The organism is Blastococcus sp. CT_GayMR19, from assembly GCF_004570385.1.
Taxonomy (GTDB): domain Bacteria; phylum Actinomycetota; class Actinomycetes; order Mycobacteriales; family Geodermatophilaceae; genus Blastococcus_B.
Map to the genome: position 1 here is coordinate 110,831 of NZ_SPQL01000002.1, position 113,383 is coordinate 224,213.

The window sequence follows — 113,383 nt, forward strand, 5'->3', positions numbered from 1 at the left end:
TGTCCGCCGTCAGGCGGATCTCGACGTCCGCCGCGCCTTGGGAACGACGGACGCCCCGCCGGCCGGGGGGCGGGCGGGGCGTCCGAGGGGTCGTGCGGTGCGATCAGGGCACGCGATCAGGTCGGGTCGGGGTCGTTCGGACCCTGCCGAGCGCCGGCGGTCCCGCCCAGCTCGCTGGCGTACGGCGCGTGCCGCTTGCCGGCATGCGCCTCGTCCTGCAGGCGCTGGAGCAGGTGCGGGTAGTGGGCCTCGAACGCGGGGCGCTCCGACCGGATGCGCGGGATCTCCACGAAGTTGTGCCGGGGCGGCGGCGAGGACGTCGCCCACTCCAGCGAGTTGCCGTGGCCCCAGGGGTCGTCGCGCAGTGCGAGTTGCCCGTACTTCCACGACTTCACCACGTTGTAGAGGAACGGGATGGTCGAGGCACCGAGGATGAACGCGAAGATCGTGGAGATCGTGTTCAGGGTGGTGAACATGTCGGTGGCCCGGTAGTCGACGTAGCGGCGGGGCATGCCCTCGTTGCCCAGCCAGTGCTGGACGAGGAACGTGCCGTGGAAGCCGATGAACGTCATCCAGAAGTGCAGCTTGCCGATCTTCTCGTCCATCATCCGGCCGCACATCTTCGGGAACCAGAAGTAGATCCCGGCGTAGGCGGCGAACACGACCGTGCCGAAGACGACGTAGTGGAAGTGGGCGACGACGAAGTACGAGTCGGAGACGTGGAAGTCCAGGGGCGGGCTGGCCAGCAGCACGCCGGTGAGACCGCCCAGGAGGAACGTGATCAGGAAGCCGATGGACCACAGCATCGGCGTCTCGAAGGTCATCTGGCCGCGCCACATGCTGCCGATCCAGTTGAAGAACTTGATCCCGGTCGGTACAGCGATGAGGTAGGTCAGGAAGGCGAAGAAGGGGAGCAGCACCGCGCCGGTGGCGAACATGTGGTGCGCCCACACGGCCAGCGAGAGAGCACCGATGGCCAGCGTCGCGAAGACCATGCCCTTGTAGCCGAACAGCGGCTTGCGGCTGAAGACCGGGATGATCTCCGTGATGATGCCGAAGAACGGCAGCGCGATGATGTAGACCTCGGGGTGACCGAAGAACCAGAACAGGTGCTGCCACAGCATGGCCCCACCGTTCTCGTCCGAGTAGATGAGGGAACCGAGGTTCCGGTCCGCCAGCAGCGCCATCAGCGCCGCGGTGAGGATGGGGAACGCCAGCAGGATCAGCACGCTCGTGACGAGGGCGTTCCAGACGAAGATCGGCATCCGGAACAGCGTCATCCCGGGCGCCCGCAGGCAGACGATCGTGGCGATGAAGTTGACGCCACCCAGGATCGTGCCCAGACCGCCGACCGCCAGTCCGGCGATCCACAGGTTCCCGCCCGCACCCGGCGTGTTCACGCCGTTGGACAGCGGCGTGTAGGCGGTCCAGCCGAAGTCGGCCGCGCCGCCCGGCGTCAGGAAGCCCGACATCGCGATGAGACCACCGAAGAGGAACAGCCAGAACGAGAAGGCGTTCAGCCGCGGGAAGGCGACGTCGGGAGCACCGATCTGCAGCGGCATGATCAGGTTCGCGAACGCGAAGAACAGCGGCGTCGCGAACAGCAGCAGCATCACCGTGCCGTGCATCGTGAACAGCTGGTTGTACTGCTCCGGCGACAGGAACTGCAGCCCGGGCCGCGCCAGTTCTCCACGCATGAGCATGGCCATCAGGCCGCCCGCGATGAAGAAGCCGAACGACGTGACCAGGTACATCAGACCGATGGTCTTGTGGTCGGTCGTGCGCAGGAGGTTGGACAGCCGCGAGCCCTTGACGGGCGCATGGGCCGGGCTGGGCCGGCTCACGATGGGTGCCGGAGCAATCGTCACGGCCGCAGCTTAGACGGTGGCCGCCGGGGTCCTCAGGTCGACAGGGGAGGCGCGCCGGAGCCGCCGACCGGCAACGCCCCCCGACCCTCAGCGATGCCCCATGGCGAGGGCGCTCGCCGGCGAGCTCGCCGGGGTGGCCGCCCTGCGCGGGACCGGGCCGAGCCGGGTCGACGGGCCGGATCTCAGCCGGCGGGGCGGTAGGTGGTGACGTCGACGGCCACGGTCGTCCGCACCGGCTCCGCCAGGCGGCCGAGGGCGTCCGCGAGCGCCTGCCGGCCGATGTGCCGTGCGTGCGGGCCCATGCCGACGAGCGTCGCCACGTCGACGCGGTCGAGAGCCAGCTCGGCGCGGAAGGACGTCGTCCGCACCGGCTGCAGGTGCGGTTCGAGGGACGTGGCCAGCCGGGCGGCCTTGTCCGGGTCGACGCGGAGCAGGCCGAGCGGCCCCACGATCTCCCCCAGGTGGTCGGCCGCCGGGCTCACCACCACCAGCCGGCCGCCGGACCGCAGGACCCGGGCGATCTCCGGTCCGTTGCGCGGGGCGAACACCACGAGCACGCGGTCGAGGACGCCGTCCCGGACCGGCAGGCGGGCCCAGCTGTCGGCGACGACGGCGGCCGCGCGGGGATGTACCCGGGCGGCCCGGCGCGCCGCGTAGCGCGAGGAGTCCAGGACGACGCCCACCGCGCTCGGGAGGCGGTCCAGCACGCCGGCGAGGTGGTGCCCGGTGCCGCCACCGAGGTCCAGCAGGCTGTCCGGCGGTCCGTCGGCCACCACCGCGTCCGCCAGGGCCTGCGTGAGGCCCGCGTAGTGGCCGGCCTCGAGGAAGGCGACCCGGTCGGCGACCATCTCCGCCGAGTCGCCCGAGGGCGCCCGGTGTCCCGGGGGCAGCAGGGGGACGTAGCCCTGCCGTGCCCGGTCGAAGGAGTGCCCGGCGTCGCACCGCAGTGCCGAGGAGTCCGGCGCGAGTCGAAGCGACCCCGCGCAGACCGGACAGGCGAGGAGGTCGAGGACGGCGTCCGGGAAGGGGGCGGTCACGCGCGGGGCGGCACGGCGTGGAAGACGACGTCCCGCAGCTCGCCGTCCGAGGCGACCGCCGTGACGAACGTGCCGTGCGGCTGACGGCGCCGGTCGGTCGGCGAGCCGGGGTTGAGCAACCGGAGGCCCGTCGACGCCGTGGTGTCCCAGGGGATGTGGCTGTGCCCGAAGACGAGGACGTCGGCGTCCGGGAACCGGGCGGCGCACCGCAGCTCGCGCCCCTTGGCGTCCCCCGTCTCGTGGACGACGGCGAACCGGAGGCCCTCGATCTCGGCGGTGGCGACCTCCGGCAGCCGCTCGCGGAACGGGCCGTGGTCGTTGTTCCCGCGGACCGCCAGCAGCCGTCGCGACCGCGCCTCGAACTGGTCGAGCAGTGCGATGTGCACCCAGTCACCGGCGTGCACCACGACGTCCGCGGCATCGATCGCGCCCCACAGCACATGAGGTAGGTCACGTGCGCGCCTGGGAACGTGCGTGTCCGCGGTGAACACCAGCGAAACAGGCACGACGCCATGCTCCCAGGCGGTCAGCTTGCGAGCCGGGCCCGACCACCGGCCCCCGCCAGTACCGCACCGTGAGGACGTCCCGTGACCGACGCCGCCCCCAGCACGAGCCTTCAGTGCTGCGTCCGTGCCGCCATGTCGCGGAGACGTGCGTTGTAGGCCTGCAGCTCGGCGTCGCCGTCGCGGTCGGCGGCCCGGTCGAGCGTCCGGCCGCGGCGCTCCTCGGAGCCGGCCCACGAGAAGAAGACGACGGCGAGCACGAGAACGGTCGGCAGCTCGCCGAACGCCCAGACGATGCCGCCGGCGACGCCCTGGTCTCGCAGCGGGTCGACGCCCCACCCGGCGGGCGGATCGGTGAAGGTCCGCACCACCAGGGAGGCGGACATCATGATCGCGACGCCGAAGAACGCGTGGAACGGCACGGGCAGGAACAGCTCAAGCATGCGGCCGGGGTGGCTCAGCGTCCGCGGCCACGGGTCCTGGCCCAGGATCGGGCCGAAGAAGAGCAGCCCGGTGACGACGAAGTGGGCGAGCATGAACTGGTGCCCGAGGGGGCTGCCCATGAGGGCGTCGAACAGGGGCGTGAAGTAGACGCCGTACAGGCTGGCGATGAACAACGGCACCGTGAACAGCGGGTGGGTCACGAATCGCGCGAACCGGCTGTGCAGGGCCTCCAGCAGCAGGGCGCGGGGGGCGCCGGCCGGGCCCCGGCCGCGCGGGAGGGTGCGCAGGGCGAGGGTGACGGGCGCGGCGAGGAGCAGCAGCAGCGGCGTGATCAGCGAGAGGACCATGTGCTGGGCCATGTGCACGCTGAACAGCACCATGCTGTAGCCGTTCAGCCAGGTGCCGGTGACGGCGAACAGGGACGCCGAACCGGCGATCCAGGCCACCGTCCGCCACCAGGGCCACGAGGCACCGGACCGGCGCAGGCGGACGACGGCGGCCAGGTAGACCAGCACGCCCACGACGCTGAGCACCGCCAGGACCGACCACGGCTCGAGGTGCGGCAGGAACATCCGGCCCCAGGTCGGGGGCGCACCGGGCACCCACATGCCCGAGTGGTGCCCGTGCTCCACCGACGCCTCCAGTTCCGCTCCCTGTCCCAGCCCCTTCACTGTCCCACTCAGTCGTGGACGGGGGACTCGTGCCCGGCGTGCGCTCCCGACTCGAGCTGGAAGGTGCAGTGCGCCACGTCGAAGTGGCTCCCCAGGCACTCGCAGAGCGCGTCGAGCACCCGGCCGCCGTGCCCGGCGTCGAGCGCCTCGTCGGTGACGACGACGTGCGCCGACAGGACCGGCAGGCCGGAGGTGATCGTCCAGGCGTGCAGGTCGTGCACCCCGACGACGCCGTCGACGCCGAGGATGTGCGACCGGACCTGGGCCATGTCCACCCCGCGCGGGGCGGCCTCCAGGAGCACGTCGAGCGCCTCCCGGAGGAGGTGCCACGCCCGGGGCACCACGAGGCACCCGATCAGCAAGGAGGCGACGGTGTCGGCGGGCGTCCAGCCGGTGGCCGCGATGACGAGGGCGGCGACGACGACCGCCACGGAGCCCAGGGCGTCCGCCAGGACCTCCAGATAGGCCCCTCGGACGTTGAGCGACGTCGTCCGACCCTGGTGCAGGACCGCCAGGGCCACGAGGTTCACGGCCAGGCCGACGCCGGCGATGACGAGCATCGGGCCGGAGTCGACCTCCGGCGGGTTCCCGATCCGCCGGACGGCCTGCACGAGCACGAAGACGGCCACCGCGATCAGCAGGAGCCCGTTGGCCACCGCGGCCAGGATCTCCAGCCGCTGCCAGCCGAAGGTCCGCCGTCCCCCCGGAGGGCGCTGGGCCAGACCCACCGCGCCGAGGGCCAGGGCGATGCCGGCCGCGTCGGTGGCCATGTGCCCGGCGTCGGCCAGCAGGGCCAGCGAGCCGGTCAGGGCCGCGCCGACGACCTCCGCGACCAGCACGGCCAGGGTGAGGCCGAGGACGAGGGCGAGGCGGCGGCGCTGCCCGCCCGCGGCGGTCGCCGGGCCGTGCACGTGCCCGTGCCCCATGCGTCCCCTCCTCCCCTGCCCGTCGCTGTCCTTCTCGGCAGTGTGCCGCAGACGCCGACGCCCCCTGCCGCGAACTTCCGGCAGGGGGCGTCGAGGACGGACGGGGAACTCAGACAGCGACGCCCTTGTCGCGCAGCCACGGCAGCGGGTCGATCTTCTGACCGTCGATACCGCCGACATGCACCTCGAAGTGCAGGTGCGGACCCGTCGACTGACCGCGGTTGCCGAGCAGGGCGATGGTGTCTCCGGCCCGGACGACCTGGCCGGCCTGGACCAGGATCTCGTCCATGTGGCCGTAGACGGTCACGTCGCCGTTCTCGTGCTGGATGTAGACGACCAGCCCGTAGCCGCTGGCCGGGCCCGCCTCGAGGACGACCCCGTCCATCGCGGCGTACTCGGGGGTGTGCATCGGAGCGGCCAGGTCGATGCCGGCGTGCAGGGTGCCCCAGCGGGCACCGAAGCCGCTCGTCAGACGGGCGCCGTTCACGGGCAGGACGGCCTTGGGCCGGGCCGCCTCGGCGGCCGCTGCGGCGGCGACACGGTCGGCCTCGGCCTGCACCTGCGCGGCGGCGGCCTGCTCGGCGTCCCGGATGTTGCGGCTGGCGGCGAGTTCGCCCAGGCGCTCCGTGACGTCGGCGTCGACGACGGCAGCGGTCGGGTCGGCGGCGATGCCGAGCTGCTCCGCGACGCTCACGGGCTGGCTCATGGTCGCGGTCGCGGTCGCCTGCGCCGTGGGCTCCTCGGCGGAGAAGGTGCCGAGGCTGACCGCGGCCACGATCGCGGCCGTCACGTACACGGCGGGGCGACGGCGGGCCGGCCGCTCCCGGCGACGCAGGAAGACCGGCAGCCGGCTCTCCGTGCCTCCGGGCGTCTGCTCGGGGGCGGCCGGGAGGTCCTTGCGGACGACGACGACCTCCGCGGCCTCGGGGGTCCCGAGGGCGGCGACGTCGGTGAGCGGAACCAGCCCGGACAGGGCGCTCCCGGGGGCAGCGACACGCTTGTGCGGAGTGGGACGCACGCGGGCCGTTCCGGGGGCGACCTCGCCGGCCGACGTCGACGTGGCCCGCGACGAGGTGGCATCCAGGGCCGTGGCGGCGGGGGCCGTGACGGCGGGGGCCGTGACGGCCGGAGCCTTCGTCACGGACGCCTTGGCGACGGCGGCCTTCGCGACCGGAGCCTTCGCAGCGGACGTCTCGGTGACCGGAGCCGTGGCGACAGTGGCCTTCGCGGCTGCAGCCTTCGCGGCCGGAGCCTTCGCGGCCGGAGCCGTCGCGACGACCGCCTTCGCCACCGGAGCGGACTTCGCAGCAGGCTCGGCCGAAAGGGCCTTCGCAGCGGCAGGCACGACGACGGGGGTGGTCGCGGCCGTCCTGGCCGGGGCGCTCGTGACCGGGGCCGTCTTGGTGGTGGCCCTCGCGGCAGGCGCCGGCTTCGCGGCCGGAGCGGCCTTGGCGGCAGGGGTCGTCGCGTCGGCCGGAACGCCGGCGGCCGGCTTCGGTGCGGTCTTCGCCGTGGCGGGCTTGCGGGTCGCGGCACCCTTCGCGGACGCGGCGGCCGCCGCCCGGGCACTGCGCACCCCGGGGGTGTGGTTGGCGACGGTCGTGACGGCCGCGGCCCGAGCGGCGGTCGCGGCCTTGGCCGTCGCGGCCTTCGCCGTCGCCGCCTTGGCCGTGGCCACCTTGACGGTCGCGGCCTTCGCCGTCGCCGCCTTGGCCGTCGCGGCCTTGACCGTGGCGGCCTTGGCGCGGGAGGCGAGGGTGCCGCTGAGAGCCGCTGCCCTGGCGCCCGTCGCGCGCCTCGCACGCGGGGCGGCCGGAGCGTCAGTGGTGATCTGGATGGTCCCGGTGCCCTGCGCCGTCCCCTGGCGCTGCGTCGGAACCTTGCTGGTGGCCTTCTCCTCGGTCGAACCGGCGGCTCGGCGAGACGTTCCGCGAGCGGTCGGGAGGGTCGTGCGGGCCCCGGTGGCGGGTCCCGAGCCCTCGAGGTGAAGGCGGTCCTGGTGGAGCGAACTCATGCACCTGACTTCCGTTGGGGGGCATTGCAGAAGCGCTCCCGGGGAGAGGAACGGGACCTATGTAAACATGCCGTGACCGATTCGTGATCTGTCGAACGGGGTACTGACCTGCAGTTCTGTGTCCTGGGTCACCAAGACCCATGGATGTCGTTCTGCATTGGGTAGTCCCTGTCATACGCAGAGTGACGGGCTCGCCGGGCTGCGTTGAAAGTCTTGCGATCCAGGTCACGGCTGGGCAGAAGGGCCCTGGCGGGGCCGAATTCCAGTCCGATCGAGGGAGTTGTCGAGATGCGCGCAGTCACCTGGCACGGGCGAGCGGACGTACGGGTGGACACCGTCCCCGACCCGGTTCTGCAGGAGCCGACCGACGTCGTCATCGAGGTGACGTCGAGCGGCATCTGCGGCTCGGACCTCCACCTCATCGAGGTCATGGCACCGTTCATGTCGGTGGGCGACGTGATGGGTCACGAGCCGATGGGGATCGTCCGGGAGGTCGGCTCCGACGTCACCGCGGTGAAGGCCGGGGACCGGGTGGTCGTCCCCTTCAACATCTCGTGCGGGACCTGCTGGATGTGTTCCCAGGGCCTGCAGTCCCAGTGCGAGACCACCCAGAACCGGGAGCAGGGCTTCGGTGCCTCGCTGTTCGGCTACACCAAGCTCTACGGGCAGGTGCCGGGCGGGCAGGCCGAGTACCTGCGCGTGCCGTTCGGCAACACCCTGCCGATCAAGGTGCCCGACGGGCTTCCGGACGACCGGTTCGTCTACCTGTCCGACGTGCTGCCCACCGCGTGGCAGGCGGTGCAGTACGCCGGTGTCCCGCAGGCGAAGAGCGTCCTGGTCCTGGGGCTGGGCCCCATCGGTGACATGGCCGCCCGGATCGCCCAGCACCTGGGTGTGGAGCAGGTCTTCGGCGCGGACGTCGTCCCCGAGCGCCTCGCGCGCGCCCGCGCGCGGGGAGTCACGGTGATCGACTCGACGAAGCAGGACGACGTCGTCTCGGCGGTCCGGGACGCCACCGGCGGGCGGGGACCGGACGCCGTCATCGACGCCGTCGGCATGGAGGCGCACGGCTCGCCGCTCGCCTCGTTCGCGCAGAAGGCCACGGCCGTCGTGCCGGACGCGATCATGGAGAAGGTCATGCAGGTGGCCGGCGTCGACCGGCTGGCGGCCCTCAACACCGCGATCGAGGCGGTCCGGCGGGGCGGCACGATCTCGCTGTCGGGTGTCTACGGCGGCGCGACCGACCCCATGCCCCTGATGCGGATGTTCGACAAGCAGATCCAGCTGCGGATGGGGCAGGCCAACGTCTGGCGCTGGGTGCCCGACATCCTGCCGCTGCTGCTCGAGGGTGACCCGCTCGGTGTCGACGACTTCGCCACCCACCGGGTTCCGCTGGAGGAGGCGCCGGAGGCCTACATGAACTTCCGCGAGAAGAAGGAGGGCACCGTCAAGGTGCTGCTCCAGCCCTGACGGAGCGCCGCGGCCAGTTGGTCATCGTCTGCGTGCACGCGACACGGTCGGACGCGCCGGGGCGGCGTCCACGTATCCGATGATCAACCGGGCCGCGGCCTCAGCGAGCGCGGGCGACCCGGGTCTCGTCGAACACCGGCTCGGCCGACTCGTACACGCGCCCGTCGGCGCCGAAGACGAGGAAGCGGTCGAAGGAGCGCGCGAACCAGCGGTCGTGGGTGACCGCCATGACCGTCCCCTCGAAGGCCGTCAGCGCCTCCTCGAGAGCCTCGGCCGACAGGACGTCGAGGTTGTCCGTCGGCTCGTCGAGCAGCAGCAGGGTCGCGCCGGACAGCTCCAGCAGCAGGATCTGGAAGCGCGCCTGCTGCCCGCCCGACAGCGTGCGGAACATCTGGTCGCCGGAGTCGGCCAGCCCGTAGCGGCGCAGGGCGGCCATCGCCCGGCCGCGGTCGACGCCCGGACGGCCGGGTTCGCCGTGCCAGAGCAGGTCGACGAGGGTCCGGTCCTGCCACTCGGGATGGGCGTGGGTCTGGGCGAAGAACCCGGGGACGACACGGGCGCCGAGGCGCCACTCCCCCGTGTGCGCGACCTCCTGGCCGGCGAGCAGCCGCAGGAAGTGCGACTTGCCCGCGCCGTTCGCGCCCAGCACGCCGACCCGGTCGCCGTACCAGATCTCGGCGTCGAACGGCTTCATCAGCCCCGACAGCTCGAGCTGCTCGGCCATGACCGCGCGCACACCGGTGCGGCCCCCGCGCAGCCGCATCGCGACCTTCTGCTCCGGCGGCCGCTCCGGCGGCGGCCCGGCCGCCTCGAACTTGGCCAGCCGGGTCTGCATCGCGTGGTAGCGGTTGGCCATGTCCGGCGAGTTCGCCGCCTGCTGCTGGAGGGTGCGCACGAGGTCGACCAGCCGCTGGTGCTCCTCGTCCCAGCGGCGGCGGAGCTCGGCCAGCCGCTCGTGCCGCGCCGTCCGTGCCTCGTGGTAGCTGACGAAGCCGCCGCCGTGCACCCACGCCGTCCCGCCCTCGACGGTGACCACGCGGTCGGCGACGCGGGCGAGCAGTTCCCGGTCGTGGCTGACGAACAGCACCGTCTTGCGCGTCTCCAGCAGCCGCTCCTCGAGCCAGCGCTTGCCGGGGACGTCGAGGTAGTTGTCCGGCTCGTCGAGCAGCAGCACCTGGTCGGGGCCGCGCAGCAGCGCCTCGAGCGCCAGGCGTTTCTGCTCCCCGCCCGACAGCGTGGACAGCTCCCGGTACTTGCACCGGTCGTAGGGGACGCCGAGCGCGGCCACGGTCACCGTGTCCCAGGTGACCTCCGCGTCGTAGCCGCCGACGTCGCCCCAGTGCGAGAGCGCATGGGCGTACGTCATCTGCCCGCGCTCGTCGTCGGTCTCCATGAGCGCGAGCTCGGCGGCCTCCAGGGCGTCCCAGGCCTCGCGGACGGCGGGCGGCGAGAGGTCGACGAGCAGGCGCTGGACCGTGGTGTCGTCGCGGACCGAGCCGATGAACTGACGCATGACGCCGAGGCCGCCGGTGCGGGCGACCGAGCCGGCCTCGGGCACCAGGTCGGCGGCGATGATCCGCAGGAGCGTGGTCTTGCCGGCGCCGTTCTCACCGACCAGGGCCGCGCGGGCGCCGTCACCGATCCGGAACGAGACGTCGGCCAGCAGCACCCGCCCGTCCGGGAGGGTGTGCCGCACTCCGGTCACGTCGATGTAGCCCACCCGGACATCCTCCCGGGCGGAGGCAAGCAGCTTTCGTGCGGTCAGACGGCCGGGGCGCGGAGGCGCTGGCGGGCGAGGCGCTCGACGAGCTCCGGCAGCGCGTCGTTCGGTGAGCCCCTGAGCTCCTCGCGGCAGGTGCGGACCACCAGGACGATCGAGCGGTGTCCCAGTTCGGGGAATTCGGCGGAGAGCCGCGTCAGCGCGGAACGGACGGACAGGTCGGACACCGTGGGAAGGGCGGCCAACACCATGAAGGTCCTCCTACGCGCGCCGCCGCGACGGCGCTGATGACGTTCCCCCGCGCGGCCGCCGGACGGCGGCCCCTCGCTCCGTGCTCGCATACCGTCACGCGTCCGGCGCAGAACTGCCAGGGACCAAGGCCCCTTGCGGCAGCCGATCAGGCCGCTGAGTAGCCGTTGTCCCCCGCCGCCGTGACGGCGACGGCGTCGCGCACCAGGGCACTGAGCTCGTCGGGGTCGACCCTGTCGAGGGACGTGAAGCGGATGCAGCTCTTGCCGCAGGACACCGTGCCGAGGCGTTCGGCCCGCGACTCGGCCAGGTACTCCCCGTCCACCACCGCGCACACGTACAGCGAGAGGTGCCGCTTCTGTGCCGCCAGGGCAATCAGCGGCCACATCGTGGTCTCTTTGGCGGACTTCGGCTTGTAGGGCATCAGGCCGTAGCCGAGCATCGCGCCCGAGCCCATCGGTACGAGCTGCCGGTCGATCCCCGGCGCGGCCGCCATGACCAGCTCATCGGTCCGGCGCAGCTCCTCCTCGCGGGCGCCCGCCTGACCGCACCAGGCGTCGATCTCGTTCGACTCGCTCACCGCACGCCTCCTCAGAACAGGGAGAGGACGACGGCACCCGCGCCGAGGATCAGCGCCAGCACCAGCACGCTCGCGATCAGCCGCCGACGGCGCGCGGCCGCCGGCCCGTCCACTCCACCCATTCCCATCACCCGGCGAACGCTACCGCCGGGGACCGACACCTGAGGCCGGCCGACGGCCCCACAGCAGCGTGTCCAGGGCCGTTCCCGCTGGAGTCTCCCGAGGCACCTGCGCGAGGCGGTCGACGTCCAGCAGCGCAGCCACCGGCGCGAGCCGCTCGACGCTGTGCAGGATCGCCGGGTCCTGCGGTCCGCCCACGCCGGACTGGACGTTCTCGACGTCGTGGCCGAGGACCAGCAGCCGACCGCCGGGGCGCAGCCAGCCGACGGCGCGGCGGAGCAGTTCCCGGGTGTCCTCCTGCGGCACGTGGAGGTAGGCGACGAGGACGAGGTCCAGGCTGGCCGGGAGTGCGGCCCAGCCGAGGACGTCGGCCCGGACCCACTCCACCGCGTCGGCGCCGGGCTGCTCCTGCCCACGGGCCAGGCCCGCGCCGGAGAAGTCGACCGCCGTGACCCGCCAGCCGAGGCCGGCGAGCCACAGGGCATGCCGCCCCTCCCCCGCGGCCAGGTCCACCGCGTCGCCGGGCGGCAGATCCGCCAGGAGCGCGGCGATCAGCCGGTTGGGCTCCGCCGACCACTGCCGGTCCCCGACGTACCGCTCGTCCCAGTCCTCAGCGCGCACGCACCGCAGCATGGCAGCGGTTCCGCGATCGTCGTACCCGCCTGGGACGGTGGACCCATGAGCACGCTGCACGAGGTGGCCCTGCTGCGGCTGGCGGCGCAGCGGATCGCCGGGCCGCGGCCGAAGACTCCGGCGGAGGCGGTGCGCCGGCTGGTCGCCGTCCAGGGGCAGGACCTGCCGGGTGCGCTGCTGTCGGTCGCCCTGCGGACTGCGGAGGGCACCCGTACCGACGTCGAAGCCGCGCTCGACGCCGGTGAGGTCGTCCGGTCGTGGCCGATGCGCGGCACCCTGCACCTCGTGGCGGCCGAGGATCTGCCGTGGCTGATCGGGTTGCTGGGTCCGCGGGTGCTCGCCGGCGCCCCCGCGCGACGCGCCCAGCTGGGCATCACCGACGACAGCATCGAGCGGGCCCGGCTGCTCGCCGTCGACGCGCTCACCGGCGGCAGGCGGCTGCAGCGGAAGGAGCTGCTGGCCGCACTCGCCGCCGGCGGCGTCGAGATCTCCGGACAGCGCGGCTACCACCTGCTCTGGTACCTGTCGCAGACCGCCACCCTCTGCCTCGGACCGATGGCGGACGGCGAGCAGTCCTTCGTGCTGATGGACGAGTGGCTGCCCGGCCCGAGGCAGCTGGAGGCCGAGGAGGCTCTCGCCGAGCTGGCCGGCCGCTTCTTCCGGGGGCACGGGCCGGCCACCGTCAAGGATCTGGCGCGCTGGGCCGGCCTGCGCGTCACGGAGGCACGCAGCGGGCTCGCCGCCGCCCTGCCGGGGTTGGCGCGGCTCGAGGTCGACGGCGTCGAGTACTTCCTCGATCCGGAGACCCCCGACGTGCTCGCCGCCTGCCGCGAGGAGGCCCGCGGCACCTTCCTGCTCCCGGGCTTCGACGAGTTCGTGCTGGGCTACGGCGACCGCAGCGCCGTGCTCGACCCGGCCTTCGCCGACCGCATCGTCCCGGGCGGCAACGGCGTGTTCCGGCCGACGGTGGTGAGCGACGGCCGGATCGTCGGGACCTGGGCCTGGGCCGGACGAGGCGCCGGGCGGACCGTCACGGCGACGCCGTTCACCGAGTTCGCCCCGGAGGTGGCCGCGGCCGTCCCACAGCTCGCCGCCGGCCTGGCGTAGCGCTCAGTCGCAGGGCGGTGGGCGCTCCGACTCACCTGCCGCGCGCAGCCGGAGCTCGTGCCCGGCGTCGTCGCGGAACACCGCCTCGTCGGCCGACTCCAGGGTCAGCGTGCCGCGCTGGTACGGATCGCCCCAGCCCGCCGGCGGGCCGGACTCCTCGACGAGCGGGGGATCGGCGGCGAACCAGACGCCCCCGACATCGGCACCGAGGATCCCGCAGTGCGTGTACAGGTCGAAGGGGTACGAGTCCCCGGCCGCCGCGTCCTGCGGCACGGTCAGCACGTCCGCCGGCCCGGCCGCCGCCGCCCCCACGTCGTCGCCGGAGGACCCTCGCCCGTCCGTGGCGGCTTCGAGGTCGCCCTCGGCCGTGCTCGTGGCGGGCGCGGCGATCGGGTCCGGGGCGGACAGCGGGCCGGACAGGAGGAGCACAGCGGCGGTGACGGCGGCCACCGCTGCCGCGACCAGGGCCGGTGTCCGCCACCGTCGGGCGCTCGACCGCGCGGATCGGTCCGCCACAGGACGCCGTCCCGGGGCCGTCTCCACCACCTCGGCGTAGGCGTGCAGCGAGGCCCGCAGGCGCGCCTCGACGTCCTGCAGCTCCCGGTTCCCCGTCATGGCCGACCCCCGAGGCGTTGCTCCAGCGCCGACAGCCCACGGGACGCACTCGACTTCACCGTTCCGCGGGCGATCCCGAGCGTCGTGGCGATCTCCGCCTCGCTCAGCTCCGACCAGTACCGGAGCACGAGGACCTCCCGCTGGCGCCGGGGCAGCGTCCGCAGCGCCTCGACGACCTCCCGGTGCTCCTCGTCGAGCAGCAGCGCCAGGTCCGCCGCTGGCCCCTCGTCGGGCTCGGCCACCCGCAGGTGCCGCCGTGCCACGCCGCGGCGCCGGAGCACCGAACGGGCTCCGTTGACCACCGACGTCCGCAGGTATCCGGCGGCGGCCGACGGGTCGACGGCGTGCCAGCGGCGCTGGAGGGCGAGGAACGCGTCCTGCACCACGTCCTCCGCCGCCGCCCGGTCGTCGACGAGGAGGACGGCGAGGCGCACCAGCCCGGGCCGCTGCGACTCGTACAGGCCGAGCAGGGCGCCGTCCCACTCCGCGGTCGGCCGGTCCACCAACCCCGTCCTCCCCGCGCTGGGCGCCATGAGCACCGCGTCCGCCCCTCGATGCGACCGGGTGGCCACGTGCCGCCCTCTGCACGCAAGACGCGCGAGGGCGGGCGGAGGTTGCTCCCGGGCGGAGAACCTAGCGGCGTTCCACCAGGAAGACGGGGATCTCGCGGTCGGTCTTCTCCTGGTACTCGGCGTACGGCGGGTAGGCGGCGACCGCCCGCTCCCACCACACTGCCTTCTCCTCGCCGGTGATCTCGCGGGCCGCGCCGTCCCAGGGATCCGGGCCGTCCTGCACGGTCACCTGGTCCGGATGAGCACGGAGGTTGTGCACCCAGCCGGGGTCGGTGGGGGCGCCACCCTGCGAGCCGACCATCGCGTAGACGCCGTCGTGCTCCACGCGCATGAGGCCCTGCTTGCGGACCTTGCCGCTCTTCGCCCCGCGCGTGCTGATGATGATGATGGGCAGGCCCGTGTCCCGCAGGGTGTTCGCCTCGCGCCCGTCGGTCGCCTCGTAGCGCTCGACCTGATCGCGGACCCACTGCGCCGAGCTCGGCTCGTACTCACCCTCCAGCGGCATGTACCGAACCTAGGTGGGTCAGCGGCCGGGTGCGCGCGGAGCGACGTAGTCGATCGTGTGCGGCACGAAGTAGCTGAGGTTGTCGGTGATCAGCCCGTCGCTCTCCCGGATGCCGAGCCCCGCCGGCTCGCCGTCCACCACCCACGCGCCCAGCACCGGATGATGCGGACCGTCGACCCCGGGGAAGTCCGGCAGCGGGGCGAACTCCTGGACGACGAAACCCTCGGTGCCGTAGCGGCCGGGCATCTCGACCGCCACCGCGCCGTCGCGGACGATCGCCACGTTGGCGCCCTCGCGGCCCCACAGCGGCTTGCGCACGTACTCCCGCCAGCTCGACGGCGCCTCGTCCGCGAAGTACGCCGGCAGCAGCAGCTCACCGAGCACCGGGTCGGTGCCGAACAGCTGCCAGAGCACGGGCAGCAGCGCCTTGGTGCTCCACAGCATCTTGTAGGCGGGCTCCACCCAGGTGGTTCCCCCGGGGCGTGCACTGTCAGCGAGGACGGCGGCGCCGAACTCGTCCTCGATCAGCCACTCCCAGGGATAGAGCTTGAAGACGACGTCGAGGTGGCGGCCCTGCGGGTCGTAGAACCGGCCGTCGCCGTCGTCCAGCACGATGTCCTCGACCACCAGCTCGACCGCCTCGTAGCCCGCCTGCACCACGGTGTCCATCAGGTAGGCGACGGTCATCCGGTCCTCGCCGGAGGTCTCCTCGTTGGTCCACGCCAGGTGCACCCGCGGCCGGAGCCCGGTCCGGCGCTCCCACTTGAGCAGGTTGCGCTGCCACGCGGCCACGAGCTTGTCGTGCAGGGCGTTCCACTGGTCGGCGCCCTGCCCGGTGAACAGATGCCAGTTCCACTGGGTGACCGCCGACTCGACCAGTCCGGTCGGGGTGTCGGCGTTGAACTCCAGCAGCTTGGGCGGGCCCTCGCCGTCGTAGCGCAGGTCGAAGCGGCCGTAGACGCTGGGCGGCTCGGCCTCCCAGGTGCGGCGGATCTGCGGCCGAGCGATCGGCGGGATGCGCATCCGGTCGAACAGCTCGTGCTCGATCATGTGGTCACCGGCCGCCTCGCACATGGAGAACAGCTGCGCCACCGAGGTCTCCAGCCGCTGGATCTCGGCCATGGAGAAGTCGTAGAACGGCCCCTCGCGCCAGTAGCTGCGCACCTCGCCGCCCGGCACCTCCGTGCGGTTGTAGACCAGGCCCTGGGACTCGATCTCGGCTTCCCAGCCCGGCCGGACGATCCCGCTCTCGACGCGCCTCAACGGGCCACTAGCTACCGGCGCCGGTGCCCGAGCGGCCGCCGACGCCGCTGCCGATCCCGCCGCTGACCCGGGTGCCGCCGGTGACCTTCCCGCTGCCCGGCAGTCCTGCGGCCTGGCGGGCGGAGGAGTCGCGGGGGTCGATCCGGGTACCGCCGGAGGGCAGCCGGGAGCCCACGGGGAGCCCGCGGCCGAAGCCGCCGACGTAGAGGAAGAACAGCCCCCCGCCACCTCCGCTGTAGCTGTCGTCGCAGTAGTCGTCGTCGACGATCTCGCCGTTCTCGTCGGTGCAGTACGCGACCTGTTCGTCCTCCTCCTCGCCACCCCCGCCGCAGCCGGCCATGAAACCGGTGGCAGCGGTGGCGAGCACCGTCGTGGTGAAAGCGGCGCGGATGCGGTTGGAGACCGCCATGCCTTGTTCTCCCTCTGTCCGTTGCGCAGAACCCTAGGACGTCGAGGACCGCGAAGTCTGGGACAGTCCCCTGCCGAGTGCAAGGAGGCCACCGATGAACGTGCCGGACCGCGCGCCGCAGGTCGTCGTCCGCGGCGAGGCGGTGCTGCTCGTCGAGCCCGAGATCGCCGAGCTCGGACTGACCGTGACCGGCCGCGCGCGCGACCGGCAGTCCGCCCTGGAACGCTGCCGGGCGCGTCAGGACGAGGTGACCGCGGTGGTGACGGCGGCCGGCGACGCCGTCGAGACGGTGGAGACCACCCGGGTGTCGGTCCACCGGGAGGTACGGAACGGCCGCTGGGACGGGGATCCCGTGGCGTCGCTGCACACGACGGTGACCGTGGCCCGGCTCGACGCCGTCGGCGACCTGGTGGTGGCGCTCGGCCGGCTGGACGACGTCGCCGTCTCCGGGCCGTCCTGGCGCCTGCGGCCCGAGAGCCCGGCCGTCGAGCAGGCCCGGCTGGCCGCCGTCCGCGACGCCGTCCACCGGGCCCGGCAGTACGCCGCGGCCTTCGGCGCGGAGCTGACCGCCCTGCTGGAGATCAGTGACGCCGGGCTCTCCGGCGGCGGCTTCCGAGTCGCGGAGGCGATGGGGGCGGTGGGAACGTTCGGGGACAGCGAGCTCACCCTCGACCTCACGCCGGCCCGACAGGAGGTGCACGGCTCCGTGGAGGTTCGGTTCACGATGTCGGCACCCGACCAGGAGGTCTTCCGAGGATGAGGTATCGCGAGGGCGGCGACATCGACCTGTCGAACGTGCAGGACCGCCGTGGGCGCGGCGGAGGCGGCTTCGGCGGTCTCGGCGGCGGCGGTCGCGGCCGGGGCGTGGCCGTCGGCGGCGGCGGGCTGGGTCTGGTCGGCCTCGTGGTCGTCGTGCTGATCCAGGTGCTGGGTGGCGGCGGAGGCGGTGACGGGGGTGCGGCCCTCGGCGGGCTCGCCGGCCTGGGCCAGGGCGAGCAGGCCGACAACAGCGCGCTCGAGCAGGCCTGCGCGGACAGCGGCGACGCCAACACCTCGGTCGACTGCGCCGTGGCCGCGGACATCGAGTCGATCCAGGACTACTGGACCGGTGTCCTCGGCGACCGCTACCAGCCGACCGACACGGTGTTCTTCCAGGGCCAGGTCCAGACCGCCTGCGGTGGGGCGTCCAGCGGGTCGGGGCCCTTCTACTGCCCGGGCGACTCCCTGGTCTACATCGACCTCAGCTTCTTCGACCAGCTCCAGCAGCAGTTCGGCGCGCAGGGCGGGCTCTTCGTCAACGCCTACGTGATCGCGCACGAGTACGCGCACCACGTGCAGAACCTGCTCGGCACCAACCAGCAGGTGACGCCGGGCGAGGCCGGGCCGACGAGCGGCACCGTGCGGCTCGAGCTGCAGGCGGACTGCTACGCCGGCGCGTGGGCGAACCACGCCGAGACCGTGCCCGACGAGTCGGGCGCGCCGCTCATCACGGAGATCAACGCCGACGACATCGACCGGGCACTGGACGCCGCCGGCCGGATCGGCGACGACTTCATCCAGCGGGAACTCGGCGGCGGGCAGGTCAACCCGGACGCGTTCACGCACGGCTCGTCGGAGCAGCGGCGCCTGTGGTTCACCACCGGGTACGAGACCGGCGACCCGGCGCAGTGCGACACCTTCGTCACCGACGACGTCGGCTGAGCCGGACGGCGACCGCCGGACTGCGGCCGAGCAGGCTGAACAGGACGTTCCGTTTCGGATCGTGCGCGACCGGGGTACCAGACCCTTGCGGTGCTCCCCCAGGAGGCAGGACCGCGCGGCTCCCCCCGCGTGGACGTCGGCCTCCTCGCCCGCCCGTGACGCAAGGACGCGCCGGGCGGACAGCCGCGGCTCCCGGTCCAACCAGCGGCCGGAAGCGCCCGTCCCTCACCGCACTGCTCGACCGCCCCGTGGCGTGCGCGCATGTGTGGTGGAACGGCTCCGGGGTAGCGCCTCATCCGACCACGAACCATGCCGAGGAGGACCGATGACTCACTCCATCGATGCCCCACTCCCGCCCCCCGTCACCACGGGTACGGGTGCCACGGCGGGGACCGCGTCCCCGTCCACCACCACGGGGACCACGTCCCCGTCCACGACCGATGTCGCCAAGGACCAGGCCAAGGACGTCGGCCAGACCGCCGCTCAGGCCGGCAGCCAGGTCGCGGCGACCGCGACCGACCAGGCGAAGCAGGTCGCCCAGGAGACGCAGCGTCAGGCCAAGGATCTGCTCGACCAGAGCCGCACGCAGGTCAAGGGTCAGGTCGTCTCGCAGCAGCAGAAGGCCGCCGAGGGCCTGACCGGCCTCGCGCAGCAGCTGCGCGGCATGGCCGACGGCACCGCCCAGGGCGCGCCCGGCCCCGCCGCCGACCTGCTCCAGCAGGCGTCGAGCTTCATCGAGCAGTTCGCCGACAAGCTGCAGAACCGTGAGCCGGCCGAGCTGCTCGACGAGGTGCGCAGCTTCGCCCGCCGCAAGCCGGGCGTCTTCCTGCTCGGCGCGGCGGCCGCGGGCGTGCTCGCCGGCCGGCTGACCAGCGGCGTGAAGGCCGCGCACACCGAATCGGGCCCCTCGGCCTACGGAGCGGCGGGCCGTACCGGCACCGGATACAACTACGTCGACCCGGCGCCGACCTACTCCGACTACTCGGGCACCGCGGCGACCACCTCGTCGTACGGAGCAGCCGGCACCGCCACCGGTGGCGCCCCGCTCCCCCCGCCTCCCTACGGCACCGTGCCCCCCGCCGGCAGCGTGGTCCCGCCGACCACCCCCGCCGGCTGGGACGACCCGGCTCGCCGTCCCGGTGGGGTGGGCTGACCGATGAGCTCCCCGTACACCGGCGCCACCGCGGCGGGGGCGGACCCGTCGGGCTACGCCGACCCGAACCCGCAGAACTACGCGGCTGACTACAGCGGCAACGTGGGCACCCCGACCACCGAGGCCGGGCGTCCTGACGTCGAGGGCGTCTCGGTCGGTCAGCTGATGGGCGAGGTCGCCAAGGACCTCTCCACCCTCATGCGCCAGGAGCTCGAGCTGGCCAAGGTGGAGGTCAAGGCCGAGGCGAAGAAGGCCGGAACGGGAGCTGGACTGTTCGGCGCCGCCGGCTTCGCCGGCTACATGGTGCTGATGTTCCTGTCCATCGCGCTCTGGTGGGCCCTCTCGCACCTGGTGGGCCACAGCTGGTCGGCGCTGATCGTCGCGGTCCTCTGGGGGATCGTCGGCGCCGTCGCCTTCTCGATGGGCAAGAAGAAGTTCAAGGAAGTCAACCCGAAGCCCGAGCGCACCGTGGAGACCCTTTCCCAGGTGCCCAACGCCCTCAAGCCCAACTGACCGAGGAGTCGCAGACATGACCAGTAGTGACCCGGACGTCATCCGGCGCCAGATCGAGGACACCCGACGCGAGCTCAGCTACGACGTCGACGCCCTCAACGAGAAGGTCAACCCCGCCCGCGTCATGGACCGTCGGGTGACCGCGGCCAAGGGCAGGATGACCAACCTCAAGGAGAAGGTGATGGGTTCCGCTCAGAACACCAGCTACCACGCCCAGGGCGTTGCCTCCAACGCCGCGGGATCGGTGCAGGGCGCCGCTTCGAGCGCAGCGGGATCGGTGCAGAGCGCCGCTTCCAGCGCAGCGGGGACCGTGCAGGACGCGGCCTCCTCGGCGGCCACCGCGGTGCAGCAGGCGCCGGACACGATCGTCCGGCAGACCCAGGGCAACCCCCTGGCCGCCGGTCTCATCGCCTTCGGTGTCGGCTGGCTCGTCTCGAGCATCCTGCCGGCCTCGGAGAAGGAGAAGCAGCTCGCCCAGCAGGCCGAGACCGCGATCCGCGAGAACAAGGACGCGCTTCTCGAGCCCGCCAAGCAGGCCGCGCAGGAGGTCGGCGAGCAGCTGAAGCCGGCCGCCCAGCAGGCCGCCGAGTCGGTCAAGGCCACCGCGCAGGACGCCGTCACGACGGTGACCGAAGAGGGCAAGTCCGCCGCGGCGGACGTGCAGGGCAAGGCCAAGCAGGCCAAGACGAACGTCCAGAGCCAGGCGACCACCTCCTGACTCCGCGGGTCTGCTGACCCGCACCGCTCGACTGCGCCCCGCCGGGATCTCCCGGCGGGGCGCAGTGCTGTGTCCGCCCCCTCACCTGTTGGGGTGAGGGCCCCCGCCATGGGCTGCAGGGGCCCGGCCACCAGGCCGTTGTCGTCAGGGAAGAGCTCCGGGACCCGTTCCCGGAGCCCCTGATCGACGGGAGTCACCGTGGACGACGCCGGGCGTGCGCTCGTCGATCCGTCGACCCCCGACACCGTCCGCGTCCTGGTGGCCGACGACGAGGACGACATCCGCGACCTCGTCTGCCTCGCCGTCGCCAAGGCCGGCTGCACCGTCGTCCGTTCACTGGGCGACGGCGCCGAGGCGCTGGCCGCCGCGCGGGCGGAGCTTCCCGACCTCGTCGTCCTCGATGTCTCCATGCCCGGGGCCACCGGGCTCCAGGTCTGCGAGGCCCTGCGCAGCGATCCCGCCACCGCCGGTCTCCGCATCCTGCTGCTCTCCGCGGGCGCGTCGTCCGAGGACATCGCCCGCGGTCTGGCCGCGGGGGCGGACGCCTATCTGCCCAAGCCGTTCGGCGTGGCCGCGCTTGTCCGGCAGGTCCGGGCCCTCACCACCGGACAGCCGGCATGACCACCGCCGTCCTGGACCGGTCCGCGCCCCGGCAGCGGGTCCGGCAGCTGACCGCGGCCGGCGTGCGGGGGTCTGTCCGCGGACGCCTGCTCCCGTGGGCCGCGACGATGATCGCGACGGGCGGACTGCTGTACGCCGGGACAGGGGCCCCGGCCACCATGCTCCTGGCCCCCGTGCCCGTGCTGGTCCACGAGACGACCCGCCGTCTCGGCGCCCAGGCCGCCACCATCGCCCGGCTGCAGGAGGAACGGACCGCCCTGGCCACCGCGGTGCAGGCCCGTGCCGACGAGCTCGACCTCGCCACCCGCATGCTCGCCGCACGCGCGCAGACCATGACCAGCGTCATCGACGCCGTGACCGAGCAGTCGATCATCGGCACGGACAAGGACGGCGTGATCCGGGTGTGGAACCCGGGCGCGGAGAAGATGCTCGGCCTGCCCCGGGTGGACGTCGTCCGCAAGCGCTCGATCGTGGAGTTCCACGTCCCCGAGGAACTCGAGTCCGTCGCCGAGGACGTCGGGACGGCGCCAGGGCTGGCCGCGCTCGTGCACGCCGCCCAGGAGCGGGGCAGCGACGTGCGCGACTGGACCTACCTGGCCGCGGACGGCGGGCGCCGGACGGTGGCCGTGGCGGTCACCCCCCGGACCGATGACCGCGGCGTCCACGCCGGCTGGAACTTCGTCGGCACGGACATGACCGAGGCGCGCGCCAACGAGAAGATGAAGGACCAGTTCGTGAGCCTGATCAGCCACGAGCTGCGCACCCCGCTGAGCTCCATCCTGGGGTACCTCGAACTCGTCCTGGACGACGAGGACGAGACGCTGTCGGCCGAACAGCGGAAGTACCTGACGACGGTCGAGCGCAACGCCCACCGGCTGCAGCGGCTCGTCGGCGACCTGCTGTTCACCGCCCAGGTCGAGGCGGGCCGGTTCACGCTCCAGCCCGAGGACGTCGACCTCGCGGGCGTGGTCCGCGCGGCGGAGGAGACGATCCGGGTCACCGCGGATGCCGCCGGGGTAGAGGTCGGCGTCGAGGTGCCCGCCGGCGGCCTGGTCGTCGCCGGGGACGCCGTCCGCCTCGGGCAGGCCTGCGACAACCTCGTCTCCAACGCGGTGAAGTTCACGCCGTCCGGCGGCCGGGTCACCCTGGCGCTGCGCGAGGTGTGGCAGACGCCGGACGGTGCCGTCACCGCCGCCGAACGCCCGGGCGCGGTGCCCGTGGCCCAGCTGTCGGTGCAGGACACCGGCATGGGCATCCCCGCCGGAGAGCAGGGCAAGCTGTTCACCCGCTTCTTCCGCGCGTCCACCGCGCAGCGCAACGCCGTGCCCGGCGTGGGCCTGGGGTTGACCATCACCAAGGCGATCACCACCGCGCACGGCGGCACGCTCGACGTGGTCAGCGCCGAGGGGCAGGGCACCACCTTCACCCTGACGCTGCCGCGATGACACTGTCCATGACACTGTCGTCCTCCGGACGACACCGCGGCCACGTGCCGTCCCAGGGGCGTTGAGCCCCTGCTCGCATCCCTGCCGGGACCCTTCGGGCCCACGACAGGTCCACGACGCTCCGCGGCGCTGCCGACTCGCCACGACCCATCCGCCGGGCGTGCGAGCCTTCCGCTGGTGCGCTGAGCCGCTTCGTCGCGGCTGCGCGGACCCCTCCGGGGCCCACTCGCCACGACCCAGCCGCGGTGCGGTCCGGAGGGCCGCAATGTTCTTGCGGAAGCCTTGCGGATCGCTGGCGGGTCACCTGCGGTTGCGCCTCCACAGTCGTTCTTGTCACCGGGAACACCCGATGACCGGATCGGACACAGGAGACGCAGGACATGACCACCAACGCCCCGCTCGTCGAGCGCAGCACCACCCGCAAGCTCGTCGGTTCCCTCGCCATCCTCGGCACGGCTGCCGCCGTCGCCGGCCTCGGCACCTACGGAAACTTCACCGACAGCACCACGCTGATGAACACCACGGTCGACACCGGCACCCTCTCGATCAACCTGGCCCAGCCCGGCGGCGCCGTCGCCGTCCCCGTCACCACCACCGGCTTCGTGCCCGGCGACTCGATGAGCCGCGCGGTCAACCTGATCAACGACGGCGGCTCCGCCCTCGGCTCCGTGACCGTCACCTCCTCCGTCACCTCGCCGGCCAGCGTGCTCACCACGGACGTGGTCAACGGCCTGCAGCTGAGCATCAAGGGCTGCTCGGTGGCCTGGACCCAGGGCGGCACCCCCACCGCGCCCACCTACGCCTGCTCCGGCACCGAGCGCTCCATCGTCTCGGGCCCGGCCGCCAACAACGCGGCCCTGGTCAACCCCGCCAGCCTCGCGGCCGGCGGCGTCGACAACCTCGTGTTCACGGTCGCGCTGCCCGCCTCCGCGGACAACACCTTCCAGAACAAGAGCGCGTCGCTGAGCCTGACCTTCACGGCGGCCCAGCGCACCGGCACCGCCCGCTGATCGCCGGCTGACAAGGCTCCGGAGAATCCGTCATGACCTCCCTCCTGCAGGTCGTCCGCCCGGGGGCAGCCCAGCTGCCCCCGGGATCCGACCTCCTTCTCGCGGCCCGCCGCTGGGCAGGCCCCACCCGCCGGTTCCTGGCGCGTGCCCTCCCCTGGGTCGTCCGCGGGATCGTGGTGGTGGCGGTCGTGGCATTCGCCGGACTGGCCGTCGGCCCGCACGTCCTGGGCTACCGGACGATGACGATGCTCACCGCGAGCATGTCGCCGGCCATCGACCCGGGCGACGTCACGATCGTGACGCCGCTGGCGGTCACGGACGTGACCGAGGGAATGGTGATCACCTACCACATCCCGATCGGCGAGCACCAGCTCGTCACCCACCGCGTCATGTCGGTGGAGCAGGGCACGGACGGCAGCGTCACCGTGCAGACCAAGGGCGACGCGAACGAGTCGATCGACCCCTGGAAGGCGACGCTCGCAGGCGACACCGCCTACGAGGTCCGCGCGGTCGTCCCGGAGATCGGGCACGTGATCCACGCGCTCCGCACCCCCGCCGTCGCCACCGCCCTCGTCTACGGAGCCCCGGCGCTCGTCGCCGGCTGGCTGCTCCTGTCCATCTGGCGCCCCCGCAAGCAGGAAGAGGAGGTCCGAGCATGACCGCCATCCGCCGCCTGCCCGTCATCATCGGCCTCACCATGGCCGTGCTGATCGGCAGCGTCATCCCCGCCTCCGCGACCTTCGGCGACAGCGCCGCCGTCGCGACCGAGATCAAGACCACCCGGGTCGAGGCCCCCACGTCCGTGGTCGGCACCCTCAAGTGCAACGCCCCGACCGGGACGACCGCGACCATGGGCGCGACCTGGAAGGCCAGCACGACTCCCCGGATCTCCGGGTACCGCGTGAAGGTCTACTTCAGTGACGGCTTCGTCCAGACCGTCGAGCTCGGCCCGAGCGCAACGAGCTGGAGCGCTCAGATCGGTATGTACTACGTGACGGCCTTCACCGTCGAGTACTCCGTCACCACCGTGACCGACTACGGCTGGTTCACGGAGTCGGCCAAGACGGGACAGTTCCGGTGCTGACCGCCCTCGTCGTCGACGACGAGCCCGAGGGCCGCTGGCGGCTCACCGACCTGCTGACGCTGGGCGGCTGGGACGTGGTCCAGGCCGCCGGCCCCGAGAACGCGCTCCGCCAGGCGGCGCTCCTCGAGCCCGACCTGATCGTCATCGACGCCTCGACCTCGCGCATGCAGGCGCCCTCGCTCTTCCGCCGGCTCCGCGGAGTCGGCTCCCGGGCCCGCTTCCTGCTCGTCGTGACCGACCCCTCGGAGGTCCTTCGCGCCGAGGCCGCCGCCGCAGGGGCTCTGGCCTGCCTCCCGAAGCCGGTCGACCCCCGGCTCCTCCTCAGCTTCCTGCGCAGCCGGACCACGGGGCTGGCTGCGCAGGATCACAACCTGGCCGACATCCGCGAGATCGACGACCTGCACGAGCAGGACATCGACGCCGATCTCGACGAGCGCCTCCAGGAGATCTACGTGGCGACGCTGCCCGGCCGCCTGACCGCCATCGCCTCCGGTGCGCGGTCCGGGGACCCGGTGGCCGTGGCCTCGGCCGCCTTCACCCTCGCCGGCACCAGCGGCCAGCTCGGCTACCGGGAGGTCGCGTCGCTCTGCCAGGCGATCGCCCGGGACGCCCGCCGGGGCGTGGTGGCCCACTCGCGGCTCGCCGAACTCCGGCAGCTCACCAACGCCTGACCCAGCACCGCGCGACCCGACGTCCAGGAGAAAGGAGACCGAGCATGAGCACTTCCCGACGCGCCCTGACCCTCATCGGGCTCACCGTCGCCGCGCTGATCGGCGCGATCGCCCCTGCCTCGGCCACCTTCTCCGAGACCGTCAAGGTCACCACCCCGGTCGGCACCGCCACGATCACGCCGCCGACTCAGCTCGAGGCCAAGAGCATCTGCACGACGACGGTCGACCCGCTGACCCAGGCCAGCACGTCGACCGTGACCGACGTCAAGGTCGAGTGGCAGGAGAGCACGTTCCTGCGCGCCACCGGTTACCGGATCACCGTCCACCCGGCCGGCGGGCCGGCCTACACGCTGGCCACCATCGGGCGGACCGACGAGATCTTCGTGGACCCCAGCGACGTGCGCGGCAACAACCCGCGGATCTCTGTGACGACGCTGAGCGGCACGACGTGGACGGCACAGTCCGTTCTCACCGGGATCACGTCGTGCTGACCGCCCTCGTCGTCGACGACTCGCCCGGCGCGCGGAGGCGCGTGGCCACGCTGCTGAAGCTCGGCGGCTGGGAGGTCCACCAGGCGGTCGGCATCGAGGCGGCGCTGAGGACGGCCGAGGAGGTGGACCCCGACCTGGTGGTCACCGACATCGTGATGCGCGGGGGCAACGGCGCTGCCCTGCTGCACCGCCTCCGCAACGAGGGCTGCCGCGCCCGCTCGGTCGTCGTGGCCACGCACGTCACCCGTGAGGTGCGCGAGTACGCCGCGGCCGCCGGTGCGCTGGCCTGCCTGGCCAAACCGATCGACCCCCGCGAGTTCCTCGACGTCATGCACGCCGTCACCGGACGAGGGGTCCCGCAGGGCACCGCTCAGGCGGTCCGACCGGTCGAGCCGGCTCCGCTGCGGGTCGACGCCGAGCGCCTGGACCAGGCGAAGGAGAGGTACGTCAGCCAGCTGCCGCTGCGTCTGTCGGCGATCACGGCCGGCGCCCAGCAGGGGGACTCGGCGGCCGTCGTGACCGCCGCCCGCGCCCTGGCCGGGGCGAGCTCAGAGGTGGGCCAGGCCGAGGTCGCCTGGATCTGCACCACGATCGCCGCCGAGGCCAACCGGGGCGTCCTGGCCCACGCGCGCCTGATGCAGCTCGTGGCGCTCAGTGCGAGCGCCCATGGCGGACGCCGCTCACTGACAGGTCAGGCCGCGACCAGCCGGTAGCCGACCCCGCGCACGGTACGGATCTCCGGGGAGTTCAACCCGGCCGCCACGAGCTTGCGGCGCAGGTTGGACATGTGGGCCTCGACCAGCCGGAGGTTGCCCTCCCAGTCGGTCTGCCAGACCTCGCGCAGGAGCGTCTCCCGCTGCAGCACGCGTCCCGGCCGGGAGGCCAGCGCGGCCAGCAGGTCGAACTCGGTGCGGGTCAGGTCGACGATCGAGCCGTCCACCCGCACCTCGCGGCTCTCCTCGTCGACCTCCAGCTCGGCGAGCCGGCGGACCGACTCCTCGGGGGTGACGGCAGCGGTGACCGAGACCGGTCGCGGGAAGCGCAGCATCGCCTGGACGCGCGCCACCAGCTCGCGCGGCGAGAACGGCTTGGCCATGTATCCGTCGGCGCCGACGGCGAGGCCGATCAGGAGGTCGACCTCCTCGGCGCGGGCGGTGAGCATGAGCACGTAGCACTGGGTCTCGGCGCGGATCTGGCGGCAGATCTCGGTGCCGTCGGCGTCCGGCAGGCCGAGGTCGAGGACGACGACGTCGGGGACCGAACGGCGCAGCTCCTCCATGCAGGCGGCACCCGACGCGACGGCGCGGACGTCCATCCCGGCCTTGGTGAGCACCGTGACGACGAGCTCACGGATCTCGTCGGTGTCCTCGACGACGAGCACGGTCTGACCCGGCAACGTCCTCTCCTCCTCATGCATGCGCGCTACGGCGCGGAAGGCAGTCCTTCCGTCACCTGAACGGGTGATCGGCAGGCGGAGGCCGCAGCTTGAGCCGAGGAGGGAGCTCGTTCCTCCCTCGGAGGGGTGGGTTCAGTTCAGGGCGCGGGTGCTCTCCGGGAGGACGCCGCCGGCCACGAGCTCGGCCGTCGCGTCCTGGAGCGCGGTGAGCGCGACCCGCTGGGTGAACGGTCCGGTCGAGACCCGGGCGACGCCGAGCGCCTCCAGCTCGCGCGCCGGCAGCGACTTGCCGGGCACGCTGATCACGCTGAGCTTCTGCGGCCCGAGGGCGTCCACGAGCGCCTCGATCTCGTCCCGGGCGACGACGCCCGGCACGAAGACGACGGGGGCGCCGGCCTCGACGAACGCCCGGCCCCGGCGGATCGCCTCGGCGACGAGCTCACTCCGGTCCGTACCGGGCTCGGCACGGACGAAGGCGTCGGTGCGGGCGTTGAGCACGAAGTCGATGCCGGCGTCCCGGCCGGCGCGCAGGACGGCCTCGACCGCGGCGACCGCCTCCTCGAGCGGCTTCATCTGGTCCTCGAGGTTGCCGCCCACCACGCCGATGTCGATCGCACGGCGGGCGGTCTCCCCCGGATCTCCGTAACCGGCTTCGAAGTCCATGGTCACCGGCAGGTCCACGGCCGCCACGATCAGCCCGACCATGTCCAGGTGCAGGTTGAGCGGGATGTTCTCGCCGTCCTCGAAGCCGAACGTCGAGGCGATGGAGTGGCTCGCGGTGGCCAGCGCGCGCACGCCGTCGGTGCCGGCGACGACCTGGGCGGAGACCACGTCCCAGACATTGGCCAGGACCAGGATCTCCGGTGCGGTGTGCAGGTCCAGGAGGGCGCGGGCGCGGGCGGCGAGGTCGGGCGAGGTGGGCTCGGACATGGACCGAACCTAGGTGACGACGCCGCCCGGCGTGCGGCCCGGATTTCCTGCCCGCGGTCTGGCGTCCAGACTTAGGCCAGGCTAACCTGCTCCCAGTGCCCAGCGGTCCGGCTGGTGCAGCACCGCCGGCTCCGGGGAAAGGCGATCGACGATGTACGTGTGCCACTGCGCCGTGGTGACCGACAGCCATGTGCTCGAGGCGATCGCCAACGGTGCCCGTTGCGTCGCCGACGTCGCGCGCCAGACGGGTGCCGGGCGTACCTGCGGAAACTGCATCAGCTCGCTGCGCGACCTCGTGTGCCAGCATTGCCCGGTCATGGCCGAGCGAGATCTGGGAGTCGTCAGTGCAACCCGTTAGCCCCCGCGTGGTCGAACTCCTCAACGAGGCGTTGACCTTCGAGCTCACCGTGACCAACGGCTACTTCCTCAACGCCCGCATGCTCGACGCGAGGGGGCTGCCGAAGCTCGGCAAGGTCTTCTACGACCTCTCCATCGACGAGATGAAGGACGCCGACGCCCTGATCCAGCGGGTGCTGCTGTTCGACGGCCACCCCAACGTGCAGCGGCTCGGCGCCATCCGGGTCGGTGAGACGGCGGAGGAGATGCTGGTGCTCGCGCTCGACAGCGAGAAGGCCGCCGTCGCCCAGTTCAACGCCGCGGCCCGTGAGTGCCGCGAGCTCGGCGACCACGGCACGGCCTCGGTCTTCGACGAGATGGTCCGGGACGAGGAGAAGCACGCCGACTGGTTCGAGGCCCAGCTCGGCGCCATCGAGCGGGTCGGCCTCCCCCAGTACCTGGCCACGCAGATCTCCGCGGGCGAGGCTCCCTGACGGGTCGGGCACAGCCCGGCAGAACGCGACGAGGGCCGTCTCCCGGATTCGGGAGACGGCCCTCGCGTGCGCTGCGGCCTCGATCAGCCGGCCAGCTGCGCCTGGAGATCCTCGATCATCAGCGTCGCGGCGGTCAGCCCGATGCCGGTGAAGAACACGTCGTCCTCCACCGCGAACGCGCGGTCGGCCCGCACGGCTCCGAGCCGCGGCCACAGCGGACCGGCGAGCGCCGTCGCCTCGCCCGACTCCGCCACCGGGCCGTACGAGGAGTACAGGACGATGTCGGCGTCCGCGCGCGTCAGCTCCTCCGCGCTGAGCTGGGCGAAGGTCGGCACCTCCGCGGTGGGCAGCTCCAGCTGGTCCAGCCCGATGTCGCCGAGCACCGTGCCGATGAAGGACGCCGGCGTGTACACGCGGATCGACCCCTCGACGAAGCGCAGGGCGCTGACCGTCGTCCCGGCCGGGTCGCCGATCGACTCCCCCAGCGCCGCGGCGTCCCGCCCGTACTCCTCGAGCGCCGATTCCGCCTGCTCCTCGAGCCCGAGCGCCTCGGCGGCGAGCCGGAAGTTGTCCTTCCACACCGCCCCGACCTTCTCGGCGAAGACCGTCGGCGCGATGCGGGACAACGTGCCGTACAGGTCCTCGTGGCGCACCTTGTTGGAGAGGATGAGGTCGGGCTCGAGCGCTGCGATCGCCTCGAGGTTGGGCTCGCCGATGGTGCCGACCTCCTCGACACCGGCGGCACCCTCGGCGAGGTAGCTGAGGAAGCCGGAGGACACGTCGGTGGTCACCGCCCCGGCCGGGGGAACGCCGAGCGACAGCGCCGAGTCCAGCTCACCGGTGTCCAGGACGACGATCCGCTCGGGCCGGGCGGGGATCTCGGTGCTGCCCATGGCGTGCTCGACCGTTCTGGGGAACGACGCGTCGGACGAGGCGCCGGCCTCGCTGGGCGCCGCCTGCTCCGCGGCTCCGCCACAGGCGGTCAGCGCCAGCGTGACCGCCGCGACGAGGGTGGTCGCGCCCAGGCGGGCGCGGACGACGGGGTTCCTCACTCTTCTCCTCTGGTGGAAACGGTCCGGGGCTGCGCCCCGGCTCCGGATCGGGTCCCGATCGGGACCACGAGCACCCCGCGGGACACCGGGTCGGGCAGGACGACGGCCCGCAGGCCGAACACCTCCTCGAGCAGCGCGGGGGTGAGCACGTCCCGCGGAGGGCCCTGCGCCACGATCCGGCCGGCCTTCATCGCGACCAGCCGGTCGGCGTAGCGGGCGGCCAGGTTCAGGTCGTGCAGCACCATCACGACGGTCTGCCCGCGCTCGGCGTTCAGCCGGTCGACGAGGTCGAGCACGTCGACGGCGTGGGCCAGGTCCAGGTGCGTCGTCGGCTCGTCCAGCAGCAGCAGGTCGGTGCCCTGGGCCAGGGCCATCGCGATCCAGGCGCGCTGCCGCTGCCCGCCGGACAGGGAGTCGACCGGGCGGTCTCCCAGCTCCAGCACCCCGGTCGACGCCATCGCCTCCACCACCACCGCCTCGTCGTCCCGGGACCACTGCCGGAACCAGGCCTGGTGCGGATGCCGGCCCCGTGCGATCAGGTCGGCGACGGTCAGCCCCTCGGGTGCCACCGGCGTCTGCAGCAGCAGGCCGAGCGCCCGGGCGACCTCGCGCGTGGGCAGCCGGTCGATGCGCCGGCCGTCCAGGAGCACCTCGCCGGAGCGGGGACGCAGCAGGCGGCCGAGCGCGCGCAGCAGGGTCGACTTGCCGCACCCGTTGGGTCCGATGACCGCCGTCACGGCACCGTCGAGCACGTCGAGGTCGAGGCGCTCGACCACGACGGTGTCGCCGTAGCCGAGCGTCACGTCCCGGGCGCTCAGCCGGGCGGGCGGGGGCGGCGGTGGGGGCACCGCGGGGGCCCGTCGTGCGGCTGTCGCCGATGTCGTCGTCATGCGTCGTCCCTCCGGGAGCGCCGGATCAGCAGGTGGATGAGATAGGGGGCGCCGATGGCCGCTGTGAGCACGCCCACCGGGAGGTCGACCGGCAGCACGGTCCGGGAGACGACATCGCTGCCCACGACCAGCACGGCCCCGGTCAGCCCGCCGACCAGCACCGGCGGGCCCCCCGAGCGCATCAGCCGCAGCGCGACCTGGGGAGCGATCAGCGCGACGAACGGGATCGGGCCGGCCGCGGCGACGGCAACCGAGGCCAGGGTCACCGTCGTCGCGAGCAGGAGGACCTGGCCGCGATGCACGCGGACTCCGAGGGCCCGAGCGCTGTCCTCCCCGAGCCGGAGTGCCGCGAGGGTGGGGCCGGTGACGACGGTCGCGGCCGCACCCGCTGCCACCACGAGTGCAACGGGGACGACGTGTTCCCAGCCGCGACCGTTGAGGCTGCCGGTCAGCCACACCGTCGCGCGCGTCGCCTCGGTGATGTCCGCGAGGATCAGCAGGTACGAGGTGAGCGAGGTCAGCAGCGCGGCCATCGCGACCCCGACGAGGACCAGCCGGAAGCCGGTCGTGCCCCGGCGCCAGGCCAGCAGGTGGATCGCGAGCCCGGTCGACAGCCCACCGGCCAGGGCGGCCATCGGCAGCCCCACCAGGGCGAGCAGGCCACCGAGCGCCCCGCCACCGAGGACGAGCAGCGCCACCGCGCCGGCGCTCGCCCCTGCGGTGATCCCCAGCATGTCCGGGCTGGCCAGCGGGTTCCGCGCGAGCGACTGCAGGATCGCGCCTGCCATGCCGAACGCCAGGCCCACGAGGACGGCGGTGAGCGCCCGCGGGAACCGCAGCTCCCACACGACGAACCGGTCGGCGTCGGTCCCGCCGCCGAGGAGGATCCGGAGCACCTCGGGCGGGCTGAGCGGGAAGTCGCCGCGGCCCACGTCCACGGCGACGAGCAGGACGAGCGCCCCCACGAGCACGAGCGGCACGACGACGGCACGCGGCCGCCACACCGCCGACAGCGGTCCCACCCGGAGGGCCCTGCGGCCGGAGAGGCCGGCCACGGCGCTCACAGGGTCACCAGCCGTCGGCGCCGGACCAGCGCGATGAAGAACGGGGCGCCCACGAAGGCCAGGACGAGACCCACCGGCAGCTCTCCCGGGCGGGCGAGGACCCGGCCGAGGACGTCGGCGCCGACGAGCAGGATCGCCCCGATCAGTCCGGCATAGGGCAGCAGCCACCGGTGGTCGGGACCGGTGATCGTGCGGGCGACGTGCGGAACGACGAGGCCGACGAAGGCGATCGGCCCGGTGACCGCGACCGCGGCCCCCGTCAGCAGCGTCAGGGCGGCCACCCCGGTCGCCCGGGCCAGTCCGATGCGCAGGCCCAGGCCGCGGGCGACGTCCTCCCCGAGCTGGAGGCCGTTGAGCGCGGGCCCGTTCACCAGCGCGAGGACCAGACCGGCGGCCACGAACGGCAGGATCTGGAGAAGCGCGCCCTCGCCCCGGCCGACCAGCGAGCCGACCGCCCAGAACCGGAAGACGTCGAGGGTGCTCTGGTCGGCCAGGACCAGTGCGCTGGTCATCGCGCCGAGGAAGGCGGTCACCGCGGCACCGGCCAGCGCGAGCGTGACCGGGCTGCCACCGCCCTCCCCGAGCGTGCCGAGCAGGAAGACGACGACGCTGGCCACCAGGGCGCCGGCGAGGGCGAACCACACGGAGCCCGCCACGGACTGGATGCCGAAGGCGAACACGGCCAGGCAGACGGCGAACGCCGCCCCGGCGCTGACCCCCAGCAGGCCGGGGTCGGCCAGGGGGTTGCGGGTGTGCCCCTGCATCAGGGCGCCGGCCACGCCCAGGGCGGTGCCGACGACGACGCCCAGCAGTGTGCGCGGCAGCCGGAGGGTCCGGATGATCACGTCCTCGTCGCTGCCCAGGGGCGAGAACAGCGCGCTCCACACCGCCTCGATCGGGATCGCCCGGGCGCCGACGGCCAGCCCGAGCGCGGCCACCGCCGCCAGCACCGCGATCAGGGCGAGCACGCCTCCGACGAGACGGGCGCGCCGCCCCCGGGACCGGGTCGGCTCCCCCGCCCGCGCGCGGATCGGCGCGGGCGGGGTCGCCACGGTCAGGACGAGGCCTTCTGGGCCGCTACGGCGAGTGCGTCGACGAGCTGCTCGAGCACGTAGGGGATGGACAGGACGCTGACCGAGCTGACCGCGGCGCCGAAGCCCTCGTCGTCGATGAGCACCGCGGCGTCGCGCTCGAGCGCCGGGACCCCGGCGTACACGGGCAGCGCCGCGACCTCCTCGGCCGAGAGCCCGTCGGCGAAGCCGACGATCACGTCGGAGTCGATGTCCGCGGCCCGCTCCAGCGAGAGCTGGGCGTAGAAGGTGCTCCCGCTGTCCGCGCCGAGCTCCTCGACGCTCGGCGCGACGGTGAAGCCGAGGTCCTCGATCAGCTGCACCCGCGGGTCCGTGGGCAGGTACAGGTACAGGGACTCGGCGCCCATGCTCGTGTAGGCGAAGGTGAGCCCTTCGAACTCCGGGTGCTCGGCGGCGATCGCGCCCACCCGCGCGTCCGTCTCGGTGATCAGCCGCTCGGCGTCCGCCGTGCGCCCCAGCGCCTGGCCGATCATGCGGGTCTGCTCCCGCCACGGCGTCGTCCACGGCTCGCCGGGATAGGCGACCGTCGGCGCGATGCCGCTGAGGTCCTCGTACACCGCGGCCTCGAACCCGTCGTACGGCGCCAGGATGACGTCGGGCCGCAGTGCGGCGATCGCCTCCAGCGGCGGACCGTCGGTGTTGTCGAGCAGGGTGGTCGCGGCCGGGTCGAAGTCCTCCTCGTTCCACGGCAGCAAACCGTCGTCGCCGCCGCCGTAGGAGTAGGACGGCATCCCCACCGGTGTGACGCCGAGGGCGTAAGGGGTGTCCTGCGCGGACCAGCCCAGGACGACGACCCGTTCGGGCTCCTCCTCGATCGTCGTGGTGCCGAACGCGTGCTCGATGGAGACGGGGAACGCGCCGTCCGTCGCGCCGCCGCCGGAGGCGGTCTCCGCCTCACCCGCCGCCGAACCGCAGCCGGACAGCACCCCCAGGGCGAGCGGGACCGCCGCCAGCAGCGTCAGGGGGGCACGAACTCGCATGGGGTTCTCCTCGACCGTCGCGCGGAGCCCGATGCCCCACAAAGCGAGGGAAGGCTAACCTAACTAAGGCAACCTTCAGTACCCCTGGTCCCCGGAGAGACGACATGACGCTCGCAGCACCGCCGATCCCGGCGTACCGCCCCTTCGCGGCCGAGGTGACGCGCGTGCAGCGCCTGACGCCCAGCTTCCTGCGCGTCACCCTCACCGGACCGGCGTTCGGCGACCTGGCGCCCAACGGCTGGGACCAGCGGATCAAGGTGCTGCTGCCCACCGCGGAGCGCGGCCTGTGCGACTGCCCCCGCGGCGAGGACTGGTACGCGGAGTGGCGCGCACTGCCGGTGGCCCACCGCAACCCGATGCGCACCTACACCGTGCGCGCGGCCCGCCCGGAGCTCCGGGAGATCGACGTCGACTTCGTGCTGCACGGTGCGACCGGACCGGCGTCCGCGTGGGCGGAGTCCGCGGCCACCGGCGACGAGGTGGTGCTGATCGGCCCGAACGCCGCCTTCCCCGGTCCGACCGGCGGCTTCGAATGGCGTCCGCCCGCCGATGCGGCCTGCCTGCTGATCGCCGGGGACGAGACCGCGGTGCCCGCCGTCTGCGCGATCGTCGAGGCGTTGCCGGCCGGCCGCCCGGCCCGGGTGCTGCTGGAGGTCCCCGAGGCCGGCGACGTCCTCCCCCTGGTGGCACGGGACGGCGTGGAGGTGACCTGGCTGCCGCGCCGGCCGGCGGCCGCGGCACGGGGCGCCCTCCTCACCGCCGCGGTCGTCGCGGCGGTCCGCGATCTCCCCCGACGGTCCGCACCGGGCGAAGCCCCACCGGAGGACGACGCCGACGTGCTGTGGGACGTGCCGGCGGAGAGTTCCGACGCGAGCCTCTACGCCTGGCTCGCCGGGGAGGCCGGGGTCGTCACGGCACTGCGCCGCCGGCTCGTGCGGGAGCTGGGCCTGGACCGGGGCTCGATCGCGTTCATGGGCTACTGGCGCGAGGGGCGGTCCGGGGACTGAGCTCGGTTGACACCGTGTCAGCTGGCGGGGTCACATGACTCGGTGACCGGCGCCGTGGACCAGCACGCGATGGACGTCGTCGCGATGGACGGGCTGAGCATCCTGGGGACGGTCGGGTTCTTCGTGCCCGCGGCGCTCCTGGTCGCGCTGGTCGTCGGCGCGGTCGTGCGGGACCGGCGGCTCAGCGCGCGGGAGGAAGCGGCCGCCGGCGGGGAGGACGTGGACCTGGTCCCCGGGGGCGAGCAGATTCCTCCTCCTCGAGCCGACTGAGCAGCGTCTCCACCGCTCCTTCGACCGCCGCGGCCATCTCCGTCCGGAACGCGGCCGGCACCGCCTGCGCCGCAGCGGGCTGGAGCCGCGCGACCGTCGTCCGCACCCGCTCGAGCTGCTCCGGCGGGGCTCCGGCCGCCACGAACGCCTTCCCGCCGGTGCGCAGGAGCATCTGCATGCAGGTCCGGGCGATCTTCCGGCAGCCACGGGGCGCACATCACTCGTTCCATGTATCAGTTGTCAATGTAGCTGTTACCGGTGTTCCATAGGCACTTCGACCCAAGGAGGTCCCGTGCTGCTCGCCGCTGAGACACGTCCCGCCGGAGGCGCCGCGATCGGTGAGGTGATCCTGGCGACCGGGATCGGTCTCGGCCTGACCGCGTTGTTGCTCGGACTGGTGTTCCTGCACCGCACCCGCAGGTCGACGGTGCTCACCCGGATCGGCACCCGGCTGGGTGCGGCCACCGGTGTGCCGGCGTGGGTGGCGCTGCCGACGATCCTCGCCACCCTCTCGCTGCTGACCGCGCTGCTCGGGATGCTGTGGGACATCAGCCTGCACATCGGGGTGGGCCGCGACGAGGGCCCGCTGGCCAACCCGGCCCACTTCCTCATCCTGTTCGGGCTGTTCGGTGTCTTCGCCGCCGGCGTGCTGGCCTGTTCGATGCCGCTGGAGGAGAAGCCGGGCCCGGCCGCCGTGCGGTTCCTGACGGGCTGGGACGTGCCGATCGGCGGCATCCTGCTCACCGCGGCCGGCTTCTACGCTCTGCTCGGCTTCCCGCTGGACGACATCTGGCACCGGCTCTTCGGCCAGGACGTGACCCTCTGGGGCCCGACCCACCTGATGCTGATCGGCGGGGCCGGCCTCTCCATCGTCGGCCTGCTCGTCCTGGAGCAGGAGGGGCACGGCGGCCTGTCGACCGACGACGGCGACCGCAAGGTCGGCAGGACCGCCCGGTTCGTCCGCCAGGCCTCCGCCATGGGTGGGCTGCTGCTCGGCATGTCGGTCTTCCAGGGCGAGTACGACTTCGACGTCCCCCAGTTCCGGCTGGCGCTGGAGCCGCTGATGATCGCCGGCGCGGCCGGGGTCGCGCTGGTGTCCGCACGGCTGTTCATGGGCCGCGGCGGCGCGCTCGCGGCGACCGCGTTCTTCCTCGTCGTCCGGGGTGGCATCGCGCTGGTCGTCGGGCCCGCGTTCGGGGAGGTCGTCCCCACGTTCCCGCTCTACCTGGGCTCGGCGATCCTGGTCGAGGCGCTGGCCCTCGTGGTCCCGCTGTCCCGCCGTCCGCTGGTGTTCGGCGCGGTCGCGGGCATCGCGATCGGCACCGTCGGCCACGCCACCGAGTGGGGCTGGACCCGCGTCACCCAGACCCTGTCGTGGAACGGCGACATCCTCGTCGAGGGCACGCTGATGGCCGTCGCCGGTGGCGTGGTGGGGGGCCTGCTCGGCGCCCTCCTCGCCTCGGGCCTGCGCCGGCGGTTGCCGGCCCCCGCCGTCGCCAGGGCCGTGGTCGTCGGCTCGCTCGCCGTCCTAGCCGCCGCCGTGGGCAACGGCCTGCTGGCCACCGTGCCCGACGATCTCGACGCCACGTTCGGGATCGAGGAGGTGCAGGCCGACCCGCGGACGGCGAACGTGACCGTGCAGCTGGACCCGACCGACTTCGTCGACGAGCCTTCGTGGGTGCAGATCACCTCGTGGCAGGGCGACGGTCTCGTCGTCACCCCGCTGGAGCGCACCGGCGCGGGGGCCTACCGGACGACCGAGCCGGTGCCGCTGCACGGCACGTGGAAGACCCTGCTCCGCATCCACGACGGCCGCACGCTCACGGCCGTGCCGATCTACCTGCCCGCCGACGAGGCCATCGGCGCCGAGGAGGTGCCGGCTGAGGACGGACTCACGCGGTCCGCGGTGCCGGAGAAGGAGATCCTGCAGCGTGAGCTGAAGGAGGACTCCCCCGGCTGGCTGTGGACCGCGTCGAACCTTGTCGTCCTGTTCTGCACGCTGATTCTGATCGCGGCGATCTCGTGGGGGGTCGGCCGCTACTCGCGCCGCGCGAGCCGCTGCGAGCCCTTCCCGAACTCGCCGGCCGACGCACCCGACGATCGCCCGCGCATCGCCACAGGACAGGCATGACGCATCGACTCCGCACCTCGCTCCTGACCGCCGGGGTGGTCCTGGCCCTCTCCGGCTGCGCCGGGACCGATGAGTCCCCAGCCTCGCCGTCCCCGGGAACGTCGGCCACGGAGAGTTCGGTCCCGGAGAGTTCGACCTCGGCGGCGCCCACCACGCCGGCCGGGCAGCGGATCGTGGTCACCGTCACCGGGGGGCAGGTGACCGGGGACACCGGTCGCGTCCCGGTCGCCGCGGGCGAGCAGGTGACGCTCGTCGTGACCAGCGACGTCGCCGACGAGCTCCATCTGCACGGCTACGACCTCCGGACCGCCCTCACACCCGGCACGCCCGCGGAGCTCTCTTTCGAGGCCACCGTCCCGGGGGTGTTCGAGGTGGAGCTGCACGATGCCGGCACGGTGCTGCTCTCCCTGCAGGTCGGGTGAACGTCCACGCCCACGGCGTCGGGTCGCGGACTGACCTGCCGATCCCTCTCGGCCTGGCTCTCTTCGGGGCCGGCGCCGCGATCCTGATCACCTTCGCGGTGCTTCTCCTGGTCTGGCGGACGCCGCGGCTGGGCTTGGCATCGTCCGGGCGGCCGGTTCCCGCCGGCCTTCAGCGGCTGCTCGACTCCCCCGTGTTCCGGCGGAGCCTGCAGGCGCTCGCGCTCGCCGCCGCCGTCCTGATGACGGCCGTGGCGCTGGCCGGACCGCGGGAGACCGAGCAGAACCTGGCGCCCTGGGCGCTGTACGTGACGTTCTGGGTCGGGCTGGTGCCGGCGAGCCTGCTGCTCGGCCCGGTCTGGCGGGTGGTCAACCCGCTGCGCCTGCTGCACCGCGGCCTGCGGGGCCTCCTCGCGTCGGCGCCCGGCGAAGCCCGTCTCCCCCGGCTCGGGCTGTGGCCGGCCGTTCCCTCGCTGCTCGTCTTCCTCTGGCTGGAACTCGTGTTCCCCGCCCGGGCCGAGCCGATGACGGTGGCTGTCTTCCTGCTCGGCTACGCCGCGGTGCACCTGGCGCTCGCCCTGTGGTTCGGCGAGGAATGGTTCGCCCGCGGTGACGGCTTCGAGGTGTACTCCGCGCTGATCGCGCGTCTCTCCCCCTGGGGACGGCGGGAGGACGGCAGGCTGGTGCTGCGCAACCCCCTCTCGAACGCGTCGACGGCGCCGTCGGAGCCGGGGCTGGCCGCGGTGGTCGTAGTGCTGCTCGGGTCGACCGCGTTCGACGGCCTGTCCCGCACCGAGTTCTGGCAGACCGGCCCCGGAGCAGCGAACGACACACTGAACGGCACTCTCGGCCTGCTGGAGATGATCGCGCTGGTGGGCATCCTGTACGCGGCCGGCACGCGGCTGTCCGGTCGGCTTGCGGGCCAGCCGGGCGATGTCCAGCCGCGGCGGTACGCCGGCTCCATCGTTCCGATCGTGTTCGGCTACACGGTCGCCCACTACTTCAGCCTGCTCGTCCTCGACGGGCAGCGGACGTGGATCCTCGCCAGCAACCCGTTCGGCCTGGCCGGCGTCGACCTGTTCGGCACCTACGGGAACACGGTCGACCTCACCGAGGTCGGCCCGGACGCGATCGCCCTCGTCCAGGTGGGCGCCGTCGTCCTCGGCCACGTCCTGGGCGTCACCCTGGCCCACGAGCGGGCCCTGCTCTCGGCCCGGCGGGCGCGTGCGTCCGACCAGCTGCCGCTGGTGATCGTCATGGTGCTGTTCACCGTGGGCGGCCTGGGCCTGCTCTTCGGCTTCTGACCCGGCCGGCGGCCACAGTGGCCATGTCGGCCGCCGACCAGGGCGGATCCCCCTCCCGGACGGGTGAGTTCCCCCGCGTTCGGCTACAGGTCCGGCCCCCATGCGCCGATGCGGAGGATGCCTGACAGGCGCCGCCGGGGTCCGCTACCCCGCCTGAGCGGAAGGACCGCTCCCGTGATCGCTGTCACCTGCCGCAACGGTGAGCACTTCTCGGTCGACCCGGACGCCATCGAGCGCGTGGAGACCGATCCCGACACGGTCGTCCACCTCGTCGACGGCACGAAGTACGTCGTCGCCGAGAGCTTCGACCACCTCCTGGACGCGATCCAGGCTCACCGGGCGGTCGCCGTGCTCGCCTCCCAGCACCTGACCGACCCCCTGCCCCCGCAGCCGCCGCCCTTCCGCGTCGAGCGCCGGCAGTTCAGCCGCGACGGCGCCGGCTCCGGCCCGTCGCCGGCCGTCGTCCCCACGGGCCGCGACGAGGCCTGAGCCGTGGTCCCGGCGACGCTCCTCGGCATGGCCCTCGCGGTCGGCGCGCTGCTGGCCATGATGGTGCTGGAGGGCACCAGCCCGCTGGCGGTCGTCCTCCTCCCCCCGCTGATCCTCGTGTTCGGCGGGACGTTCGGTGCGGCGATCGCCGGGTCGACGATGTCCGACGTCCGGCGGATCGGTTCCTGGTTCCGGCTGGCCTTCGCCCCGGAGCGGGCCTCGCGGAACGCGGACCTGGTCACCCAGCTCGTCGAGCTGGCCACGCACGCCCGCAGGGAGGGCATGCTGCCGCTGGAGAAGCGGGCCCGGAACGTGGCGGACCCGTTCCTGCGCCGCGGGCTGCAGATGGCGATCGACGCGGTGCCCGTGGACCAGCTGCGCGCGGCCCTCGAGGACGAGATCACCGCCCAGCGCACCGACGACCGCGTCGCGGCCCGGTTCTTCGCCCGGATGGGCGCCTACGCGCCCACGATCGGGATCATCGGCACCGTCGTCGGTCTCGTGCAGGTGCTGCAGAGCCTCCAGGACACCGACGTCCTCGGGCCGCTCGTCGCCACCGCCTTCGTGGCCACCCTGTGGGGCGTGCTCTCGGCGAACTTCATCTGGCTGCCGATGAGCGTAAAGATCCGCCGGAACGGCGATCTGCGCGCCGCCGAGATGCAGGTGCTCCTCGCGGGTGTCACCGAGATCCTGGCCGGCACGAATCCCCGCGCGCTGCGGATCCGCCTGCAGGCGATGCTGCCGCCGGGCGAGGTGCGAAGGACCGCGGCCTGAGCCCTCGCTTCTTGCGGTTGTCTTGCGGATCGCTCGCGGCCCACCTGCGGTAACGCCTCCAGAGTTCTCCGTGGAGCCGGACATCCCGGCAACATAAAAGGAACTCAGGAGACACGGACATGAGCACCACGACCCGGCTCGTCGAGCGCAGCGCGACCCGCAAGGTCGTCGGCTCCCTCGCCATCCTCGGCACGGCTGCCGCCGTCGCCGGCCTCGGCACCTACGGAAACTTCACCGACAGCACCACGCCGATGAACACCACCGTGGGCACCGGCACCCTCTCGATCAACCTGGCCCAGCCCGGCGGCGTCGTCGCCATCCCCGTCAGCACCGCCGGCTTCGTGCCCGGCGACTCGATGAGCCGCGCGGTCAACCTGATCAACGACGGTGGCTCCGCCCTCGGCTCCGTCACCGTCGCCTCGACGGTCACGTCGCCGGCCAGCGTGCTCACCACCGACACCGTCAACGGGCTGCAGCTCAGCATCAAGGGCTGCTCGGTGGCCTGGACCCAGGGCGGCACCCCCACCGCGCCCACCTACGCCTGCTCCGGCACCGAGCGCTCCATCGCCTCGGGCCCGGCCGCCACCAGCGCCACCCTGGTCAACCCCGCCAGCCTCGCGGCCGGCGGCGTGGACAACCTCGTGTTCACGATCGCGCTGCCCGCCACCGCGGACAACACCTTCCAGAACAAGAGCGCGTCGCTGAGCCTGACCTTCACCGGCGTCCAGCGCACCGGCACGGCCCGCTGACGATGACCACGCTCCCGGTCTCCCCTCAGGGCAGCCGCACGGCTGCCCTGAGGGACCGGAGCCGCACGGCCGGCCTCCGCCGGGGGCTCCTCCTGCTGGCCATCGTCCTGACGGCGATCGCCGGCCCGCTCGGCCGTCCGATGCCGGATCAGGCGCCGTCCGACGAGGTCTTCCGTCCCCTGACGGTCAGCTCCTCGGTCGTCGTCACGCCGTAGGACCGTCGACCGGACCCGTCGCGCCCGCTCCGCGACGACTGTTCCCTCAGTCGTCGTCCTCGTCCTTGTCCTTGTCGTTCCCCCGGCCATTGCCGTTGTTGTTGTTCCCGTCGTTCCCGCCGTTGTTGGTGTTCCCGTCGTTCCCGTCGGTTCCGTTGCCCGCGTTGTCCGGCTGCTCGACCGGTGGCGGCACCACCACCGGCGGGACGGCGTAGGAGACGGTGATGATGGTGTCGGGCGCCACGCTCCCGACCGGCTCGACGGCCAGCACCTGCCCGGCCGGTGCGTTCCCGGTCTCGAACGGAGCGACGCTCACCTGCAGGCCACGCGCGACGAGCTCGGCCTGCACGTCCCGGACCGGCCGCCCGACGAACTCCTCCGCGGCCAGCTCGACCACGGCGACCGTCGCCGGAGTCGTCTCCTCCGTGGTCCCGGCGTCCGCCGGGCTCTGCCCGCTCGCCCGCACCACGAGGACGGCGACCGCGAGCAGGGCCAGGGCAACCAGCGCCCCCACCAGCATGCGGACCGCCACTCGCGCCCCGGAGCCCGACGCCGGCCTTCCGGGGGCCCGGGCCGCTGCCGTCGCGGGCGCCGTGCCGGCTACGCCGAACGGCACGGGCATCACCGCGGTGGTCGTCCGGGCGGACGGGACCGGCGGCCGCCCGCGCAGCACGTCCTCGACGGCCGCCAGCAGCGCCGCACCGTCGGGGAAGCGCTCGGCGGGGTCCTTGCGCAGGGTCCGCTCGACCAGACTGCGCACGTTGGCCGGCAGCTCGCGCGGCAGCGGGTCGGGCTCGTCGCGGATCTGCATGACCGCGATCTGCACCGAGTTCTCCCCGTCGAAGACCCGGCGGCCGGCCAGACACTCGTAGGCGACGGCGCCGAGGGCGTAGACGTCGCTCGCCGGCCCGGCCTTGCCTCCGGACGCCTGCTCCGGTGACAGGTACTGCGCCGTCCCGATGACCTGGCCGGTCTTGGTCAGCGGCACGCTGGAGGCCGACCAGGCGATCCCGAAGTCGGTGATCTTGACCTCGCCGCCGACGCCCAGGAGGACGTTGCCCGGCTTGACGTCGCGGTGGACGACGCCGGCGGCGTGCGCGGCGGCCAGCCCGGCGGCGGTCGCCCGCAGGATGCCGAGCGTCTGCGGCACGTCCAGGCGCCGCTCGCGGGCGAGCAGCGTGGCCAGCGACTCCCCCTCGACCAGCTCCATGACGAGGTAGGCGAGGTGCTCCCCGTCCTGGTCGAGCTCGCCGTAGTCGTAGAGGGCGGCGATGTTCGGGTGGGCGAGGACGGCGGTGTGCTGGGCCTCGGCCCGGAACCGCCCCAGGAATTCCCGGTTGCCGGTGAACTCGCTGCGGAGGATCTTCACCGCGACCGGCCGCTGGAGGAGGGTGTCGCGGGCCCGCCAGACCCGCCCCATGCCGCCGCTGGCGAGGACGGACTGCATCTCGTACCGGTCGCCGAGAAGGCGCACCTGCGGCCTCATCAGCGAACTCCTCCCGACGCCTGGCTCCGATGCCCGGGGCACCGTGGTCTCACCCAAGTGTCGACGATGCTCCCCGAACAGGGTGCGTCAACCCGCCGCCGGGCCGCCCGGGCGCGCACCCGTCCGGGTGGCAGCCTCAGCACCGAGCGCACGGGCGTCGCGTCGCACCTGGCCAGGGACCTGCCTCCGGGTCACACTCGGAGACACGGCCGACAGGCCCCGGCGATGACAGGGGCGGGAACGCCGTCCTCACCATGGAACGTTCCCAGTGGACAGTCGACTTGAGTCCCGACCTTGCGTTGCCGATGTGCCCCGTGACTCGAGCCGCCGTCCACTACTGACAGGCTGCGTCGCCGACGCGCGCCCGATGACACCACCGAGGAGACGTATGGACTACCTGCGCCGACTGCAGGGCGAGCAGCCGGTCATCTTCTGGGTGCTGGTGGCGGTGGGGCTGTTCCTCGGCTTTCAGCTCGTGCTCCTGGTCGTCGGCCTGCTGCTCGGAGCGTTCGGGTTGCCGTCGTGGGTGCCCATCGTGGTCGTGGTGGGCGGGCTCGTCCTCATCGCGCGGAACCAGCAAAGGTCCCGCTGAGCACGCGTTCCGCCGTCCGCTGCTGACCCGGGACTTGCCTGGCGTTACCTCGGCTGTCCGAGCGCGGCCGGCGGCGCGTTGCCCGCGGTTGCGCCCTTCGCGTACTGCGGCGTCGTCACGTAGACGAACTCGTGGACGCCGTCCGCCGCGAGCTCGTCAGTGATGATGCCCTCGCCGATCCGGATGCCGTTCTTGACGAGCAGTTCCTGGTGCACCGGGAACGCGGCCTGCACCACCGGGTTGCCCAGCACCTCGAGCGCCCAGGAGTCCGAGCCGATGATGGCGGGGCGCCGGTCAGCCAGGTAACGCGCTTCGGCCAGGTAGATGCCCGGCTCCTGGGCCAGGTAGCGCTCCGGCTCGCTCCGGGCGATCTTGTTCCAGCCGGTCCGCAGCAGCACGACGTCGCCCGGGTGGATGCGTCGGATGCCACCCCGGGTCGCCGCGGCCTTCAGGTCCGAGATGGTGATCCGGTAGTTGTCGTGCAGCACCGGGTCGCCGTCCTTGCTGCGCGCCAGCGCCTCGCTCGCTCCCTCGTCGAGCTTCAGGCCCAGCACGTCGAGCAGGATGCCGCGGGTGACGATCGGCCCCATGTTCTCGCTGCCGAGACTGGTCGTCCCGCTGGGCGTCGCGATGTCCGGGCCCTGGAAGCCGTTGTAGAAGGTCGGCCCGACGCCGATGTGGTTCAGCCCGTCGAGCTGGGTGACGATCTGATAGGTGTAGCCCTGAGGGAAGCGCTCCTCGTGGATGCTGACCCGGTTGGGACCGAGCGGCTCCGGGCTCTGCAGGATCCCGCCGCCCTCGGTGAAGCCGGCGGGCGGCTGGTACCCGAGGACGGTGAGCCGCTGCTCGTACAACCGCGGCGGCGTGGTCTGGAAGGCCGGAAAGCCGTTGGTCATCAGCTCGCCGAGGTTGTACGTCTTCACCGGAGAGCCGTCGGCCAGCAACTGCAGGGCGGAGGCGGTCGTGGCGGCCGTCACCTCGTTGAACGTGCCGCGCTGGTCGGTCGGGCCGTAGCGGGACGGCGCCCAGCCGCCGCCCTCGGCGAAAGCCACGTCGAACATCACGTCGTCGTAGCCCTCGCCGTCCATGGTCTCGCCGGGTCCGGCCGCAGCGGCCGGCGACGCGGCGGACAGCCCAGCGACGCCGAGAGCGGCCGCCCCGGCGAGCCCGAGAGCTGAGCGGCGGGACAAGGCGGTGTGGGCCAGGAACTGGTCGGGACGCATGGTGCTCCTCAGGACGCAGGAGCTCGACCGTACGGGGACCGGTGTGACGCAGGCAACACTCGTCCCGCACCCGACGCCTGAACTGACCGACGGACCCCGCGCCTGCTCGACGCCCCCGAACGGCGCGGCGCCAGCGACGGCCCCAGCGGAAGCCACCGACGCCCCGATCGAGAAGGGAAAGTCGGCCGCCATTGCGCCCGACGATCGAGCCGTCATAGGAACCGCCGCGCCACCCCGGCCGACTGGTTCTCAGTTCTCCTCAGCTCGCTCCGGGCCGGATCGCTACGCACAGGCAGTCGAGCAACGACAACTGCTCGGGCCGGGTGCACGCCGCCGGATCGGCGGGTCGACCCTTCGGCCTCCGTTCCGGAACGTCGGCTGACATCCTCGAGCTGTCGCCAACGGACAGGAGAACCACATGACCGGCAGCTTCAACTTTCCGAAGCCGGAGTTCGACGTCGAAGCGACCGTCGAGCGGGCGATGGCGCTGATCAACCGGACCCTCCAACCCTCGCTCGAGGAAGCCCAGAAGGCCGTTGACAAGGTCCGTGCGAGCAAGCCCCTGGTCGCACCGGTAGACCTGGTCAGCCAGGTGACGCGGGGAAACCGGATCAGGGCGGCGCGAGCGGTGTCCTTCTCCCTGCCGTCGATTCTTCCGGGTGTCGGAACGGCCATCTCGGCCGCTGCGCTCCCGGTCGCGTTGCGGGAGGTCCTGAAGGAGTCGGTGAGTGCAGCGGTCAAGGTCGGACTGCTCCACGACAGAGACCTCACTGACCCTGAACTCACTCGCATTGCCGTCCTCCTGGTCCTCACGGAGGGTGCGGTCAAGCTCGACAAGACCGGGAGGATCCATCCCGACGCCATCCTGGGACGCCATGCCTCGCTGGTGGGTAAGCCCGCATCCTTCGACGCCCTGGCGGCGCTGACGGAGAAGGAGCGACAGGAAATCTCCGCCTCTGAGTCGGAGATCCTGCGGGCATGGGCGCTGGCGGTCGGGCCGCCACTCCTGGCCGGGCTGCTGCCTTTCGGCGTAGGACCGATGGCCGCCGCCAACTACATGCAGTACGTCCTGAGGGGCACGATCGCCGCCGCGGCGAGGGTCTTCGGGCCGGCTGCACCCACGCCGGCAACCGTCGAGGAAGTCCCCGAGCGTGAGATTCAGCAGGAGGACAGCGACTCCTAGCCAGCACGTCAGCCGTTCCGAGGGGGTGGGAACTATGGCCCCCCCGTAGAGGGGCATGCCTGCAGTTGCTCTTCCGCCGCCGCCCACTCGGCCGTGCACTGCACCGCTGTCTCGACGGCCTGCCAGGTGCGGCACATTCCGGTGTCGAGCTGTACGACTGTCCGCGGACGCTGAGCGGCGAACAGTCCCAGGTGCCCGCATCACCCGTCCGCGTCGCGGTGGTGACGCAGTCGATCCGCTGTCCCGGACGCCTGACGTCGAGTCGTCGACGGCGGTCCGACTTGTAATGGCGCAGCTGGTCGAAAGCGAGAAAGCCCCGCTCACAAGGGTGGAGCTGAGGGGACTCGAACCCCTGACCCCCACACTGCCAGGCCGACCTGACGGCGTTCACCCAAGTCCGCCGGAGTCCGGAATGCCTGGTGAGCAAGGGGTTCGCCGCTTCACCGAACAACCGCGAACGAGCGCGAACCAAGATCGAACTGGGCCAACTGCAACCACAACTGCAACCACTCCGACCATTGCTGAGCCTTGCTGAGGAGTTCTCATCGAGAGCAACCCGTGAGCGGTGTGGGACTTCTGGCGGGGGTCGGTGACGTCCGCCGAAGATGGCAAACGCTGGTCACTGCTGCGCGGAGCGCGCGATACTCAAGGCGGGCACTACTTCGTCCCGGCGCGGTTGACGAGCGGCCCGCCACAGCCGCACGACCGGGTGCTGCCAGCACGGCTCTGCGCGGTCACGAGCCCCTCATGCGCAGGGCTGTTGGTCACCGCCCTCGTGGGCCGCCGGTCGCTATTCATCACGACTGAGTCAGCTCCAAGGTGCCCTGGCGCCCACGGTAATTGTAGTAGCGACCGGTGGCAGTGTGATCAACAGCATCGATGGTCAACTCGGCCGTCCCGTCGTGATCGTTCATGTCAGGCTCGGCAAAGCCCGGCCGAACGGTGTTGCGGTATACGTACGTCAATTGCGCCCGATGCTGCCCAACGTCGCGCAGTGCGGCAGCTAAGGAGATCGAGTCGGACGACTGCGGGCTCAGCACCTTGAGCCGCACGATCAACCGGGTCCATGTCTGTTCAATGTCAATGGTGATTGGCAGCTCGGTGTTCTGGTAGGAGCTGCGCAGTCGACCCTCGTAGTGGCCACTGACGACGGGTGTATTGATCACGCCAGTAACCCTCAGAAGCGGCCAGCGCCACGCCCACTTGTCGACGACGCCGTACAGGATGCCGAAGACCGCAGCCACTGTTGGAGCGCTCACGAGCCACGGTGGACCCAGCCCCACCTTGTCAGAGACAGTGTTCGCGGTGATTGCGAAGATGACTGCCAGGAAGGCAATGAGCCCGAAGGCGCGAAGCCGATCCCCTGCGAAACTATAGGCATGCATTAGAGGAAGTCCCACAACGTTTTGATTGTCTTGTGGGCCAAGTACTCGTTATGGTCGCCCGGATCAGTCTTGAAGAGCCAGTGGATGTCGTCACATGACTTAATGGTGGCTGCCAGTTCACTAGCACTAAACGACTGCAGCCAGCTGAGGACCTTGATGACGCGCTGTGTGTCGTCGCTCGTAAAGTAGCTGGTCGGAGCGTTGTAGGTCAGACACTCCAGCAGGTAGCCAGGGGCGTCCTTCTTTCCGACAAGACCCGCGTCCACCGCCGCCCGGCGCAGGCGCTTGATCTGTCGCACCGTCGGCTTGTAGAAGTTGGAACACTTGCGGTTCTTTGCTTCACCGTTCTTAATGTGCTCCTTTGGATAGTTCACGATGCGTCGGCCGCTGAGCGGCTGAATCGAGATGCCCTCGATGAAGCGCGGCTCCCCGTACGCCGGGAAGGATTCGTACAGTCGATGCTGCTGGGCAGGAACCACGTCGGCGTCAACGTAGCCACTTTGCTTGTCGACGCGGATGCACTTGTTCCGCGGATGCACTCGCTCGTAGCCGTAGTACGAGTTCAAGGCGTCGGTCACCGCCTGGCGCAGTCCCTCCACGGAGGTCGTGGCCGGCGAACTCACGGCGTTGTACCGCACGATCTCGGGCACCGTGAGCCGTCCGATGTCCGGCATGTAGGCAGACTTCATCATGACGACGATGTCGACGTCGGAGTCACCGCGCGTGTTGGTGTGGTTTGCGTACGAGCCCTGCAGGAAGACTTCCGGCTGATACGCCTGCACGGCAGCCGACCGCGCCAAAGCCGTTTTCACCGAGGCATAAGTTGCCTGGGCTGCATCCTGAGCCCCCGGCTGAGTCCAATTGCGCAGTTCGACAGCAGTAGCCAACCGTCATCTCCTTCGCAGCTTATGCCACGTTGCATTCCATTATATGCCCGTATCGCTTAATCCGAAGTGCTTTCGTTTGCCGCCTCTCATAGACCGAGTGTCCGCGTGGGTGCCGCGCACCCGGCCAGGCTGACACGGGGGTCTGACAGATTGCGGGAGCCAACGGTGCGGCTGCATCGACTTGGCGCCGACCACGAGGCCGCTTGACCCGTTCCGCGGAAGTGCGTGCGTCGCTGCCATCAGTGCGTCTGAACGACCCTTCCAGGACGGTCTGCGGCGTCTTACCGTTCTCGGGAGAGCAGTCCAGCGCCGAACCACTGCACGAGCGTTACGGCCAGGGAGACGGCGACGCTTGCCTCCTCGAAGGACACGTCTCCCGGCGCCGAAGGCTGCCCGCCATGTCGGTCGTGCTGGCCGTGCCACAGAAGGCGGATCATCCCGACGAGCACCTCTCGGGACGGAGCTCCCTCGTGCTCTCGGGTCATGGGCAGGCGCCAGTCCCCCTGCTGCTCAACGTCCCGCAATATCGTCCCGAGGGTGGCCTTCTCGTTCTTCGGTGATACCACCGAGACTGCAGCGTCTTCCACCGCGAGGATCGCCAGCCGGTACGCCTCGCTCGAGTTCGGCTCTATCCCATAGAGCGCCTCCCACGCCTTCGCCAACCGCGCACCCGCGCGACCGGCACGCTGCATCACCGAGTCGGCGGCAACCTGGACGCCGGCCGGCACACGTCGAGCCAACCCCGGACGTCCTGCCCGCTCACCCACTTCCCACGCACTGCGGCTGCAGAGAAGCACCTCGGCGAGCTCGTCCGGCTTGGCGTGTCCGCCGTGCGCCAGGAGGTAGTCAACGATCTGCAGAGGATGCGGGTGCTCGTGCAAAGCCGTCATCGCGGCCGTCAGATGTCTGTGCCCCGTATCCACACTGACTGCGGCTGCCCTCAGCGTCGGGAGGGGGATCCGCAGTGTCTGACACATGCGCTCGGCCAGGGCGCTGTCGAGCATGGCGACTGAGCCGCTTCCGTCCGGGTACCTGCGGCGAACGGTGATCCCCTGACGCACCCACGCCCACATCGCGCTGGACATCCACTCGGGTACACCGTCGTGCAGCGCGTCGTATTCGGCGATCTCCTCGTCGGTGCCGACACCCAGCGGCCGCCACGTCTCCTCCGTCATGCACCCGAGTCTGCCAAGCCGATCCGGCCAGCTCGACCGAACGGCTCGGACCCCCGGTCGCGTTTCGAGGGAGCGAGCCCTCAGCTCACCGTCGTCCAAGGCTCACGCGGTCGGGCGTGGAGGCGCCAGCGCTCGGCTGGACGCGACGGCGTACCGACTCTGCATCGCGTCCTGTCCCGGCTTCGGCGCAGCCATCGTGTGTCCCTAAAGCCGCCTTCAGAGACACCTCGCAGCATGCCAAGCGGGCCCTCATCGATGGGTCCTAGCCAACGCTCCATCACTGGAGAAGCCCCAAGATCAACAGGGACACACGTCTTGCATCTCGGGCGGCGGAACGCGTTGTGACAGGTTGCCTGCAGGGCGCCGCTCACCGTCCCGAGCGTGACCAGGAAGGAAGCCAACCGTGCCCCAACGGATCGACCGTGGGATGTTGCAATTCCGGCTACCGCCAGATGAGGAGGTGTCGCCGCCCCATTGAACGGCTTACCCACCTCCCGGGTGGCTCCTCGTCGCCCGCAGGGTCTGGAGCGCGTTGCAGCGTCCGGCAGCCGATCGTCTATCGGTACGGCCTGCCGCAAGGTCGGGCCAGGATGGGTAACCAGCGTTACGCGGGTCTTGGCTGACGGGCGAACCGCACAAGCGCATGCTGCGTCCCATCCCACTGCCGATCCCCAGTCACATGACCGCGAGGCAGTCGGAGCAGTTCACGTCGCTCTCGTTCGAGGTCCACACGTCGCCGCTGCGCTTCGCGCACGCAGCTCGTGTCCCCGAGCTGCCCACGTCGTAATGGATGAGGGCGGTGTCGGGGTCGGGCCACTGCCAGCAGTTGGGGGACGTGATCGGGGAGCAGTACGCCTGGTCGTGGCGATCCGCGTAGTTGCCCCCGTCAGCGGTAGGACGGCCGCAGCGTGGACAGTCGTTGGTGGCCATATTGACTCCGTTGGTGATGAGGAAGATGTGACGGTCCGCCCGCGCACCGTGGTGCCGCGCCAGGCGCCCTACTCGTCGTCGGCCGCGGCGGCGACGCCCTCGGCGGACCCTTGAACCATCTCCAGAGCAGGTCGGTAGATGAACGGGACCCAGTAGTCGCCGAGCCGCGGCTCGAAAAACCCCACCACCACCAGCTGGTCCGCGATCTTCGCCGCCTCAGCCTCCGACACGCCCCACACCGAAGCGAGGCTCGCGTCGTTCTGGCGCGACTTCTGCCCCTCCATCTTCTCGATGTACGGCCGCAGGCTGGGGTGCTCGGCATACAGCGTCTGCGTCAGGCGCGCCTTGGAGACCGCGGGCAGCGCGTCCTTGAACGCCTGGCCGACGAAGACCGCGCCAGCCTCGGGGGCGGCCTGGCCGGTCTCGAACCGGGTCAGCTGACTGTTCCGGGTCTCTGTCAGCAGGTGGATGAGCTCGCGTGGAGCGTTCTGGCCAGTGCCGTCCTTGGTCCGGGTCAGGCACCAGTCGATGGTCGCAGGTCGCCGGCTGCCCTGGTCCACCTGCTGCGGGAACACCTGGTAGAAGAACGCCTTCTGCCTCTCGACGTCCGAGAGGACCTCGTCGTGCCCCACGCCGTAGTGCTCGCGGAGCGACTCGCTACGCAGCAGCCGCTGAACCGCGAGCCGAACCAGCGTGTTCTCGTTCCACTCGATGCGGAGGTCTCGCGTGATGTGGCTGGCCTCCCGGAATCCGGTCACGGTGATGGACTCCCAGATGTCCGACCGCAGGAAGATCTTCAGGTCCACGAAGCTGCGGGTCTGGAGGTCCCGGTAAACCCGGAAGAGGCCACGCAGGGCGTTGGCCTCCAGGTCGGCCGAGTCGGCGAAGGCGATGTCCAAGCGGTCCAGAAGGATCCACATCGTGTAGCCGGCCTTCTCAAGCGCGTCCTCCGCGAAGTCGTACAGCTCGTCGACGTAGAGGGCGCCGGCCTTCCTCTGCTCGGAGCTGGGCTCGGCGAACGTGATCTTGGGGACGACCACGGGCACGCCGCTCGCGGGGTCGACGGTCATGCTTGCCTCGACCGAGGCCACCGGCCGGAAGAAAGATTTCACGAAATCCATGGCGATCCGGACGAGCTGGCGGCGCGGGGCGTCGGCCGGCGGTAGAAGATCGGCTTCCTGGAGCTTGGCTAGCAACTTCGCAGCTGGGTCGTTCTTCACCTCGTACTCGGCGAGGGTCTGCGCGATGAGCGAGAGGAAGTAGATCTTCCAGAGGCCGATGAACTCGGCCTCCGTCGTAGGCGGCTCCTTCTCAACCTCGGCGAAAGCGGTGTCGCCCTTGGGATTCTCGGCGGTCGCGAGCAGGACGCGACGGTCGAAGAACTCACTCTCCCGGGACATGAGCATTGAGTAGATCGCGCTCTTGCCGCCTCCCTTGGGCGCGAAGATCACGTCGGCCTCGCCCTCGTAGACCTTGCGCCAGTTCTCTGTCTCGACGAAGTAGGCGGCGAGTTCCTTCGCCTCGTCCTCCGCTACACGCGAGCCCATCGAAATCGACTGCACGACCTGCTGAGCGTCCACGTTCCCCCGCTCCCTTGCCCGACTTCCGTGACAGGAGTGTTTCAGATCCCGCCGACAGTGGGACGAAGTGCGCGGGCTGGTCGTTCCGGGAGGAGCCGAGCCGCGGCGACATCCTCGGCGACCCGACCGTTGAAGGCGCCCGTCCACAGAGCATCCCTCGTGGGACACCGGCCTGCGGTCGCCGTCACGCGCCCCGAGTTAAGCCCTTCCAAAGAGTCTTCCAGTTTCCGCTGGCGCCGAGCGAGGCTCACGCCGTCTCCCGGCTGGTGCCCTCCTCACGCAGCTGGAGATTCCAAGATCACGAGGCGACACACCTCATGCATCTGCGGTGACGAGACTCGTTGTGACCGATAGGCAGGCCGCCGCGCTACCTGTTCGAACGGGTAGTCCGACTGACTTGGACCCGCCCAATTGCGCACGGCGTGCGCGTCAGGCGCTTCCGGGAAAGTACGGCCCGCCGTGTCTCCAAGCGGCCCACCATGGGACGGCTCATAGGGTGGGGGCTGTGCTTCGCCGAAAGAGACTGAAGATCGATGACCCAGGTCTTGTTTGGCCCTACTGGTCGGTCGACCTGCCAGGCCTGTCTGAAGCCAACGCGAAGCGCGTCATCGCGTGGTCCGCCCAGGAGAACCTGGCGCTCGGCGGCAGCGCGGTCGATCCGGCCGGCTCATTCACATCGCACATCGACCGTGCGATGGCCGAGTCTTTGCGTGATGGGTTGCGCATCGCACTCGATTCGAAGGCGTTGAGCGAAGAGCAGCGGAGCATGATGACCGGCTTTGCGGAGACGTTGGACGAGTGGCTAGCCAACGCCACTCACTGACCCCGAATCTCGCCTGGGAGGGCAATGTGCGCCCGGAGCTCGCGTCGCGCATGTCCGTTGAGCCACCCTACGTCCCTGAGCGGCTCACTCTGGGACAACTCTGCCGGGCGTAAAGGGCTGCCTTCCTCCGCGCCTGCATCCTAGTCCTGTCTCAAATAGAGCAACTCACCCTTGGTGCTTAGCGTCACGGCACGGAAGAATTCTTGCGTCCTTCGATACGCGGACGCACGTCCGACTGTTCGGACCACAGCGCGCTCAGGGTAGCTGTATACAAGCGTCCCTCGTTCTCGAAGTCTTGCCGCCAATACTGATCTGGAACGCTCATCTATAACCTCCCTGCCCAGCCACGGATATTCCCTACGCTTCTCCGGGATTAGGTCACTTAAGAGGCCAGGGAGACTGTCGGGGGACCCGATCGCATCTCGAAACGCGGACCACTCGGCTTGATCGAGGATTCCGGCCCACGGCATGGCGGGATTCCGCAGGTGGACGAGCCGAGGCACGAAGTGGCTCTCACGGGGAACTTTCTGTATGTCGCCATTTACTCGTATCCAGCCTTTGCCCCAAGCATCCGTGAAGGCAACTACGACGAAACGAGGAATTCCCATTGCCCTGTCCTCTTTCCCGTAGCGGCGAACCGTAACCCCTTCCGGCGCGTGTTGCACGTTGATGGTGATGCGTCCATCAGGTGGAATCTGACCCACTCGCGAGGACAGGTGAACATAGTCCACCCACCCACTCTCGGAGGGCACGATCGTGACGTTCCAATCGTAAAGAGCGCCCTGTGACCCGTTTTGAACAGTCAGCCCTCTAACCCCTTCACCCGCTGAGGACGCACTGTCGCCGTCGTGACCGTGAACTGAGTCACCGATTGTCGTCCACTTCGCCCATGCTGTGACTCTCATTGCTTCCGCGCGCTCTTCATGCTCACGTTCGGCTCTCCTAGTGCGAATGAACTGCCATACGGTGACCGAAACGGCAGCAACGGCACCGAGGCCAGAGACCCAATCTCCGAGAGAGCCGACCGCGTCGATATCCAACGGACCCCAGGGTCGTCGACCCACGGCCCATAACGTGACGAAGACCGCAACGAAGCCGATCAGGATCGCGACCATTGCAATCGCGCTCTTGGGCCATGCGGCCAAGGCTGACCTTATGGCGCGGATCCGATTGGTTGACCTTGCAAGCCGCCGCATTGACCGATGTTAGCGCTCCGCCGTTGCATGAAACCGTGTCTAGCTCCGACTAGTTCGCACAGCAGCCGCCCGGTCAGATCTTCCGTTGCGGGGGGCATTGGGCGGTGATCCGTACAACGCGGTCCAGTCAAGCCGTCACGTGCGGTTGAGATCCACCGTGCTGGGTGGAGGCGTCGTTCAGGCCCATCACCAAGGCTGACGAGGCGGGCCTTGCAGAGACGGTCGCGACCGAGTGTCGTTTCCAAAATATTGACGTTAGGGGCGACGCAGATGGCCCTCTTGCGACGCGCCTAGTGTCCCTCGAGCCGCCTTCAGAGACACCCTTGCCCAGCCAGCCAGACCACCGCTGCGGCGACTCCCGCCGACGCCGAGTCACCCGGTATCCAACAAGATCAATGAACGCGCGTCATTCACCAAGGGTGCTGCAGCTCGTGGTGACGGATTTCTGGAGACTCGTCCGGAGCCTTGACGGCATGGGAATCAGCGGCAGCAACGGATACCGAGCCCGGCGGCGGGAGCGCGAGCGGCAGCGCCGTCAGCAAGCCGAGCGGACGACGCCGAGGGCCCGCTCGGAGCAGGCCGCGGCGGAGGCGCACCGTCCCGAACGGAGGACCGCGGCGACGGCCTGCGGGTGGCGCGGTGGACTGATCACGCCAAGAAGCCGGGGGCCTATCCCGAAGTGCTGCTCGGCTACCTGTCGGCACCGCTCCTGGGAGCAGGGAAGGGCTGCTGCCTCCGGTCTGTCCGCGGTGGAGCTTGTAGAGCGGCGCGTCGAAGTCCAGGTGCCTCTCGTGCCCACCCGCCGCGACTGGCCCAGAGTGCTCGGCGACCTCGCAGGCCAGCTGAACGACGGGCGGGTCTACGACCGCGACTTGCCCGCTCTGGGGCGGGCCCTGCAGCCCGTACTGGAGAACTACCGGCGACGTGCGCACCTCACCGGCGCTCCCGACCTGCACTGAACCCGAGCTCCAGTACTTCTGCAGTAGTAGGAGGCAGCGGCTCCGGTCTCCGAGTCGGCGACGGTCACCATCGGATGGCCTGACTGGTAGGGCACTGGAGATGTTCGGCAGGCCGCTCCCCCACCGTCGTGCGCAAGCCTCCACGTAGCACGCGACTGATCCGGGAGATGTCGGCATGGATGATCCGCAGCCGCTTCGGGACGTCATGGCCGCCGACCGTCTCCTGCTCACGCCCGAAGAGGCCGCGACGGTCCTCGGCATCGGTCGCAAGACGGTGTACGCGCTCATGAAGCGCGGGGAGCTGCGTGCGGTACACATCGGCCGCAGCTGCCGGATATCCCAGGCGGAGGTCGCGAGCTACGTGCGCCGGCTCGATGCTGCCCGGTCCCATCCACAGCCTTCGCCGGATGCCGCGTGAATCCACAGCGGGCCTGCCCCTTACCTGAGCGCTCCAGCACACTCAGGCTCCGAGAGAGCGACAAGGGGTAGCGGATGGCGGGACGGGCGTCGAACGGTGAGTCGACGATCTACAAAGGCGCCGACGGGCGCTGGCACGGCTACGTCTCCGTCGGGTTCACGCTCGGCGGCACGCTCGACCGCCGGCACGTCAGCAGCAAGAACCGCAGCGTGGTGGTGGCGAAGGTCCGAGAGCTCGAACGCAAGCGCGATTCCGGGACGGTCGGCGAGACGTCGACCCCGACCGTCGCCTGGTGGCTCGAGCACTGGCTGACCACCATCGCCCCGCGCCGGGTGCGACAGCGAACGCTGGAGAGCTATGAGTCGGCCGTTCGCAGGCACCTGATCCCCGGCATCGGACGGCACCGCCTCGACCGGCTGCGGCCCGAACACCTCGACCAGCTCTACACCGCCCTGCTCGACGACGGCTACTCCCCCGCCTCCGTGCTCCGGCACCACCGCATCCTGTCCCGGGCCCTCACGGTCGCGGTCCAGCGCGGGCACGTGCCGCGCAACGTCGCTGCGCTCGTCGACCCGCCAGCCCAGCGGCAGAGCGACCTGGCCACGGCTCTGGATCTCGACGAAGCCCGCGCAGTCCTGGAAGCGGCCTCCACCGTGCGCAACTCGGCCCGCTGGACGGTCGCGCTGGCCCTCGGTCTGCGCCAGTCCGAGGCGCTCGCGCTGCAGTGGAAGGACATCGACCTCCTCAACAACACCCTCACGGTCCGGCGCAGCATCCACCGGGTCCGCGGCGGTGGCCTGATCTACGAGGAGCCCAAGAGCAAGCGCAGCCAGCGCACCCTGGCACTACCGCTGCCGCTGGTCGCCGAGCTGCACCGCCACAAGGCCGTCCAGCTCGGTGAGCAGATGCTCGCCGGCTCCGAGTGGCAGGACGAGGACCTGGTCTTCGCGCAGGCCAACGGTCGGCCGATCGACAAGAAGACCGACTACGACGACTGGACGCGGCTCCTGCAGGAGGCGGGCGTCCGCCACGTCCGCCTGCACGACGGCCGTCACACGGCCGCGACACTGCTGCTCAGCGAGAACGTGCATCCACGTGTCGTCATGGAGCTGCTCGGCCACAGCCAGATGCGCACGACGATGGACATCTACAGCCACGTCATGCCGGCACTGGCCCGCGAGGCGGCGGACCGGATGGGCGCCCTGCTGCTGACAGGTAAGGGCATACAAACTGCAACCAGAACTGCAACCACGGAGTTGGTTGAAAGCGCACAGGACGAAGAAAGCCCTGCTCAGATGGGTGGAGCTGAGGGGACTCGAACCCCTGACCCCCACACTGCCAGTGTGGTGCGCTACCAGCTGCGCCACAGCCCCTTGCCGACCCGGTCTGGTGTGTCCGAGCCGTTGCCAACTGTACAGGGCCGGGTGATCCGGCCAGCGCAGGGCTCCGGCCGCGTCCGGCGGCCGTCAGTCCTGGGCCTGGCACCACGACTGGAGGTCGTCACGCACTCCGCGCCAGGGTGCGGCGTCCTCCTCGTCCAGCGTCGCCCGGCTGTCGAGACCGCCCCGTAGAGCGATGACCGCGTTGATCGCCGGAGCCGCGGCCGACGGCAGTCCGCCCTGACTGCTGGCGGCCGTGCGGGCACGCTCGATGTGGGTGAGCATGTCCGCTGACGCCGCGGCACGGCTGCCCGAGCCGGCGGCCTCCGCGAGCGCCACCACCTCGTACCGGATCACCGCCTCGGTCAGCGCGTCGAGGACGTCGGTGCACGCCGCGGCGAGCGGACTGACGGATTCGGCCGTCGCCCGGGAGCCCGGTAACGGCAGCGCCGCCTCCCCCCGCGGCGCGGGGGCGGGCGCGGCGGGTGCCGGGTCCGGGGCGGCCGGGGCCGGATCCGGGGCGGCAGGGGCCGGGTCCGGGGCGGCCGGTGCCGGATCCGGAGCAGCCGGGGCCGGGTCCGAGGCCGCGGGCGCAGCGCCCGGCGGCTCGCTCAGCTCCGCCGACGACGAGGCCGCCTCCGGATCCCGGTCGTCCGCGGTGCACGAGGGCAGCGCCACCGTCACCGCCACGAGCACCGAGGGCAAGAAGAGTTGCCGGCGTGCGCGCATACCCGAGCCTGGCACCGCGGATCGGGCCGCGCAGGGTGGACGGCGCCCGGTCAGGAGGCGCCGTCCACCCGACGGCACGCGCGCGGTCAGCCCTGCTTCATCTGCGCGATGCGCAGGTGGTTGCCGAAGGGGTCGCGGAGCCCGAAGTCGATGCCGTAGGGCTGGTCGACCGGCTCCTCGGTGATCTCCACGCCGTTCGCCTTGAGTTCCGCATGGGTCTTGTAGGCGTCGTCGCACTGGAAGAAGAGGTGGCCGCCGGCCGCGCCCTTGGTGATGAGGTCGCGCACCTGGGCGGCGGTCTCCTCGCTCATCGACGGCGGCCCCGGCTTCTCCAGCAGGATCGCGCGGTCGGGCTGCCCCGGCAGGTTGACGGTCAGCCAGCGCATGGGGCCGAAGTTCATGTCGGCCTGGACCTCGAACCCGAGCTTGCCGACGTAGAAGGCCAGCGCCTGGTCCTGGTCGGGAACGTAGATCTGGGTGATGGTGATGGCGTTCAACATGCCGCGAACGCTAGGGGCCCTCACTCCCGCCGTGCTTCTCCGAAACTGCTCGGCCGCAGCCACGCCATCGCGAAGCACGACGGCACCGGCGCGAGCGGCCCGCGCCGCCGGTAGACGCTCGGCGGTTCACCCACGATCTCGCGGAACACCCGGCTGAAGGTGCCGAGACTGCTGAAACCGACGTCCATGCAGATGTCGGTGACGCTGCGGCCTCCCGAGCGCAGCAGGAACATCGCCCGCTCGACCCGCCGTCGCTGCAGATAGCGGTTCGGCGTCTCCCCGAAGGTGGCCCGGAAGGTGCGGATGAAGTGCGCCTCGGAGACGTGCGCGATCCGGGCGAGGGTCCGGACGTCGAGCGGCTCGGCGTAGCGCCGGTCCATGGCATCCCGGGCGCGCAGCAGCCGCCGGTTGGACTCCTCGACGGCGCTGGACACGCGCCGATCAGATCACGCGCCCCCGGCGCTCAGACCTGGACGCCGCGCGCGCTCAGCCAGCCGACCGGGTTGATCCGCTCGCCGTCCTCGCCGCCCTTGTGCACCTCGAAGTGCAGGTGGGGGCCGGTGGACTGGCCCCGGTTGCCGAGCAGGGCGATCGTCTCGCCGGCCTCCACGTACTGACCCGGCTTCACCAGGATCGAGTCCATGTGGCCGTAGACGGTGACGTCGCCGTTGTCGTGGAGGATGTAGACCGCCAGGCCGAACCCGCTGGCCGAACCGGCGCGGAGCACCACGCCGTCCACGGCCGCGTACTCGGGCGTGCGCATGGGGGCGGCGAGGTCGATGCCGTAGTGGAACGTGCCCCACCGGCTGCCGTAGCCACTGGTGAGACGTGCCCCGTTGACGGGCAGCACGGCCTTGGGGCGAGCCGCCTCCGCCGCCGCCGCCTCGGCCTCGGCGCGCGCGGCACGGGACGCGGCGACCTCCTGCAGCCGCACCTGGGCCTCCGCCACGGTGATCGAGGCCTGGGGCTTCAACTCGAGGCCCGCGTCAGCGGTGAGCAGCGCCTGAGCCTCGACCACGGACGTCGCCTCGGCCGACGCCGAGGGAGCTCCCGGGATCCCCAGGACGGCAGCGACGAGACCGCCGGAGAGCAGCGCGCTGAGCAGGAGGGCGGGGCGGCGTCCGGTCACCGGAGTGGCCGGACCACGGCGGCGGGACCTCACGCCGGCGGTACGGGACGGTCGGACGGTCTGCAGGAGATCCGTGGGGGCCTCCTGTGCGGATCGTGCGGCCATGCACCTGCCTGTCCTGATCGGGGGGAAGTCCCGGGGGCGACTGGATTGGTCTGACCGCTATAGAAACATTCCGTGACCGTTCCGTGACCCCATGTGCGGCGCGTCGTTCCGTGACACGCCGTGCGACCTGCCTCACACACCACGCCGACCACAGGCGTTACTCACACCGATGTCATTCCCCCGGACTGCCTGTTCCGGCTAGCGTGGAGTCGACGGACCTGCCTGCCCATCCGACGGCCGGGACGCCGACGGACGGCGGACCCCCTCGGGTGAAGCGTCGGGGGCGTCCGGTCGCGGACCCGGGCATCGGGCCATTGCGCGGCGACCGCCGCACCCGTGTACTGCACCAGAGCCGGACCGGATCCCCGGGACGGCGGCGATCAAGCCTGTCCGGAGACGAGACCCGGCACGACGGAGACAAGGGGGGACGCGATGCCGCAGGTCCAGAGCAGCGCGCCGACCCCCTCCGTCGCGGTGGAGGCGCCGGACCGGCCCCTGGACATCGTCTGGTTCGTCTACCGAGGCCTGTTCGCCGACAATCCGCGCGCGATCTACGAGGGCCTCCTGGCCCGCCGCGGGCCCGTGGACCGGCACCGCTGGATCTGCACCGCGAAGACCCGGGACTCCTTCCCCCCGGGCATCGAGCCGGTCCTGTTCGGCACCCCGGAGGCGGTGGCCGCGCTGGAGTCCGCCGACCTCGTGGTCGGCAACGACTGCATCTCCTTGGACTGGACCAAGAAGGCCGGCACCACCTACCTGCAGACCTGGCACGGCACTCCGCTGAAGCGGATCCACCACGACATCCCGAACGCGCCGGAGGGGTGGCTGCTCAAGCCCGACCGCGACGTCGGACGGTGGGACGTGCTGCTCTCGCCCAACCCGTACAGCACCGACCGGCTGGGCCACGCGTTCCGCTTCGAGGGCCCGATCGCCGAGACCGGCTACCCGCGCAATGACGTCCTGAGCCGGCCGGACCGCGACGAGGTGCGGGCCCGGGTGCGGGCCGAGCTGGGTATCGCCGAGGGGACGACGGCGGTCCTGTACGCACCCACCTGGCGCGACGACCTGGTTCTCTCCGGACCGGGGACGCCACAGATCCGGCTGCCGCTCGACCTCGACGACTTCGCCGCCGAGCTGGGCTCCGACCACGTCCTGTTGCTGCGGCTGCACAGCATCGTCTCCGACCGGCTCGAGCTCGACCCGGGCTCACCGGTCATCGATGTCTCGGCCCGCCCCGAGTCCGCGGAGCTCTACCTCGCAGCCGACCTGCTGGTCACCGACTACTCGTCCGCGATGTTCGATTTCGCCGTCACGGGCAAGCCGATGGTGTTCTTCACATACGATCTTGAGCACTACCGGGACGATCTGCGCGGGTTCTACGTTGATCTCGCCGAGATCGCCCCGGGCCCGCTGCTGCGCACCGGCGAGGAACTCGTCGCGGCCATCTCAGGTATCGACGGGGTCATCGCCGACCACGCCGGACGCTATGACCGCTTCCGGGAGACCTTCTGTGCACTCGAGGACGGGCACGCCACCGAACGCGTGCTCGACCTGCTGTTCCCGTCCGGCGACTCCGCCGGACGCGCCACCCAGGAAAGGGGATGAACGTGCGGACCTACGACCGAGCCCTGACGAGCTCTCCGCGAGATCTGGCCCGCACCGCGGTGCCCCGACCGCTGCATCCCCGCGTGCAGGCGGTGATTCTCGCGGCCGGCATGGGGACCCGCCTCGGCCGGGCCCTGCCCAAGCCGCTCACCCGACTCGGTGACGGGCACACGATCCTGTCCCGTCAGCTCGAGGGACTACGTATCGCCTTCGGCGAGGACGTCTCCATCACCGCCGTCGTGGGTTACCGCGGCAAGCGGATCATGCGGGCGGCTCCGGACCTGTTGTTCGCCTACAACCCGAACTTCGAGACGACGAACACCTCGAAGAGCCTCCTGCGCGCGCTCCGCACGAGCGGAACGGGCGGGGTCCTGTGGCTCAACGGCGACGTGGTGTTCGACCCCGCGGTCCTCGAGCACGTGCTCGCCTGGGTACGTGCGGACGAGAGCTTCGTCTGCGTCGACACCTCGACGGTCGCGGACGAGGAGGTCAAGTACACCCTGGACGAGAACGGATACATCCGGGAACTGTCCAAGACAGTCGTCGGCGGTCTCGGCGAGGCCGTCGGGATCAACTACGTGTCGAGCGCGGACAAGGCCGTCCTGATCGAGCACCTGGGGGCCTGCGGCGACCAGGACTACTTCGAGCGAGGGATCGAGACCGCCATCACCGTCGACGGCCTCCGCATCCGCCCGCTGGACATCTCCGCGTTCTGGGCGGTGGAGGTCGACTTCGAGAGCGATCTCGAGCGGGCCAACACGCTGTTCTGGGGCTCGCCGAGCGTCCTGCCGCTCGACGCGGTGGCCGAGGTCAGCTGAGCGATCCGGCCGGGGTGGCGGCGAGCCGCCCCGGCCGGGCTTCGGCCTCGCGGAACCGGCGGACCGCCGCGATCCCGCCGGGCACCAGGCCCACACCGAGCGCGACCAGCGCCGCCACGGCCGCGCGGGCCACCGGCTCGGGACCTGCGGACGCCACGTTCGCCGACCACAGCACGTCGACGTCGGGCAGCCCCTGCACCAGCAGCAGCCACCCGAGGACGACGGCCAGCAGGCCGGTCAGCGCGCCGCGTCCGCGCAGAGCGGCGCGGAACCCGAGGACCGCGACGAGCACAGCGGTTCCGGCCGGCAGCAGGGCCGACAGGATCGCGCCGGCGTGCGAGGCGATGCTGACGGGCGGCTCGGGCGTGGCCGCCGCGTGCCACAGCGCCGCCGCCGCGCCGACCAGCAGCAGCACGCCCAGCGGCCGGGGGGTGCGGGCCAGCAGCCCCGCCGCGACGGCCAGCAGCGCCGGCACCGCGTAGAGCGGCCAGACCAGCCACGCCGGCGGCGGGGGGCTCCAGGTCAGCTCGCCCGTGACCTCCACGGCCGTGTCCCCGTGCACCAGCGGAACGGTCCACTCGAAGACCGTCTGGCTCCGGCCGGGGTCCTCGACGACCCCGGGTGGCAGCAGGTTCTCGCTCATCCAGTGCGTGCGGTGGTCGTGCCAGACGTAGTGCGGCTGCGTCGAGACCTGCTCCCAGGCGGGCTCGGCGGCGACGTCGGCCGCCGCCGGCAGCGAGGTGCGCCCGTACCGGTCGAGGTTGATGTAGGTCGCGGGACTGCGGGAGTTGCGCCACACGCCGTCCGGGCCGATCCGCAGGTACGGCTCGCCGGAGTAGCCGGGAACGAGCACCTCGGTGGCGGTGCCGTTGACCAGCTCGAGCTCGTCCCCGAACTGCAGGATGCGCACCGAGAGCCCCGGGACGTCCGGCCGGACCGACAGCACGCGGCCGGCGAAGTCGCTGCCCGCCGCCCCGCCGCCCACGTGGGCCGACGCCGGACCGGCGACGGCGAGGAGGCCCAGCACCGCCAGGAGGACGACCAGCAGGCGCCCGGTCACCCGGCTCACGCGCCGCCGGTCCCGCTCATGCCGCGCCCGCCACCGCGCGGAGGTCGTCGGCGATGTCACGGGCCGTGTTCCCCGCGTCGAAGGCGACCTGGGCCTCGTCGTCGGTTCCGTACAGCAGCAGCAACGACGAGTGCAGCCGGCCCTCGTCCTCGGCCAGCGGGACGCCCGCGGAGAGCTGGGCCTGGTCGATGACGTCCTGCTCGCCGGTGAGGCCGACGAACCGGGTGGGGAGGTCGGCGTCGAACCGGCCCAGGTACTCGCCGAGCACCTCCGGGGTGTCGAACGCCGGGTCTGTCGTCACGAAGACGACCTGCACCTGGGCGGCGACGGCCGGGTCCAGCCCCCGCAGCGCGACGGCGACGTCGGCCATCGTGGTCGGGCAGACATCCGGGCAGTTGGTGTAGCCGAAGAAGAGCAGCGTCGGCCGTCCGGCGGTCGCGGCCTTGAAGTCGTACGCCGCGCCCGTCGTGTCGGTGAGCGTGAAGGTGGGCCGGCGGTAGGGCTCGGCGAGGTCGAGCCCCGCGTAGCGGTCCGCCGGCGCCTCGACCACGGCGGGCGCGTCGGCGTGGTCGTGTCCCTCGGTCCCGGCCGCCGGGTCCGAGCAGCCGGACAGCAGCAGGGCACCCGCCACGATCGCGGCGGGCAGCGCCGGGCGGACGCTGCGTCGGACGGCGGATCTCACGAGGACACGGTACGACGGTTCGCCCGCACCCCCAGGACCACGCCGCCGATGGCCAGCAGCAGTGCGAGGAACGCCACGATCAGCGCCAGGGCGCCCGGCTCGGACGACGGGGAGGCGTGCCCGTGCTCCTCGGCAGCCGGCTCCGTGGTGGGGGCGGCCGCCGCGCCGGCGGCGAGCGTCAGGACGGGGGCCGGGCGCTCCGGCTCCGCCTGGCCCGCGACGGTCGGCTCGATCCAGGCCGCGTCGCTACCGTCGCTGTAACTCTGCACTGTTGGGAAGGCCAGGTTCTCGGCGTCCGGGAACGGGCCACCGGACAGGGCGAACTCCTGGAACTCGCCCGGCGCGATGCCCCCGCCGTCCGCGGCCCGGAACTCGACCACCGAGACGTAGCTGGAGATCTCCTCGCCGTGCGCCTCGAGGGGCTCGGTGAGCTCGGCGGTCGTCGTCGTCGCGGTCCAGCCCGGCAGCGGCTGGACGCGCAGGGAGGCCATCGCGGCCTCCTCCGGGATCTGGATGCGGAGCGAGACGGTGTTAGCCGTGTCGCTCTCGTTGGGCACGCGGAACGTCAGCTTGCCGAAGCCGCCGGGTGCGGCGTCGGACGATGCGACCGTGACGTGGGCCGACGCGGCGCCGCCGCCGACGGCAACGACGCCGGTCGCCAGTGCGAGGACGACGGCGAGACGGGACACGGGGCGGGGCAGGGACACGGAACTCCAGTTCATCGGGACTGCTGGGACGACGGGCCGGGAACGCGTCAGCGCACCGGGAAAGCGGTTCGGGCGGTCGTGGCGGTGAACTCGTCCAACCGGACGGTCACGGCGAGGGTCCAGGTGCCGGCCCCGGGAATGCTCATGCCGTCGCCCACGTAGTGCCCTGGCCCGGCTGGCTCGAGGTCGACGTCCAGCGGGCCGAGTTCCTGGGACGGCTCGGCGAGGGTCACCGAGATGGCCGCCGGCTGGGTGGGCCGGCCGGAGTCGTCGAACAGGTACACGTGCAGCGTGTTGGCGCCGGCGCGGGCGGGGTCCACCGAGATCTGCACGCTCCCCGAGGGACCGGCGTTCCCCTCGAGGGGCAGCAGGACGTCCACCGGCCGGTCCACCGCCGAGCGCGCCGGCGGAGTGCCGACGAGCACGGCCGACAACGCCAGCACCACGGCCGCGACGGCCACCTCGACGAGCACCGACCGGCGCAGGGCGGGCACGTGCTCGACCGCGCCCGCCGTCTGGATCCGCTCGCGAACGGCGACGGGACCGTCGACGGGCGCCCGGGCAGCGCCGGGTGCGCCCGCGAACGCGCTCGCGGGAACGCTGCGCCGGGCGGGCGGCCGGGCCCGGCGGATCCCGAGTCGCTGGTGCACCCACATCCGGGACACACCGGCCGCCGCGAGCGCCACCGCGACCAGGACCAGCTTGGCGACGAGCACCCAGCCGTAGGTCGTGACGAACAGCGCCGCCGGCGAGCCCACCTCCCGGACCGCCTGCACCGTGCCGCTGACCACCAGGGCGGCCACCGCCGCGAACGCGAGCCGCGACCACGGCGGCAGCACCGCGGCGACCTCGCGGCCGGGCGTCGGCGGCCGCAGCACCACCAGCAGCAGACCCGTCAGACCACCCAGCCAGATCGCCATGGCCGCGACGTGGACGACGGCGGCCGCGACCGCCAGGCCCGGCCAGGGTCCGGCGACCGGATGACCGGTGGCCGCCGTGCCCACGACGACACCGGCCGCCAGCAGCCCGGCGACGACGGCCCGTGCGACCGACGGGCACGTACCGCGGCGCCACGCCGGGGCCAGGACCGCCGCCAGGCCGAGAGCCAGCACCGCGCGAGCCAGGAGCGCCCGGCCGGCACCCGACTCGGCCGTCGCGGCAAGGAGCGACGGCTGGAAGGCGGTCGCCAGGCTGCTCGCAGCGGCGTACGGGCCCTGCACGAGGAAGCTCACGACCGAGGCGGTTGCCACCGCCCCCGCTCCCCAGCCGGCCAGCCGGCCCAGCCGGTGCGACGCCCAGCCGGCCGGCCAGCAGACCAGCGCGAGGACGGGCACCCCGATGGCGAGGGCGACGCCGGCGAAGCCGGCCCACCGTGCGGCCGGGAGCGCGGCGGCGACGCCGGGGTCGGTGGCGGGGTCGGCCGCTGCGTCGGTCACCAGATCCGCGTCGCCGACGACGAACGAGTAGGCCCCGGAGATCGGGTGCGAGTCGGCCGAGATGACCCGGTAGGTGACGAGGTAGCCGCGATCGACGGGGAGCTCGCCGCCGGGGTCGAGCGTGAGGATGCCGTCGTCCACCGAGGCGGTGGTCGGCTGCACCGTCCCGTCCGAGTGCACGAGGCGGGCGTAGCCGGCCCCGAGGGAGACCGGTTCGCTGAAGCGAAGGGTGATCCGCTCCGGCGCATCCTCCAGCCGGGCGCCCTCCGCCGGGTCCGTGGAGACCAGCTCCGCGTGGGCCGCCGCCGGCGGTGCCGTGCCCACCCCGGCCGCGAACCAGCCGGCCAGCAGGGTGATCAGGATCAGCCAGGACGGGAACCCCGCCCGCCTCACGCGGGGACCCTCAGCCCGCGCACCGGGCGGGCCTCGCCCCGGCGGCGCCCGCGCCAGGCCGCCGTCGCCACCAGCACCACCCCGACCAGGAGGAGCAGGTGTGCCACCGCCCGGTCGGCGTGCACGTGTCCGGCGGCCAGGTCGGCCAGCGTGACCGGGACGAGGAGGGCGGCGAACGTGGCGAGGAACGGCAACCCGCCGACCGCGAGGCGCGGGGCGGCCGACACCGCCAGGAAGGCGGCCGCGACCGCGAGGTTCCAGGCGCCCGTCTCGTGCGCCACGTGCACCGGCGCGCTCATGGCGGCGGCGCCGGAGGACAGGGCCGGCCAGGCGAGCCCGGCCTGCGCGACCGCGGTGGCCAGCAGGGCCAGGCGCACGGTGGCGTCCGCGAGCCGGGACCGCGCGGCGGCCGCGGCGCCGGGCAGCTCGCGGGGCAGCGCCGTGAGGACGACGGCCGTGAGATCGGGCACCTGCGGCGCCTCGGCCAACCGCGCCCGGCGGGTCACCACGGCGGCGGATTCTGCCCACTGCACGCACGGGGCGCACGCGGCGAGGTGCTGGTCCAGCGCCTCCTCGGGCATGCCGAGGGGCTCGCCGTCGAGCCGGGCGGAGAGGGCCTCGCGGACGGAGGAACAGGACGCCATGCTGCATTGGTCGTTCCGCCACGCCCTCTGGTTCCCGGCCGGGTTGCATCGGGCAACGAAGATGGAGTCATGGACGAGCTGGCCGGCATCGCGGCGGACGCCGCGGTCGGCGATCCCCTGGCGGCGGCCGCCCTCGTCCGGGCGACCCAGTCGGACGTCTGGCGGCTGTGCGTGGCGCTCGGCGACCCCCAGTCGGCCGACGACCTGACGCAGGAGACCTACCTCCGGGCCTTCGCCTCGCTGCACCGGTTCGAGGGGCGCTCGTCGGTGCGCACGTGGCTGCTCGCCATCGCGCGGCGGGTCTGCGCCGATGCCGTCCGCTCGCGCCGACGGCGGCGTCTGACCCTGGTCCGCGAGGAGCGTGAGCTCGAGAGCCTTGCTCCCGCTCCCGGCGGGGACCCGGTGGCCGACGGCGCATCGGTCACCGATCTGCTGGCGCGGCTGGACGGCGACCGCCGCGAGGCCTTCGTGCTGACGCAGCTGCTCGGCCTGCCCTACGCCGAGGCCGCCGAGGTGGCCGGCTGTCCCGTCGGCACCATCCGATCCCGGGTCGCCCGTGCCCGCGCGGACCTCGTCGAGTCCCTCGGCGGGGTGAGAATCCCCGCCGAACGGAGCGACGCCCGCCACAACTGAGCGTTGCCGTGGGACCGGCCCGCCCGTCGCCACCTATGCTCCCCGACGGCCGTGCGTCCGCCTCCCGGCGACGGCGACCGGTCCAGACCCGAGACGGAGCCACGCGTGCCCTTCAGCCTGACCCCCAAGGACTCGAGCTTCTACCCGCTGTTCACCGCCTCGGCGGAGAACCTCGTGGCGGCCACGGAAGTCCTCGGTCAGTTCGTCCATGACCACGCGCGACGCGCTGAGCTCAACGACCGGCTCCGGGAGCTCGAGCATTCCGGCGACCAGTCGACGCACGCGATCTTCCGGCAGCTCAACACGAGCTTCGTGACGCCGTTCGACCGCGAGGACATCTACAAGCTCGCCAGCAACCTCGACGACGTCATGGACTTCGTCGAGGCGGCGGCCGACCTCGTCGTCCTCACCGGTCTGGGCACCCTGCCGGCGGAGATGCACCAGCAGGTGGAGCTCCTCCAGCGCGCGGCGCAGACGACCGCCGAGGCGATGCCGCGGCTGCGCTCGCTGAAGGGCCTCTCCGACTACTGGATCGAGATCAACAGCATCGAGAACGAGGCGGACAAGCTCTACCGCCGGCTGCTCTCCCGCCTCTACAGCGGCGAGTTCGACGCGCTGGAGATCCTCAAGCTGAAGGAGGTCGCCGACCAGCTCGAGGAGGCGGCCGACGCGTTCGAGCACGTGGCCAACGTGGTCGAGACCATCAGCGTCAAGGAGTCCTGACCCCGTATGGACGCGGCCTTCATCGGTCTGGTCGTCATCATCCTGGTGGCCCTGGCGTTCGACTACACCAACGGCTTCCACGACGCGGCCAACGCCATCGCGGTCGCCGTCTCCACCAAGGCGCTGACCCCCCGGGCGGCGCTGGCCCTGGCGGCGGTGATGAACCTGGTCGGGGCACTCCTCTCGACCGAGGTCGCCAAGACCGTCGGTTCGGGGATCATCGATCCGCCCGAAGGCGGGAACGGGCTGGAGATCGTGTTCGCCGCCCTGATCGGGGCGATCACCTGGAACATGATCACGTGGTACTTCGGGCTGCCCTCGTCGTCGTCGCACGCCCTCATCGGCGGGCTGGTGGGCGCCGCGCTGGCCGCGGCGCACTCGGTGCAGTGGATGGGGGTGTTCGAGAAGGTCATCATCCCGATGATCGTCTCGCCGCTGGTCGGGTTCGGGCTGGGCTACCTGTTCATGCTCGCCATCCTGTGGGCCTTCCGGAGCGCGAACGTATCGAAGGCCAACCGCGGCTTCCGGTACGCGCAGATCGCCAGTTCGGCCACGATGGCGCTGGGCCACGGCATCCAGGACGCCCAGAAGACGATGGGCATCATGACGCTGGCGCTGTTCACCGCCGGTGAGATCGACACCTTCGAGGTGCCGTTCTGGGTGGTCCTCTCCGCTGCCGCGGCGATCAGCGCCGGCACCTACGCCGGCGGCTTCCGGATCATGCGCACCATGGGACGGCGGATCATCCAGCTCACGCCCGCCGGCGGCTTCTCGGCCCAGACCGTGGCCTCGAGCGTCATGGTGACGACGGCGACCGTCTTCGCCGTCCCCGTGTCGACGACGCACATCACCACCACCTCGATCATGGGCGTCGGCGCAACCCGCCGGCTCTCCGCGGTGCGGTGGGGCGTCGCCGGCAACATCGTCGGAGCCTGGGTGGTCACCCTGCCCGCCGCCGGCGCCGTGGCCGCCGTGGCGTTCTGGCTCACCGACGCCGTCGTCGGCTAGGAATCCGATCGTGACCGGCGCTCGTCCCGAGCCGGTCGCGCTCGGCACGGCCCAGGGCCGGTGGCTGGTCGCCGTCACCGTCCTGGCGTCGGGCATGGCGTTCGTCGACGGCACCGCCGTTCAGGTCGCGCTCCCGGCGATCGGCGGCGAGCTGGACGCGTCGCTGTCCGGGCTGCAGTGGACGATCTCGGGCTACACCCTCGCGCTGGCGTCGCTGATCCTCCTCGGGGGCTCGCTGGGCGACCGCTACGGACGGCGCCGCGTGTTCCTCGTCGGCGTCGCCTGGTTCGCCGTGGCCTCCCTGGTCTGCGGCCTGGCCCAGACGACCGGCCAGCTGGTGGCCGCCCGGGTCGTGCAGGGCGTCGGGGGTGCGCTGCTGACCCCCGGCAGCCTGGCCCTCATCCAGTCCTCGTTCCGGCCCCGCGACCGGGCCAAGGCCATCGGGCTGTGGTCGGCGCTGGCCGGCATCGCGGGCCTGATCGGCCCGTTCCTCGGCGGGGTGCTGGTGGACGTCGCCAGCTGGCGCCTGGTGTTCCTGCTCAACGTGCCGGTGGCGGTGCTGATCCTCTCGGTGGCCGGCCGGCACGTCCCGGAGAGCCGCGATCCCGCCCACCACTCCCGGTTCGACCACCTGGGGGCGGCGCTGGGTGCACTGGCCCTCGGCGGGGTCACCTACGCCCTGATCGGAGCGGGTGAGAGCCTGACGCGGCCCGACGTCCTCGTCTCCGCGGCCCTCGGCCTGACGGCGGGCGCTGCCTTCGTCGTGCGGGAGCGGCGGGCCACCGACCCGATGCTGCCGCTGCGGCTGTTCACGGAGCGCCAGTTCACCGGGGCCAACCTGGCCACCTTCGCGGTGTACGGCGCCCTGGGCGGCAGCGGCCTCTTCCTGGTGCTGCAGCTCCAGACCGTGCTCGGGTACGACGCCACCGGGGCCGGAGCGGCGATGCTGCCCTCCATCCTGCTCATCACCCTGCTCTCCCCCACGGCCGGCGCGGTGGCGACGCGCATCGGCCCACGGCTGCCGATGACCGTCGGACCGCTCGTCGTGGCCGCCGGCACGCTGCTCCTCGCCGGAGTCGACGGCGACCGGTCCTACGTGGTCGAGGTGCTGCCCGGCTCGCTGCTGCAGGGCCTCGGGATGGCGATCGTCGTGACGCCGCTGACGGCGACCGTGCTGGCCGCTGCGCCCGACGCCCTCGCGGGCATCGCCAGCGGAGTGAACAACGCGACCGCCCGGGCCGCCCAGCTGCTGGCGGTCGCGGCGCTGCCGGTCGCGGTCGGCCTCTCCGGCGACGACTACGCCCAGCCGCTCACCCTCACCGCCGGGTACCGGATCGCGATGGTGGCGTGCGCCGTGGCGTTCGCCGTGGGCGGTGCGATCTCCTGGTGGACCATCCGGAACGACGTCCTGGCGGGCTGATCCCGCACGGTGGGACGGCCGGTGGCATATCTCCATCGGTCTGGTAGACATATGCCCGTGGCGGCGACGGCGGTGCTCCTGGTGGGGCGGATCCACGTCGACCTGCAGCGCGTCTGCACGGCCACCTGTCCGGGCTGCTGAACGCCCGCGCCTGACCGGCGCACCCCTGTTCGTCCAGCGATGAGCCGCGCTCCCCCGCGCGCCCCGCAGCCCGTGAGACCCGGAGTACATCCCCCGTGAAGACCCTCGTCCTGCTCGCCCTCGTCGGCCTGGGCGCCCAGCTCGTGGACGGCAGCCTGGGCATGGCCTACGGCGTCACCTCCACCACCCTGCTGCTCGCCATCGGCACCAACCCGGCGGCCGCGTCGGCGACGGTGCACTTCGCCGAGATCGGCACCAGCCTGATGTCGGGCCTGGCGCACTGGAAGTTCGGAAACGTCGACTGGAAGGTCGTCGCCAAGATCGGCCTTCCGGGCGCCGTGGGCGCCTTCGCGGGGGCTCACGTCCTGTCCAGTCTGTCCACCGCCGTCGCCGCGCCGGTCATGTCGCTGATCCTCCTCGCGCTCGGTGTCTACCTCCTCGTGCGCTTCACCTTCCGCGGGCTCGACCGCCGGCATCTCGGCAAGCCCATGCGCAAGCGCTTCCTCGGCCCGCTCGGCCTGGTCGCCGGCTTCGTGGACGCCACCGGCGGCGGCGGCTGGGGTCCGGTCGGCACGCCCGCGATCCTCGCCAGCGGCCGGATGGAGCCGCGCAAGGTGATCGGCTCGATCGACACCTCGGAGTTCCTGGTCGCCGTCGCCGCGAGCCTCGGCTTCCTGCTGGCGCTCGGTTCGCAGGGCATCGACGCCGTCTGGGCACTCGGGCTCCTCGCCGGCGGACTCGTCGCCGCCCCGCTGGCCGCCTGGCTGGTCCGCCACGTGCCGCCGCGGATGCTCGGCTCGCTGGTCGGCGGCATGATCGTGCAGACCAACACCCGCACCCTGCTGAACAGCGACCTGATCGACGCGTCCGACCCGGTCCGCTACACGGTCTACGCGCTGATCCTCGCCGTCTGGGCGGCCGCGGTGGTCCACTCGTTCCGCCAGTACCGCAAGGACCGCGCGTTCGAGTCCGCCGAGGCGGTCGCCGCCGAGGCCGAGGTCCAGGCGAACGTGGTCGCCGCTCCCGAGGACGTCCCCGCCCTCGACCGGCGCGTCCAGGACCGGATCCCGGCCGGGCGGCCGAGCGCACCCCGGGACTGATCCCCCGCTTCCGGTACCGAAAGCGGATCAGGAGGCGGCCAGCAGGCGGGCCTCGAGGTCGGCGGGGAGGCCGGGTGTCGGGCGGTTCGCGGGCATCGGGAGCCGCTCGTTCGCCCGCTGCCAGGCCCAGGTGTCGGCCACGGACTCGGCCGGCGGGCGGCTCGGCAGGCCCAGTTCCCGCGCGCGGGTCGTGTCGACGTCCCAGGCGGTTCGGGCGGTCTCGGCGGGCAGCCAGAACGGCAGGTGCAGCCACGGCTCCACGCCGGCCGCCAGCAGCCGCTCCTCGCTCACCGGCACCCACTCCGCGTCGCTGCCGGTGACCTCACGGCAGAGGTCGAGCACGGCGCCGAACGTGGTCATCCCGGCCGGGCCGGTCGCGTTCACCGCGCCGCCCTGCCCGCGCTCGGCCATGTCGACCAGCCACCCGGCCAGATCGCGGGCGTCGACGGCGGCCATCGGCTGGTCCAGCGCGTCGGGGACGACGACGCGGCCGCCGCGGGCGATGCGTCCCAGCCACCAGCCGAGGCGATGGATGGGGTCGTGCGGGCCGATGATCAGCCCGGCCCGCACGGTGAGGAAGCGGTCGCCGAGGACCGCCGCGAGAGTCCGCTCGGCGTCGGCCTTGATCGGGCCGTAGTCGTCGTCATCGGTGGTCCACACCGGCTCGGACTCCTCGGGCCCCAGTGGGCCGGGCGGCCAGTTCGCGTAGGCGTTGAGGCTGCTCACGAAGGCGTACCCGCGGACGTCGGGGAGCGCGGCGGCGGCGTTGCGGGCTGCCGCCCGGGTCTGGCACGACGTGTCGACGACGAGGTCGGGCGCCCAGCCGTCGAGCGCGGCCGGCAGTGCCGCGGGGTCGTCGCGGTCGCCGTGCAGGGCTCGGGCGCCCGCCGGGGGCTCGCCGGAGATCCCCCGCGTGAACGTGGCGACGTCGTGGCCGCGTCCGAGCGCCGCCGTCGCGACGTGCCGGCCGAGGAAGGAGGTGCCACCGAGGACGAGGAGCCGCATGCAGGTCACTCCAGCGGAGCGGCTCCCCCATCGTCCAGCCGGTTCGCGGCCGGCGGAAACTCAGACCGCGCGGCGACGCCGGAACTCGGGCACCTGCGGGAGCGGCGTGGACCGCGCCGCGGCCAGCACCATCTGCGGGGACCGCGGCAGCCCGCGGCGGGTTGCCAGCCGCAGCGCCCGCGCGCCGGTGAGGACGTCGGTGCCGGGCGGGACGACCAGCAGATCGGCGCGGCGCGTGCCACCGTCCCAGGTCAGGCAGACCACGAGCGGGTCCATGCTGCGGAAGCCGCCGGTCCGCACGGTCCGGCCGAGGACGGCGAGCTTGCGCGGCACGGGCAGCCAGGCGTCGAGCGCGTAGGTGAAGCGTTCCACCCGCACTCCGCGACGGTCGAGCTCGGCGATCAGCTCCGGCAGCTCGACGGCGAGGTCGTTGCTCCGCGGGAACCAGCCGCCGTCGAAGGGCGAGTCGCCCGACCCGGCGTCCACTCGGAGACTCACCCGGACGTCGATCCCGGCTCGGAAACCCTCGTCCAGAGCCGTGCGGGTGATCGTCGCCATGCGCGTTCGGCCGCCTTTCGTCGCTCGCTCCGGGCCGCGACAGACGACCCCGAAGGGAACCTACGGGGACATCTGCGCAGGTCCACGCCAAGAGACGGCGGGCGGGTCGGCGCGCTGCGGCCGGTCGTCACGGCCCGTGCGCGACCGGCCACGAAGCCCCGCCGCCGTGATCATCGAGTTGTTGCCGCCGACACGCGACGACACGCTCATGCGAGCGTCAACAACTCGATGATCAACGGCCCGACGGCGGGCGGCGAGCCGAGTCAGGCGGGCTTGGGCTTGCGGTTCTTGCTCTTCCCGCGCTCGGTCTGGTCCAGGACCACCTTGCGGATGCGGACCGTGGCCGGGGTGACCTCGACGCACTCGTCCTCGGCGCAGAACTCCAGCGCCTGCTCCAGGTTCAGGATGCGCGGCGGGATCAGCCGCTCCAGCTCCTCGGAGGTGGACTTGCGCATGTTGGTGAGCTTCTTCTCCTTGGTGATGTTCACGTCCATGTCGTCCGGACGGGAGTTCTCACCCACGATCATGCCCTCGTAGACCTCGGTGCCGGGCTGGACCATCATCTGGCCGCGCTCCTGCAGCGAGAACATCGAGTACGTCGTCGCGACGCCCTGCCGGTCGGCCACCAGGGAGCCGGTCGGGCGGGCGCGCATGTCGCCCAGCCACGGCTCGTAGCCCTCGAGGTTGTGGTTGAGGACGCCGGTGCCGCGGGTCTCGGTGAGGAACTCGGTGCGGAACCCGATGAGGCCACGGGACGGGCAGATGTACTCCATCCGCGCCCAGCCGGTGTCGTGGTGCACCAGGTTCTCCAGCCGCGCGCGGCGGACGGCCAGCGCCTGCGTCAGGGTGCCGACGTACTCGCCGGGGGTGTCGATGGTGACCCGCTCGACCGGCTCGTGCAGCTTGCCGTCGATCTCCTTGGTGACGACGGTGGGCCGGCCGACCGTGAGCTCGAACTCCTCGCGACGCAACTGCTCGACGAGGATCGCCAGCGCCAGCTCGCCGCGGCCCTGCATCTCCCAGGTGTCGGGGCGGTCGGTGGGCAGCATGCGCACCGAGACGTTGCCGACCAGCTCCTGGTCCAGCCGGTTCTTGATCAGCCGGGCGGTGAGCTTCTTGCCCGACTTGCCTGCCAGCGGTGCGGTGTTGATGCCGATGGTGATCGAGATCGACGGCTCATCCACGGTCAGCGGGGGCAGCGGACGCGGATCGTTCGGGTCGGCGAGGGTGTCGCCGATCATGACGTCCTCGATGCCGGCGATGGCCACCAGCTCGCCGGGGCCGGCGCTGGCGGCCGGCGTCCGGGTGAGGCCCTCGGTGACCAGCAGCTCGGTGATCTTGACGTTCTTGATCGTGCCGTCGACCCGGCACCAGGCGACCTGCTGGCCGCTCTTCATCTCGCCGGAGTGGATGCGCAGCAGGGCCAGGCGGCCGAGGTAGGGCGAGGCGTCGAGGTTGGTGACCTGCGCGCGCAGCGGCTCCTCCGCGTCGTAGACCGGCGCCGGGACGGTGTCCAGCAGCGTCTTCACCAGCGGCCCGAGGTCCGGGCTGTCGGGCGTCTCGCCGTCGGCCGGCCGGGTGAGCGAGGCCTTCCCCGCCTTGCCGTTGCAGTAGACGATCGGGAAGTCGAGGTTGTCGACGTTCATCCCGGAGTCCTCGAGCAGCTCCATGAACAGCTCGTAGGTCTCGTCGACGACCTCGCCGATGCGGGCGTCGGAGCGGTCGGTCTTGTTGACCACGAGGATGACCGGCAGCCCCTTGCCGAGCGCCTTGCGCAGCACGAAGCGGGTCTGCGGCAGCGGCCCCTCGGAGGCGTCCACCAGCAAGACGACGCCGTCGACCATGGACAGGCCGCGCTCGACCTCACCACCGAAGTCGGCGTGGCCGGGGGTGTCGACGATGTTGACGACGACGGGGTTGCCGTTCTCGTCGGCCAGGTGGATCGCGGTGTTCTTCGCGAGGATGGTGATGCCGCGCTCGCGCTCCAGGTCCATCGAGTCCATCACGCGGTCCTGCGTGGAGTCGTTGTCCGTCCCCTCCCCCTTGGCCCGCCCGAGGGCACCGGCCTGGCGGAGGAGGGCGTCGACCAGAGTGGTCTTGCCGTGGTCGACGTGGGCGATGATCGCCACGTTGCGCAGGTCGTCGCGGGTGGGCATACGAAAGAGCACCTCAGGGATTTCGGGGATTCGGCGCTCTGGTGCGCCGACATCTGGTAACGGTCGCCGGCCCGGCGACCTTCCCAGGCTACGCGCTCAGCGCGCGGCCACCGCCGTCCGCGGCCGGTCGGCCACCCCGTAGGTGGCCGCCGCGGCAGCGATCGTGACCAGACTCACCGCGAGCCAGCCCGGCAGTCCGACGCCGATCGCCAGGACATGGGCGAGGACGAAGGCGCCGACGTACAGCGCCCCGAGGCCCAGGGCGACCGCCCAGCCACGGCGCTGCACCCACAGCCACGCGGCCGCCAGCCCGGCGACGGCGAAGACCGCACCACCCAGGGCGCGGACGCCGGTGCCCTGCGCGATGCCGAAGCCGGCGGCGAGCCCGGCAGCGACGAGGACGGACGACGGGAAGCGGCGGGTGAGGGTCGCGGTCGACATGTCGCCCAGTCTCCCCGACGACATGTCGCCCGACCGCCGCTCGAGCGCACCGAGATCCGGGACGACATGTCGCTCGAGCGCACCGAGATCCGCCCGAGGGCGGTCTCGCGGGTCCCGGACACCGCGCTGAGGCGGATCTCGGCGACCGACCACACCCCGAAGACGCGACGAGGGCCCCGGGCGACTGCCCGGGGCCCTCGTTCGGAGGTGCGGATCGATCAGGCGGTGCGGAGCACGGCCTCGATCTCGAGCTCGACGTTGATCTTGTCGCCGACGACCACGCCGCCGCCGTCCATCGGCATGGCGATGTCGACACCGAACGCGTTGCGGGAGATCTCGGTCTTGGCCGAGAAGCCGGCGCGCGTGCCGCCGTAGGCGTCGGGACCGAAGCCGTTGAGCTCCAGCGCCAGGGTGACCGGCTTGGTGATGCCCTTGATCGTGAGGTCGCCTTCGACGGTCCAGTCGGCACCATCGGTGCGGACGCCGGTGGAGACGAACGTCATCTCGGTGTAGTTGCCCACGTCGAAGAAGTCGGCCGAGCGGATGTGCGCGTCGCGCTGCTCCTGGCGGGTGTCGATCGAGTCCATGTTGATGCGCGCGGTGACGGTCGACTGGGCCGGGTCCTCCGCGGTCACGAGCTCGCCGGAGAAGTCACGGAAGTAGCCACGGACCTTGCTGACCATCATGTGGCGGACGGAGAAACCGACCGTCGAGTGCGTGGCGTCGATGTCCCACGTGCCGACGACGTAGCCGGGGATCTGGATAGCGGTGGAGCTGGTCATGTCGAATGCCTCCGAGTAGTTGAGCGCTTGACCTTCTGCTCGACCGTAGCGTAGTTGAAGACTGAACTATTCCGCCAGTAGTCTGGAGGCATGTCCTCGCCGGTGTCGTCTGCATCACAGCCCACCCGTGCGCCGCGCTGGCTCGACGCCGACGAGCAGAAGGCGTGGCGCGCGTGGCTCTACAGCGCGCAGCTGCTCATGGACCGGCTCGACCGGGACCTGACGCACGAGACGGGGATCTCGCACGCGTACTACGAGATCCTTGTCGCTCTGTCGGAAACGCCCGGCCGGAAGCTGCGCATGAGCGAGCTGGCCGATCGGCTCCTCTCCTCGCGCAGTCGCCTCTCGCACGCGGTCTCCCGGCTGGAGGAGCGCGGCTGGGTGGTCCGGGAGCTCTGCCAGGACGACGGCCGGGGCCAGCTCGCCGTCCTGACCGACAACGGCTTCGCGGCACTGGAGGCGGCGGCGCCGATCCATGTGGAGAGCGTGCGCACCCACCTGTTCGACCAGCTCTCCCCCGCTCAGGTCGAGGCCATGCGCGACCTCGGCGAGACCCTCCTGCGGCACCTCGACCCGCCGCGCTGACCTCGGCTCAGGCCGACTCGCGGGGTTCCATGGCGACCAGCCCGCTCCGGAAGGCGACGATCACCGCCTGCACCCGGTCGCGGACGCCGAGCTTCAGGAGCACCCGTGCCACGTGGGTCTTGACCGTCGCCTCTCCGACGAACAACCGGCCGGCGATCTCGGCGTTCGACAAGCCCTCGGCGAGCAGGACGAGGACCTCGCGCTCCCTCGCGGTCAGGTCCTCTAGCCCGGCCGGACGGACCGCCCCGGGCGGCGGAGGTCGCGCCGACGGTGCACCGGTGAACGCCGCGATCAGTCGCCGGGTGACCGACGGCGCCAGGAGCGCCTCCCCCGCGGCTGCCACCCGGATGGCGTGCGCGAGCTGGTCTGCCGGGACGTCCTTGAGCAGGAAGCCGCTGGCTCCCGCGCGGAGTGCCTCGTAGACGTGCTCGTCCACGTCGAAGGTGGTCAGGATGACGACCTTGCAGGCGGCCGGGTCGGGCCCGGTCAGCAGCTGCCGGGTGGCGGCCAATCCGTCGAGGCGGGGCATGCGGATGTCCATCAGGACGACGTCGGGCCGCAGCCGCCGGGCCTCCGTCAGCGCCTGCACCCCGTCGACCGCCGTGCCGACGACGGTGAGGTCGGGTTCGGCGTCCAGGATCATGCGCAGGCCGGTACGCACCAGCTCCTCGTCGTCCACCACCAGCACGCGGATCGTCATACCGGGACGCCGTCCACCGCGAGCCGCGCCCGCACCCGGTACCCGCCGCCGGGCAGGTTCCCGGTCTCGATCTCGCCGCCGTAGAGCGCCACCCGCTCGCGCATCCCTGCCTGACCGCGTCCCGGCTGCGGATCGCGCGCGCCGCGGCCGTCGTCGCAGACCTCCACCTCCAGCAGTCCTCGGGCGTGCCGCACGTGCACCCGTGCCGTCGCGGGCCCGGCGTGCTTGAGGATGTTGGTCAGCGCCTCCTGCACGATGCGGTACGCCGCGAGGTCGACCCCAGCCGGCAGGCCGGTCAGCTCTCCGACGGTCTCGAGCTCGACCGGCAGGCCGGCCGACCGGACGGCGGACACCAGGTCGTCGAGCCCGCGCAGGCTCGGCTGGGGCGTGACCGACCCGTCCTCCGGGCTGGTCAGCAGACCGAGCAGCCGGCGCATCTCGGCGAGGCCCTGTCGGCCGGAGCTCTCGATGGCCGACAGAGCCGCGCGCGCGGAGTCGGGCTCGTCGTCCACGGCCCGCCGGCCGGCCTGGGACTGGATGACGATCACGCCCATGCTGTGCGCGACCAGGTCGTGCAGCTCCCTGGCGATACGGGCACGCTCGTCCGCCACGGCCTGCGCGGCGTGCGCGGCGCGGTCCCGCTCGGCCCGGGCGGCCCGCGCGGCGAGGTCGGCGGTCTCCCGCCGCCGCGACCGGATCCAGCGCCCCAGCCCCCAGATTCCGGCGAGCACGAACCAGGCCGGCACCACGTCCTCGACGCGGTCCCCGGCGAGCAGCCTCGGGATGTCGCCGGACAGCACGGCCACGGCCGTCGCCACCGCACCGATCACGGCCGACCGGCGGTCGGCGTGCGCACCCACGGCGTAGAGCGCCAGGAGGACGGCGAACCACGGCTGGAACGCCTCCCCGCCCAGCTCGAACTGCACCCAGGAGGCGCCGAGCGCGAGCAGCAGCACGAGGAGGGGGCGCTGCCGCCGCACGAACAACGGCACCGTGGCCACTGCCAGGAGCAGCGCGTGGACGGGACGGTCCCCGGCGAGGGCGCCCGACTCCGCCGTCCAGACCGAGACCTGCCCCGACACCACCAGGACGGCGACCACGACGGCGGCCGCCGTCCCGCCGATCCTCGGCCAGTCCATGGCCGAACCGTAGCCAGCTCCCGCCTGTCCGGGATCCCCCTCACGGCGGACTGTTCGCCCTGGAATCCCCCGGACGGTGGACGGTGGGGATCACTCTCGGGCCGGACGACGGCGTGCTGCCGGTCGACCACGCTTCTTCCCAGTTCGCCGCGACCGAGGAGACCGCCATGACCGACCCCACCACCGCCGCCCGACGCCGCACGGGAGCTGCGGCCGTCGCCGCCGGGTTTCTGCTGGCTGCGTCCGTGGCCGCCGAACTCGTCCGGTCGGTGCAGACGTCCGACGGGAGCGTGACCGATCTGCCGGCCTTCGCCCTGATCCTGACCACCTGGGTCGCCGGTGCAGGGGCGCTGATCCTGGCACTGCTCGGCCTCGGCGGATCGCGGTCCGCGGCAGGTCCACTACCTCGTGCCGGCCGCATCGGCCGGGGATTCGCCCTCACCGGAGCGGGCCTGCTGGCCGCCTTCGGCGTGTCCGGACTCGTCTCCGGCGTGCTCGCCGGCGCGCCCGCCGAGTGGACCTTCCTGCTCTTCGCGGTCGGCCTGCTCCTGTTCCTGGTGGCGTCCGTCCCGCTGGCGCTCGGGCTCCGGCGGGCCGGCGGCCTCGGCGGCTGGTGGGTCACCGCCCTGGTCGCCGGGGCCGGCGTGCTCGTCGGCCTGGGCGCCACGGCCGACCCGTGGCACGACCTCGGCCTGTTCGTCTTCTTCGCCGCCTGGGTCGCGCTGGGCCTGAGGCTGCTGAGGCGGCGGTCCGTTCCCGGGTCGGCTCCGCGCAGCCGGACGGGCGCGCGAGCCGTCTGATCCGTCGGAGGTCGGGCGTGCAGAAGCCCTGGGCGCCCGACCTCCGTTCAGGCGGTCCAGACCTCGGCGATGCGCACCGCGACCGAGGCGGCCTGCGCGCGGCCGGCCTCCGCCGACGGGGCACGCGCGGCGGGGTCGAGCACGTTCCGGCCGATCGCCGTCCGGCTGCCCTGGTCGGGGGTGACGACGGCGACCCGGCTGACCATCCCGCTGACCTGGGCGTCGACGCTGGCCATCGGGCCGAATCCCCGCGGGATGGGGGCCAGGACGACGAGCCGGTCGTACCCCTGCGCGAGGTCGGCGTTGGCGGCCGACCGCATGCCGCCGTCGACGTAGCGGCGTCCGTCGATGGTGACCGGCGGGTAGACCCCCGGTACCGCGCAGCTCGCCGCCACAGCCGCGAGGAGGGGGACGCCGGAGTCGCGGTCGAAGGTGCGGAACTCGCCGGTGTGCGCGTCGACGGCCGTGACGACGAGCGCCCGCTCCGGCCAGTCCGTGCTGACCAGCCGCTCGCCGATCACGTCCAGCCGCTCCTGCTCGGGCGGGGTGAGGCCGGCCTTCTCCGCGGCGAGGGCGAGCGCACCGATCCGGCGGCGGAACTCGACGTCCTTCCCGCGGCTGCGGAGCATCGCCCAGCCGAACTGGGCCAGGGTGGCCCGGTTGAGCCGGGCGGCCTTCTCGGCGGTCGCCGGCTCCAGCTGGCGCGCGTAGAGGGCGCCGAGTTCGGCCCCGCAGGTCAGTTGGGCACCCACCACCGAGCCCGCCGAGGTGCCGACCACCAGATCGGCGCCGGAGAGGTCCAGCCCGAGCTCCGCCAGACCGGCCACGAGGCCGATCTCCCACGCGATGCCGGTGATACCACCGCCACCGAGGACGAGGGCGGTGCGCTGGTCGCTCATCCGGCCATCCTCACACCCCGGCCTGGACCGATCGCGGAGGTCGGGCGGGTGACCCGAACGGGTGCGGCGCCGCGCAGCGGCCGGTTTCGCTCACTATCGTCCGCGGGGTGGGCAGCGAGTGGACCGGCATGGAGAACGAGCACACCGGCGTCGCGCTGGCCCACGTGGAGGAGTCACCGGTCCGGCAGGTCTACCGCCGGGTCGTCTTCGCGGCCGGCGTCCTCCTGCTCACGGTCGGGGTCATCTACCTGGACCGGGACGGCTACCGGGACGGCGACGACGTCGGGCTGACGCTGCTCGACTCCTTCTACTACGCCACCGTCACCCTCTCGACCACCGGCTACGGCGACATCACCCCGATCACCCCGACCGCGCGCCTGGTGAACATCCTGCTCATCACGCCGCTGCGCATCACCTTCCTTCTCATCCTCATCGGGACCACCCTCGAGGCGCTCACCGCGCGCTCGCGGGAGGAGTTCCGCATCCGTCGCTGGAGGTCCCGCGTGCGCCAGCACGTCATCGTGTGCGGCTACGGCACCAAGGGGCGCAGCGCCATCCGCTCCCTGCAGGCCAACGGCACACCGCTCGAGCAGATCGTCGTCGTCGACCCGGAGGCCCGGGCGATCGAGGAGGCGAACTCGCTCGGACTGCACGGCATCGTGGGGGACGCCGGGCGCACCGAGGTGCTCCGCCGGGCCCACGTCGAGCGGGCCCGCGCGGTGATCGTCGCCGCGAACCGGGACGACGCCGCCGTGCTGATCACCCTCACGGTGCGGCAGCTCAACCCGAGCGTGCCGATCACCACCAGTGTCCGCGAGGAGGAGAACGCCAACCTGCTGCGGCAGTCGGGCGCCAACATGGTCATCACCACGTCGGCGACGTCCGGGCGGCTGCTGGGTCTGTCCACCGACGCACCGCGAGTGGTGGCCGTCGTCGAGGACCTGGTGACCGGCGGTCAGGGGCTGGACCTGCACCAGCGCACGGTGACCTCCAGCGAGGTGGGGCTCGGCCCCCGTTCGTTGCGCGACATCGTCCTGTCGGTCACCCGTGGTGGGCGCACCCTGCGCTTCGACGACCCGCTGATCGGCACGCTGCAGCCCGAGGACGTCCTGGTCGTCGTCCGCTCGCACTGAGCACATCGTCGGCCTACCGGCCGACACCGCGGCCATGAGCCGTTCCCCAGCTCCGGGGAGCCGCTGCGTCCTGCCTGCGCGGAACCCTCCGGGCCCCACTCGGCACGACAGTCCTCCGGACTTCCCTAGGGCCTCCGGACCCAGGTCACGGTGGGCTCGCCGCGGCCGCGCAGGACGACCTCCCCGTCGCGGGCCCAGTGCGCGCGCTCGGCGGGGGTCGTGGCGAGCACCGTCGGCTCGCTGGCCAGCGCCCGGCCGGGGTGCTCCTTGGCGAGGTCGGTGAGCCGCGCGGCCTCGTTCACCGGGTCGCCGATCACGGTGTACTCCAGCCGGCTGGCCGCGCCCACCTGACCGGCCCACGCCCGCCCGCACGCCACACCGACGCCGACGTCGACCTCGCCCGCGGCGGCGACCGCCTCGCAGATGCGCCGCGCCGCCCGCAGCGCGGCACCGGCCGGATCGTCGTGGTCGGTGGGCGCGCCGAACACGCACAGCGCCGCGTCGCCCTCGAACTTGTTCACCAGTCCCCCCTCGTCCTCGATCGTCTCGACGACCACCTGGAAGAAGCGGTTGAGCAGGCCCACCATCTCCTCCGGCCCGGTGCGCCGGACGAGCGAGGTGGAGCCGGCGATGTCGACGAACAGGGCGGCGACCGTGCGCTCCTCACCGCCCAGCGACACCCCGGTGACCAGGGCCCGCTGGGCGACCGTCGTCCCGACGTGCCGGCCGAAGAGGTCGCGGAGCCGCTCCCGCTCGGCCAACCCGGCGGCCATCCGGTTGACGCCCTCCTGGAGCAGGCCGATCTCGCCGGCGTCGTCCACCACGACCGCGACGTCGTAGTCGCCCTCCCCCACCCGCGCGACCGCCCGCCGGAGATCCCGTAGCGGCTGACCCACGGCCCGGGCGGTGAGCAGCGTCGCCAGCACCCCGACGAGCAGGGCCACGATCACGAGGAAGACGACGGGAAGCTCGCCCGGCCCGCCGGGATTGCTGGGGTCGAGGTAGAGCAGGACGATCCCGAGCATCGGGACGCCGCTGGTCAGGCCCCAGGTGAGCAGCAGGCGCGGGCGGACCCCGAGCGTGAGGGTCCCGGCCGGGGGGTGCGCGGCGAGGGCGATCGCCGTGACGGACCGCGCGGCCCGCGCGACGAGCAGGTAGGTGACGCCGGCCGTGACGAGGCCGCCGAGCACCGTGGCGACCCCCGTGCGCAGCCCGACCCTCGGGTCGGGGAAGGAGAGTGCGGCGACGCTCCCCACGAGCACCGCGCCGACGAGCCAGATCAGCCCGGCGATGAGGGCGGTGTCCACCGGCAGGCGGAGGGCGAGCCCCGCCTCGTCGCTCGAGGGTTCGCGACCGGTCATCAGCCACCGGTTGGTGGCCCGCTGCCGCCGCAGACCGGCGACCGTCCCGGCGGGGAACGCGACGAGGAGGTAGGCGGCGACGGCGAGCAGGACGGGTGCGCGGCCGGTGTCCCCGCCGTCGTCCTCGACACCGAGCAGCAGGAGGACGACGGTGATGACGCCAACCAGGTTGGCGACGACGACCAGGCCGACGATCGCCGGGACCGCGCTGCGTCCGCTGGGAGCCCAGGACGCGAGGACGCCGTCGCGGGGAACCGTCCGGGGCCCGCTCCCTGTCTCCACGCTCAGCGCGACGACCGCGACGACCGCGACGACCGCGGCGAGCCGGTCACGGCCGGGGTGCGCTGCGCTGTCACCCGTTCATGATCGCGGTTGGCCCGAGCGCCCGCCGTCCCTGTCCCCCGGGCGGGCGACGGTGCCCCGGCCGTTCACTGCCGTTCGAGCAGGGTCCGGAGCCTGGCCAGGTCGGCACGGTTCGCCCGCCGGACCGCTGCCGCCATGAACGGCGCGACGAGCCGCGAGAAGCCGGCCGGCCGCCCGCGGTTGCGCAGGGTCATCCGGGTGGTCTCCGGGTCCAGGGACTGCCAGGTGTACGTCGTCTCCATGGGGAACGGACCCTGCGCCGTCCGCATGACCAGCCGCTCGCCGGGGACCAGGTCGGTGACCTCGTAGGTGTAGGCCAGCCGCCGGCCGAGGAAGTTCGCGACGAAGTCCATCCGGGAGCCGACGGCGATCGGCGGCGGGGTCTGCCACTCGACGGAGGCGATGTTCGCGTACCACTCGGGGGCGTTCGTCGGGTCGCCCGCGTAGGCGGCGACCTCCGTCCGGGGACGGCGGATCGCCGTCTCGGTCACGACGTCGACGTCCCTGCTCATGCCTCTCCCGCCTGCACCTGGCGATTCTGCTCCCTGATCAGGACCGGACGAGGACCCCACACCCGATCCGGCGAACGGTCGCGGCCAGGCCCGAGGATCCGGTCCCCGGGCTGACACCATCCGTGCAGACGGATCGCGCCATGCCTGCGCCCGCGAGGCTGCGAGGCGGGCTCGACCTACGACGGGGAAGGACGGCCGAATGGTCGACGTGAAGGCTGGACGGACACGACGGGTGCACCTCCGCAACGGGGCGCACGGGTACGGCGTCGTCACCAAGTCGCTGCACTGGCTGACGGTCCTCGCCATCCTCGCCCAGTTCGTCGTGGGCTACGCCATGGACTTCGACGCGTCGCACGACCGTCAGGAGGACCAGCTCAAAGCCGAGTCCGACCGACTGGAGGAAGAAGCCGAGGGCCAGGGAGAGGCCGCCGAGGAGCGGGTCGAGGCCGAGACCGAGCAGCGCGAGGACCTGCTGGACGCCGGGAAGGACGACCAGGCCTCCGCCGTCTTCTCCGACGTCATCAGCGGGAACGCGTTCGGGGACGGGCTGTCCCTCCCCGAGGTCCATGTGAGCCTCGGGCTGCTCGTCATCGCCCTCGCCGTCGTCCGGATGCTCTGGCGGCGGACCACTCCGCTGCCCCCGTGGGCCGAGCACCTCAGCAACCGGGAGCGGCGGCTGGAGGGCGGGCTGGAGAAGCTCCTCCTGGCTCTGCTCGTCGTCGTGCCCGCGACCGGGTTGCTGCTCGTGGCGACGAGCGACGGCTGGCTGCCGGTGCACGTCGCGGCTCAGGTGCTCTTCCTCGTCGCGATCGCGGCCCACGTGGGGCTCGTGCTCAAGCACACCGTCGTCCACCGCAACCGCCACCTGGCCCGCATGCTGTGAGTCCGGCTCGCCGCTTGCGCGTTACCGCGGTCGACGTCGCGTCCGGCTGATGCCGCTCAGCCGCGGCGCATCGATGCAACTGCCCTGCTCAGGCGCGTCTTGGAGGCAGTGACCGGGGTCACACCGGTGCTAGCGTTCCTGACGATCCGAACCGGCGCCCGACTCCGGAGGTTCATCAGATGCGACAGGACCATGCGAACGAGGACCTCGCCCGGCCGGCCGGCCCCGTCGGCCGTGTCCGGCTGTGCGCCGGCCTGGCCGCCGCCTCACTCGTCCTGGCCGCGTGCGGCGGTGACGGCGGCGGCGGTGGGGGTGGCGGCGGCGGGGCTGCGGAGGGGTATCCGGACGGCGACATCACGTTCGTCGTGCCGTTCTCGGCCGGCGGCCCCACGGACACGGTGACCCGGCTCATCGCGGAGCCGATGGGCGAGGAACTCGGCGCGTCGATCGTCGTCCAGAACGTCGAGGGTGCCGGCGGCACCGTCGCGGCCGGAGAGGTCTCCGCGGCCAACCCGGACGGGTACACCGTGCTGATGCATCACATCGGCATGTCGACGGCGCCCTCGCTCTACGCCGACCTGGCGTACGACCCGCTGGTCGACTTCAAGACCGTCGGGCTGGTCACCGAGGTGCCGATGACGATCGTCGCGCGGAGCGACTTCGAGCCCGGGACGATGGCGGAGTTCGTCGACTACGTCACGGAGAACTCCGACACCGTCACCCTGGCCAACGCGGGTATTGGCGCCGCCTCGCACCTGTGCGGGCTGCTCCTCCAGGAGGCCCTCGGTGTGAAGCTCACCGAGGTGCCCTACGAGGGAACCGGCCCCGCCCTGACCGACCTCGTCGGTGGCCAGGTCGACATCATGTGCGACCAGACCACGAACACCACCGGGCAGATCCAGGGCGGCGAGATCAAGGCCTACGCCGTGACCACCCCGGAGCGGGTCGAGAGCCTGCCCGATCTGCCCACCACCACGGAGGAGGGTCTGGACGACCTCCAGGTCGGCGTGTGGCACGGCCTCTACGTCCCGGCCGAGACGCCGGACGAGATCGTGCAGAAGCTCTCGGATGCCCTCAAGGTGGCCCTGGCCGACCAGAACGTGGTCGATGAGCTGGCCAAGCTCGGCAGCACGCCGTCCTCCGAGGACGACGCGACGCCGGAGGCGCACACCCAGCGGCTCGAGGAGCAGATCGAACTCTGGCGCCCGATCATCGAGGACGCCGGCGTCGCGCCGAACTGACCATCAGCAGCGGTGCGGCGGCGGGGTCGCCCCACTGTCGTGCCCGAACCGTGGGGGTCGTGACCGGTGAATCTGCACGATGCCCGCAAGGACCTGCTCGCGGGCGCGACGTTCGTGGGCTTCGGGCTGGCGTTCGCCATCACGTCGTCGACCTACGAGGTCGGTACCCCGCTGCGGATGGGGCCGGGGTTCTTCCCGCTGGTCCTGGGCAGCCTGCTCGTCGTCCTCGGCATCCTCATCGCCGTCAAGGGCTTCGTCGCGGCGGACAGTGACGAGATCGGGCCGGTCCCGTGGAAGGCGCTCGCGCTGCTCGTGGTGGCGTTCCTCTTCTTCGGCTTCACGGTCCGGGGACTGGGGCTGGTGCCGGCCCTGCTCGTGACGGTGTTCCTGTCCGCGATGGCGGGAACGCGGGCCCGCGTCATCCCCGCTGTCGTGATCGCCGCCTCCCTCACCGCGCTCTGCGCGCTGATCTTCGTGGTCGCGCTACAGCTCCGGCTGCCGTACTTCGGCCCCTGGCTGCAGGGATAGCGCGCCGATGGGGGTGTTCGAGAGTCTCGCGCTCGGCTTCGAGACGGCCTTCACGCCGACGAACCTGCTCTTCTGCCTGATCGGCGTCGCCCTCGGGACGTCGGTGGGCGTGCTGCCGGGGATCGGGCCGACGGCCACCATCGCCATGCTCCTGCCGATCACCTTCGGCTTCGAGCCGGTCACGTCGCTGATCATGCTGGCGGGCATCTACTACGGGGCGCAGTACGGCGGGTCGACCACCGCGATCCTGATCAACCTCCCGGGCGAGTCGTCGGCGGCCGTGACGGCGATCGACGGACACGAGATGGCCAAACGCGGTCGCGCTGGGCCGGCGCTGGCCACGGCCGCCATCGGCTCGTTCTTCGCCGGCACGGTCGGCACGATCGTCCTGGCCCTTTTCGCCATGCCGCTCGCCCGCCTGGCGCTCGAGTTCGGGCCCGCGGAGTACTTCTCGCTCGTCGTCCTGGGCCTCGTCGCCTCGATCACCCTGGCGAGCGGCTCGACGCTGAAGGCGCTGGCCATGATCGTCCTCGGCCTTCTGCTCGGCACGGTCGGTCAGGACCTCACCTCCGGCACGCCGCGCTTCACGTTCGGGCAGCGCGAGCTCTACAGCGGCCTGAACTTCGTCTCCCTGGCCGTCGGGTTGTTCGGCGTCGCCGAGATCCTCCGCAATCTCGAGAGCGAGACGAAGCGAACGGTCATGGTGAAGAAGGTCAAGAATCTGTGGCTCAGCAAGGAGGACTTCCGAAGGATCACCCCGCCCGTCCTGCGCGGTACCGGGCTCGGCTCGGCACTGGGCGTGCTCCCCGGGGCCGGGCACGTGCTCGCCTCGTTCGTGTCCTACTCGGTCGAGAAGCGCGCCTCGAAGCATCCCGAGGAGTTCGGGAAAGGCGCGATCGAAGGCGTCGCCGGACCTGAGTCGGCCAACAACGCGGCCGCCCAGACGTCGTTCATCCCGCTGCTCACCCTGGGCCTGCCCTCGAACTCGATCATGGCCCTGCTCGCCGGCGCCTTCATCATCCAGGGGATCACGCCGGGTCCGAACGTCATCAACGACGAACCCGCCCTCGTCTGGGGCCTCATCGTGTCGATGTGGATCGGCAACCTGTTCCTGGTGATGCTCAATCTTCCGCTCATCGGCCTGTGGGTGAGGATGCTGACCATCCCGTACCGGGTGCTGTTCCCGGCGATCATCGCCTTCGCGTCCATCGGCACCTTTTCGCTGAACCTCAATGCGTTCCACGTGTACGCGATCGCGTTCTTCGGGGTCCTGGGCTATGTCCTGATCAAGCTGGGCTGCGAGCCGGCGCCGTTGCTGCTGGGCTTCATCCTGGGTCCGCTGCTCGAGGAGTACCTCCGCCGCGCCTTGATCATTTCCCGCGGTGACCCGACGGTCTTCCTGACACGACCGGTCTCGTTGGGCCTGCTCATCCTGGCGGTGATCGCGTTCGTGGTCGCGGTGCTGCCGACGGTCCGCCGCAAGCGCGAAGCCGTGTTCGAGGAGGAGATCTAGCCAGGTCCGCCGGCGCACCGGGTGTCTTCCGGCTCGAACGGGTAGGAAACGCCACGTCCGGACCCCGACTCAGGCAGGTGTGGAATGCAGGAACGACAGAGTGCCGTCGACCACCCGCGCAGCGACGACGTGAAGGGGCGGGACCGGCACGACGGCGAGGACCAGGGCGGGGTTGGCGACCGTGGCGACTTCGGCGATCAGGGGATCGACCAGAAGGACCGGGAGGGCGCGGTGAACCAGGGGGCCACCGGGGCCGGTCCGGAGTCCACGCGTTCGGAGGGCGGCAGCCAGGCCGGCTGACCGGCACCACGGACCGTGGCGAGGAGGCGGCGTGGCCCTGCACATCCAGAACACGGACCTTCCGGGGGACGGCGCCTCGCGTACGTTCCTCGGTCGCGACCACGGTGGGGTGCCGGTCTCGTTCTTCGTCCAGGCCAGCCCGCCGGGACACGGACCGGGGCCGCACCGCCAGCCGTACGCCGAGGTCTTCGTCCTGCACGAGGGATCGGGCTCGTTCCTGGCCGGGGACGAGATCATCGAGGCCGCCGGTGGTTCGGTCGTGGTCGTGCCGGCGGGCGAGGTCCACGGCTTCACTGCCTCGCCCGGCGGCCCGCTGCGGATGACGTGCCTCCACCTGCACGACCGGATGATCACCGAATGGGTGGAGCCCGGCTGACGGCTGAAGGGCCGGACGGACTCAGGCCGACAGGTCGGCGAGGTCGGTTGCCTCCGCCCGACCCGTGACCAGCTCGACCGCGTCCCGGAGCAGCACCGCCCGATCGCCCGAGGGGCGCTGGGCCTGCCACGCCACGAACCCGTCGGGACGCACCAGCACCGCCCCCCGCGGCCCGACGCCGTACCGGATGGCCAGCGAGCCGTCGGGGTCGGGCACGTCCAGCCCGAAGCGGAGCACCGCGAGCGGCAGGTCGCCCACCCTCAGCCGGTCCGCGGCCGCGCACCAGTCGCCGCCCTCGCGGCCGGCGAGCAGCGTCAGCCGGCCGTCGAACAGGTCGAGCGTGGAGACCCGGCGACCGGTCAGGTCCAGCCAGGCGTGCGGTGCGCGGCGTCCGGGGGCAGCCCGCTCGCCGACGGTCGCCGGCGGCTCGACGTGCTGCGTCGGCGCGATGGCCGCCGACTCGTAGGTGACGCCGAAGTCCTCGAGGCCCGACGCCTCCTGCGGATCCTCGCGCAGCTGCAGCGACCGCAGCGCGTTCGCCAGCCCCACCGGGCGCCGCTCCTCCTCGTAGGTGTCGAGGAGTGCCTCGTCGGCCCACCCGCGCAGGACCCACGCGAGCTTCCATGCCAGGTTGTGCGCCGCCGCGATGCCCGTGTTCATGCCGGTGGCCCGTCGCGGCGTCGTCCGGGTGGCCGCGTCGCCGACGAGGAGGACCGGGCCATGACGGAACCGGGCGGCGATCTCGGCGCCGAACGTCCACTCGAACTCGCCCTGCAGCTCGACGTCGAGCTCCGGGAGGCCGGCGGAGGCCCGGATGCGCGCGACCACCTGCTCGGGCGTGGGGACGGCGGGGTCGCCGTCCCCCGGCTCCCAGCCGTATCCCCATCGGTGCCGTCCCGACGAGACGAACAACGCCTCCGCTCCCGGCGCGGTGACCCAGTGCAGGGCGAACGGTGGGTCGGACACCACGCGGTCGAGGTCGGCGCCGAAGAGGTACGTCAGGTGCCGCCCCTCGGAACCCAGGTGCTCCATCTCGATACCGAGCGCCCGCCGGACGGTGCTTCGCGGGCCGTCCGCGCCGACGAGGTACCGGGCGCGGACGTCGTACTCCCCCGACCCCGACCGCGGGCGGAGCGTCGCCCGCACTCCGTCGCCGTCGACCTCGAAGCCCACCAGCTCGGTCCGGAAACGCACCTGCCCGCCGCGGTCCTGCACGTGCTCGAGCAGCACCGGTTCGAGGTGGTCCTGCGGGACGAACGCGAACGGTGCCGGGCTCATGCTCGAGACGTACTGGGCGACGGGCGCGCCCAGCGACTCCACGGCGACCACGGGAGCGGCCAGCACGGGGGAAATACCCAGCTCCAGCCGGACATCCTGCCCGGCCGCGTACACGCGCTGGTCCAGGCCCCAGGACCGGAAGATCTCCATGGTCCGCGGCCGGACGCCGGCCGCCTTCGGGAAGATCGACGTCCCGGCGTGCTTCTCGACGACCAGGACGCGGACGCCGGCGCGGGCCAGGCCGGCGGCGGTGGTGAGGCCGGCCGGGCCGGCGCCGACGACGAGGACGTCATAGCTCTCGGGCTGTGCGAACACGACATCGCTCTCTCTGTCCGTGGGGGGATGTGGTCCTCCCACGGTCGCCGCCGGGACCCGCCGTCGGATCCGTACCGGCTACGGAGTTAGCGCCGCGACCCGGCTACGGAGCTGGCCGCGGTCGGCGGCACCCAGCTTGGCCAGCAGGCTCGCCACGTGGGTCTCGACCGTGCGCGGCGAGAGGTAGAGCCGGCCGGCGATATCGGCGTTGGTGAGGCCCGCGGACACCAGGCCGAGGACGTCCATCTCGCGGCTGGTGACGCCGGCGGCGCGCAGGGCACCGGGCACGGGCGAGTCGCCACGGCCGCGCCGCGTCGGAGCCCCGGCGCGCTTCAGCAGGTCGCGGCAGATGCGGGCCAGCGAGGAGTCGCCGGCCCGCTCGTGCTCGGCGAGGTCGCGGCGCAGCAGCGGCACCGGGTCGCCCCAGCCGTCGGCGACCGCGGCCTCGAGGACCAGGAGGCGGAGCAACCGGTGCAGCCAGGGCACCGGGTCGAGGTCGGCCTCTCCCTCGGCGAACAGCGCCGCGGCCTCGTCGCACCGGCCCGCGCGTCCGGCGGCGACGGCATCGGCGTAGTGCAGTGCCCCACGGTTGGCCCGACGCAGCACCACGGGCAGTCCGCGCAGCACCTCCCGGGCCTCGGCACCGCGGTCGCCGACCACAGTGCGGAGCAGCGCCCACAACCCGAACTGGTGCAGCGGGGCGGCCACGCGATGTGCCACGAGACGGGTCACGCCCGCGTCGAGCGCAGCGTTGGCACCGGCAAGGTCGTGCGCCAGGAGCAGGGGCATGGCGCGGACGGACGCCTCGAGTGGTCCCGCGTCCGGCCACACCTCGGTGTCGGCGAGCGCGGCCAGCGCCGCCTCCGTGCCGGCCGGGTCCCCCGAGGCGGCCCGGGCGAGCGCGACCCCGTACGCGCTGGCGGCCTGCACCTCCGGCATGTGCAGCCACGCCGCCCGCTCGAGGAGCACCCGCGCCCGCGGCTCCACCGCTCGGGGGCCGTCCGTCACGGCGATCGCGTCGAACAGGATCACCTCGGCGTTGCTGGCCGAGCCGAGCAGTCCCGCCGCCGCGGCCATCGCCCGGGCCCGGGGCAGCGCTTCGGAGGTCTCGGTCTCCTGCAGCTCCACCGTCCCCAGTCCGATGAGCGCCGTGACCTGTTCCGGCACGAGCCGGTGCTCGGCGGCCACCTGCGCGGCGCGGGCGAAGGCGGCCCGCGCCTCCTTGGGGCTACTCAGGCGCGCCACCCGGCCGGCGGCGTCCAGGGCCTCGCACAGCACGGCCGGATCCCCCCAGTGCTCGGCGCCGGTCACCGCCGCGGCGGCCATCGAGGCCGCGCGCTCCACGTCGCCCACGCCGAACGCGGCGTCGGCCGCCAGCAGCACGGAGCGTGGGTCGTCGGGGCGGCCGGCCTGCTGGACATAGGCCGCGACGTCGCTCCACCGCCGGGCGGTCACCGCCGTGCGAGCCAGGCGGAGGCACAGCTCCGCGTGCTGCTCGCCGGTCGCAGTGGGAAGAGCCAGCGTTCCGGCGTCCAGGGCGTCGCCGACCCGGCCGGTGGCCGTCAGCACGCTGACCCGCTCGATGGCCACCGCCGCCGGGGCGGCGCCCGTGCGTGCCGCCTGGTCGAGCAGCTGCTCGGCGCGGCGGAGCGCGCCGGCCGCCCGATCCTGCCGCGCCAGCTCCAGGAAGAGCGCCGCGGCACGGTCCTGCTCGTCGCCCGCGGCGAGCAGCTCGGCGGCGCGGGCGACGTCGTCCCGCCGGCCGCGAGCCAGCAGCGCCTCGGCAACCCTCCGCGCCAGGGCCGCTCGCTCGGGCGGGAGCAGGTCCGCGACCACGGCCTCCCGCATCAGCGCGTGCCGCCACCGCAGCCGACCGGCGTCCTCGCGGAGCAGATGGGCCTCCGCGGCGGCCCGGGCGGCGGCGAGCACGACGTCCTCCGGCTGACCGACCACCGCCGGGAGCAACTCCCAGTCGGGGTCCGTCCCCGCCACAGCGGCCGCGCGCAGGCAGCTCTGCGCGACGCGGTCGAGCAGGGAGAGCCGCCGGCGCACCAGGGCGCTCATCGTCCGGGGGACGGGGGACGCCGTCGAGGCGGTCGCCGTGCGCACCGCTTCGTCGACGAGCTCCTCGGCCAGCAGCGGCAGGCCGTCGGCCCGCGCGACGAGTACAGCGAGCTCGTCCGCACCCAACCGACCGGTCGCCCGCGAACCGGCGAGGGCCGCGACCTCCGCCGGACTCAACCGGGACAGCGTCACCGTGTGGACACCGGGCCTGCCGGCCAGCCGGTCCACCACGGCAGACCCCGGCTCGTCGTCGCGCGCGGACGCCGCCACGAGCACGGGCCGATCGGCCAGGCGGCCGGCGAGGTACTCCAGCAGCGCGATCGTGTCGGCGTCGGCCCAGTGCAGGTCCTCCAGGACGAGGAGGCAGGGCCCCCCGACCAGCGCGTCCAGCACGCGGACGACGGCCTCCCCCAGGACGAGCACCGGGTCGACGCCGATTTCCGTCGCAGTGCCACCGCCGGCCGACCAGCTGGGCAGGAGGCGGCCGAGCGCCGCCCGGTAGGGCGCCGGCACCGTTTCCGGATCGAGGTCGTCGGCGCCGCCCCGCACCAGCGCCTCGACCAGCGGCCGGTAGGCACCCCCGGACTCCGTGGCCCGGCCGCACAGGACCGGCACCCCGTCGGTGCGCGCCAGCCGGACCGCCTCGGAGAGCAGCCGGGACTTCCCGACCCCGGCCTCACCGAGGACCAGCAGCACCCCGCCGCTCCCCGCCCCGGCGCGGGTGACGGCGGATCGAAGGGCGGCCCAGGGCCCGGCCCGGCCGATCAGTGGCGCGGCGTCCACCGCCACGTCCTACCGCCCGCCCGACCGCGTGTCACTGCCTCCTCGCCCGCCGGTTCGTTCCGACCGACCGGATCACCGCAAAGCGCCTCGCGCGCCCGCGGTGGTACCTGGAGCGGGAAGTGGCCCAGGAGCAGACCGTGACCCGGACCGACCGCCCGCGCTCGCACGTCGGGCGGTCGGTCCGGGATTGCGTGATCGCGACGACGCCGGAGCGCCGCGACGCTCAGTGGATGTGCGCGCCGCCGTTGACGTCGTAGGTGGCTCCGCTGATGTAGCCGGACTCCTCCCGGCACAGGTAGGTGATCAGGTCGGCCACGTCGGCGACGTTCCCGTTGCGGCCCACGGGGATCCCTGCCACGAGCTGCACCTTGCGCTCACCCTCGAGCGCGCCGCCGGTGATGTCGGTGTCGATCAGGCCGGGGGCGACGGCGTTCACGGTCACACCCTTGGGCCCCAGCTCGCGGGCCAGCGCGCGGGTGAACCCGAGTTCAGCGGCCTTCGCCGCGGAGTACGCGACGCCGCCGAAGACGCCGCCGCCCCGTTCCGCCGAGACCGAGGACAGGAAGACGATCCGGCCGAAACCGAGCTCGGCCATACCGGGCGCGATGCGTCGGGTGACGTTGAAGGCCCCGCGCACGTTGACGGCGAAGATGCGGTCCCACTCCTCTCCGGTGACCTCCAGGAACGGGGTGGGCGAGGTGATGCCGGCATTGTTGACGAGGGCGCCGACGGGAGGCAGTGCACCGGCGAGGACGGCGAGCGCGGACTCGACGGAGGTCTCGTCGGTGATGTCGCAGCCGATGCCCACGGCCCGCACGCCGTGCTGTTCCTCGATCTCGTGGGCGGCGTCCTTCGCGCTGGCCTCGTCCAGATCGAGGATGGCGATGTTCCAGCCGGCCGCGGCCAGGGTGTGCGCGGTGGCGCGGCCGATGCCCCGCTTGGAGCCGGCTCCGGTGATGAGGGCGGTCTTGTCCGAGACGGACATGGGGTTCCTCCGAGAGGTGTCTGTTGTCGGGTGTGCGAAATTCAGGAGTGCGGCCGGGGCGTCGAGCGGGCCACGACCGATCGGTCACCGATGGCCGGTGCCGGGTGGGAGTGGGGCGTCAGGCAGTGGCCGGGGCCGGGTCGGCGGCCCAGGGGCCACGTTCCGCCGGTGCGGCGTTCCCGAGTTCGGTCCTGACCCTCGCGACGATGGCGTCCGTCGACAGGCCGTAGCGGTCGTGCAGCGTGGGCAGGGCGCCGGCGGCGAGGAACTCGTCGGGCAGCGCGATGGGGACCACCCGGTTGCCCACGCCGGCGTAGGCCAGCGTGGATGCGACCGACTCGCTCAGCCCGCCGATCACCGTGTGGTTCTCCAGAGTGACCACGAGCCGGTCGGTGCGCGCCGCGCGCAGGATCGCCTCGGTGTCCAGCGGCTTGATCGTGGGCACGTGGAGCACGGCGACGTCCACGTGGTCGGCCTCCAGCCGGGCCGCGGCCTGCAGCGCCCGCATGGTCATCAGCCCGGTGGAGATGAGGACGACGTCGCGGCCGGTGCGCAGCTCGGCGGCCTTGCCGAGCTCGAACCGGTAGTCGTACTCGTCGAGCACAGTGGGCACCGCCCCGCGCAGCAGCCGCAGGTAGGTGGGTCCGGGTGCTGCCGCGAGTGCGGGCACGGCCTGCTCGATGTCGACCGAGTCGCAGGGGTCGACGATCGTCAGGTTCGGGCAGCCGCGGAGGATGGCCAGGTCCTCGGTCGCCTGGTGGCTGGGGCCGTACCCGGTGGTGAGCCCGGGCAGGGCGCCGACGACGTTGACGTTGAGGTTCGGTTCGGCGATGTCCAGGCAGAGGAAGTCGTACGCGCGCCGGGTGGCGAACACCGAATAGGTGGACGCGAACGGGACGAGGCCCACCTCGGCCATTCCGGCGGCGGCCCCGAGCATCACCTGCTCGGCCATGCCCATCTGGAAGAAGCGGTCCGGGTGGGCCTCGCGGAACACGTGCATGTCGGTGTACTTGGCCAGGTCGGCCGAGAGCCCGACGATCTCCGGACGCTCCTGCGCCAGACGGGCCAGCGCGTGGCCGAACGGGGCACTGGTGGTGCGCTGGCCGGGGTCGGCGAACGAGGCGATCATGGCCGAGGTGGTGAGCCTCTTCCGGGGGGCGGTGGTGGTCATCGGGCCAGTCCTTCCTCGAGCTGGGTGCGGGCGAGGTGCCATTCCTGTTCCTCGACCCGCATGAAGTGGGCTTTCTCGCGGTTCTCGAGCAGGGGCACGCCGGAGCCGATCCGGGTGTCGCAGATCAGCACCGACGGCGTGCCGCGGTGCCGGCGCAGCTCGTCGAAGGCGGCGACGAGAGCAGCGATGTCGTTGCCGTCGACCCGCAGCGCGTGCCAGCCGAAGGCCTGCCACTTCTCGGTGACCGGCTCGGTCCGCAGCACGCCGGCGGTGGGGCCGTCGGCCTGCAGGGCGTTGACGTCGACGATCGCGGTGACGTTGTCCAGGCCGTGGTGCGCACAGGACATCGCCGCCTCCCACGTGGAGCCCTCGTCCAGCTCCCCGTCGGAGAGCAGGTTGAACACCCGTGCCGGGTTGCCGAGGTGGCGCAGCCCCAGGGCCATCCCGGTCGCCACGCCGAGCCCGTGACCGAGCGAGCCGCCGGAGATCTCCATGCCCGGGGTGTAGGACGCCATCCCGGACATGGGCAGCCGGGAGTCGTCGGATCCGTAGGTCTCCAGCTCGTCGACCGGGATGATCCCGGCTTCGGCGAGCGCTGCGTACAGCGCGATGGCGTAGTGGCCGATCGAGAGCAGGAACCGGTCGCGGTCGGGCCAGTGCGGGTCCTCCGGCCGGAAGCGCAACTGGTCGGCGTAGACCACGGCGAGGACGTCGGCGACACCGAGTGCCTGGCCGATGTAGCCCTGCCCCTGCACCTCCCCCATGTCCAGTGCATTGCGACGGATCCGATAGGCGGCCCGGCGGATCCGCTCGATCCGTTCCTTCTGGTCCACGGTGCCCGCCGCGGCGAGCGTGCTGAGCGAAGTCATGACGTGCTCCTTCTCGTTCGTGGGAATCAGTCGCTCGCCGAGTCGGCCAGCTGCCGCTGCTCGGACTGGGTGCGCGGGGCGGGCGCCGGGGCGCCGGCCTCGGTCGGCACGATGAAGTTCCGCTGCAGGGCCTCGACCTCGTCGCGCTCGGTCCGGCCCCAGGTCTCCGGGGTCACCAGGGCAGCAGCGAGGCCGAGCAGCCCGTACGCGCCGAAGAGCAGCGCCGGGCCGGTCCAGCCGAAGCCGGCGTAGAGCCCGGTGGCGACCAGCGGGGTGAAGCCGGAGACGACGGCGGAGAGCTGGTAGGCCAGGGAGGCGCCGCTGGTGCGGGTCTTGGCCGCGAACAGCTCCGGGAACCAGGCCCCCTGCACGCCGGCCAGGGAGTTCTGGCAGACGGCGTAGCTGACGACGAAGGCGAGCACGATCGCCGTCGCCGCACCGGTGTTGATCAGCAGGAAGAGCGGGATCGCCCACAGCACCATCACCGCGGTGCCGATCAGGTACACCGGCCGCCGCCCGATCCGGTCGGTGAGCGCGCCGAAGAAGACCGTGGCGAAGATGCCGATCCCGGCCGCGACCATGAGCGCGGTCAGGGAGACCGGACGTTCGGCGAGGTCCTCGCTCACCAGGTAGGACAGCATGAAGGTGACGGACACGGCGTAGCCGGCGGTCTCCGCGATCCGCAGGCAGAACGCCCGCAGCACGTTGCGCCAGTCGGTGCGGAGCACCTCGAGCATCGGGTTCTTGAGGACCTCACCCTCCTCCTTGAGCTCCTCGAACTCGGGGGACTCCTCGAGCTTGAGCCGGATGAGGATGCCGACGACGATCAGGACGGCGCTGAGCAGGAACGGCACCCGCCACGCCCACGAGCCGCCCAGCGGCACGCTGGCCAGGAAGGCCAGGTTCGCCAGCAGGAGCCCGACCGGGAAACCGGCCTGGGTGATCCCCGTGTACAGGCCCTTCTTGCGCCAGGGGGCGTGCTCGAAGCACATCAGGATCGCGCCGCCCCATTCGGCACCGAACGCGAGTCCCTGCACGACCCGGACGGCGACGAGCAGGATGGGAGCCAGGACACCGACCTGCGCGTACGTGGGCAGGAGGCCGATGAGGACGGTCGCGATGCCCATGAGCAGCAGGGATCCGACGAGGACGGGCTTGCGGCCGATCCGGTCACCGAGGTGGCCGCCGATGATGCCGCCCAGCGGGCGCACCGCGAAGCCGACGCCCAGCGTCGCGAACGACAGCAACGTGCCCGACAGCGGGTCGTTCGCCGGGAAGAAGGCGTCGTTGAAGTAGAGGGCCGCGGCGGTGCCGAAGCCGATGAAGTCGTAGGTCTCGATGGTCGCGCCGATGGAACAGCCGACGGCGACCTTCTTCTTGGTCGGCGTGCCGTCGATCGGGTGCCATTGGGCGACGTCCGCGAGATGCGGGTCTCGAAGCGCTGGGGGCCGCTCGGTCATGGTGGTCTCCGGGGTCGGGAGGAGAGGAGGTTCCAGTGGCCGCTGGGGGTTGACTGTTGACAGTCAACTGGCAACGAGTGTGAATCGCCCGCGTCACAGTGTCAAGAGTCACTCCGTCGGCGCTCCACGACAGGCGCCGCAGGCGGCAGAGCGGCGGCGAGGCAGGCAGGCAGGCAGGCAGGCAGGCAGGCAGGCAGGCAGGAGAACGCCACGGCAACCGCCGCGACAACTGGAGGAAGCGGGGTCGCGCCGGCAGCGCTGCGGTCGATCGCCCCGCGGGGGTCAGGCCTGGCGAGGAGCCTCGGTGAAGCGCTCCGCGGCTGAGGCCATGTGCTCGTCGACGACCCGCAGGGCCGTGCTCACGTCGGCGCGCTCGATGGCATCGACGATGGGGGCGTGCCGGTCCCGCGCCATCATCGGCGCCTGCCATGCCGCACCGTTCAGGATCGCGATCCTCATCCTGCCTTCGAGGTGCTGCCACGCCTCGACGAGCATCGAGTTGCCCGCAAGTCGACACAGCTCCAGATGGAACGCCAGGTCCGCCTCGATCCGGGCGGGAAAATCCTCGCCCTCGTCGCTGAGGTGTTCGAGCGCCGCGCGGAGCGCTCCGACCGCAGCCTCCCGTCGGGGGGAGGCGATGATCTCGCGGACCGCCATCCCCTCCAGGGCTGCTCGGACCTGGAACAGCTCGCGGACCTCCGTCGGCGTCAGGCTGCTGACCCGCAGCATTCCGCGGTTGCCGGCGGTGACCAGCCCCTCCTGCTGGAGATGCCGCAACGCCTCGCGCACCGTGCCACGGCTGACCCCGAGGGAAGTGGCCAGCTCCACTTCGCTGAGGTGGTCTCCGGGGCGGTATTGACCGGAGATGATCGCCGATCGGAGCGACTCCAACGCACGTTCCCGCAGCGTGCTGCGGTCCAGACTGGTCAGTGGCTCAACCATTCCCATCCACCTCCTCGTTGCCGACCATCGTAGGCATTAACTGTCGACAACCGACGACAACAGTCGACTGACGACCCCGAGGGAGTGATGGGCGCGCAGGTCGCGCGGTGCGAACTTCGCCCTCGGGGCGTCGACAACCGACCTGCCGCTGCGCGGCCCCGCGGCGATCATTCGGGTTTCCCCACCACCGGCACATCGCACCGCGGGGCGCACCGTGTCCGAGCGCCTGGCCCGCGCCGGCTCGGCCCGCCCTTTCAGCCGGAGACACGCCGTCGGCGCCGCGCCGACCTCCGCGTGGGAAGCCTCTTGAACTCATAGAGTGTGGCGCTGGACACACTCCGTATACGGACCGTCGGCACGGTACAGGCGAGCGCACGCTCATGACGAGGGACGGCAGTAGATGAACGAATCACCCTGCGACTACGGGAACCACGTCTTCTGCGCGAGCGACTGCGCCTGCACCTGTCACGAGGACCACTGAGGGCCGCCGGGGTTCGGTAGCGCCGTCCCCCGGTCGGATGTCGTCCGCGGGGTCGCCCCTCCCCCGGCTCGCCGTCCTTCAGTAGACGAGGATCTCCGGGGGCGCCGTGAGCACCGCCCAGTCCTCCTGCGGTGCGGGGGTGGCCGGCTGCGCCGTCGCCATCTGACCGTTCCCGGTGGTGAGGCCGAACGGGTCGTTCTGCGCCTGCTGCTTACCCAGCTGGTCGGCCGTGGCGCCGCCGATCGCGGAGCCTGCCATCCCGCCGAGCAGCCCGCCGGCCATCCCGCAGAGCAGCAGCCCCACCCCACCGGTGGCGATGCCGAGACCGACGCAGGCCGCACCGGCGAGGACGGCCCCGCCGATGCCGAACAGCTGTGCTCCGGCCTCCTCGCCGACCACCCTCGCGCGGCCGGCCTCGTCGGCCGTGGCTATCCGGTAGCCGGAGATCGCGAACGACACGACGATCATCCCCCGCCCGGCCCATCGCAGCTGGGTGGCGTTACGGGCCATCCAGGCGGTGCTGCCTGCCACCAGCTCGCCTTTCACGGCACCGCTGAGCGGTTGCACGGTGAGCACGCGGGCCTTGCTCTCCGCGGTCGCGAGATACTCGGCCTCGTCCGGGTTGAGCCCGGCCTCGAAGTTGGCGTCCGCCGGGGCGAGGGTGTTCGCGGCGCTCGCCTTCGTGTTGTCGAGGACGGCGGACTTCTGGAAGTCCGCCTTCACCCGGAACCGGCGGTCCCCCGACCACGTGACCGGCTCCGGCTTCCCCTTCTCGGGCGGCACGCTCCACGAGGACCAGGGTGATCCGCCCTGGTGCGCCCCGCCGACGTGCAGCGACACCGTCCGGCTCATGAGCTGGGCCTCGGCCGGCGTGAGCGAGTTCCGGTTGGCGTTGAACTTGCGCACCAGCGACGGGATCGACTGGAGCTCCGCCACGGTGAACGGCCGGTCCATCTGCCCGACCTGCTGGCTGACCCACGGGAACTTCGGATCCTGCCCCGGAGGGGTCCCCTTGAGATGGGTGGCCAGCCACGGGTCGAGGTCGCGCGGCAGCTCGTTCAGGATCCGCTGCAGCTCCACCGCACGCGCCTCGGGGATGAAGGCCCGCCAGTACCGGGTGCCGACCATCCGCATCCCGCTCGCCGCGTTCGTCTGCGCGACCGAGTGCGCGCCCTGGCTGCCCATGTAGGACGCCGGTCCACCCGCCGTGAGCGTCCGTTGGGGAAGCTCGTCGGCCACCCACACGACCGGGAAGTCGACGCGCCGGACCGCCGGGACGCTCTCGGGATCGACCGCGGCCAGCTGGCGCTCGAGGCGCGGCCGGTCGATCGGGGCGGAGGCGAGCCCCTGCTGGAGGATGCGGCGCTCCTGCTCGACGAGCTGGTTGAGGACGGCGAGCTGGTCGGTGTCGCTGAGCCCGTTGATGACGCCGTAGGCCCCCCACGGCCCGCGGGGCTCGTTCATCCGCTTGGCGGCCATCAGGGACCGGACCGCGTAGGTGCGCGCCTGGGTGGAGACGGTCTGGATGATCACGTGCCAGGTGGTGTCGTCGCGGCGGTCGAGGCAGTACCGCACCCAGGCCAGCTGCTGCCCGGGGTTGAGTGCCCTCACGGTGTCCCGCTTGTCCCCTTCCGGCAGCCGGTCGAAGACCTCGACGACGTTGAGCAGCGGGGGGTGCGCGGCCGGCGTCCCGGGGAACCGGCCGGCGTCGATGGCCTGCCCCATGGCCGCGTCGACCGAGCGCTGGACGGGTGGCGCCTGCTCCTCGGTGCCCGCCTCGGTGTCGACGCAGCCGTCGCCGCAGGCGCCGCCCGGGCAGCGCTGGAGCGACCGCGGCTCGGGCGCCGAGCCCCACCGGGACGGCCGATCGGCGAGCAGCGCGGCCGTGGCACGGTTGCCGGCCGAACGCTGGAGGAGCAGCAGCCGGGCGGTCTCGCCGGACGGCGCGAAGCGGTCCGGCCGGGTGCGCGGCGGATGTCCGGCCCGGTCCACCGGCGCCGGGGTCCGGGCGAAAGCGGTCACCGGCGCCTCCGTTGTCGAACCCCGCCAGTGTCGGCCCGCCTCTCGGAGGCGCCCTGCCCTTTCGGGTAGACGGTGGGGCACAGCCTGGGGACGACGGGCCGGAGGTCGGTGGCAGCCGGCCACCCGCACCGACCGGCTGCGCGCCCTGATCCGCGGCGGGTGGCAACAACAGGGGCGGCGGTCGGGTGAGGTGCGGCCCGGCGGCGGTCCTCGCATCGGACCGGCCGGGCCGGCTGACCGGTCCTCACCCTGATGGGGGGCAGACAACTCAACCGCCCGCCCGGATCGGCCGACTGTGGTGTACATGACAAGCAGTCGAGGGCGTCGGACCGTCGTCCGGGCTGCAGCGTGACCGGGCAGGGCGTCGAGGCCGAGCCCCGGGAGACCTCCGGCGCCGTGACCTCCAGCCTGCTCCGCTACGTGCGGGCCCAGGGTGGCGAGGACGCCGTCACGGAGGTCCTCCGCCGGGCGGACGTGCGGCACGACGTCGAGGAACTCGAGAACCCCTCCAGGTGGTGGAGCTACGAGACCCGCCGTCGGTTGTACTCGGCAGCGACCGAGGTGCTCGCCGACCCGGAGACGCTGTTCAAGGTCGGCTGCGCGGCCGTCACGAACGGCCTGGCACCGTCGCTGATCCTCGTCCTGCGGGCGGTCGGTTCACCGCGGCAGGTGTACCGGCGGGTTCCGCAGGTCATGGCCAAGTTCACCACCACGTCCACGATGGAGATCCTGGACGTGGAGGCGACGTCGGCCACCATCGTCTACCGCGCACAGCCGGGGCACACCCACTCGCGGATGGACTGCAAGTACGCCCGGGGACTGCTGACCACGGTGCCGACGCTCTTCGGCCTGCCGCCCGCCCAGATCGAGCATTCCCACTGCGAGCCCGAGGGGCACCCGGACTGCACCTACCACCTCAGCTGGCAGCAACGGTCCTGGCTGGGGCGGCGCCGGACCGATCGCTCGTCCAAGGACCTGGACGTCGCCTCCCTGCAGGGTCAGCTGCGGGCACTGCAGTCGGCGGCCGCCGAGCTCGTGTCCAGCGACGACCTCGAGACCGTCCTCCCGCGGATCGTGGCCCGCGCCGGAGAAGCCGTCCTCGCGCCCGCCCACCTCCTGGCCGTCTCGGCCCCCGCTGGTGGTCCACCGCTCGTGCACAGCGTCGGGCTCGCACCGGAGGACGCGGAGAGGCTCGCCGCCGCCCTCCTCGCGGGGGAGGACCTCGATGTCCCGGCCGTGGTGGTGGACGTCGCCTCCACGCGTCACCGGCACGGCCGTCTGGCCGCCATCTACCCGCCCGGGTACGGAGTGGTCGGTGCCGAGCGCTCCGTGCTCGCGGCGTACGCCGACCACACCGCCGCGGCGCTCGACCTCCTGATCGCCCTCAAGGACGCGAAGGTCGACGCCGACCGGGTCGGCGCGGCGCTCCACCTCGCGCACGAGCTGGCCACGGCCGTCGACGTCGCGACCGTCTGCGACGTGGTCACCGATGCGCTGCCGCGCATGGTCGGCTGCACGAGTGCCTCTCTCATGCTGTGGGATTCGGCGTCACGCCGGCTGCGGACACAGGCGGCCGCCGGGCTGGACCCGGCCGGCACCCGGCGCCTGCTGGGCGCCGCGTTCGACCCGGACGACGTGCCGGAGCTGGCCGGGATCCTCACCGACGGCGAGCCACGCATCCTCGCCTCGCACGGGAACAGTCCGGCGGTGGAGGGCCTCCTGCGCGACCTGCGGTTGGCCGACGCGGTGGTCATGCCGCTGGTGGCCGACGGCGGAATCCTCGGCGTCGCCACGGCGAGCTGGGAAGCCGGGGAGAGCCCGGCCCTGCTGGGCGACGTGCTGGCCCGGCTCCGTGGTGTCGCCGACCAGGCCTCCACGGCGTTGCAGAAGGCACGACTGCTCGAGGCCGTGCGTCACCAGGCCTCGCACGACGCGCTGACCGGGCTGCCGAACCGGGTGCTGTTCCTCGAGCAGCTGGAGGCAGCGCTGGCCAGGACGGAGGCCGGGGAGCACGTGGCCGTCCTCTTCTGCGACCTCGACGGGTTCAAGGAGGTCAACGACACCGTGGGACACGCGGCGGGCGACGAGCTGTTGCAGCAGGTGGCGGAGCGGCTGCGGGCCTCGGTCCGCCCCGACGACACCGTCGGCCGGCTCAGCGGGGACGAGTTCGCCGTCATCCTCCCGGGCGTGGCGGGCGACGACGACGCAGCGGCACTGGCCGGCCGGCTGCTCGGGTGCTTCGACGAGCCCTTCCCGCTCGAGGCGGGCGACGTCCGCATCGGGAGCAGTGTGGGCGTGGCCGTGCATGCCGGCGGCGATGTCGTGGCCGAACAGCTGCTGCGCACTGCCGATGCGGCCATGTACCGGGACAAGAACGTGCGGCGAGCACGACGCGCGTCCGAACACGGTCGCGGGGGCGGTCACGGCGTGACCGGGCCTCGGAACCGGTCGAGGGTGTCGACGACCGCCACTCCGATGCACCGGCTGCACGACTGAGGAGACGGCAACGAGGAAAGGCCGGGGGCCACCGCTGTCCGCGGTGGCCCCCGGCCTTTTCGCCAACTGGCGTCCCGGCGTTTTGCCAGGACGCCGTGGTGGAGGTGGCGGGAATCGAACCCGCGTCCTTCGATGCATCACCAGGGCTTCTCCGAGCGCAGTTCGCGGTGCCTCTACTCGGCCCCACCGTTCATGCGAACGAGTCGGTGTGGCGGGCCCAGTCGCTGTTTGGTGTCCCACGCGTACCCGCGACCGGTACGCGCAGTGAGTCATCTAGCTGATGCCAGGATCCGGGCCGATGACGAACCCGGGCTGACAGACTCGCCTAGCTGCTGTCAGGCAGCGAGAGCGAAGTCGTGCTGCTTAGGAGCGGCACTTGTTGGTTTGCAACGGATGGTTAACGAGATCATCGTTGCCTTCCTCGGCTCGCTTCCCCTGGTCACACGACCGAAGTCGAGACCAATCACCCCCTGTGCAGTTGTACGGACAGCCTAACGGTCCTGGGCCCCGGCGTGTTCCCCCGGACGGGGGTGTCCCGCGGTCAGCGGACCCGGCGGAGCCACCATCGCTGCCACGGCGTCTCGACGGCGCGCGGGTGGTACTCGCGGCGCACCCAGCGCACGGCCTCCTCCGGTGTCAGCCCGTCGAGGACCGCGAGAGCCGCGAGCGCCGTTCCGGTACGGCCGACGCCGCCCCGGCAGGTGACCTCCACCCGGTCACCGTCGAGCGCCCGCCGGTGGGCGTCCCGGAGCGCCTCCAGTGCGTCGTCGCCGTCGAGCGGGATCCAGAAGTCGGGCCAGCGCACCCGCCGGTGCGGCCACGCGGGCGCCGGCCCCGGCGTCAGCACCAGCGCGAAGTCGGCGGGCGGGACGACGTCCTCGAGCCGCCGTCCGCGCACCAGCGTTCCGCCGGGCAGCCGGACGACGCCCCGCTCCCCCGCCCAGAGCGCACCCCCCACGCGCACCACCTTCTTCGGGCCCCCTCGCGGTGTTGATCATCGGATTCCTGCCGCGCGACACGCCGTCGACCGGCGTGTCGTCGTGCGCAGATCCGATGATCAACTGACGAGGAGGGGTCAGATCCAGTCGCGTCGCTTGAAGACGGCGTACAGCGTCAGGCTGACCCCGAGCATCAGCAGCAGCGCGAACGGATAGCCGAACACCCAGTTCAGCTCCGGCATGACGGCGAAGTTCATCCCGTAGACCGTGCCCACGAGGGTGGGGGCGAACAGGATGGCCGCCCAGGCAGAGATCTTCTTGACCTCCTCCCCCTGGGCGATCGAGGCCTCGGTCAGCTCCCGGATCTCCTCGTTCTGCCGCTGCGCGACGAGGGTCGCGTTGACGGTGAGGATGTCCCGCAGCTGCAGCCGGAAGCCCTCCGCCCGCTCGTTGACCTGGACGACGTGGTCGGCGACGTCCCGCAGGTAGCTGCGCAGCTCCTCGTCGACGCCGTACTTGTCGAATCCCGCCGTGATGGCGGCGAGGATGCCGGTCAGAGGCACTGAGGCCCGCTGGAAGTCGAGCACCTCCTGCGACAGCTCGTAGATGCGGCGCGACACCGCCGGGTCGCCGCGGAAGACCTCGGTCTCGATCTCGTCGATGTCGTTGGCCAGTCCGGCGACCACCGGCCGGTACCCGTCGACGACGGCGTCCAGGGTCGCGTACAGCACCGCCTCGCTCCCCTTCGCCAGCAGCGCGGGGTCGCTCTCCAGCCGCCGGCGCACCCGGGAGAGGTCGGGCGACTCGCTGTGCCGCACGGTGATGACGAAGTCGGCGCCGAGGAACAGGTGCAGCTCGCCGAACTCGACCTCCTCGGCCTCGTCCCGGTACCGCGCGGCCTTGAGGACGACGAACAGCGTGTTGCCGTAGCGCTCGAACTTCGGGCGCTGGTGGGCCTTGATCGCGTCCTCGACGGCGAGTTCGGGGAGGTCGTAGAGCTCGGCCAGCTCACCGAGTTCAGGAGCCTCCGGCCGGTAGAGCCCGATCCAGGCCAGCCGGCCCTCGCCCTCCGCCAGCTCCTGCCGGCTCTCGGCGGCCGACGCGGGCGTGGCCACCCGGCGGCCCCCCGAGTAGACGGCGTTGTCCACCATCCTCGAGCGAGGGGCGGCCACGGGAGTGGCGGCGGGGGTGCCCGTCTGCACCCGCGGCGGACGACGGGTGAGCGTGCTGAGTGCGGTCAGGGGCGCGAGGCGACGGTCGGTCATGACGGACTCCCGGGAACGGGGACGACGGCGGACACCGGGAGGTCCTCCGCGCGCGCCGTCCGTCCGTTCGACGGCCGGGAATCAGGCGGGGAGGACCTCGGGATCGGGACTGGGCGGCTCGGTGCGCATCGCTCGCCGCCCTTCCGGTCGTTCCCCGCGACGGTCGCCGGGCCGTCGTCCATCGTGACATGTCCTGTCCAGTCCCCCGGACAGGTGAACGCCAGGGTGGCTTGACCGGAGCCCGTTCCGGCCTGGCACAACTAGACCTGACGCTGCTCGCTCTGCGCTAGCGTCCCCGCATCGTCGGCATCGGGGCCACCGTGGAGGTGCCACCTTCGTGCCGCGAGCGCGGTGGTGCAGCGGCTCCGGCGCGCCCCTTCGAGATCGACGGAGATCCGGATGAGCACGGCACTCGACGGCGCGGCACTCGACCAGGTTCTGCAGGACGCGGTGGACAGCGGGGCGGTGCCTCATGTGGCCGCCATCGCGGCAGACCGCGACGGCGTCGTCTACGAGGGCGGCGCCGGCGTGCGCATCGCCGGTCAGAGCGACGATCCGGTCGGCACGTCCACCCAGTTCCGGATCATGTCCATGACCAAGATGGTGGCGACGACGGCGGCGCTGCAGCAGATGGAGCGCGGCGAGCTCGACATCGACGCCCCGGTGGAGAGCTACCGCCCCGAGTTCGCCGACGTCCAGGTGCTCGACGGGTTCGACGGGGCCACCCCGCGGCTGCGCGCGCCGGCCAGCAAGGCCACGGTCCGGCAGCTCATCACCCACACCTCGGGTCTGGGTTACTGGTTCTGGAACGCCGACCTCAAGAAGTACGAGGAGGCCACCGGCCTGCCCAACGTGGTGCCCGGCGTGATGGAGGCGTTCAAGGCGCCGCTCGTCGCCGACCCCGGCACCCGGTACGTCTACGGGATCAACACCGACTGGCTCGGCCTCGTGGTCGAGACCGTCGCAGGCACAACGCTCGACGTCGTCGTCAAGGAGCACATCGCCGGCCCGCTCGCGATGGACGACACGATGTTCGCGCTCGACGAGGGTCGCAAGCAGAACGTGGTCGACGTCCACGTGCGCGGTGAGGACGGCGCATGGACGGCGGCCGGCGGCATCCTCAACGAGTCGCCGGAGTGGTGGCCCGGAGGGCACGGCCTGTACTCGACACCGCGCGACTACATCCGCTTCCAGCGCGCCCTGCTCCGCGGCGGTGAGCTCGACGGGCAGCGCATCCTCCAGGCGTCGACGGTCGACGCGGCCTTCAGCAACCAGATCGGGAACCTGGACTTCCCCGAGGTGATCGAGACCGCCGATCCACCGATCACCGACAGCCTGCGCGTCGGCCCCGGCTACAAGTGGGGCTACGGGCTGCTGCTGAACACGAGAGACGTCCCCGGCCGCCGGCGGGCCGGCACCGGTGCGTGGGCCGGGCTGTTCAACACCCACTTCTTCGTGGACCGGACGACCGGCATCTGCGCCTCGATCTACACCAACTCGCTGCCGTTCATCGAGAAGGACGGCGCGTGGAAGCTCTACGGCGACTTCGAGGAGGCCCTGTACTCGGCGCTGTGACGAGCGTGCGGGGTCGGTCCCTTCAGGACGGGCCCGTGTCGTTCGACCCGCGACGTCGCGAGCTCGGCGGCGGCACCGGCGGCCGTGCCGCGCCGGTGCGGTCAGCCGCGGGCGAAGATCCCGGTACCGAAGGCGCCGTTGCCGACCAGCACGCGGGCGAATCCCTTCCCCAGCTCGGTGGCCCGTGCGGTGCGCTCGGCGCCGAGGTGCTCCCAGGGCGCGGCCGAGAGGGCGTCGGTCTCCGCCTCGACGCGGGCCCGCAGGTCCTCGCCCTCGGCGGAGAGCCCGCCGTCATCGAGCAGCCCACGCTCGGCCAGCGCGGCGCAGCAGGCGGCCCACTCCTCGTCGCGCCACCCGCGGCTGGCCTTGGCCGCCGCCTCGGTGAAGCCCCGGCCGGTGGCGGTGTGGGTGACCAGCGCCTCCAGCCCGCTGAGCCCGGAACGGAGGAGCGCGGCCACGTGCCCGTCACCGCGGTACTCACGCAGCAGCGTGACGCCGTGCCACACCTGCAGGAGCGGCTCGTGGGGCCACGGCAGGTCGGCGTGCCCGGCGTAGAGCGCGCGGCCCTCCGGCGTCAGGACGGTGCACGCCTCCCTGAGCAGCGCGGCCAGCTCCGGCACCGCGACCGCATCCGGACCACCCAGCAGCCGGGTGAGCGACGCACGCGCCGCGTCCAGGCGGGCCGCGAGCACCTGCTCGGGCGAGGCGATCGTCCACGCGCGCGGGATCATGTGCGCGACCAGGGACGGCGAGAAGTTGTAGAACGTCGCCGTCACGACGCCGGCGCCCACCGGACCCATCGCGGCCGCACGGCCGGCGAAGTAGGACATGCGGCCGGCCTTCAGACCCAGCCCGGACAGCCGCTCATCGAGCTCGGGCGCGAAGTAGATCTGCGCGTGCAGCGGCTCGACGGCGCGGTGCGCGCGGGCGACCACGGCGAGATCGAGAGCGGACGCGGGTCGATCGACGCTGACCATGCGCCGCACCCTAGCGATGCGTGGCAGGACGCCGTCGGCGGCGGCGTTGATCCCTTCCCCGGCCCCGGTTCCCGCGACTAGCTTGATCGAAGCCAAGCGGGAGGACCTATGGCGGCGACGATCCACCCGCCCAGAACGGCGCCGTCCACCAGGTCCGCGCTGGTCAAAGCACCGACGGGCATCCGCGGGTTCGACGAGCTCACCGGCGGTGGGCTGCCCCACGGCCGGGCGACCCTGGTCACCGGAGGCCCGGGCTCGTGCAAGACGTTGTTCGGGCTGGAGTTCCTGGTGCGCGGTGCAGAGGAATTCGACGAGCCGGGCGTCCTCCTGGCGTTCGAGGAGTCGGCCACCGACCTGACGGAGAACGTCGCCTCGCTCGGCTTCGACCTGGCCGGACTCGAGGCCGACGGGCGCCTGGTCATCGATGCGGTCCGGATCGATGCGTCCGAGATCGTGACCACGGGGGAGTTCGACCTCGACGGCCTGTTCATCCGCTTGGCCGCGGCAGTGCAGTCGGTGGGGGCCCGGCGGGTGGTCCTGGACACGATCGAGGTGCTGTTCGGCGCGCTGGGCGACGAGGCGATCGTGCGGAACGAGTTCAGCCGGCTGCTGCGGTGGCTCAAGGACCACGAGCTCACCACCGTGATCACCGGTGAGCGTGGCCCGGAAGGGCAGCTGACGCGGTTCGGCATCGAGGAGTACGCCTCCGACTGTGTGCTCGTCCTCGATCACCGGATGCGCGACGAGATCGCCACCCGGCGGCTGCGGGTGGTGAAGTACCGCGGATCGGCGCACGGCACGAACGAGTATCCGTTCCTGGTCACCGACCGTGGCCTGCGGGTCTGGCCCATCACCTCGACCGCGCTCACCTACGCGGTCTCCACCGAACGCGTGTCGCTGGGCGTGCCGCAACTGGACGAGATGCTGGGCGGCGGCGTCTACCGCGGCTCCACCGTCCTGATCACCGGCACCGCCGGCACGGGGAAGACGACGCTGGCGGCGTCCGCGGTCGACGCGGCCTGTGCCCGCGGGGAATCGGCCCTGTTCGTGTCCTTCGAGGAGTCCCCGGACCAGATCATCCGCAACCTGAGGTCGGTCGGGATCGACCTGGGCCGGTGGGTGGACGACGGGCTGCTGCGGTTGTGGGGCGAGCGGGCGACCGCCTTCGGCCTGGAGGCACACCTGTCGGCGATCGAGCGGCTGCTGGAGGAGTCCGAACCGGCCGTCGCCGTCCTGGACGCGGTCGGCAGTCTCAGCAACGTCGGCGCGGAGGCGGAAGTGACGTCGGCCGTCGTCCGCGAGGTGGACATGATGAAGTCGCGCGGTGTCACCGCGATCCTGACCAGCCTGAACCACGACGCGCAGCGGGAGTCCAGCTCAGTTGCGGTCTCGTCCGTGGTCGACACCTGGCTGCTGCTGCGCAACGTGGAGAGCGACGGCGAACGCAACCGGCTGTTGTTCGTGATGAAGAGCAGGGGGACGGCGCACTCGAACCAGGTGCGCGAGTTCCTCCTCACCGACCACGGCGCCGAACTGCTGGACGTCACCGTCGGCGCCCGTGGTGTCCTGACCGGCTCGGCCCGGCTGGCACAGGCCGCCGAGGAGCGCGCGGCCGCGGCCGACCGGAGCGCCGAACTGGAGCGGCGACGCCTGGCACTCGAGCGGCGCACCGCCGAGGTCGACGCCCAGGTCGCCGCCCTCCACGCGCAACTGGCGACCGAGAGCGCCGAGCTCGATCGGCTGGCGGCCGAGGAGACCCGTGGCGCGGACGCTCGCGCGGCGGACCGGGAACGCCTCGCCCGCCGACGCGAGAGCGGACCCGCCGACGGTCGATCCGAAGCTCGGGATGGGTGACATGGACGCCAACGGCCCGGCCCACGACGACGGGTCCGACTCGTCACCGATGTACGAACTGCGCCTCTATCTCGCCGGGCACAGCCCCAAGTCCGTGCGGGCGGTGGAGAACCTGCGCCGCACGTGCGAGGAGTACCTCCCGGGGCGCTACCGGATCGAGCTGGTCGACCTCCTCGAGAACCCGCAGCTCGCCCGTGGTGACGAGATCATCGCCGTCCCGACGCTGGTCCGGAAGCTCCCCGAGCCCGTCCGCAAGATCATCGGCGACCTGTCGGACACCGAGAAGCTGCTGGTCGGCTTGCAGCTGCGCAGCGCCGGCGGCCGGCAGTGACGGCCCCGGACGACGACTCCCCCCACTGGTCGCTGAGGCTGTACGTCAGCGGCGCCTCCCCCCACTCCGCGCAGGCCCTCGAGACGGTCCGGCGCCTCTGCGACGAGGAACTCGCGGGGCAGGTCGAGCTCGAGGTGGTCGACGTCGCCGACGAACCCGACCTCGCCGCCCGGGACCGGATCGTGGCCGTACCCACCCTGGTCAGGCGGCTGCCCCCGCCGCCGCGTCAACTCGTGGGGGACCTGGCCGACGTCGACCGGGTCCGCGCCGGGCTCGACCTGGGTCCCCCGCCGTCGCAGCCACCCGTTCCGGGCGCGCCATGACCCACCCGCCGGAGAACGCCGTCGACGAGCTGGGCCGGCTCCGTTCCCAGATCCAGGACCTGGACAGGGCGCTCACCGCGATCCGGGCGGGGGACGTCGACGCGGTGGTGCTGGGCGGTCCGCACGGTTCCCAGCTGTACACGCTGGTCAGCGCCGACCGGCCGTACCGGGTGATCGTCGAGGGGATGGGCGACGGCGCCGTCACCGTCTCCGAGCGCGGGATCATCCTGTACGCCAACCTGCGGCTGGCCGATCTGGTCGGAGCCGACCGCGCCGCGCTCCTCGGCCGGGAGGTCACCGAGCTCGTCGACGCGTCCGCGGCCGGAACGCTCTCGTCCCTGCTGGCCGCCACCGACCCCGGCACCACCCACCAGGCGGAGCTCGAGCTCGTCCACGCGGAAGGCTCCGCCGTGCCGGTGCTCGCCTCGGTGACCGGCCTGGACATCGAGGGCGTCATCGTCCGGTGCCTCGTCCTCGCCGACCTCACCGACCGGCGCCGCGGCGAAGAGCAACTGGCCGGCGCCTACGCAGAGCTGAGCCGGTCGGCGCACGAGCTGGAGGAGGCGCAGCGGATCGGCCGGATCGGCAGCTGGTTCTGGGATCCGGCCACCGACGAGATCACCTGCTCCACCCAGATCTTCCGCATCCTCGGCATCGAACCCACGCCGAGCGAAACTTTGCTGCGGCCCACCCTGGCCGGCTTCTTCCACCCCGAGGACGCGTCGCTGGCCACCACGGCGCGCGAACGCGCGCTCGCCGACCGCCGGCCGTTCGTCATCGAGCAGCGGGTCGTCCAGGCCGACGGGGACGTGCGACAGACCGTGACCCGGGGGGAGGTCGTCGCCGATGCCGACGGCGCGGTGGCCGGGATGCGTGGCACGACGCAGGACGTGACGGAGCAGCGCCGGGCGGCGACGGCCGTCCTCGAGGCCCGCGCGGCACTGATGAGCCAGACGATGGAGCTGGCCGAGGAGCACCGGGTGAAGGAGTCGCTGCAGCGCGCGGTCCTGCCGGCCCGGCTGCCCTCCGTCGCGGGAGTGGAACTCGCCGCGCGGTATCTGCCCGCCGACATGCCGTCCCTGGTCGGCGGCGACTGGTACGACGCCTTCTGCCTGCCGGACGGCGGCCTGGCCGTCGCCACGGGGGACGTCGTCGGTCACGACCTGGACGCGGCGGCCACGATGGGCCAGGTACGCAACGCCCTGCGGGCCTACGCGTTCAGCGACGATCCCCCGGCCGGGGTCCTCGCGCGGCTCAACGGGCTGATCACCGGTCTGGGCGACAACGGCCTGGCCACCGCGCTGTTCGGGCGCATCGACCCCGCGCAGCGCATGTTCCGGTGGTCGTCCGGGGGGCATCCGCCGCCGCTGCTGATCGGCGCGGCCGGCGTCCGCCTCCTGTCCTGCCCGGCGGGAGTGATGCTGGGCGCCGTCCCGGCGGCCCACTACGCCGACGCGCACGCGGCGGTCGAGCCGGACGACCTGCTCGTGCTCTACACGGACGGCCTGATCGAGCGGCGGGACCGTGACCTGGACGAGGGGTTCGCCGCCCTCGCCCGAGCAGCGGGGGACCTCCACGGCGAGCCCGCCGAGGCCGTCTGCGCGGCCCTGATGGAGCGCCTGCTGCCTGGCGAGGAGCACGAGGACGACGTCTGTCTCCTCGTGCTCCGCGTCCTGCCGCCCGACAGTCCACGGCAGTAGCCGACCGGCGCACGCTCGCCCGGCCGGGGTCGTCGGAACCCAGCGGCCGGCCGAGCAGGCGCTGTCAGAAGCGCGCGGGCCCGCGGAGGTCAGGGTGCCCAGCACCGCGGGGGTCGGCCCGAGCCTGCGGTGTCATCTTGCTTCCAGTCCGAACAGGCGAGCCCCGTTGCGCCACAGGACGGCGCGCAGCCACTCCTCCCCCAGCTCCAGCCGGTGCAGCGCCTGGAGCTGGTGCGCGTAGGCGTACGGGATGCTCGGGAAGTCGCTGCCGAGGAGGACCTTGTCCCGGAGCGCTCGCAGCCGTGGCCGCAGGGCCGGGTCGAAGGGCATCAGCCGCTCGATGAAGTCGGTGGCGAACATGGTGGTGTCCAGGTGCACGAGCTCGTGGTGCTCGGCGAGGTCCAGGAACTCGGCGTACTCCGGCATGCCGAGATGGGCGATGACGAGCTGCAGCCGCGGGTACCGCTGCAGCAGCCCGGTCACCGGCGCCGGCCCGGTGTGCTCCCCCACCAGCGGG

The 113,383-nt window shown here is 72.2% G+C and carries 112 protein-coding genes, 1 tRNA gene and 1 other RNA gene (1 of these 114 only partly in view); 52 read left to right on the forward strand and 62 right to left on the reverse strand.

The window, feature by feature from the left end; genetic code table 11:
- Positions 1-116: 116 nt before the first annotated feature.
- From ctaD to E4P39_RS22550, 6 genes are all read right to left on the reverse strand, one after another.
- Positions 117-1,868 (reverse strand): cytochrome c oxidase subunit I, encoded by a 1,752-nt coding sequence (gene ctaD / locus E4P39_RS03165; protein WP_135134946.1) that lies wholly within the window; start codon positions 1,866-1,868, stop codon positions 117-119.
- Positions 1,869-2,050: 182 nt separating this feature from the next.
- Positions 2,051-2,905 carry a putative RNA methyltransferase gene (locus E4P39_RS03170; protein WP_135134947.1) on the reverse strand — a complete coding sequence of 285 codons (855 nt, stop codon included), beginning with the start codon at positions 2,903-2,905 and terminating at the stop codon, positions 2,051-2,053.
- Entirely contained in the window at positions 2,902-3,411 is a 510-nt protein-coding gene (locus E4P39_RS03175; RefSeq protein WP_135134948.1) for a YfcE family phosphodiesterase, read from the reverse strand. Before E4P39_RS03175 ends, E4P39_RS03170 begins: the two co-directional genes overlap by 4 nt.
- 110 nt (positions 3,412-3,521) lie before the next feature.
- Entirely contained in the window at positions 3,522-4,523 is a 1,002-nt protein-coding gene (locus tag E4P39_RS03180) for a cytochrome c oxidase assembly protein (protein WP_245159603.1), read from the reverse strand.
- Between the two features lie 8 nt (positions 4,524-4,531).
- Entirely contained in the window at positions 4,532-5,449 is a 918-nt protein-coding gene (locus E4P39_RS03185) for a cation diffusion facilitator family transporter (protein WP_135134949.1), read from the reverse strand.
- Between the two features lie 109 nt (positions 5,450-5,558).
- Entirely contained in the window at positions 5,559-7,463 is a 1,905-nt protein-coding gene (locus tag E4P39_RS22550; RefSeq protein WP_209306316.1) for a M23 family metallopeptidase, read from the reverse strand.
- 288 nt (positions 7,464-7,751) lie between these two features.
- Here E4P39_RS22550 and E4P39_RS03195 point away from each other — a divergent pair, with 288 nt between their 5' ends.
- Entirely contained in the window at positions 7,752-8,933 is a 1,182-nt protein-coding gene (locus E4P39_RS03195) for a zinc-dependent alcohol dehydrogenase (protein ID WP_135134950.1), read from the forward strand.
- A 100-nt stretch (positions 8,934-9,033) separates the two neighbouring features.
- On the opposite strand, the gene E4P39_RS03200 is transcribed toward E4P39_RS03195, so the two are convergent.
- The 4 genes from E4P39_RS03200 to E4P39_RS03215 form a co-directional block, all read right to left on the reverse strand.
- The gene (locus E4P39_RS03200; protein WP_135134951.1) at positions 9,034-10,653 is read right to left on the reverse strand and encodes an ABC-F family ATP-binding cassette domain-containing protein; all 1,620 of its coding nucleotides are present in this window, start codon (positions 10,651-10,653) and stop codon (positions 9,034-9,036) included.
- 41 nt (positions 10,654-10,694) lie between these two features.
- Entirely contained in the window at positions 10,695-10,904 is a 210-nt protein-coding gene (locus E4P39_RS03205; protein ID WP_135134952.1) for a hypothetical protein, read from the reverse strand.
- A gap of 146 nt (positions 10,905-11,050) precedes the next feature.
- Complete coding sequence (locus E4P39_RS03210; protein ID WP_135134953.1) at positions 11,051-11,482, reverse strand: DUF1801 domain-containing protein; 432 nt, start codon at positions 11,480-11,482, stop codon at positions 11,051-11,053.
- Positions 11,483-11,623: 141 nt separating this feature from the next.
- Entirely contained in the window at positions 11,624-12,223 is a 600-nt protein-coding gene (locus tag E4P39_RS03215) for a class I SAM-dependent methyltransferase (protein ID WP_209306317.1), read from the reverse strand.
- A gap of 57 nt (positions 12,224-12,280) precedes the next feature.
- Here E4P39_RS03215 and E4P39_RS03220 point away from each other — a divergent pair, with 57 nt between their 5' ends.
- Positions 12,281-13,342, forward strand: coding sequence for a winged helix DNA-binding domain-containing protein (locus E4P39_RS03220; RefSeq protein ID WP_135134955.1), 1,062 nt, complete (start codon positions 12,281-12,283; stop codon positions 13,340-13,342).
- Positions 13,343-13,345: 3 nt separating this feature from the next.
- Here E4P39_RS03220 and E4P39_RS03225 read toward each other — a convergent pair whose 3' ends face one another.
- The 5 genes from E4P39_RS03225 to E4P39_RS03245 all read right to left on the reverse strand — a co-directional run bounded on the left by E4P39_RS03225 (position 13,346) and on the right by E4P39_RS03245 (position 16,706).
- Complete coding sequence (locus E4P39_RS03225) at positions 13,346-13,957, reverse strand: hypothetical protein (protein ID WP_135134956.1); 612 nt, start codon at positions 13,955-13,957, stop codon at positions 13,346-13,348.
- On the reverse strand, positions 13,954-14,460 hold the full coding sequence (locus tag E4P39_RS03230; protein ID WP_209306318.1) for a SigE family RNA polymerase sigma factor: 507 nt from the start codon (positions 14,458-14,460) through the stop codon (positions 13,954-13,956). The genes E4P39_RS03225 and E4P39_RS03230 overlap by 4 nt, the downstream gene beginning before the upstream one ends.
- Before the next feature lie 130 nt (positions 14,461-14,590).
- A complete protein-coding gene (locus E4P39_RS03235; RefSeq protein ID WP_135134957.1) occupies positions 14,591-15,034 on the reverse strand; it encodes a nitroreductase family deazaflavin-dependent oxidoreductase in 444 nt (147 codons plus the stop codon).
- A gap of 18 nt (positions 15,035-15,052) precedes the next feature.
- Positions 15,053-16,297: a glutathionylspermidine synthase family protein gene (locus E4P39_RS03240; RefSeq protein WP_167761544.1), complete on the reverse strand. Its 1,245-nt coding sequence runs from the start codon at positions 16,295-16,297 to the stop codon at positions 15,053-15,055.
- 7 nt (positions 16,298-16,304) lie between these two features.
- Positions 16,305-16,706, reverse strand: coding sequence for a hypothetical protein (locus E4P39_RS03245; protein ID WP_135134958.1), 402 nt, complete (start codon positions 16,704-16,706; stop codon positions 16,305-16,307).
- A gap of 94 nt (positions 16,707-16,800) precedes the next feature.
- On the opposite strand from E4P39_RS03245, the gene E4P39_RS03250 reads away from it, so the two are divergent.
- The 13 genes from E4P39_RS03250 (at position 16,801) to E4P39_RS22120 (ending at position 26,826) form a co-directional block, all read left to right on the forward strand.
- Positions 16,801-17,466, forward strand: coding sequence for an SIMPL domain-containing protein (locus tag E4P39_RS03250; RefSeq protein ID WP_135134959.1), 666 nt, complete (start codon positions 16,801-16,803; stop codon positions 17,464-17,466).
- Positions 17,463-18,407 carry a neutral zinc metallopeptidase gene (locus tag E4P39_RS03255; protein WP_135134960.1) on the forward strand — a complete coding sequence of 315 codons (945 nt, stop codon included), beginning with the start codon at positions 17,463-17,465 and terminating at the stop codon, positions 18,405-18,407. Before E4P39_RS03250 ends, E4P39_RS03255 begins: the two co-directional genes overlap by 4 nt.
- 325 nt (positions 18,408-18,732) lie before the next feature.
- Positions 18,733-19,560 carry a hypothetical protein gene (locus E4P39_RS03260; RefSeq protein WP_135134961.1) on the forward strand — a complete coding sequence of 276 codons (828 nt, stop codon included), beginning with the start codon at positions 18,733-18,735 and terminating at the stop codon, positions 19,558-19,560.
- A gap of 3 nt (positions 19,561-19,563) precedes the next feature.
- Positions 19,564-20,073, forward strand: a complete 510-nt coding sequence (locus tag E4P39_RS03265; RefSeq protein ID WP_135134962.1) for a phage holin family protein — start codon at positions 19,564-19,566, stop codon at positions 20,071-20,073.
- A gap of 16 nt (positions 20,074-20,089) precedes the next feature.
- A complete protein-coding gene (locus E4P39_RS03270) occupies positions 20,090-20,791 on the forward strand; it encodes a DUF3618 domain-containing protein (protein ID WP_135134963.1) in 702 nt (233 codons plus the stop codon).
- A gap of 198 nt (positions 20,792-20,989) precedes the next feature.
- The gene (locus E4P39_RS03275) at positions 20,990-21,412 is read left to right on the forward strand and encodes a response regulator (RefSeq protein WP_135134964.1); all 423 of its coding nucleotides are present in this window, start codon (positions 20,990-20,992) and stop codon (positions 21,410-21,412) included.
- Positions 21,409-22,857 (forward strand): ATP-binding protein, encoded by a 1,449-nt coding sequence (locus E4P39_RS03280; protein WP_135134965.1) that lies wholly within the window; start codon positions 21,409-21,411, stop codon positions 22,855-22,857. The genes E4P39_RS03275 and E4P39_RS03280 overlap by 4 nt, the downstream gene beginning before the upstream one ends.
- A gap of 380 nt (positions 22,858-23,237) precedes the next feature.
- Positions 23,238-23,867, forward strand: a complete 630-nt coding sequence (locus E4P39_RS03285) for a TasA family protein (protein ID WP_135134966.1) — start codon at positions 23,238-23,240, stop codon at positions 23,865-23,867.
- A 32-nt stretch (positions 23,868-23,899) separates the two neighbouring features.
- Complete coding sequence (locus E4P39_RS03290; RefSeq protein WP_135134967.1) at positions 23,900-24,526, forward strand: signal peptidase I; 627 nt, start codon at positions 23,900-23,902, stop codon at positions 24,524-24,526.
- Complete coding sequence (locus E4P39_RS03295; RefSeq protein WP_135134968.1) at positions 24,523-24,951, forward strand: hypothetical protein; 429 nt, start codon at positions 24,523-24,525, stop codon at positions 24,949-24,951. The genes E4P39_RS03290 and E4P39_RS03295 overlap by 4 nt, the downstream gene beginning before the upstream one ends.
- Positions 24,945-25,622 carry a response regulator gene (locus E4P39_RS03300; protein WP_135134969.1) on the forward strand — a complete coding sequence of 226 codons (678 nt, stop codon included), beginning with the start codon at positions 24,945-24,947 and terminating at the stop codon, positions 25,620-25,622. The genes E4P39_RS03295 and E4P39_RS03300 overlap by 7 nt, the downstream gene beginning before the upstream one ends.
- A gap of 44 nt (positions 25,623-25,666) precedes the next feature.
- Positions 25,667-26,113, forward strand: a complete 447-nt coding sequence (locus tag E4P39_RS22115; protein ID WP_167761545.1) for a hypothetical protein — start codon at positions 25,667-25,669, stop codon at positions 26,111-26,113.
- The gene (locus tag E4P39_RS22120) at positions 26,107-26,826 is read left to right on the forward strand and encodes a response regulator (protein WP_167761546.1); all 720 of its coding nucleotides are present in this window, start codon (positions 26,107-26,109) and stop codon (positions 26,824-26,826) included. Before E4P39_RS22115 ends, E4P39_RS22120 begins: the two co-directional genes overlap by 7 nt.
- Here the strand turns inward: E4P39_RS22120 and E4P39_RS03310 are convergent.
- Positions 26,805-27,509 carry a response regulator transcription factor gene (locus E4P39_RS03310; protein WP_135134971.1) on the reverse strand — a complete coding sequence of 235 codons (705 nt, stop codon included), beginning with the start codon at positions 27,507-27,509 and terminating at the stop codon, positions 26,805-26,807. The genes E4P39_RS22120 and E4P39_RS03310 overlap by 22 nt on opposite strands.
- A 132-nt stretch (positions 27,510-27,641) precedes the next feature.
- A complete protein-coding gene (locus tag E4P39_RS03315) occupies positions 27,642-28,439 on the reverse strand; it encodes an isocitrate lyase/phosphoenolpyruvate mutase family protein (RefSeq protein ID WP_135134972.1) in 798 nt (265 codons plus the stop codon).
- 344 nt (positions 28,440-28,783) lie between these two features.
- On the opposite strand from E4P39_RS03315, the gene bfr reads away from it, so the two are divergent.
- Positions 28,784-29,269, forward strand: a complete 486-nt coding sequence (bfr, locus tag E4P39_RS03325; protein WP_135134974.1) for a bacterioferritin — start codon at positions 28,784-28,786, stop codon at positions 29,267-29,269.
- 83 nt (positions 29,270-29,352) lie between these two features.
- On the opposite strand, the gene E4P39_RS03330 is transcribed toward bfr, so the two are convergent.
- The 5 genes from E4P39_RS03330 to E4P39_RS03350 form a co-directional block, all read right to left on the reverse strand.
- A complete protein-coding gene (locus tag E4P39_RS03330; protein WP_135134975.1) occupies positions 29,353-30,321 on the reverse strand; it encodes an iron-siderophore ABC transporter substrate-binding protein in 969 nt (322 codons plus the stop codon).
- On the reverse strand, positions 30,318-31,211 hold the full coding sequence (locus tag E4P39_RS03335; RefSeq protein WP_135134976.1) for an ABC transporter ATP-binding protein: 894 nt from the start codon (positions 31,209-31,211) through the stop codon (positions 30,318-30,320). Before E4P39_RS03335 ends, E4P39_RS03330 begins: the two co-directional genes overlap by 4 nt.
- A complete protein-coding gene (locus E4P39_RS03340) occupies positions 31,208-32,275 on the reverse strand; it encodes an iron chelate uptake ABC transporter family permease subunit (protein ID WP_135134977.1) in 1,068 nt (355 codons plus the stop codon). The genes E4P39_RS03335 and E4P39_RS03340 overlap by 4 nt, the downstream gene beginning before the upstream one ends.
- Entirely contained in the window at positions 32,272-33,243 is a 972-nt protein-coding gene (locus E4P39_RS03345) for an iron ABC transporter permease (RefSeq protein ID WP_245159604.1), read from the reverse strand. Before E4P39_RS03345 ends, E4P39_RS03340 begins: the two co-directional genes overlap by 4 nt.
- A gap of 86 nt (positions 33,244-33,329) precedes the next feature.
- On the reverse strand, positions 33,330-34,346 hold the full coding sequence (locus E4P39_RS03350; protein ID WP_135134978.1) for an iron-siderophore ABC transporter substrate-binding protein: 1,017 nt from the start codon (positions 34,344-34,346) through the stop codon (positions 33,330-33,332).
- Positions 34,347-34,450: 104 nt separating this feature from the next.
- On the opposite strand from E4P39_RS03350, the gene E4P39_RS03355 reads away from it, so the two are divergent.
- The 9 genes from E4P39_RS03355 (at position 34,451) to E4P39_RS03395 (ending at position 41,704) form a co-directional block, all read left to right on the forward strand.
- Positions 34,451-35,353, forward strand: coding sequence for a siderophore-interacting protein (locus E4P39_RS03355; protein ID WP_135134979.1), 903 nt, complete (start codon positions 34,451-34,453; stop codon positions 35,351-35,353).
- Positions 35,354-35,395: 42 nt separating this feature from the next.
- Entirely contained in the window at positions 35,396-35,623 is a 228-nt protein-coding gene (locus E4P39_RS22125; protein WP_167761547.1) for a hypothetical protein, read from the forward strand.
- Positions 35,624-35,915: 292 nt separating this feature from the next.
- The gene (locus E4P39_RS03365; RefSeq protein WP_135134980.1) at positions 35,916-37,754 is read left to right on the forward strand and encodes a hypothetical protein; all 1,839 of its coding nucleotides are present in this window, start codon (positions 35,916-35,918) and stop codon (positions 37,752-37,754) included.
- A complete protein-coding gene (locus E4P39_RS03370; protein WP_135134981.1) occupies positions 37,751-38,176 on the forward strand; it encodes a hypothetical protein in 426 nt (141 codons plus the stop codon). Before E4P39_RS03365 ends, E4P39_RS03370 begins: the two co-directional genes overlap by 4 nt.
- Positions 38,173-39,477 carry a hypothetical protein gene (locus E4P39_RS03375; protein ID WP_135134982.1) on the forward strand — a complete coding sequence of 435 codons (1,305 nt, stop codon included), beginning with the start codon at positions 38,173-38,175 and terminating at the stop codon, positions 39,475-39,477. The genes E4P39_RS03370 and E4P39_RS03375 overlap by 4 nt, the downstream gene beginning before the upstream one ends.
- A 174-nt stretch (positions 39,478-39,651) precedes the next feature.
- Positions 39,652-39,966, forward strand: a complete 315-nt coding sequence (locus E4P39_RS03380) for a flagellar FlbD family protein (RefSeq protein ID WP_135134983.1) — start codon at positions 39,652-39,654, stop codon at positions 39,964-39,966.
- A 27-nt stretch (positions 39,967-39,993) separates the two neighbouring features.
- Positions 39,994-40,740, forward strand: coding sequence for a MotA/TolQ/ExbB proton channel family protein (locus E4P39_RS03385; RefSeq protein WP_135134984.1), 747 nt, complete (start codon positions 39,994-39,996; stop codon positions 40,738-40,740).
- Between the two features lie 119 nt (positions 40,741-40,859).
- Positions 40,860-41,489 (forward strand): TasA family protein, encoded by a 630-nt coding sequence (locus E4P39_RS03390; RefSeq protein ID WP_135134985.1) that lies wholly within the window; start codon positions 40,860-40,862, stop codon positions 41,487-41,489.
- 2 nt (positions 41,490-41,491) lie between these two features.
- Positions 41,492-41,704, forward strand: a complete 213-nt coding sequence (locus E4P39_RS03395) for a hypothetical protein (RefSeq protein WP_135134986.1) — start codon at positions 41,492-41,494, stop codon at positions 41,702-41,704.
- 46 nt (positions 41,705-41,750) lie between these two features.
- On the opposite strand, the gene E4P39_RS03400 is transcribed toward E4P39_RS03395, so the two are convergent.
- Positions 41,751-43,190 carry a serine/threonine-protein kinase gene (locus E4P39_RS03400; RefSeq protein ID WP_135134987.1) on the reverse strand — a complete coding sequence of 480 codons (1,440 nt, stop codon included), beginning with the start codon at positions 43,188-43,190 and terminating at the stop codon, positions 41,751-41,753.
- A 388-nt stretch (positions 43,191-43,578) separates the two neighbouring features.
- Here E4P39_RS03400 and E4P39_RS03405 point away from each other — a divergent pair, with 388 nt between their 5' ends.
- Positions 43,579-43,782: a hypothetical protein gene (locus E4P39_RS03405; protein ID WP_135134988.1), complete on the forward strand. Its 204-nt coding sequence runs from the start codon at positions 43,579-43,581 to the stop codon at positions 43,780-43,782.
- Positions 43,783-43,826: 44 nt separating this feature from the next.
- On the opposite strand, the gene E4P39_RS03410 is transcribed toward E4P39_RS03405, so the two are convergent.
- Entirely contained in the window at positions 43,827-45,005 is a 1,179-nt protein-coding gene (locus E4P39_RS03410) for a cyclase family protein (protein ID WP_135134989.1), read from the reverse strand.
- Between the two features lie 418 nt (positions 45,006-45,423).
- Between E4P39_RS03410 and E4P39_RS03415 the strand changes: the two genes are divergently transcribed.
- Positions 45,424-46,188, forward strand: a complete 765-nt coding sequence (locus E4P39_RS03415) for a hypothetical protein (RefSeq protein ID WP_135134990.1) — start codon at positions 45,424-45,426, stop codon at positions 46,186-46,188.
- 797 nt (positions 46,189-46,985) lie between these two features.
- Here the strand turns inward: E4P39_RS03415 and E4P39_RS03420 are convergent.
- The 4 genes from E4P39_RS03420 to E4P39_RS03435 form a co-directional block, all read right to left on the reverse strand.
- Positions 46,986-47,588, reverse strand: a complete 603-nt coding sequence (locus E4P39_RS03420; RefSeq protein ID WP_135134991.1) for a hypothetical protein — start codon at positions 47,586-47,588, stop codon at positions 46,986-46,988.
- Positions 47,573-48,460: a nucleotidyltransferase gene (locus tag E4P39_RS03425; protein WP_135134992.1), complete on the reverse strand. Its 888-nt coding sequence runs from the start codon at positions 48,458-48,460 to the stop codon at positions 47,573-47,575. Before E4P39_RS03425 ends, E4P39_RS03420 begins: the two co-directional genes overlap by 16 nt.
- 281 nt (positions 48,461-48,741) lie before the next feature.
- A complete protein-coding gene (locus E4P39_RS03430; protein WP_135134993.1) occupies positions 48,742-49,635 on the reverse strand; it encodes a hypothetical protein in 894 nt (297 codons plus the stop codon).
- Positions 49,636-50,633: 998 nt separating this feature from the next.
- Positions 50,634-52,145 (reverse strand): hypothetical protein, encoded by a 1,512-nt coding sequence (locus tag E4P39_RS03435; protein ID WP_135134994.1) that lies wholly within the window; start codon positions 52,143-52,145, stop codon positions 50,634-50,636.
- A 505-nt stretch (positions 52,146-52,650) separates the two neighbouring features.
- On the opposite strand from E4P39_RS03435, the gene E4P39_RS03440 reads away from it, so the two are divergent.
- The 3 genes from E4P39_RS03440 to E4P39_RS03450 all read left to right on the forward strand — a co-directional run bounded on the left by E4P39_RS03440 (position 52,651) and on the right by E4P39_RS03450 (position 55,541).
- Positions 52,651-52,968, forward strand: coding sequence for a hypothetical protein (locus E4P39_RS03440; RefSeq protein ID WP_135134995.1), 318 nt, complete (start codon positions 52,651-52,653; stop codon positions 52,966-52,968).
- Between the two features lie 1,987 nt (positions 52,969-54,955).
- Complete coding sequence (locus E4P39_RS03445; protein ID WP_245159605.1) at positions 54,956-55,123, forward strand: hypothetical protein; 168 nt, start codon at positions 54,956-54,958, stop codon at positions 55,121-55,123.
- A 175-nt stretch (positions 55,124-55,298) separates the two neighbouring features.
- The gene (locus tag E4P39_RS03450; RefSeq protein WP_209306320.1) at positions 55,299-55,541 is read left to right on the forward strand and encodes a helix-turn-helix domain-containing protein; all 243 of its coding nucleotides are present in this window, start codon (positions 55,299-55,301) and stop codon (positions 55,539-55,541) included.
- A gap of 845 nt (positions 55,542-56,386) precedes the next feature.
- Here the strand turns inward: E4P39_RS03450 and E4P39_RS03460 are convergent.
- The 6 genes from E4P39_RS03460 to E4P39_RS03485 all read right to left on the reverse strand — a co-directional run bounded on the left by E4P39_RS03460 (position 56,387) and on the right by E4P39_RS03485 (position 59,278).
- Positions 56,387-56,662: a hypothetical protein gene (locus E4P39_RS03460; RefSeq protein ID WP_135134997.1), complete on the reverse strand. Its 276-nt coding sequence runs from the start codon at positions 56,660-56,662 to the stop codon at positions 56,387-56,389.
- Positions 56,663-56,841: 179 nt separating this feature from the next.
- Positions 56,842-56,914: transfer RNA gene (locus E4P39_RS03465), tRNA-Ala, on the reverse strand.
- A gap of 93 nt (positions 56,915-57,007) precedes the next feature.
- A complete protein-coding gene (locus E4P39_RS22555; RefSeq protein ID WP_209306321.1) occupies positions 57,008-57,649 on the reverse strand; it encodes a hypothetical protein in 642 nt (213 codons plus the stop codon).
- A gap of 86 nt (positions 57,650-57,735) precedes the next feature.
- Positions 57,736-58,149, reverse strand: coding sequence for a VOC family protein (locus tag E4P39_RS03475; RefSeq protein WP_135134998.1), 414 nt, complete (start codon positions 58,147-58,149; stop codon positions 57,736-57,738).
- Positions 58,150-58,169: 20 nt separating this feature from the next.
- Positions 58,170-58,583, reverse strand: coding sequence for an AraC family transcriptional regulator (locus tag E4P39_RS03480; RefSeq protein WP_135134999.1), 414 nt, complete (start codon positions 58,581-58,583; stop codon positions 58,170-58,172).
- A gap of 29 nt (positions 58,584-58,612) precedes the next feature.
- Complete coding sequence (locus E4P39_RS03485; protein ID WP_245159606.1) at positions 58,613-59,278, reverse strand: M23 family metallopeptidase; 666 nt, start codon at positions 59,276-59,278, stop codon at positions 58,613-58,615.
- Between the two features lie 537 nt (positions 59,279-59,815).
- Between E4P39_RS03485 and E4P39_RS03490 the strand changes: the two genes are divergently transcribed.
- Both E4P39_RS03490 and E4P39_RS03495 read left to right on the forward strand, forming a co-directional pair.
- Positions 59,816-60,988 carry a CDP-glycerol glycerophosphotransferase family protein gene (locus tag E4P39_RS03490; protein WP_209306322.1) on the forward strand — a complete coding sequence of 391 codons (1,173 nt, stop codon included), beginning with the start codon at positions 59,816-59,818 and terminating at the stop codon, positions 60,986-60,988.
- Complete coding sequence (locus E4P39_RS03495) at positions 60,985-61,806, forward strand: phosphocholine cytidylyltransferase family protein (RefSeq protein WP_135135001.1); 822 nt, start codon at positions 60,985-60,987, stop codon at positions 61,804-61,806. The genes E4P39_RS03490 and E4P39_RS03495 overlap by 4 nt, the downstream gene beginning before the upstream one ends.
- On the opposite strand, the gene E4P39_RS03500 is transcribed toward E4P39_RS03495, so the two are convergent.
- From E4P39_RS03500 to E4P39_RS22560, 5 genes are read right to left on the reverse strand one after another with little or no spacing between them, the layout of a single operon-like run.
- Entirely contained in the window at positions 61,799-62,875 is a 1,077-nt protein-coding gene (locus E4P39_RS03500; protein ID WP_135135002.1) for a hypothetical protein, read from the reverse strand. The genes E4P39_RS03495 and E4P39_RS03500 overlap by 8 nt on opposite strands.
- Positions 62,876-62,891: 16 nt before the next feature.
- Positions 62,892-63,557, reverse strand: coding sequence for an SCO family protein (locus tag E4P39_RS03505; RefSeq protein ID WP_135135003.1), 666 nt, complete (start codon positions 63,555-63,557; stop codon positions 62,892-62,894).
- On the reverse strand, positions 63,554-64,279 hold the full coding sequence (locus tag E4P39_RS03510; protein ID WP_135135004.1) for a YcnI family protein: 726 nt from the start codon (positions 64,277-64,279) through the stop codon (positions 63,554-63,556). The genes E4P39_RS03505 and E4P39_RS03510 overlap by 4 nt, the downstream gene beginning before the upstream one ends.
- 32 nt (positions 64,280-64,311) lie before the next feature.
- Entirely contained in the window at positions 64,312-66,093 is a 1,782-nt protein-coding gene (locus tag E4P39_RS03515; RefSeq protein WP_209306323.1) for a FixH family protein, read from the reverse strand.
- Complete coding sequence (locus E4P39_RS22560) at positions 66,090-66,737, reverse strand: zf-HC2 domain-containing protein (RefSeq protein ID WP_209306324.1); 648 nt, start codon at positions 66,735-66,737, stop codon at positions 66,090-66,092. The genes E4P39_RS03515 and E4P39_RS22560 overlap by 4 nt, the downstream gene beginning before the upstream one ends.
- A 69-nt stretch (positions 66,738-66,806) precedes the next feature.
- On the opposite strand from E4P39_RS22560, the gene E4P39_RS03520 reads away from it, so the two are divergent.
- From E4P39_RS03520 to E4P39_RS03540, 5 genes are all read left to right on the forward strand, one after another.
- A complete protein-coding gene (locus E4P39_RS03520) occupies positions 66,807-67,370 on the forward strand; it encodes a sigma-70 family RNA polymerase sigma factor (protein ID WP_135135006.1) in 564 nt (187 codons plus the stop codon).
- Between the two features lie 105 nt (positions 67,371-67,475).
- Complete coding sequence (locus E4P39_RS03525; RefSeq protein ID WP_135135007.1) at positions 67,476-68,093, forward strand: DUF47 family protein; 618 nt, start codon at positions 67,476-67,478, stop codon at positions 68,091-68,093.
- Positions 68,094-68,099: 6 nt separating this feature from the next.
- The gene (locus E4P39_RS03530; RefSeq protein ID WP_135135008.1) at positions 68,100-69,101 is read left to right on the forward strand and encodes an inorganic phosphate transporter; all 1,002 of its coding nucleotides are present in this window, start codon (positions 68,100-68,102) and stop codon (positions 69,099-69,101) included.
- A gap of 10 nt (positions 69,102-69,111) precedes the next feature.
- On the forward strand, positions 69,112-70,521 hold the full coding sequence (locus tag E4P39_RS03535) for an MFS transporter (RefSeq protein ID WP_245159607.1): 1,410 nt from the start codon (positions 69,112-69,114) through the stop codon (positions 70,519-70,521).
- A gap of 236 nt (positions 70,522-70,757) precedes the next feature.
- The gene (locus tag E4P39_RS03540; RefSeq protein WP_135135009.1) at positions 70,758-71,762 is read left to right on the forward strand and encodes a sulfite exporter TauE/SafE family protein; all 1,005 of its coding nucleotides are present in this window, start codon (positions 70,758-70,760) and stop codon (positions 71,760-71,762) included.
- Between the two features lie 27 nt (positions 71,763-71,789).
- Here the strand turns inward: E4P39_RS03540 and E4P39_RS03545 are convergent, their stop codons facing one another.
- From E4P39_RS03545 to E4P39_RS03565, 5 genes are all read right to left on the reverse strand, one after another.
- A complete protein-coding gene (locus E4P39_RS03545) occupies positions 71,790-72,767 on the reverse strand; it encodes an NAD-dependent epimerase/dehydratase family protein (RefSeq protein WP_135135010.1) in 978 nt (325 codons plus the stop codon).
- A 60-nt stretch (positions 72,768-72,827) separates the two neighbouring features.
- Complete coding sequence (locus E4P39_RS03550) at positions 72,828-73,325, reverse strand: DUF5994 family protein (protein ID WP_135135011.1); 498 nt, start codon at positions 73,323-73,325, stop codon at positions 72,828-72,830.
- A 263-nt stretch (positions 73,326-73,588) separates the two neighbouring features.
- Positions 73,589-75,481 (reverse strand): translational GTPase TypA, encoded by a 1,893-nt coding sequence (gene typA, locus E4P39_RS03555; protein ID WP_135135012.1) that lies wholly within the window; start codon positions 75,479-75,481, stop codon positions 73,589-73,591.
- Positions 75,482-75,577: 96 nt separating this feature from the next.
- The gene (locus E4P39_RS03560) at positions 75,578-75,922 is read right to left on the reverse strand and encodes a hypothetical protein (RefSeq protein ID WP_135135013.1); all 345 of its coding nucleotides are present in this window, start codon (positions 75,920-75,922) and stop codon (positions 75,578-75,580) included.
- Positions 75,923-76,140: 218 nt separating this feature from the next.
- Positions 76,141-76,704: a YceI family protein gene (locus E4P39_RS03565; protein WP_135135014.1), complete on the reverse strand. Its 564-nt coding sequence runs from the start codon at positions 76,702-76,704 to the stop codon at positions 76,141-76,143.
- Positions 76,705-76,794: 90 nt separating this feature from the next.
- Between E4P39_RS03565 and E4P39_RS03570 the strand changes: the two genes are divergently transcribed.
- Entirely contained in the window at positions 76,795-77,289 is a 495-nt protein-coding gene (locus E4P39_RS03570; RefSeq protein WP_135135015.1) for a MarR family transcriptional regulator, read from the forward strand.
- Positions 77,290-77,296: 7 nt separating this feature from the next.
- Here the strand turns inward: E4P39_RS03570 and E4P39_RS03575 are convergent, their stop codons facing one another.
- Together E4P39_RS03575 and E4P39_RS03580 are read right to left on the reverse strand one after the other, a co-directional pair.
- The gene (locus E4P39_RS03575; RefSeq protein ID WP_135135016.1) at positions 77,297-77,989 is read right to left on the reverse strand and encodes a response regulator transcription factor; all 693 of its coding nucleotides are present in this window, start codon (positions 77,987-77,989) and stop codon (positions 77,297-77,299) included.
- Positions 77,986-79,128, reverse strand: coding sequence for a histidine kinase (locus E4P39_RS03580; protein ID WP_135135017.1), 1,143 nt, complete (start codon positions 79,126-79,128; stop codon positions 77,986-77,988). Before E4P39_RS03580 ends, E4P39_RS03575 begins: the two co-directional genes overlap by 4 nt.
- 83 nt (positions 79,129-79,211) lie before the next feature.
- On the opposite strand from E4P39_RS03580, the gene E4P39_RS03585 reads away from it, so the two are divergent.
- Positions 79,212-79,928 carry a hypothetical protein gene (locus E4P39_RS03585; protein WP_135135018.1) on the forward strand — a complete coding sequence of 239 codons (717 nt, stop codon included), beginning with the start codon at positions 79,212-79,214 and terminating at the stop codon, positions 79,926-79,928.
- Positions 79,929-79,975: 47 nt separating this feature from the next.
- On the opposite strand, the gene E4P39_RS03590 is transcribed toward E4P39_RS03585, so the two are convergent.
- Entirely contained in the window at positions 79,976-80,827 is an 852-nt protein-coding gene (locus tag E4P39_RS03590; protein WP_135135019.1) for a patatin-like phospholipase family protein, read from the reverse strand.
- A gap of 107 nt (positions 80,828-80,934) precedes the next feature.
- On the opposite strand from E4P39_RS03590, the gene E4P39_RS03595 reads away from it, so the two are divergent.
- A complete protein-coding gene (locus E4P39_RS03595; RefSeq protein WP_245159608.1) occupies positions 80,935-81,960 on the forward strand; it encodes a potassium channel family protein in 1,026 nt (341 codons plus the stop codon).
- Between the two features lie 125 nt (positions 81,961-82,085).
- Here E4P39_RS03595 and E4P39_RS03600 read toward each other — a convergent pair whose 3' ends face one another.
- Positions 82,086-83,603 carry an adenylate/guanylate cyclase domain-containing protein gene (locus tag E4P39_RS03600; protein ID WP_135135020.1) on the reverse strand — a complete coding sequence of 506 codons (1,518 nt, stop codon included), beginning with the start codon at positions 83,601-83,603 and terminating at the stop codon, positions 82,086-82,088.
- Between the two features lie 146 nt (positions 83,604-83,749).
- On the reverse strand, positions 83,750-84,196 hold the full coding sequence (locus E4P39_RS03605; RefSeq protein WP_135135021.1) for an SRPBCC family protein: 447 nt from the start codon (positions 84,194-84,196) through the stop codon (positions 83,750-83,752).
- Positions 84,197-84,395: 199 nt separating this feature from the next.
- Here E4P39_RS03605 and E4P39_RS03610 point away from each other — a divergent pair, with 199 nt between their 5' ends.
- The 6 genes from E4P39_RS03610 to E4P39_RS03635 all read left to right on the forward strand — a co-directional run bounded on the left by E4P39_RS03610 (position 84,396) and on the right by E4P39_RS03635 (position 89,037).
- Positions 84,396-85,079 (forward strand): cytochrome b/b6 domain-containing protein, encoded by a 684-nt coding sequence (locus tag E4P39_RS03610; RefSeq protein ID WP_135135022.1) that lies wholly within the window; start codon positions 84,396-84,398, stop codon positions 85,077-85,079.
- A gap of 179 nt (positions 85,080-85,258) precedes the next feature.
- Entirely contained in the window at positions 85,259-86,320 is a 1,062-nt protein-coding gene (locus E4P39_RS03615) for a tripartite tricarboxylate transporter substrate-binding protein (RefSeq protein ID WP_135135023.1), read from the forward strand.
- 66 nt (positions 86,321-86,386) lie between these two features.
- The gene (locus E4P39_RS03620) at positions 86,387-86,848 is read left to right on the forward strand and encodes a tripartite tricarboxylate transporter TctB family protein (protein ID WP_135135024.1); all 462 of its coding nucleotides are present in this window, start codon (positions 86,387-86,389) and stop codon (positions 86,846-86,848) included.
- A gap of 7 nt (positions 86,849-86,855) precedes the next feature.
- Positions 86,856-88,361 carry a tripartite tricarboxylate transporter permease gene (locus tag E4P39_RS03625; RefSeq protein WP_135135025.1) on the forward strand — a complete coding sequence of 502 codons (1,506 nt, stop codon included), beginning with the start codon at positions 86,856-86,858 and terminating at the stop codon, positions 88,359-88,361.
- 84 nt (positions 88,362-88,445) lie between these two features.
- Positions 88,446-88,661, forward strand: a complete 216-nt coding sequence (locus tag E4P39_RS03630) for a hypothetical protein (protein ID WP_135135026.1) — start codon at positions 88,446-88,448, stop codon at positions 88,659-88,661.
- 31 nt (positions 88,662-88,692) lie between these two features.
- Complete coding sequence (locus tag E4P39_RS03635; protein WP_135135027.1) at positions 88,693-89,037, forward strand: AraC family ligand binding domain-containing protein; 345 nt, start codon at positions 88,693-88,695, stop codon at positions 89,035-89,037.
- Between the two features lie 21 nt (positions 89,038-89,058).
- Here the strand turns inward: E4P39_RS03635 and E4P39_RS03640 are convergent, their stop codons facing one another.
- The 8 genes from E4P39_RS03640 to E4P39_RS03675 all read right to left on the reverse strand — a co-directional run bounded on the left by E4P39_RS03640 (position 89,059) and on the right by E4P39_RS03675 (position 101,407).
- Positions 89,059-90,630 (reverse strand): FAD-dependent oxidoreductase, encoded by a 1,572-nt coding sequence (locus E4P39_RS03640; protein WP_135135028.1) that lies wholly within the window; start codon positions 90,628-90,630, stop codon positions 89,059-89,061.
- Positions 90,631-90,708: 78 nt separating this feature from the next.
- Positions 90,709-93,477 (reverse strand): LuxR family transcriptional regulator, encoded by a 2,769-nt coding sequence (locus tag E4P39_RS03645; protein WP_167761548.1) that lies wholly within the window; start codon positions 93,475-93,477, stop codon positions 90,709-90,711.
- A gap of 223 nt (positions 93,478-93,700) precedes the next feature.
- Complete coding sequence (locus tag E4P39_RS03650) at positions 93,701-94,462, reverse strand: SDR family NAD(P)-dependent oxidoreductase (protein ID WP_135135030.1); 762 nt, start codon at positions 94,460-94,462, stop codon at positions 93,701-93,703.
- A gap of 118 nt (positions 94,463-94,580) precedes the next feature.
- Complete coding sequence (locus tag E4P39_RS03655; RefSeq protein ID WP_135135031.1) at positions 94,581-95,633, reverse strand: transketolase C-terminal domain-containing protein; 1,053 nt, start codon at positions 95,631-95,633, stop codon at positions 94,581-94,583.
- Positions 95,630-96,502, reverse strand: a complete 873-nt coding sequence (locus E4P39_RS03660) for a transketolase (protein ID WP_135135032.1) — start codon at positions 96,500-96,502, stop codon at positions 95,630-95,632. The genes E4P39_RS03655 and E4P39_RS03660 overlap by 4 nt, the downstream gene beginning before the upstream one ends.
- Positions 96,503-96,528: 26 nt before the next feature.
- Complete coding sequence (locus tag E4P39_RS03665) at positions 96,529-97,962, reverse strand: MFS transporter (RefSeq protein WP_135135033.1); 1,434 nt, start codon at positions 97,960-97,962, stop codon at positions 96,529-96,531.
- Between the two features lie 282 nt (positions 97,963-98,244).
- Entirely contained in the window at positions 98,245-98,904 is a 660-nt protein-coding gene (locus E4P39_RS03670; RefSeq protein WP_209306325.1) for a GntR family transcriptional regulator, read from the reverse strand.
- A 559-nt stretch (positions 98,905-99,463) separates the two neighbouring features.
- Positions 99,464-101,407, reverse strand: coding sequence for a hypothetical protein (locus E4P39_RS03675; protein WP_135135034.1), 1,944 nt, complete (start codon positions 101,405-101,407; stop codon positions 99,464-99,466).
- 348 nt (positions 101,408-101,755) lie between these two features.
- Between E4P39_RS03675 and E4P39_RS03680 the strand changes: the two genes are divergently transcribed.
- A complete protein-coding gene (locus E4P39_RS03680; protein ID WP_245159609.1) occupies positions 101,756-103,903 on the forward strand; it encodes a sensor domain-containing diguanylate cyclase in 2,148 nt (715 codons plus the stop codon).
- Between the two features lie 96 nt (positions 103,904-103,999).
- Here E4P39_RS03680 and ssrA read toward each other — a convergent pair.
- The 3 genes from ssrA to E4P39_RS03695 all read right to left on the reverse strand — a co-directional run bounded on the left by ssrA (position 104,000) and on the right by E4P39_RS03695 (position 106,106).
- Positions 104,000-104,374, reverse strand: a transfer-messenger RNA (tmRNA) gene (gene ssrA / locus E4P39_RS03685).
- Positions 104,375-104,444: 70 nt separating this feature from the next.
- Entirely contained in the window at positions 104,445-104,861 is a 417-nt protein-coding gene (locus E4P39_RS03690; RefSeq protein ID WP_135135036.1) for a protein-tyrosine phosphatase family protein, read from the reverse strand.
- 117 nt (positions 104,862-104,978) lie between these two features.
- Positions 104,979-106,106, reverse strand: a complete 1,128-nt coding sequence (locus E4P39_RS03695; RefSeq protein WP_135135037.1) for a magnesium and cobalt transport protein CorA — start codon at positions 106,104-106,106, stop codon at positions 104,979-104,981.
- Between the two features lie 399 nt (positions 106,107-106,505).
- Between E4P39_RS03695 and E4P39_RS03700 the strand changes: the two genes are divergently transcribed.
- Entirely contained in the window at positions 106,506-107,681 is a 1,176-nt protein-coding gene (locus E4P39_RS03700) for a serine hydrolase domain-containing protein (RefSeq protein ID WP_135135038.1), read from the forward strand.
- Between the two features lie 101 nt (positions 107,682-107,782).
- Here E4P39_RS03700 and E4P39_RS03705 read toward each other — a convergent pair whose 3' ends face one another.
- Entirely contained in the window at positions 107,783-108,658 is an 876-nt protein-coding gene (locus E4P39_RS03705) for a hypothetical protein (RefSeq protein WP_209306326.1), read from the reverse strand.
- Positions 108,659-108,766: 108 nt separating this feature from the next.
- Between E4P39_RS03705 and kaiC the strand changes: the two genes are divergently transcribed.
- The 4 genes from kaiC to E4P39_RS03725 are packed head-to-tail and all read left to right on the forward strand — an operon-like array spanning position 108,767 to position 112,866.
- A complete protein-coding gene (gene kaiC / locus E4P39_RS03710; RefSeq protein ID WP_135135039.1) occupies positions 108,767-110,512 on the forward strand; it encodes a circadian clock protein KaiC in 1,746 nt (581 codons plus the stop codon).
- Position 110,513: 1 nt separating this feature from the next.
- Positions 110,514-110,843, forward strand: coding sequence for a circadian clock KaiB family protein (locus tag E4P39_RS03715; RefSeq protein ID WP_209306327.1), 330 nt, complete (start codon positions 110,514-110,516; stop codon positions 110,841-110,843).
- Complete coding sequence (locus E4P39_RS03720) at positions 110,840-111,166, forward strand: circadian clock KaiB family protein (protein ID WP_135135041.1); 327 nt, start codon at positions 110,840-110,842, stop codon at positions 111,164-111,166. Before E4P39_RS03715 ends, E4P39_RS03720 begins: the two co-directional genes overlap by 4 nt.
- The gene (locus tag E4P39_RS03725) at positions 111,163-112,866 is read left to right on the forward strand and encodes a SpoIIE family protein phosphatase (protein ID WP_135135042.1); all 1,704 of its coding nucleotides are present in this window, start codon (positions 111,163-111,165) and stop codon (positions 112,864-112,866) included. The genes E4P39_RS03720 and E4P39_RS03725 overlap by 4 nt, the downstream gene beginning before the upstream one ends.
- A gap of 132 nt (positions 112,867-112,998) precedes the next feature.
- Here the strand turns inward: E4P39_RS03725 and E4P39_RS03730 are convergent, their stop codons facing one another.
- Positions 112,999-113,383: the end of an amidohydrolase family protein gene (locus E4P39_RS03730; protein ID WP_135135043.1), read on the reverse strand. Its footprint extends 515 nt past the window's final position; the window shows 385 of its 900 coding nt (coding positions 516-900); its start codon lies off the right edge, out of view; the stop codon is at positions 112,999-113,001.

Bases quoted from the DNA above. Each gene is read 5' to 3' on its own strand.
- E4P39_RS03665 (WP_135135033.1), bottom strand. From the start codon at position 97,962: ATGACCGAGCGGCCCCCAGCGCTTCGAGACCCGCATCTCGCGGACGTC.
- E4P39_RS03660 (WP_135135032.1), bottom strand. From the start codon at position 96,502: ATGACTTCGCTCAGCACGCTCGCCGCGGCGGGCACCGTGGACCAGAAG.
- E4P39_RS03335 (WP_135134976.1), bottom strand. From the start codon at position 31,211: ATGACGACGACATCGGCGACAGCCGCACGACGGGCCCCCGCGGTGCCC.
- E4P39_RS03395 (WP_135134986.1), top strand. From the start codon at position 41,492: ATGACCACGCTCCCGGTCTCCCCTCAGGGCAGCCGCACGGCTGCCCTG.
- E4P39_RS03260 (WP_135134961.1), top strand. From the start codon at position 18,733: ATGACTCACTCCATCGATGCCCCACTCCCGCCCCCCGTCACCACGGGT.
- E4P39_RS22560 (WP_209306324.1), bottom strand. From the start codon at position 66,737: ATGGCGTCCTGTTCCTCCGTCCGCGAGGCCCTCTCCGCCCGGCTCGAC.
- E4P39_RS03520 (WP_135135006.1), top strand. From the start codon at position 66,807: ATGGACGAGCTGGCCGGCATCGCGGCGGACGCCGCGGTCGGCGATCCC.
- E4P39_RS03220 (WP_135134955.1), top strand. From the start codon at position 12,281: ATGAGCACGCTGCACGAGGTGGCCCTGCTGCGGCTGGCGGCGCAGCGG.
- E4P39_RS03390 (WP_135134985.1), top strand. From the start codon at position 40,860: ATGAGCACCACGACCCGGCTCGTCGAGCGCAGCGCGACCCGCAAGGTC.
- E4P39_RS03295 (WP_135134968.1), top strand. From the start codon at position 24,523: ATGACCGCCATCCGCCGCCTGCCCGTCATCATCGGCCTCACCATGGCC.
- E4P39_RS03625 (WP_135135025.1), top strand. From the start codon at position 86,856: ATGGGGGTGTTCGAGAGTCTCGCGCTCGGCTTCGAGACGGCCTTCACG.
- E4P39_RS03630 (WP_135135026.1), top strand. From the start codon at position 88,446: ATGCAGGAACGACAGAGTGCCGTCGACCACCCGCGCAGCGACGACGTG.
- E4P39_RS03580 (WP_135135017.1), bottom strand. From the start codon at position 79,128: ATGGACTGGCCGAGGATCGGCGGGACGGCGGCCGCCGTCGTGGTCGCC.
- E4P39_RS03615 (WP_135135023.1), top strand. From the start codon at position 85,259: ATGCGACAGGACCATGCGAACGAGGACCTCGCCCGGCCGGCCGGCCCC.
- E4P39_RS03270 (WP_135134963.1), top strand. From the start codon at position 20,090: ATGACCAGTAGTGACCCGGACGTCATCCGGCGCCAGATCGAGGACACC.
- typA (WP_135135012.1), bottom strand. From the start codon at position 75,481: ATGCCCACCCGCGACGACCTGCGCAACGTGGCGATCATCGCCCACGTC.
- E4P39_RS03590 (WP_135135019.1), bottom strand. From the start codon at position 80,827: ATGAGCGACCAGCGCACCGCCCTCGTCCTCGGTGGCGGTGGTATCACC.
- E4P39_RS03400 (WP_135134987.1), bottom strand. From the start codon at position 43,190: ATGAGGCCGCAGGTGCGCCTTCTCGGCGACCGGTACGAGATGCAGTCC.
- E4P39_RS03705 (WP_209306326.1), bottom strand. From the start codon at position 108,658: ATGGTCAGCGTCGATCGACCCGCGTCCGCTCTCGATCTCGCCGTGGTC.
- E4P39_RS22550 (WP_209306316.1), bottom strand. From the start codon at position 7,463: ATGAGTTCGCTCCACCAGGACCGCCTTCACCTCGAGGGCTCGGGACCC.
- E4P39_RS03565 (WP_135135014.1), bottom strand. From the start codon at position 76,704: ATGACCAGCTCCACCGCTATCCAGATCCCCGGCTACGTCGTCGGCACG.
- E4P39_RS03430 (WP_135134993.1), bottom strand. From the start codon at position 49,635: ATGACGGAGGAGACGTGGCGGCCGCTGGGTGTCGGCACCGACGAGGAG.
- kaiC (WP_135135039.1), top strand. From the start codon at position 108,767: ATGGCGGCGACGATCCACCCGCCCAGAACGGCGCCGTCCACCAGGTCC.
- E4P39_RS03195 (WP_135134950.1), top strand. From the start codon at position 7,752: ATGCGCGCAGTCACCTGGCACGGGCGAGCGGACGTACGGGTGGACACC.
- E4P39_RS22555 (WP_209306321.1), bottom strand. From the start codon at position 57,649: ATGCGCGCACGCCGGCAACTCTTCTTGCCCTCGGTGCTCGTGGCGGTG.
- E4P39_RS03550 (WP_135135011.1), bottom strand. From the start codon at position 73,325: ATGGCGACGATCACCCGCACGGCTCTGGACGAGGGTTTCCGAGCCGGG.
- E4P39_RS03570 (WP_135135015.1), top strand. From the start codon at position 76,795: ATGTCCTCGCCGGTGTCGTCTGCATCACAGCCCACCCGTGCGCCGCGC.
- E4P39_RS03290 (WP_135134967.1), top strand. From the start codon at position 23,900: ATGACCTCCCTCCTGCAGGTCGTCCGCCCGGGGGCAGCCCAGCTGCCC.
- E4P39_RS03450 (WP_209306320.1), top strand. From the start codon at position 55,299: ATGGATGATCCGCAGCCGCTTCGGGACGTCATGGCCGCCGACCGTCTC.
- E4P39_RS03280 (WP_135134965.1), top strand. From the start codon at position 21,409: ATGACCACCGCCGTCCTGGACCGGTCCGCGCCCCGGCAGCGGGTCCGG.
- E4P39_RS03355 (WP_135134979.1), top strand. From the start codon at position 34,451: ATGACGCTCGCAGCACCGCCGATCCCGGCGTACCGCCCCTTCGCGGCC.
- E4P39_RS22115 (WP_167761545.1), top strand. From the start codon at position 25,667: ATGAGCACTTCCCGACGCGCCCTGACCCTCATCGGGCTCACCGTCGCC.
- E4P39_RS03605 (WP_135135021.1), bottom strand. From the start codon at position 84,196: ATGAGCAGGGACGTCGACGTCGTGACCGAGACGGCGATCCGCCGTCCC.
- E4P39_RS03715 (WP_209306327.1), top strand. From the start codon at position 110,514: ATGGACGCCAACGGCCCGGCCCACGACGACGGGTCCGACTCGTCACCG.
- E4P39_RS03545 (WP_135135010.1), bottom strand. From the start codon at position 72,767: ATGCGGCTCCTCGTCCTCGGTGGCACCTCCTTCCTCGGCCGGCACGTC.
- E4P39_RS03610 (WP_135135022.1), top strand. From the start codon at position 84,396: ATGGTCGACGTGAAGGCTGGACGGACACGACGGGTGCACCTCCGCAAC.
- E4P39_RS03510 (WP_135135004.1), bottom strand. From the start codon at position 64,279: ATGAACTGGAGTTCCGTGTCCCTGCCCCGCCCCGTGTCCCGTCTCGCC.
- E4P39_RS03185 (WP_135134949.1), bottom strand. From the start codon at position 5,449: ATGGGGCACGGGCACGTGCACGGCCCGGCGACCGCCGCGGGCGGGCAG.
- E4P39_RS03245 (WP_135134958.1), bottom strand. From the start codon at position 16,706: ATGGCGGTCTCCAACCGCATCCGCGCCGCTTTCACCACGACGGTGCTC.
- E4P39_RS03265 (WP_135134962.1), top strand. From the start codon at position 19,564: ATGAGCTCCCCGTACACCGGCGCCACCGCGGCGGGGGCGGACCCGTCG.
- E4P39_RS03650 (WP_135135030.1), bottom strand. From the start codon at position 94,462: ATGTCCGTCTCGGACAAGACCGCCCTCATCACCGGAGCCGGCTCCAAG.
- E4P39_RS03225 (WP_135134956.1), bottom strand. From the start codon at position 13,957: ATGACGGGGAACCGGGAGCTGCAGGACGTCGAGGCGCGCCTGCGGGCC.
- E4P39_RS03385 (WP_135134984.1), top strand. From the start codon at position 39,994: ATGGCCCTCGCGGTCGGCGCGCTGCTGGCCATGATGGTGCTGGAGGGC.
- E4P39_RS03700 (WP_135135038.1), top strand. From the start codon at position 106,506: ATGAGCACGGCACTCGACGGCGCGGCACTCGACCAGGTTCTGCAGGAC.
- E4P39_RS03560 (WP_135135013.1), bottom strand. From the start codon at position 75,922: ATGTCGACCGCGACCCTCACCCGCCGCTTCCCGTCGTCCGTCCTCGTC.
- E4P39_RS03530 (WP_135135008.1), top strand. From the start codon at position 68,100: ATGGACGCGGCCTTCATCGGTCTGGTCGTCATCATCCTGGTGGCCCTG.
- E4P39_RS03235 (WP_135134957.1), bottom strand. From the start codon at position 15,034: ATGCCGCTGGAGGGTGAGTACGAGCCGAGCTCGGCGCAGTGGGTCCGC.
- E4P39_RS03475 (WP_135134998.1), bottom strand. From the start codon at position 58,149: ATGTTGAACGCCATCACCATCACCCAGATCTACGTTCCCGACCAGGAC.
- E4P39_RS03255 (WP_135134960.1), top strand. From the start codon at position 17,463: ATGAGGTATCGCGAGGGCGGCGACATCGACCTGTCGAACGTGCAGGAC.
- E4P39_RS03490 (WP_209306322.1), top strand. From the start codon at position 59,816: ATGCCGCAGGTCCAGAGCAGCGCGCCGACCCCCTCCGTCGCGGTGGAG.
- E4P39_RS03655 (WP_135135031.1), bottom strand. From the start codon at position 95,633: ATGACCACCACCGCCCCCCGGAAGAGGCTCACCACCTCGGCCATGATC.
- E4P39_RS03495 (WP_135135001.1), top strand. From the start codon at position 60,985: ATGAACGTGCGGACCTACGACCGAGCCCTGACGAGCTCTCCGCGAGAT.
- E4P39_RS03410 (WP_135134989.1), bottom strand. From the start codon at position 45,005: ATGCGTCCCGACCAGTTCCTGGCCCACACCGCCTTGTCCCGCCGCTCA.
- E4P39_RS03350 (WP_135134978.1), bottom strand. From the start codon at position 34,346: ATGCGAGTTCGTGCCCCCCTGACGCTGCTGGCGGCGGTCCCGCTCGCC.
- E4P39_RS03575 (WP_135135016.1), bottom strand. From the start codon at position 77,989: ATGACGATCCGCGTGCTGGTGGTGGACGACGAGGAGCTGGTGCGTACC.
- E4P39_RS03415 (WP_135134990.1), top strand. From the start codon at position 45,424: ATGACCGGCAGCTTCAACTTTCCGAAGCCGGAGTTCGACGTCGAAGCG.
- E4P39_RS03405 (WP_135134988.1), top strand. From the start codon at position 43,579: ATGGACTACCTGCGCCGACTGCAGGGCGAGCAGCCGGTCATCTTCTGG.
- E4P39_RS03250 (WP_135134959.1), top strand. From the start codon at position 16,801: ATGAACGTGCCGGACCGCGCGCCGCAGGTCGTCGTCCGCGGCGAGGCG.
- E4P39_RS03370 (WP_135134981.1), top strand. From the start codon at position 37,751: ATGACGCATCGACTCCGCACCTCGCTCCTGACCGCCGGGGTGGTCCTG.
- E4P39_RS03725 (WP_135135042.1), top strand. From the start codon at position 111,163: ATGACCCACCCGCCGGAGAACGCCGTCGACGAGCTGGGCCGGCTCCGT.
- E4P39_RS03285 (WP_135134966.1), top strand. From the start codon at position 23,238: ATGACCACCAACGCCCCGCTCGTCGAGCGCAGCACCACCCGCAAGCTC.
- E4P39_RS03205 (WP_135134952.1), bottom strand. From the start codon at position 10,904: ATGGTGTTGGCCGCCCTTCCCACGGTGTCCGACCTGTCCGTCCGTTCC.
- E4P39_RS03670 (WP_209306325.1), bottom strand. From the start codon at position 98,904: ATGGTTGAGCCACTGACCAGTCTGGACCGCAGCACGCTGCGGGAACGT.
- E4P39_RS03315 (WP_135134972.1), bottom strand. From the start codon at position 28,439: ATGTCCGAGCCCACCTCGCCCGACCTCGCCGCCCGCGCCCGCGCCCTC.
- E4P39_RS03695 (WP_135135037.1), bottom strand. From the start codon at position 106,106: ATGACCGACCGTCGCCTCGCGCCCCTGACCGCACTCAGCACGCTCACC.